Raw genomic sequence first — 112,643 nt, 5'->3', positions numbered from 1 at the left:
TACTGCCGAAATAGTGCCTGATGAGGCCTGGGTCGACGCCGGCCGCGGCGGCGATGTCGCGCACGCTGGTCTTGTCGAAGCCGGTGTCGGCGAACATGCGGCGCGCGGTGCGTACGAGTACGTCGCGGGTGTCGTTCTTGCCGGGGCGTCGTCCGATCGGTGCCATAGTGCCAAAAACTCTACAGGCGTTGACTTTCTGTTTCGCGGGGCGCTAGCCTCGGAACAAAGAATTCCACAAGTGAGGAGTTTCCGATGCCGGCTCCGCGATGGCTCGCCCGCGCCAACAAAGTCGGGCTCAATCGAGTCGTCGCGTTCATCGCCCCGTGGGCGCCGGGCTGGGCGGTGGTGGTGCACCGAGGTCGTAAGTCGGGCAAGGTCTTTCGCACGCCGCTATGGGCCTTCCGGCGTGACGATCGGTTCGTGATCGCGCTGACCTATGGCTCGCGGTCGGACTGGGTGCGCAATGTGCTGGCCGCGGGTGGTTGTGAAATGCAGTCCAGGCGAAGGCTTTACGAGGTCGGCTCGCCGCAGGTGTATCACGACCCGAAGGCGCGGGAGATGCCGCTGTTCATCGGCTTCATGCTGCGCTTCGTCCTGCGGGCGCCGGAATTCCTCAGCGTCGAGGTGGTGCGGGAGGTTCCGGCCGCTGCGCGATGAGGTTGCTGGTCGGATGCGAAAGGTCAAGGGCCACATACACGAATCGGTGACCGCCCGGGCGCCGCGCCGCGCGCCCGCTACCAGCGCGCATACCGTCTAGCTAACGCCAGCTACTTTTCCAGGAGTGGGATACGGCAAATTTACTGCCTGCTGATTTGCGGCTAATGTTGCAATGAATCACCGGTGAACACAGTCGAATACACGCTTCTGGCAAGGAGTCCGCATGCTGGAAATCGACCAATTCACCTATGGCTGGCTTACCCCGGTCCTGGCCTATGTCATGTCGGTCACCGGCTCGTTGCTGGCATTACGCTGCATGGTGCGTGCTCGCAACGGCGACGGGCACGGCGGCTGGATCGCGACCGGTGCGGTCGCGCTCGGCGGCACCGGGATCTGGGTCATGCATTTCATTGCGATGCTGGGGTTTTCGGTCCGCAACGCCACCATTCGCTACGACATACCGGTCACCTTGTTCAGTGCGGCGATCGCGATGGGCGTTGTGTGGGTTGGCCTTTCGATCGTGGTGCGACGGCACGGCGACATCCAGGCGCTGCTGGCCGGCGGCACGATCACCGGGCTCGGAGTCGGCGCCATGCACTACTCGGGCATGTACGCCATGAAAACCGATGCGGCCGTTCGGTACGACCCTTGGATCGTGCTGCTGTCGCTGGTGATCGCGGTGGTGGCCGCGACGGCCGCGCTCTGGTTCACCCTGCACGTGCGCGGCCTCGCCGCCACCATCGGGGCGGCGCTGATCATGGGGATCGCGGTGTGCGGAATGCATTACACCGGAATGTTTTCCATGCGGGCGCACGTCGCCGAGCACATGCACGCACCCGCCGGCGCGCAGGCTGGGCAGCTGCTCACCCCGTTGATCGTGGCGGTCAGCATGGTGACGATGGTGACGCTGCTGCAGGTCGGGCTGAGCGAGATCGACGAACCGGACCTCAGCCGGATCGCGGGGCAGCGGGCCAGCCGGTACTGGCCCAGCCAGGACGGCGGCGGCCGCGGCCCGTCGGACGAGACCGCTAGAGGGACATTTCGGCATCGGCATCGGCGGTGGTGAGGTCGAAGAGCCGGGCCAGCGTGATCGCGGTGAATTCGTCCAGCGGATAGAACAACTCGATCGCCAGCTCCGACAGCGTGACATCCGAGGGTGCGCCGAAGGTGACCATGGTGCTGAACATTCGTAGCTCACCCATCGGGGTGGAGATATGCAACGGGAGCGCGAACGGGGTGGGAGCCTCGGGGTCGGATTCCGCGCCGGGTGGCACCGGATAGCGGGAGACCTCGTCGTACAGGTCGCGCAGGATCGGGTCGCCGGTGGTTTGGACCTGACGTAACAGTCTTTCCAGCAGGAACTCTCGGACCTGGCCGTGGTTGACCATGTACGTGGTGCCCTCCGGGCTGCCCGGGTGCAGGGCGAGGCGATACATGTTGGGCTGCTCCATCAGCTGTTCGTCGATCTCGCCTTGGAACAGGCCCATCGCGCGGTTCGTGGTGACGATGTTCCAATAGCGGTCCACCACCACCGCCGGGTACGGCTCGTGCGCGGCGAGCATCGCCTCCAGCGCGGTGCGCGCGGAGAAGAGCTCCTCGTCATCGAGACTGCGTTCCCGGTACTCCGGGGCGAACCCACCCGCCAGCAGCACCGTATTGCGCTCCCGCAGCGGCACTTCCAGCACATCGCAGAGCTTCAAGACCATCGCGCGGCTCGGCTGCGCCTTGCCCGTCTCGACGCAGGACAGATGCCGCGCGGAGCTGTCGGCGGCCAGGGCCAGCTCCAGCTGACTCAACCGCCGCCGCTGCCGCCACTCCCGGAGCAGCGCGCCGACCGGGGATTCCTGCACCGAAGGCGTCACTCCGACAGGTTAGCGAGCCTGAGGTCCGCGCCTCCATGACCTCTGAGGTCATTGAGCACATGACCGGCGAGTGGCACCGTCGCTGCCATGACGACCTCGACGACCCTCGACACCGGCCCCGGCTTACGAACAACCCTGCGGGTGGATGGCTGGAGCACCGCCGCCTTCGGCGCGTTCCTACTGGCTACGGCCCCGGCCTTGCGCGAACCGCTCGGCTTGCCGACCGCCTGGTCGGTGCCCTTCGGCGTCGCGATGCTGGGCGGCGCGTCGGCTTTGCTGCTCATCGCCGGATACCGGGAGATCCCGGTGCGCCTGGCGGGCACCGTGGTGGCGGTCAACGCGGTATCGGCGGTGGTCATGGTGGAGCTCGCCTTCGTCGATCTGATCCCGCTGACAGCCTGGGGCAGCGCCTTCCTCCTCGCGGGAGCGGCGTTCGTCGCGACCTTCGCCGCCCTCGAGTACGCGGGCTTGCGCCGCGGGAACCGGTGACGCCATGACCGACGAAACCGCCGTCCTCGACTTGCTCCGTGCCCAGATGGACGCCTGGGCCGCCGGTGACGGCGCGGCCTTCGCCGCCACGTTCACAACGGACGCCGACTTCGTTTCGGTGATCGGTGAATTCGTCCGCGGCCGTACCGAACTCGCCACCGTCATGCAGGAGGGCTTCGACGGGTTCATGAAAGGCACCCACATGGCCGAACCCGACACGTGCACCATCCGATTCCCGGCACCCGATATCGCGGTCCTCGTCACGGTGGGCGACAAGCCGATGCCACCCGGCGAGCCTGCCCCGCCTGAGGCGCGGTCCGTGCAGACGCGGGTCGCGGCGCGGGCCAACGGAACCTGGTTGTTCACGACCTTCCAGAACACGCGCATCAGTCAGTTTCCGATGTGAGCTAGGCCGTGGCGCGCACCGCCGGCCGATCCGGGTGATCCCAGGCGACCAGGATGTCGGGCTCGATATGGTGCGTCTTTTGGTACGCGAGCAATGCCTCGACGGTGAACAGTTCGGCAGGGTCGGTGCGCCGCCGCAGCGCGCCCTCCGACATGCGCAGCGTGACAGTGAGGTCGAAGTCGAGATTCCGGCCGAGCAGCATCGGCCCCGCCAGCAGCAGCACGGTATCTGGGGCGGCGGTGCGGATCCGGGCTCGCGCCGAGCGATCGGTCCGCTCGTCCCACAGGGCGGGCAACCAGCGGCCGTGTTGCCGAAGTGCCACCAGCACTTCCCGATTCACCCCGTCGTAGTCGAACCAGGCGGTGCGATAGGTGAACTCGTCGGTCGGTTCGTATTCCAGGCGCAGCGAGGCCGGGCGTACGAATTCGTGCAACGACACCGCGTCGGCGGGCCGGCCGGCCGTGCGGAGGCGCTCGGCTACCTGCTGGGCAAGGGCGATCGGGTCCGCGGCGTCGGCCCCGTCGATCGCGACCACCGCGTGCCCCGGCAAGTCCGCCGCCCGCGCGGCGATCAGATCGGCCAAGGCAGGCGGGGTGATAGCGGTGAACTCGGGCACCGGACCATCATGCTCGAACTCTTCGACCCGGCTCACAGCTGTCTTAGTCTTCCCACAGAGCGGCTGGATAGCTTCATGATTCGACGCTGACCGAACAAAGGACGAGCACTTGAAGCTTCGCAACACCGGACGTATCGCCATCGCCGGCCTGGCTCTCGTGGCCGCGCTCGGCCTCACCGCCTGCGGCAGTGACGACAAGCCGGACTCGAAGCCGACGCGCACAACCACCAGCACCAGCGCCCCGGCCACGAGTGCCGCGAACCTTCCCGCGGTCCCGACCGCCGCCGAGTTGAACGCCCAACTCCAGAGGGCCCTCGATCCGAGCGTGCCGAACTCGGAGAAGCTGGAGTGGATCCAGGGCGCCGAAGCGGATCCGGAACTCCCGACCCGCCTCGCCGAGGCCTACAAGAGCACCAACGCCAGCATCGAGATCACCGACGTCACCGCCTTCGGCGACACCGTGAACGCCAAGGCGAAGCTGACGCTCAACGGCCAGGAAAATATCGTCGACGTGCCCTTCGTCGCCGAGAACGGCCACTGGAAGGTGCAGAAGACCTGGGTCTGCCAGATGCTCCAGCTGGCCAACCAGCCTTCCACCGCCTGCCCCGCCTGATCAGCAGCGTCACAGGTTCGGACGGTGCGCGAGCACCGCGAACATGGTCACCGAGAAGTGGTAGTCGCCGATTTCCACGCCATGATGGAGGTCCGCGATCAGTTCGTCGCCTTGTGCGGCGGTGATGACGCCGGCGGCTACCGACAGGTCGGTGCCGGCCCGGAACATGGTGTCGATGACGCCGGGATCCCAGATGACGGCGTCGGCGCCGATGTCGTCGACGACCAGCCCCACGGCGGTGAGCAGCCCGCGCAGATGGCGGCCGGAGTTGCGGTTGGTGGTCTGGCTGAGCCACGAATCGCTCAAGGCGCGAACCACTTCGGGGTCGCCGGGATGAATGATGCTGGTGGACCAATCGCTGTCGACGAGGACGACGCGGCCGCCCGGGCGCAGCACGCGGGCGATCTCCGCGGTCGCGCGGGCGGGGTCGTCGAGGTGCTGGTAGACCCGCTCGCAGCGCACCGCGTCGATACTGCCGTCGGGGAAGGGCAGGTCGTAGGCGTCGCCTTTCACGAACTCGGCCGGGACGCCGAGCGCCGCGGCTCGCGCCTCGGCCTCCACCAGCATGGCGGGGTTCGGGTCGACGCCGGTGGCCGCACCGGTGGGGCCGGTCGCTTCGGCCAACGCCACTACTTCGGAACCCGTCCCGGACCCGATGTCGAGCGCCCGATCACCCGGCCGCACGGCCAAGGCCGCCAGGGTCCAGCGTCGCAGCCGCCGCACGCCCGGCAATTCGGATTGCGCATCAAGAATGCTGACGAGCAGTGCGTGCTGGGCGCTGTCGCCCGGCTGATCAGAGCGGAAGGATGGTGCGGACCCAGGCTCGGTCATGCTCCCGTTGTACTCCGATACCGGGCCCTAGGCCAGGATGATCAGCGGCTGGGTTTCGGTTGCCGGAGTGGTGGATTCGACGATGGCGGTCAGCCGGATGCGGGACTCGCCGAGGGTTCCGGTGAAGGCGCGCCGGCCGTCGGCGACGTCACGCGCGGTGCTGGCATCCTGCAACTGCAGGGCGCGCGCCCAGGCCATCACCTGGGAATTCGCTTCCAGGGCAGGTAGATCGGGGTGGCAGGCGCCGCAGAACTCGGCCTCCGCGCCGTCGGCGAACCGAGCGCAGCAGTCCCACATCCAGGTCAGCGGGGGTAGGTCGACACCCGCGGTTTCGGTGGCATACGAGTTCACCATCTCGGAGACGGTGTTGATGGCAGCCATCGTCAGCGACTCGATCACACGCGACAGGGTGTCACCCGTTTGCCCGAGTTGTCCGTAACCGGCAGCCACGCGTGTCGCCGATCGCGGCAGCGGGCAGTCGGGCAAATGTGACGTAACCCGGCCGGATAATGTGGCGCGCATGGCGACGATCGAAGAGGCGCTGGAGATCGAGCGGCTGGAACGCGACATCTTCCGCGGGGCATCCACCAAGACCCAGTTGCCGCGCACATTCGGTGGACAGGTGGCGGGGCAGGCGCTGGTGTCGGCGGTGCGCACGGTCGATCCGCAGTTCCAGGTGCACTCTCTGCACGGGTATTTCCTGCGCCCCGGCAACCCCGAGCAGCGGACTGTCTACATGGTGGACCGGATCCGCGACGGGCGTTCGTTCTGCACGCGGCGGGTCACCGGCGTGCAGGACGGCAAGGCGATCTTCACCATGTCCGCCTCCTTCCACTCCGGCGATCAGGGCCCCGAACACCAAGACGTGATGCCGCCGGTCTCCGAGCCCGAGGGCCTGCCCGACGCCAAGACCACGATGAGCCCGGAACGCCTGTGGGCCATGCGCGAATGGGAGCACTGGGACATCCGCCCGGTCCCGCACGGCGAGGTGTCCCGCCGCGACGGCGTCGTCTCCCAGCAGCAGGTCTGGTTCCGCTACCGCCATCCGCTGCCCGACGATCCGCTGTTCCACGTCTGCACTCTCGCCTACATGAGCGATATGACGTTGCTCGGTTCCTCCAAGGTCATCCATCCGGACGAGGAAACCCAGAACGCCTCGCTCGACCACGCGATGTGGTTCCTGCGCCCCTTCCGCGCCGACGACTGGCTGCTCTACGACCAGTCCTCACCGTCCGCCGGTTTCGGCCGGGCCCTGACCGGCGGCAAGATCTTCAACCGCCAGGGCGAGTTGGTCGCCGCCGTCGTCCAGGAAGGTTTGATCCGCACACTGCGTGAGGGCTGATCACCGTGAGCGGGCGCACAGTGCTGCTCGCCGTATCCTTCGAGGCATGGTTGAGCAGTCGGTGATCACCGCGCGGGATTCGCGGCAGAGGACGAGCACGCCCAGGGTCGGCGTCCTTGCTTTGCAGGGCGATGTTCGCGAGCATTTCGCCGCCTTGGCCCACGCCGGCGCGGAACCGGTCAGCGTCCGCCGGCGCTCCGAACTCGACTCGGTCGACGCGCTGGTCCTTCCCGGCGGCGAGTCCACCACCATCAGCAAGCTGCTCGAGGCTTTCGAACTGCTCGAACCGCTGCGCGCCCGCCTGCGCGACGGCATGCCCGCCTTCGGTTCCTGCGCGGGCATGATCCTGCTCGCCTCCGAAGTTCTCGACACCCGCCCCGACGCCCAGCACCTCTCGGGCATCGATATGACGGTGCGCCGCAACGCTTTCGGCCGCCAGGTCGATTCCTTCGAAACCGATCTCGACTTCACCGGTCTCGACACTCCGATTCGCGCCGTCTTCATCCGCGCCCCCTGGGTGGAGCGTGCGGGCGCGGGCGTCGAGGTCCTGGCCACGGTCCCGAGCGGCCCGTTCGCCGGGCGCATCGTGGCGGCCCGGCAGGGCAATGTCCTGGCGACCTCGTTCCATCCGGAGGTCACCGGTGATCTGCGCGTGCACGACTTGTTCGTCGACATGGTCCGCGCGGCTGCGTAGTCGAGGCCCGATCGCGTACCGAACGCGCTGATCACCGCTTCGGATCGAGTATTCGGTACTCGCGATTCCGGGCGGGATCGGCGCGACGATGGTGTGATCCGGGCAGCCGAATCGTCCCGGAGTGGTGTTGCACCACTGGATGAAGGACGCACGATCATGACGAATCACGAATACCCGCTGGGCGCTGAGTCGGCGGAATCTGTCCCGACCGAAGATCGGGTGTGCAATCTGGTTCCCTCCCGCGAGACCGGGCGGGACTGGACTTTCGGTGACGCGGTCGCAGTCGGCACGCTGGGCGCGGTGGCCGCGCTTCCGCAGTCGGTGGACCTGCGCCGCGACTGGTGGACCATCGGCGATCAGGAGGACACCGGTTCCTGCGTCGGGTGGGCGACGGGTGACGGGCTGATGCGCTATCACCTGGTCACTGCGAACCGGATCGACAAGACCGATCGGATCTCGCCGCGCTTCATCTGGATGAGCTCGAAGGAGACCGACGAGTTCGATCAGCGGCCGGAAACCTTCATCGAAGGCGGCGGCACCTCGTTGAAGGCCGCTGTCGAGGTGACGCGCAAATACGGTGCGGTCCACGAGGACCTGCTGCCGTTCCACATCGTCACCAAGATGTACACCGGTGCGGAGAACGTGTTCTGGGCGCACGCCGCGCAGCATCGGGTGGCCTCCTACTTCAATCTGCGCAAGAACCTGGACAACTGGAAGGCCTGGCTCGCCAACCACGGCCCGATCCTGGTCGGCTTCGGCGTGGACCGAACCTGGGACAACGCCACCGCCAACGGCGGCGTCCTCGAGGAATTCGTTCCCGGCACCGTCCGTGGCGGGCACGCGGTCGCCGTCGTCGGCTATCAGGCCAACGGCCGCTTCATCCTGCGCAACAGCTGGGGCACCGCGTGGGGTGACAACGGCTTCGCCTATGCGACGCCTGCCTACATCGCGGGCGCGTTCTTCGACGAGTCCTACGGAATCACGCTCTGATCGTGCCCTCGGAAAGGTTGCGTGACCGGCCGAGTAGGCTGGTGAAGTTTCCAGCACGCGCAATCGACCTGAAGGAAGTAGGGCATGAGCGGCCACTCCAAATGGGCCACCACCAAGCACAAGAAGGCGGGTATCGACGCGAAGCGCGGCAAGCTCTTCGCCAAGTTGATCAAGAACATCGAGGTGGCGGCCCGGACTGGTGGCAGTGACCCGGGCGGCAACCCGACGCTGTTCGACGCCATCCAGAAGGCGAAGAAGTCGTCGGTTCCCAACGACAACATCGAGCGCGCGCGCAAGCGCGGCGGCGGCGAAGAAGCCGGCGGCGCGGACTGGCAGACCATCATGTACGAGGGCTACGGCCCCAACGGTGTCGCCGTCCTGATCGAGTGCCTCACCGACAACCGCAACCGCGCCGCGGGCGAGGTCCGGGTCGCGATGACCCGCAACGGCGGCAACATGGCCGACCCGGGTTCGGTGTCCTACCTGTTCGGGCGCAAGGGTGTGGTCACCCTGGAGAAGAACGGCCTGTCCGAGGACGACGTGCTGCTGGCGGTGCTCGACGCGGGCGCCGAAGAGGTCAACGACCTGGGCGATTCCTGGGAGGTCATCAGCGACCCGGGCGATCTGATCCCGGTCCGCCAGGCGCTGCAGGCCGCCGGAATCGACTACGACTCCGCCGAATCCGGCTTCCAGCCGTCGGTGTCGGTCGCGGTGGACGCCGACGGCGCGCGCAAGGTGTTCAAGCTGGTCGACGCGCTGGAAGACAGCGACGACGTCCAGAACGTTTACACCAACGTCGACATCTCCGACGAGGTCATGGCCCAGCTCGACGACTAGCCTTTGGCCAGGTTTTCGTAGTACTCCGCGAAAGCGGGGTAGTAGTCGCTGAATTCGGGGCGGTTCGCACCTGTGTGGGCCGCCCCGAACATGTCCAGGTAGTACTCCCAGCCGGGCCCGACCTGGGACACCATCCCCAGGTGGTCGGTGGTCAGGTGCTGGATGAAGCGGAATTCGGTGGTGTCGTTCTGCTGGGTCAACTGCACTTCCAGCAGCCAAGAACCGGCTTCGTCGGTCGCGGAGACTTCCAGGCGGTGCGGCGGTTCGCAGGCCTCGATGTGCATTTCCATCCAGGGCTGCCCCTCTTCGAAAGTCATCTGCACCTTGATGTTGCGGCCCGGCCCGGCTTCACCCGTCCATGGCCCGTACCAGCGGGCGGTGCGATCGGGTTCGGTCAGGCTCGCCCAGACGTCGGCGATCGGTGCGCGATAGGTTCGAGTCAGGATCAGGTCGCGCCCGGCGTCGGTGGTGAGCAGACGTCCGGTGGGTTGGGTGGTCATGCTGTGTTCTCCCTTGCTGTTTCCTGGTCTGCCGCGGCGCGGTGTTCGCGCCGGGTTCGGTAGACCTCGGTTTCCAATGCGTCGAAGCGGCGTTCCCAGGCGTTGCGGCCGAACCGCGTGATCCAGTCGGCGAGCTCGCCGAGCGGTTCGGTGTCGAGGGCGTAGACCCGCTGTCGGCCCACGAGTTCGGCGCGGACCAGACCGCTTTCGCGCAGCACCCGCAGGTGCCGGCTGATCGCGGGCCGGCTGATCTCGAATCGCGCTGCGATATCACCCGCGGTCAGTTGCTGTCCGTCGAGCATTTCCAGGATTTCCCGCCGGATCGGGTCGGCGATGGCCCCTGCCACTTCGTCCACGATCAAAGCGTAACCACATGGTTACGCTTTGTCTAGACCAAGGCGGGATGCGCGAGCGGCTAGGTAGGGTTCGCGCATGGTTTCGCTGGTTTTGGTACGCGGTGACATCACCGCGCAATCGGTTGACGCGATCGTCAACGCGGCCAACTCCTCGCTGCTCGGCGGCGGGGGAGTGGACGGTGCGATCCACCGCAAAGGCGGCCCCGAAATCCTGGCCGAATGCCGTGCATTGCGCGCTTCGCACTACGGCAAAGGGCTCAAAACCGGCCAGGCTGTAGCGACTACGGCGGGCAAGCTGGACGCCCGTTGGGTTATCCACACCGTCGGCCCGGTCTGGTCGGCGACCGAGGACCGTTCCGACCTCCTGGCTTCTTGTTATCGCGAATCCTTGCGCGTCGCAGCCGAACTCGGCGCGCGCACGGTCGCCTTTCCCGCCATCTCCACCGGTATCTACGGCTGGCCCCTGGACGACGGTGCTCGCATCGCCGTGGAAACGGTGCGTGGCAGCACGACTCAGGTCGCGGAGGTGCGGTTCGTTCTCTTCGACGAAACGGCGTACTCTGCCTTCGCCGCTCAGGTGAACTGAGCCCACTGGGAGTGTCCTTGCAGAGAGTCGGGTGGGATTCCACTAGACTCTCGAACAGTTGTTCGTGTCTGCGAGAGGGGTTTTCGTGCGGGTGATGGGCGTGGACCCCGGGCTCACCCGGTGCGGGATCAGCATGGTCGAGGGCGGGATCGGCCGGAAGGTCACGGCCATCGCCGTGGACGTGGTGCGGACGCCGCCCGAGATGGATCTGGCGCAGCGGTTGATGCTGGTGGCCGACGCGGCCGAAACCTGGATGGACACACACAAACCCGAGGCCGTCGCGATCGAGCGCGTGTTCGCGCAGCACAACGTGCGCACCGCGATGGGCACGGCCCAGGCCGGCGGGGTGATCGCGCTCGCGGCGGCCCGGCGCGGCATACCCGTGGCGTTTCACACGCCCAGCGAGGTGAAAGCATCGGTGACCGGTAGCGGCACCGCCGGCAAGGCGCAGGTGACGACGATGGTGACGCGGATCCTCGGGTTGGCGGTGGCGCCGAAACCGGCGGACGCGGCTGATGCGCTGGCTCTGGCGATCTGTCATTGTTGGCGGGCGCCGCTGCTGGATCGCATGGCCAAAGCCGAAGCGCAGGCGGCGGAGGTCCGCAGGCGCTACACCGAAAAGCTTGCTGAACAACGGAAGGCGGTACGCGGGTGATCGCGTCGGTACGCGGTGAGGTGCTCGAAATCGCGCTCGACCACACGGTGATCGAGGCGGGCGGAATCGGGTACCGCCTGAACGCGACCCCGTCGACGCTGGCCACGCTCACCCGCGGCGCGGAGATCCGGCTCTACACCGCGATGATCGTCCGCGAGGATTCGCAGACACTGTTCGGGTTCGCCGACACCGAATCGCGCGACCTGTTCGGTCTGCTGCAAACCGTGTCGGGGGTGGGCCCGCGCCTGGCCATGGCGGTGCTCGCGGTACTCGAGCCCGAAGCGCTGCGCAAAGCACTCGCCGAGAGCAACGTGGCGGCTCTGACCCGCGTGCCCGGCATCGGCAAGCGCGGCGCCGAACGCATGGTCGTCGAATTGCGCGACAAGGTCAATCTCATTCCGGTGCAGGCAGGTCCGCCGGGCAGCGGGCCCGCCGTCGCGATCACGCCGGTGCGTGACCAGGTGGTGGAAGCGCTCACGGGCCTCAGCTTCCCGCTGAAACAGGCCGAGCAAGCCGTGGATTCGGTCCTGGCCGAACAGCCCGCCGCCGACACCGCCACCGCCCTGCGCGCCGCGCTGAGCCTGCTCGGTAAGAACCGATAGGCCGCCATGGATTACGACGAGACCATGCCCGAAGAAACCTTGTCCGATGAGCAATCGCAGGTCACCGCAAGCTATTTGAAGTCCGACGGGGACATCGAAGCCAGCCTGCGCCCGAAATCCCTGGACGATTTCATCGGCCAGCCGCGCGTCCGGGAACAGTTGGCACTGGTGCTGCGCGGCGCGAAACAGCGCGGCGGCACACCCGATCACGTCCTGCTGTCCGGTCCGCCCGGCCTCGGCAAGACCTCGATGGCGATGATCATCGCCGGCGAACTCGGTACCGCCCTGCGCATCACCTCCGGCCCCGCGCTGGAACGCGCCGGCGACCTCGCGGCCATGCTCAGCAACCTGGTCGACGGCGACGTGCTGTTCATCGACGAGATCCACCGCATCGCCCGGCCCGCCGAGGAGATGCTGTACCTGGCGATGGAGGACTTCCGCGTCGACGTGGTCGTCGGCAAAGGCCCCGGCGCCACCTCGATCCCGCTCGACATCGCACCGTTCACCCTGGTGGGCGCGACAACTCGCTCCGGCGCGCTGACCGGCCCGCTGCGGGACCGCTTCGGTTTCACCGGGCACATGGATTTCTACGAACCCGACGAACTGCTGCGCATCCTGCAGCGCTCGGCCCAGATCCTCGGCGTCGAGGTCGAACGCGACGCCGCCGCCGAGATCGCAGGCCGTTCCCGAGGCACGCCGCGTATCGCCAACCGGCTGCTGCGCCGCGTCCGCGACTACGCGGAGGTCCGCGCCGACGGCCGCATCACCCGGCCCATCGCCCAGGCCGCCCTCGAGGTCTATGACGTCGACGTCTTGGGCTTGGACCGCTTGGACCGCGCTGTATTGACCGCTCTGGTACGCGGTTTCAACGGCGGTCCCGTCGGCGTCTCCACCCTCGCCGTCGCGGTGGGGGAGGAAGCTGCCACCGTCGAGGAGGTCTGCGAGCCCTTCTTGGTCCGCGCAGGAATGGTCGCCCGCACGCCACGCGGGCGCGTCGCCACGGCCGCAGCCTGGGAGCATCTCGGTCTGGTCCCACCCGCCGACTTGGCGTTCGGTTCCATCGACGTCCGTGCCCGCGAGCCCCAGCCGACCCTGGACCTCTTCAACCGTCCCTCGCCTGCGGGCAGCTAATTCCTGGCGTCAGCTGCGGCTCTTTTCCAGCAGGGGGATGTGTCTCCACTCTGAGCGACAATCCGGTTTGGTGCCGTCGATTGTCGCTCAGAGTTGGAGGTAGGTGTATGCCACATCTGTCTGGATCGTGCTCTGCGCTGGCACCGTTCGATCGGGAGCAATTCAACAGCAATCGAACTCGGAGCGCGGGGGCGGCGAGGAACGCAGTCACAACACAATTCGGCCAGGGCGTGGTTACAGCCGGTATCTGGACGGGCGCGCCGTCGATCTCCCCGCTACAGTCGGCTGCATGACCGTGGTGCAGTCTGTTGTCGATCGTTTGCCGGAGCCCTATCGCTCCAAGGCGATACAGCACCGCGAGCTGATGAAATTCGCGGTGGTCGGCGCCGTCACTTGGTTCATCGATACCGGTGTGGTGTACGCGGCGAAGCTGACGGTGCTCGGTGAGAAACCGCTGACAGCGCGGCTGCTGGGTGTGCTGATCGCGATCATCGCGTCCTACATCCTCAATCGCGAATGGTCCTTCCGGACCCGCGGCGGTCGCCAGCGCCACCACGAGGCGGCCCTGTTCTTCGCGGTCAGCGCCCTGGGCATCGCCGTCACCCTGCTGCCGCAGGCGATCTCGCTCTACGTCCTGAATCTGCGGGTGCCGCACGTCGGCCCGCTCACCCAGGCGGTCGCCAACTTCGTCACCGGCCAGATCCTCGGCGTCCTGCTGGCGATGGGTTTCCGCTTCTGGGCGTTCCGCCGCTTCGTCTTCCCGGATGACCTGCGCGAAGCCGAACTGCACAGCATCCAGGGCTGAAATCAGTGGTGGTGGCTCTTTTCGAGCGCCGTGATCACCAAGTCCATGAACGCATCCACTTCGTCGCGCGCGTAACCCCTTGTCCCGAGCCGCGCTTCGGTGAAATGCACACCGCGCACGTCCGCGATGGTGAGACTGCCCGGCGTACCGTGCGCGAGCGTGGCGGCGACGAGATCCATGAACGCGTCGACCTCCTCTTCGTGATACCCCCGCCGTCCCACGGGCGCCGAGGTGAATCGCATCCGGTGCACGTCATCGGGGGTTAAGAGGGCGGCGGGCTCGGAACCGTTGGCGGCGGCGGGAACCGGCCGGGTTCCGCGCTGCCGGATCTCCAGCTCGATCCGCACCCGGTCGAGGAACTCGTCGACCTGATCGGCCTGGTATCCGCGCCCACCGAAGCGGGGCGCGTCGAAGTGCACGTGCCGCACATCGTCGGCGGTGAGCACCCCTGTTCCCTCCAGCGTCGAGGCGACCAACTCCAGGAACGCGTCGACCTCGTCCGCGTGGTAGCCGCGATGCCCGACCGGTGGCATGGCGAAATGGATCCGGCTCACGTCCTCGGGGGTCATCACTCGAAATATTGTGTCAGGGTCCGACACGCGGTGCTCAGTCTTTGCTGAACGCGCCCAACCGATCTCAGTCCTTGCGCACGCCGTCGATGAGTAAACGGCGGATCGCCTCGGTGAGCGCTTCGATGGCGGCTTCGTCGGGATCGCGCAGACCGTGCACAATCCCGGCGAGCAGCATGCCGGTGACCGCCTTGGCGGTATTGAGGGTGTCGAGATCGGCACGCAGATAACCGAGTTCGACGCCGTGCTCCAGATATCCCGCGGTCAGCGCGTCGGCGGTATCGAGCAGGCCGTAGAGCCGGGCGGTGAGTTCGTCGTCGATCCCGGTGGCGTGGAACAGCAGCAGCTGGGCGATCCGCCGGTCCTGGATCAGGATCCGGGTCAGGGCGGTGCCGATCCGGTCCAGCTGCGCGCGGTATTCGTCAAGGCTGGTGGCCGCGTCGGGGGCGTTCTCGGTGCCCAGCGTTTCGACGATGCGCCCCGCCAGATCGTCGATGACGTGGTCGATGATGTCGCGTTTATTGCTGAAGTAGCGGTAGAACGTGCCGTGCCCGATACCCAGCTGACCTGCGATATCGGCGATACCGGTGGCGTGATAGCCCTTCTCCGCGAAGCAGACGAATGCGGTGTCGATGATGCTTTGGCGCAGTTCGGCTTTACGACGCGCTACGGCGCTGCCTGCCACCGCTCGGGGGGCTCGGATCGGTGGCTTCGTCATCGGGCCGATGATACAGTCGTCACAAACGGAATGATGTGTCATTCCGTGACATAAGAGTCACAAATCTGGAGGTTCGACGTGGCGCCTCAATTCGATGCCATCGTGGTCGGTGCGGGATTCGGCGGAATGGGTGCGGGCATCGAGCTCGACCGGCTCGGCCTGAGCAATTACGTGATCCTGGAGCGGGAGGCCGATCTGGGCGGCACCTGGCACGTCAACCACTACCCGGGTCTGGCCGTCGACATCGCCTCGGTCACGTACTCCTATTCTTTCGAGCCCAACCCGTTCTGGTCGCGTTTGTTCGCGCCGGGCAAGGAGCTCAAGCGCTACGCCGAGCACGTCGCCGAGAAGTACGGCCTGCGCCGCCGGATGCGGTTCTCCACGGTCGTCGACGGCGCCCGCTGGGAGGAGGAAAACCAGCAGTGGGTGGTGTCGATCGAGGGCGGTGCTGAAACATTGACCGGCCGTTACCTTCTCACCGCCACGGGCTTCCTCTCCCAGCCCTATACCCCGCCGTTCCCTGGCATCGAGACCTTCCAGGGCAAGATCATCCACACCACCGCGTGGGAGGACGATTTCGACCTGACCGGCCGCAAGGCCGCGATCATCGGCACCGGCGCCACCGCCGTGCAGCTGGTCCCCGAGGCCGCGAAGAAGGTCGCCGAGCTGACCGTCTTCCAGCGCACCCCGATCTGGGTGGTTCCGAAGGTCGACGCCAAGATCCCGGCCCCGGTGCAGAAGCTGTTCGCCAAAGTCCCGACCACGCAGAAGGCCGCGCGCCTGGTCAACACGACCATGCTGGAAGCGCTGATGGTGGTCGGCGTCCTGCACTACAAGCAGGCCAAGCCGCTGAACAAAGCCGCCGCCGCACTCGCCAAGGCGCACCTGTTCGCGCAGGTCCGCGACAAGCAGACCCGCAAGCAGCTCACCCCGAAGTACGACTTCGGCTGCAAGCGCCCCACCTTCTCCAATCACTACTTCAAGGTCTTCAACCAGCCGCACGTGCACTTGGAGACCAACTCGATCGAGCGCATCGAAGCCGACGGCATCGTCACCGCCGACGGCCACAAGACCGAGATCGACACCCTGATCCTGGCCACCGGCTTCAACCTGTGGGACGTGAACTTCCCGGCCATCGAGATCATCGGCCGCGAGGGCGTGAACCTCGGAAAGTGGTGGCGCGACAACCGCTTCCAGGCCTACGAGGGCATCACGGTGCCGAAATTCCCGAACTTCCTGAGCCTGAACAGCCCGTACTCCTACAGCGGCCTGTCCTACTTCACCACCATCGAGGGGCAGATGAAGCACATCGCCCGCCTCTTCGGTGAGATGTTCCGGCGCGGCGAGCACACCTTCGAGGTCACCCAGCAGGCCAATGATCGCTTCCTGGATCAGGTCACCGACAAGCTCGGCGCCTCGGTGTTCTACGGCGGCGACTGCTCGACCGCCCGTAGCTACTACTTCAACCAGCACGGTGAGGCGGCGCTGCTGCGCCCGAACAGCACCGTCAGCACGCACAAGCAGGCGGTGAGCTTCCCGCTCGACGACTATTCGTTCGGAGCCGCTTGAGGCGTGCCGGTGTGGCGGTCGATACAGGAACTGGCAGACTATGGGCGTAATGCCCATTCATCCACAAGATTAGGGACTGACTTCGACGATGGACCTTCTGCTCATCATGGCGGTCGGCTTGGCCGCGCTGATGTTTTTCCAGTTCCGCAGCCAGCGTAAGCACCAGGCGAAGGTGGCCGATATGCAAGCCGGCCTTCAGGTCGGCGTCGGCGTCATCACCACGTCGGGTCTGTACGGCACGGTTGTCGACGTCGACGAGGACACCGTCGACCTGGAGATCGCCGAGGAGGTCGTCACCACCTGGATGCGGTCGGCGATCCGCGAGATCCGCACCGACGAGACCGTCACCGCCGCCGAGCCGGAAGCGGTGACCCCGGCTGCCGAAGAGTCCACGGTTGTCGTCGAAGATGCGCCCGAGCAGCCCCGGCTGACCAAGGACTGACCTACCGCCGCGCCGCCCGGAGCTCTATCGTTGAGCGCTGCCCGGGCGCGTGCGCGCTTGTGCTCGTGTTCCACTCGACTTCCGCCTAGGAGATACCTGCTGTGCCACCTTCTCAGGGATCGGCGCAACATCCGCTCCGGCTGCTCGGCGTCTACGCCGCGCTGCTGGCCGTGATCTATGCGCTGGTGTTCTTCACCGGGGACAAAGCCCCGACGCCCAAGCTCGGCATCGACCTGCAGGGTGGTACCCGGGTCACGCTGACCGCCCGTACGCCCGACGGCAGCAAGCCGAGCCAGGACAGCCTGAAGAAGGCGCAGGAGATCATCGAGAACCGCGTCAACGGTCTCGGTGTCGGCGGTTCCGAAGTCGTCATCGACGGCGACAACATCGTCATCACCGTGCCCGGTGACGACGGGCAGCAGGCGCGGGCACTGGCCACTACGGCCAAGCTCTACATCCGCCCGGTGCTGGCCGCGATCCCGGTCGGTCCCGACGGCAAGGTGCCCACGCAGAACGCGACGCAGCCGGCGCCGGCCCCCGAGGCGCCGCCCGTCGTCCCGCCGGCCGATCAGCCGCCCGCCGAGGTGCCGCCCGCGGAACCCGCGCCGCAGCCCCGTGTCTTCCCGGCGCAGGCGCCCACGCAGCCGCCCGCCGATACCGGCGGCCTGACGCCGCAGGAAATCGCGCAGAAGGAAATCGCCGAAGCCAGGGCGACCCGGCAGAGCGCCGATCCCGCGGTGCAGCAGGCCGCGGTGCTGGCCCTGGACTGCTCCAAGCCGGACCCGCTGGCCGGCAACGACGATCCGACCCTGCCGCTGATCACCTGCTCGATCCCCGGATCGCAGAGCTCCGAGGTGTACCTGCTCGGCCCGAGCAAGATCGACGGCCAGGAGATCAAGGACGCCACCGCGGGCCTGAACTCCCAGCAGGCGCGCCACGAAGTGAACCTGGAGTTCAAGTCCGGCGGCAGTGACGCCTGGGCCGCCATCACCGGCGACGCGATCAAGCAGCAGTCCCCGCAGAACCGGGTCGCGTTCGTGCTCGACTCGCGCGTGGTCTCCGCCCCCGTCGTGCAGCAGGGCCCGCAGCTGGGCGGCCGCACCACGATCTCGGGCAACTTCACCGCCGCCAGCTCCAAGGAACTCGCGAACACCCTGAAGTACGGTTCGCTGCCGCTGTCGTTCCAGACCTCCGAAGCCGAAACGGTGTCGGCGACACTGGGTCTGTCCTCACTGCGTGCGGGTCTGCTGGCCGGTGCGATCGGTCTGCTGGTCGTGCTGCTCTACTGCTTGGCGTACTACCGGATGCTCGGATTCCTCACCGCCCTCTCGCTTTTCGCCTCGGGTCTCGCGGTGTACGGCATCATGGTGCTGCTCGGCCGCTGGATCGGGTTCACCCTGGACCTGGCCGGTATCGCCGGTCTGATCATCGGTATCGGTATGACCGCCGACTCGTTCGTGGTGTTCTTCGAACGCATCAAGGACGAAATGCGGGAAGGCCGCAGCTTCCGTTCCGCCGTGCCACGCGGCTGGGCCCGGGCCCGGCGCACCATCCTGTCCGGTAACGCGGTCAGCCTCATCGCCTCCGCCGTGCTCTACCTTCTCGCGGTCGGGCAGGTGAAGGGCTTCGCGTTCACCCTCGGGCTCACCACCGTCCTCGACGTCGTCGTGGTGGTGCTGGTGACCATGCCGCTGGTCATGCTGGCCTCGCGCTCGCAGTTCTGGGCCAAGCCCGGCGTGAACGGCTTGGGCGCGATCCAAGAGGTGGCGCGGGAACGCCGGGCCGCCGGCGCCGCACTCTCCGAAGGTGTGAGGACTCGATGAGCAACCAGACCAGCCCGTCGCTGCGCAAGCGGGACACCGAGGACGCCGTGGACTACGACGCCAACTTCGATACGAAGTCCCAGCACGGCTTCTTCAGCCGGCTCTACACCGGCACCGGCGCGATCGACGTGATCGGCCGCCGCCGGATGTGGTACCTCATCACCGCCGTCATCCTGCTGATCTCGTTGGCCAGCATCCTGTTCCGCGGCTTCAACTTCGGCATCGACTTCGAGGGCGGCACCCGGATTCAGTTCCCGGGTTCGGTCGAGCAGAGTCAGGTCGAGGACGTCTACCGCGGCGCCGTCGGCACCGATCCGGAGTCGGTGCAGAAGGTCGGCGCGGGCGCGACCAGCAATATGCTGATCCGCTCCGAGGCCCTCAATCAGGGCCAGGTCGAGAAGTTGCAGGCCGCGCTCTATACCGAGTTCCAGCCGAAGGACTCCAGCGGCAAACCGAATATCGCGGCGATCAGCGTCTCGGATGTGAGCGAGACCTGGGGTAGCCAGATCACCAAGAAGGCGCTGATCGCGCTCGCGGTGTTCCTGGCAATCGTCGCGGTCTACATCACGATCCGCTTCGAACGGGACATGGCGATCGCCGCGCTGGCCGCGATGGTCTTCGACGTCGCCGTCACCGCTGGCATCTATTCCCTTGTCGGCCTGGAGGTTTCGCCGGCAACCGTGATCGGCATCCTCACCATCCTCGGCTTCTCGCTGTACGACTCGGTGATCGTGTTCGACAAGGTCGAGGAGAACACCAGGGGCGTGCTGCACGTGAACCGCCGCACCTATGCCGAACAGGCCAATCTCGCGGTCAACCAGACGTTCATGCGTTCCATCAACACCGCGCTCATCGGCATCCTGCCGATCGTCGGCCTGCTGGTGATCGCGGTCTGGCTGCTCGGCGTGGGCACCTTGAAGGACCTGGCGCTGGTGCAGATGGTCGGTCTGCTGGTCGGCACCTACTCGTCGATCTTCTTCGCGACCCCGCTGCTGGTCTCGCTCAAGGAACGCTTCGGTCCGGTGGCCGCGCACACCAAGAAGGTGCTGGCCAAGCGGTCGGGCGTGGCCAGCGCGCGGGCGCTGGCCGCCGCCGAGCAGCGGGCCGTCGCCGCCACCGGACGGCCGCCCTCGGAGGCCGAGCTGCGTCGCGCCGCCGGGCAGACCCCGGAGCCGGGTGCGCGACCGAGCGGGAAACGGCACAAGCGAAGGAACTAGTACCCCAGGGGGTTTCGTTCATATGCAGCGATCACGTGTCACGGTGCGGTTGATCGGAATGGTCGCAGCGGGCGCTTCGGTCGTCGCGCTGGCGGCCGGGTGCTCGGGTAAGAACCAGGTGCCGTCCATCGGCTACGCCGTCGATGCCGCGATCGCCAGCTACAACGGCGGCAGCACCCTGGGCGCGAGCAGCGGTTCGGCCGCTGTTCTCGGCCGGGTGCTGACCGGGTTCTACTACACCGGGCCGGACGGGCAGCAGGTCGCCGACACCGATGTCGGCACCGCCAAGGAGGTGCCGGGTGAGGCCCAGACCATCCAGTACCGGCTCAACCCGGACGGGGTGTACTCCGACGGCGTGCCGACCTCGTGCGACGACCTGTATCTGACCTGGGCGGCGCGCAGCGGCCGGTTCGGCAAACCCGGTGGCGGATCGCTGTTCGATGCTGCGAGTACGGCGGGTTACGCCGATATCGAGCGGGTGGAGTGCCAGCCCGGGTCCAAGGACGCCACCGTGGTGTTCCGGCCGGACCGGCATTACCAGTACTGGCGGAACCTGTTCACCGCCGGTGAGCTGATGCCGGCGCACGTCGCCGCGCGGGCGGCGAACGTGCCGAATGTGGTGGCACCCTTGCAAACCGGTGACGCCGCGGCGGTCGGGCGGCTGGCCGATTTCTGGAACACCGGCTGGAACCTGTCCGGCAGCCTGGACGTCACGAAGTTCCCGTCCTCGGGGCCGTACCGGATCGAATCCTTCAGTCCTGCCGATGGTTTGGTGCTGGTCGGGAACGAACGCTGGTGGGGCAACAAGCCCGAGACCGGGCGGATCGTGGTGTACGGCAAGTCCGCCGATCTCGGGAAGAAGATCGGCGACGGAGCCGTCAGCGTCGTCGATATCGGCGGTGACTCGGTGAAAGACCTGAACCTGGACGGGTATTCGACGCGAACCGTGCCGGGCCGGGGCGCCGAGCAGCTGGTACTGGCGACCGGGGGAGTGTTCGGCTCGGTCGACGCGCGTCGTGGTTTCGCGCTGTGCGTGCCGCGTCAGGAGCTCTACAACCAGGTCGGCAAGGCCAAGGATCTGCCGACCACCGCGCTCGGCTCCGGGCCGCTGAACTCCCGGACGGTGCAGGAGGATTCGCTGTTCTACCCGGCGGTCACCGGCGCCGCCAACAAGTACAAGAACACCGATATCCCCGGCGCGACCGGCGCTCTGGCCGCGGGTAAGGCCGCCGGGCAAACCATCCGCATCGGGTACCTCGGGCCGGACGAACGCCGTAGCCGGACCGTCGCCATGATCGCCGAATCCTGTAAACCGGCGGGCATCAACGTGGTCGACGCAGGCTCCGCCGACTTCAAGCCCGGCCAGCTCGGCGAGGGCAAGGTCGATGCCGTACTCGGCAGCACCGCAGCGGTTCCCGGCCCGGCCGGGATGCTGTCCGGAGTCGCGGCGACCAGCGCGTTGCGCACCGGAAACGGCCTCAATTTCGGTCGATTCGGCAATGGCCGCTACGATTCGATCACCGATCAGCTTGCTGCCGACGATAATTCGACGGCGCAACTGAATCTGCTCACCGACGGCGAGAACCTGCTGTGGGCGGAGATGCCGAGCATTCCGTTGTTCGCCACTCCCCGCACCATCGCATTCGCCGACGGGCTGCAGAACGGTCTGGCGGGCCCCACCCAGGCGGGGTCCGGATGGAATATGGACCGCTGGGTGTTGCAGCGGTGAGCGCAGGTGACCATGGAGAGGGCTCGATGAGCAAGCACGCGGCGATCGAATCCGAGGAGCTAGTGGCCGAGCGGACCGCGCAGGCGGGACAGCTGGTGCGGCAGCTCACCCGGTGGCGGGACGACTTCCCGACGCCCGGAGTGCGTTTCGCGGATCTGACCCCGGTGTTCGCCGATGCCGAAGGCTTCCGGACGGTTATCGACTGCCTCGCCGCCTGCGCGCCCGACGCCGATCTGGTGGCGGGTGTCGACGCGCGCGGGTTCCTGCTCGGTGCGGGCGTGGCCGCCACGCTCGGCACGGGCGTGCTCGCGGTGCGCAAGGCCGGCAAGCTGCCCCCGCCCGTTCTGAATCGCGAATACAGCCTGGAGTACGGCTCGGCCGCGCTGGAGATCCCGGCCGACGGCCTGGACCTGGTGGGCAAGCGTGTACTGCTGCTCGACGACGTGCTCGCCACCGGTGGCACGCTGGCGGCCGCGGCCGACCTCTTCAGCCAGGCGGGCGCTGAGATCGTCGCCGCCGCAGTGGTTTTGGAGCTGGAGTTCCTCAATGGACGCGAGCGCCAGGGCAACTACCCGGTCACCTCGATCGTCAAGATCTGAGCCGTCGAGCAGGATTGTGACCCAGAACTCACTGGCGCAATCCTGGGATGTCTGCGTAACCTAGTCGGGTCTTGTTCCCGTTGATCGGAGTCATGCCGTTGAAGTTCTGAGGTAGCGCTTTCGGGCGGCCCGCGTAGTGCGCGCCGCGATACCGTCGCACCTCAGGAGGACGCATGTCTTTTCTGTCTATTTCCGATCTCACTTTCACCTGGCCTGACGGCACACCTGTCTTCGACGGGCTCTCGGCCGTTCTCGGTACCGGCCACATCGGTCTCGTCGGCAGCAACGGCGCGGGAAAATCCACGCTGCTGCGGTTGATCACCGGTGAACTGGCTCCGATCGGCGGATCCATCACCGTCTCCGGGCACCTCGGCTATCTCCGGCAGGATCTAGGTCTGGCCGAAGGGCAGCGGGTCGACGCCGTGCTCGGCATCGCCGACATCCGGAAAGCGTTGCACCGCATCGAATCCGGCGGCGGCGACGAGGCCGACTTCGACATCGTGGGCGCCGCCTGGGATGTCGAGGAACGCGCGATCGCGCTGCTGGGCCGGCTCGGCCTGCACTATCTCGCCGATTCGGCCGCCCAGCTGGATCGCACCCTGGACACCCTGTCCGGTGGCGAGACGGTGCTGCTCGGGCTGGTGGCCCAGCTACTCACCGAACCCGAGGTACTGCTGCTCGACGAGCCGACCAACAACCTGGATCACGTTGCGCGGGAACGTCTTTACGAGGTGATCAGCCAGTTCTCCGGCACGGTGCTCACGGTCAGCCACGACCGCGAACTACTGGACCGGATGACGACGATCGCCGAGCTGCGGCAGGGCGAGTTGCGTTTGTTCGGCGGGAATTTCAGCGAATACGAGCGGATTGTCGAGGCGGAGCAGGAGGTGGCGCGCGCCGCGATCCGCGACGCCCGCAGCGATGTCCGCAAGCAGGCGCAGGAACTCGTCGAGGCCCGCATCAAACTGGACCGCCGCAAGCGCTACGGCCAGAAGATGTGGGATCAGAAGCGGGAGCCGAAAATCATTATGGCCGAACGCAAACGGCAGGCCCAGGTGTCGGCCGGGAAGCTGCGCAACAACCACATCGAGAAGCTGGAGGACGCGAAACAGCACCTGGATCAGGCCGAGGAACTGCTCCGGGCCGACAAGGAGATCCGGGTCGAGCTCCCCGGCACCAGGCTCTACCCGGGCCAGGATGTCATCGAGCTGGACGAGGTGCGGCTGGCCTGCGGTCCGACGGTCACCATGAAGGTGTCCGGGCCGGAACGCATCGCGCTCACCGGTCGCAACGGCGTAGGCAAAACGACGCTGCTGCAACATGTCTCGTCGCAGGGTCCGAAGGTGCCGTGGCGCATGCTGCCGCAGCGCCTGGACATCTTCGACGAGGAGCTGACGGTGTTCGAGAATGTCGCGGCGGCGGCCCCCCACGCCACGCCGCAACAGATTCGAACGCAGCTGGCCCGCTTCCTGTTCCGCGGCGCCGACGCCGACGTGGCGGCGGGCGCGTTGTCCGGCGGTGAACGCCTCCGGGCGGCCCTGGCCATGCTGCTACTGGCCGACCCCGCGCCGAAACTGCTCCTCCTGGACGAGCCGACCAACAACCTGGACCTGCCCAGCCTGCAACACCTCACCCAGGCCCTGTCCAGCTTCGAAGGTGCGCTGATCGTGGTCAGTCACGACCCGCGCTTCCTCGACGACATCGGCGTCACCCGCCGGGTGGAACTCACACCCGAGGGGCTCACCGAAACCTTGGTTCGGTGATATCCGAAACCCCGCACGCCCCTTGACCGTTCCCGGCAAGGGGCGTGCGGTTCGGGCATGGCGGGTCAATCCAGTTGGGCTGCCAGTTTTTTCGGGGCGACCTGGCGGTAGGCGTCGCGGATGATCTCGGTGATCTCGGGCCAGTCCGGGTCGATGCTGAGGCGGACGCCGAGCCAGCCGCGGTGGCCGACGTAGGGGGGTTTGAAGAAGCGGTCCGGGGTCGGGCAGCCATGGCTGAGCCGTTCGCTGCTCTCCGGTAGCGCCAGGCAGATCGCCCGGATCTGGGTCAACGGGTCCACCTTCGCAGTGTAAGTCCTTGACGCTCTTTGTTTTGGTGGCATAGACTAAAACAGATCGAACGGGAGGAATGATCATGGGATACGGACACTGGGACGACACCGCTTATCGGGCGGCCAAGACCTATCGGGCCAGCCGGGGGCTGGACGACTTCGGCTACACCGCGGAGATGCGGAACAAGCCCTACGACACCTGGCAGGCGCATCCGTCGCTCGACCCGCTCGGCGTGGACGCGCGGGAATGCCGGGATTCGGCCGATCACGGCAACTCGCTGCCGATCGCGGTGCTCTTCGACGTCACGGGCTCGATGGGGCAGGTGCCGATCATCATGCAGCGCAAGCTCGGCAAGTTGCACGGACTCCTACAGCGCAAAGGGTATGCCGACGACCCGCAGATCCTGTTCGGCGCCATCGGTGACGCCGACTGCGACCGAGTTCCGTTGCAGGTCGGCCAGTTCGAGTCCGACAACCGGATGGACGAGCAACTCCGCAACATCCTGCTCGAAGGCGGCGGCGGTGGCCAGAAGTCCGAAAGCTACGAACTGGCCGCCTATTTCATGGCCACCCACATCGTCACCGATGCCTGGGAGAAGCGCCGCAAACGCGGCTACCTCTTCCTCATCGGCGACGAACTGAACAAGCGCAAACTGGCGTCCAGGCACATCCGCGCCGTCGTCGGGGACCATGTGCGCAAAGACGTTTCGGTCGAATCGATCTACCGGCAGCTCGCCGAACGCTGGCACGTCTACTACATCCTGCCGAACCAGTCGAGCTACTACAACGACCCGGAAATCGCCGACCACTGGCGCGATCTGCTCGGCCAGAACTTCATGAAGCTGGACGATCCCGCCGCGGTCTGCGAACTCATCGCGCTGACCATCGGCCTGGAGGAAGACCGCGTCGACCTCGACACCGGCTTGGCCGACCTCGCCGACCTCGGCTCCGCCGCCGAAGTCGCCGCCGTCGGAAAAGCATTGAGCCCCACAGCTCCTCGCGCGCTGCCGCCCGGCTCCCGCTGACGACGCCGGGAAACGGGTAACGAAGGGAGTGGAAGGTGGACGGGCAGCACGTCATTGTGGTGGATCTCGGGTTCGGGGACGCGGGGAAGGGCGCGACTGTTGATTGGTTGTGCTCGGCCGAGGCGGGGCTCGGGGCGGGTGCCGTGGTGCGGTTCAACGGGGGAGCGCAGGCCGCGCACAACGTGATTGCCGACGGGAGGCACCACACCTTCGCTCAGTTCGGGGCCGGGACGTTCTCGGGTGTCCCCACGTTGCTGTCGCAGCACATGCTGGTCGAGCCGATCGCACTGGCGGGGGAGGCGCGGCAGTTGACGGCGCTCGATGTTCCGGATCCGTTGTCGCTGTTGCGAATCGATGGGCGGGCGCTGCTCACCACTCCGATCCACATTGCGGCGAACCGTGCCCGCGAGGACGCGAGGGGTTCCTCGCGGCACGGTTCCTGTGGGCGCGGGATAGGTGAAACCGCCTCGTATGCCCTCCAATACGACGCGCCGACCGTCGCCGACTGCTTGCGCCCGAAGGTGCTGCGGCAGAAACTCGATCTGCTGGCGGCACACTACGGCCCACTGATCGCACCGAGCGCGCACCGCTACGAACCGATCGCCGACCTCGTCGAAATGTATAGCGAGTTTGCCGCCGCCGTGCGCATCGTCGACGGCGGCGAACTCGCTCGCCTCGCTCGCCGCGGCAGGCTGATTTTCGAAGGCGCACAAGGAGTTCTGCTAGACGAGTGGCGCGGTTTCCACCCGCACACCACCTGGTCAACAGTGGAGCCACGCAACGCCCGCACCATGCTCGCCGATATCGGGGCCACCGCCTACACCCTTGGCGTCACCCGCACCTACATGACCCGCCACGGTGCGGGCCCCTTCCCGACCGAAGACCCGTCCCTCGACATCCCCGAGCCGCACAACACCTTCGGCCCCTACCAGGGCCCGTTCCGCCGCGGCCACCTCGACCTCACCCTGCTCCGCTATGCCATCGCCGCCTGCGACGGCATCGACGGCCTCGCCGTCACCCACCTCGACGTCCAATCCGGCTATGCCGCAACCGGATACGACACTGCCGACGGCGCCATTCACGATCTCCGCCTCGGCGCCTGGCAGGACCTGACCCACCAACAGCGTCTAACCGACCTCCTCGCAACCGCCGAACCCCTCCTCGCCGAGCTACCGCCAGGCCGAATCGACTGGCTGGCAAGACAACTCGACATCCCGATTGTTCTAACCTCCGACGGTCCGAGCCGCGCGGACCGCACCCCTCTACCGATTCCTCGCATGGCGGCGTGACGAAAGGTGGCACGGTCAGGGAAGTTCGACCGGGTCGGCGCAGCTGGTGGGTGGGTCGACGAGGGTGCAGTCGGCGGGTGGACGGGTTGGGCGATAGTGGAAGTCGACTCCATCTGCCTCGACGATATCGGCGTAGGTGGCGGCTGCTTCGGTGGGGACGCGGGTGAGGTCACCGGCCTGGGCGTTGACGGTGTAGAGACCGAAACGTGGTGCGTAGCTGCCCCATTCGTAGTTGTCGGTGAGGCTCCAGTAGTTGTAGCCGATGATGTTCATGCCGTCGGCGGCGGCGCGTTGCAGCCAGTAGATGGAGTCGCGGAGGTGGTCGCTGCGGGTGTAGCCCTCGCCGCGGGGCTTGTGGTTGTCGGTGGTGATGCCGTTCTCGACGACGAACAGCGGTTTGCCGGGGAAGAGGCGGGCGTAGCGGCGGAGGGCGAAGTAGATGCCTTCGGTGCGGACGGGTAGTTCCCAGAGGGCGGAGGGGTCACGCTTCGGGGGTTCGAAGGCGTAGTAGTAGTCGAAGCCGATGTAGTCGAGGCGGGAGCCGATATCGGCCAGTAGGGAGCCGTTGATCTGGAGGTCGTTGCCGGCGACGTAGCCGACGTTGCTGGTCACCATGGCGTCGGCGCGGCGGCTGTGGATGTGGTCGTAGATGGCGTTGTGGGCGGCGGCGACGCGCTTCTCCATCACCTTCCGATCGGTGCCGCGCAGGTTCACCTCGTGACTGATGTAGGCGACGGGTTCATTGATGGTGACCCACAACGGATTTCGGTCGGCGTACCGGTCCACCACCTTGCGCATGTTGGCGAGCCAGTCGCGCACCATGTCCGGGTGGTCCCAGCCGCCGCGGTCGTAGGCCCAGCCTGGGTACACCCAGTGGTCGAGGGTCAGCATCGGGCGCATGCCGGACTGAGCGATCTTGTCGAGGACTTTGTCGTAGTAGTCGAACGCGTCGTCATCCCACTCGCCGCGGCCGTCCGGTTGCAAACGTGCCCACTCGATTCCGATCCGGAACACCTCGACGCCGAGTCCGGCGGCGAGATCGATGTCGGCGGCATAGCGATGATAGAAGTCGACCGCGTCGCCGTACTCGTCGAATTCGGGGTTCTGCTGGATGTAGCGCAGCCAGTTGCTGTCCGGCGCCGCGCCCTCGGATTGGAATCCCGACACCGAGACGCCCCACAGGAATTCTGGACCCAGCGCGCGGACCCCGGCCGCCGGTGCCGCCGCGGGCACCAGCAGCGCGACCATCGTGGCCGCGAGGGCAGCCGCGGCCCGCCGAGTCCGAGTGCGCATCTTCCGCGAAGGTAGCGGACTATTCGCCAGTCGACCAGACGCCGGTCAGTGCGGGTACTCGCCCGCGAACACCGCCCGCCCCGCCGGTCCGAGCCCGGTGGCGTCCGGCAGGATGGTGCGCCGTGGAGCAATCGGTGGTTTCGGTCGATGTGGTGACACTGCGCTTCTGGGATACCGACAGCGGAGTCACCATCGGAATCGCGCCGCGTGAACACGAGCCGTTCACCGGCGAACTCGCCCTCCCCGGCGTGCTTTTGGGCCGCGGCGAACGTCTCGCCGTAGCGGCCCGCCGCGCGGTGCACACCAAACTAGGCGTGCCGGAGGCGGCGATCGGCGCCGTCGGCCAGCTGGTCACCTTCGACGAACCCACCCGCGACCCCCGGGGCCCGACCCTGTCCATCGCGATGTGGGCGGTCGTCGGCATCCACGAGGGTCCGGCGCAGTGGGTGCCGTTCGACGACCTGCCGCCCCTCGCCTTCGACCACAACGCCATCGTCGAAGTGGCCCGCGCCCACCTCACCCGCCTGCTCTGGAAAGACCTGGCCTTCACCCGCGCCCTGACCGGCGCCGAATTCCCCGCCACCCGCGCCGTAGACCTCGCCACCACCCTGCTCGGCACCCGCCCCGACCCCGCCAACCTCAACCGCACCCTCGCCGCGATCCCCGGCCTCACCCGCACTACCGAACGCCGCCGCACCAAACCCACCGGCCGCCCCGCCGCCGTCTGGGCCTTCGCCCAGGACTGACCTTGTCGCGCCCCTGCGCGATCAGCCGCGCGGCGCGTACATGATGATCGCGACGCCGACGAGGCAGATCGCGGCTCCGAGATAATCCCAGCGGTCGGGGTGGAATTTGTCGACGACGATGCCCCAAGCCAGCGAGCCCGCGACAAAGACGCCACCGTAGGCCGCGAGTATCCGGCCGAAGTTCGGATCGGGCTGGAAGGTTGCTACAAACCCGTACGCCCCCAGCGCGACAATGCCCGCAGCGATCCACAGCACGCCCCGCTGCTCCCGCCAGCCCTGCCACACCAACCACGCCCCACCGATCTCGGCAAGCGCGGCCAACGCGAACAACAGCAACGAGCGGGCGATGATCACCGCCCGAACTTACAACGCCGCACCCGCACGCCGGCCGAGCCACTTCGCACCCTGATCGGCAGTGCTCAGGCGACGGCCGCGGTGGGTTCGACCGTGTACACCGCGTACGGGCGGCGCAGGACGGGGTAGGAGACGTTGCGGACGGGGACGCCGCCGGGAGTCTGCCCGGATTCGGTGCCGGCGTGGGCGTGGCCGTGGACGGCGAGGTCGGCGCCACCCCGGTCGATGGCGGTGGCGAGCTCTTGGCAGCCGAGGCCGGGGTAGATGCGGATCGGTTCACCGACGATGGTGTCGATGACGGGGGCGAAGTGCATCAGGGCGATCCGGATGTCGGAGTCGAGGGATTCGAGCGCCTGTTCCAAGATGTGGGCGTCGAGGGGGCCGCGGCGCATGCGCTCGCGATGTTGGGGGCTGGCGTTGTCGGGGTCGCCGGGGTGCCCGGGGTAGCCGCCACTGCCGCCCATGACACCCGCGATGCCGACGCGGATGCCCGCCAACTCCAGCGTCACCGAGTCGCCTTCGAGCATCTGGACGCCGTGGGCGGTGAGCATGGCGGCGATGCGGTAGCCCTGTTTGCGGTCGTGGTCGTGGTTGCCGAGCACGGCGACCATCGGGACCGGGACATGCGCGAGTTCGGCGCACAGCAGCTCCGCCTCCGCGATTCGCCCGCCCTCGGTGAGGTCGCCCGCCAGCAGCAGAACGTCGGCGTGGTCGGCGAGCTGGAGAAACGCGTGCCGGAATGTCCCGGCGACGAGAGGACGCATATGCAGATCGGCGATGGCGGCAACGCGAACGGTCACGGCCCCAGCCAGCCACAATCGGCGAATGGTGTCAACAGAATTCGCTCCTGATACCAACCCGGAATTCACCAATCGGTCGCTGGTCCGGACCCGCGACTAAAGTGGTGATCTGGGCGGTTGCAGCGGTCGGATAGGGTGTTGCGATCGAGGCGCGGAGAGGTGGTGGCATGGCTCAACACGTGGGCGAGGCGAATGTCGGGCAATCGGCATCGTCTCCAGAGTCGAACGGTGCCCCTACCCCGGCCGACATGCCCGGCGCGCCGAAACCGCCCGCGGCCAAACAACCCGCGCGGGAGCCCGGAACGTCCGCTGCCGTCCCCACCTCCGCCTCGCGCCGGGTGCGCGCCCGCCTGGCCCGCCGGATGACCGGTCAGCGTGGCATCGCCGCGGTCAAGCCGGTGCTGGAGCCGCTGGCCTCGGTGCACCGCGAGCTGTATCCGAAGGCGAACCTGACGCTGTTGCAGCGCGCCTTCGATGTCGCCGACGAACGGCACGCGCACCAGTTCCGCAAATCGGGCGATCCGTACATCACGCACCCGCTCGCGGTGGCCAACATCCTGGCCGAGCTCGGCATGGACACCACCACGCTGGTCGCGGCGCTGCTGCACGACACGGTGGAGGACACCGGCTACTCGCTGGAGCAGCTGACCACCGACTTCGGTCAAGAGGTCGCGCATCTGGTCGACGGCGTCACCAAGCTGGACAAGGTCAACCTGGGCGCCGCCGCCGAGGCCGAGACCATCCGCAAGATGATCATCGCGATGGCCCGCGATCCGCGCGTGCTCGTCATCAAGGTCGCCGACCGCCTGCACAACATGCGCACCATGCGCTTCCTGCCGCCGGAGAAGCAGGCGAAGAAGGCCAAGGAAACCCTGGAAGTCATTGCGCCGCTTGCGCATCGACTCGGTATGGCCACGGTCAAGTGGGAGCTCGAGGACCTCGCGTTCGCGATCCTGCACCCGAAGAAGTACGACGAGATCGTGCGCCTGGTCGCCGACCGCGCACCGTCGCGTGACACCTACCTCGCGAAGGTCCGCGCCGAAATCGTGAATACCCTTGCGGCATCACGGATCACCGCGATCGTCGAGGGCCGTCCCAAGCATTACTGGTCGATCTATCAGAAGATGATCGTCAAGGGTAAGGACTTCGACGACATCCACGACCTGGTCGGTATCCGCATCCTCTGCGACGAGGTGCGCGACTGCTATGCCGCTGTCGGCGTGGTGCACTCGCTGTGGCAGCCGATGGCGGGCCGGTTCAAGGACTACATCGCCCAGCCCCGCTACGGCGTCTACCAGTCGCTGCACACCACCGTCGTCGGTCCGGACGGCAAGCCCCTGGAGGTGCAGATCCGCACCCAGGACATGCACCGCACCGCCGAATTCGGTATCGCCGCGCATTGGCGCTACAAGGAGACCCGCGGCAAGCACTCCCAGGACTCCACCGAAGTCGACGACATGGCTTGGATGCGCCAACTGCTCGACTGGCAGCGCGAGGCCGCCGACCCGGCCGAGTTCCTGGAGTCGCTGCGCTTCGACCTGAAGTCGCCGGAGATCTTCGTGTTCACGCCCAAGGGCGATGTGATCACGTTGCCGCAGAAGTCGACTCCGGTCGACTTCGCCTACGCCGTGCACACCGAGGTCGGCCACCGCTGCATCGGCGCGCGCGTCAACGGCCGCCTGGTCGCGCTGGAGCGGCAGCTCGAAAACGGCGAAGTGGTCGAGGTTTTCACCTCCAAGGCGCAGAACGCCGGCCCGAGCCGGGACTGGCAGAACTTCGTCGTCTCGCCGCGCGCCAAGGCCAAGATCCGGCAGTGGTTCGCCAAGGAGCGCCGCGAAGAGGCTCTGGAGTCCGGTAAGGAGCAGATCTCCAAGGAGGTCCGCCGGGTCGGACTTCCGTTGCAGCGCTTGATGAGTGTGGACGCGATGACCGCGGTCGCGCACGAACTGCACTACACCGACATCTCCACGCTCTACACCGCGGTCGGCGAGCACCAGGTTTCCGCGCACCATGTCGTGCAGCGGCTCATGGCCCAGCTCGGCGGCATCGGCGACGTGGAGAACGAACTCGCCGAACGCTCTACGCCCTCCTCCACCCCGAGCAGACAGCGCGTCACCGGCGACGCGGGCGTGCTGGTGCCGGGCGCCTCGGGCACCGTCGCCAAGCTGGCCAAGTGCTGCACTCCGGTGCCGGGCGACGAGATCATGGGCTTCGTGACCCGCGGCGGCGCGGTGAGCGTGCACCGCACCGACTGCACCAACGCGGGCTCGCTGCAGGAGCAGTCCGAACGCATCATCGAGGTGGAATGGGCGCCGTCACCGTCTTCGGTGTTCCTGGTGGCCATCCAGATCGAGGCCCTCGATCGCACCCGTCTGCTCTCCGATGTGACCAAGGTGCTGGCCGACGAGAAGGTCAACATCCTGTCCGCCTCGGTGGCCACGCACGGCGACCGGGTCGCGATCAGCAAGTTCACCTTCGAGATGGGCGACCCGAAACATTTGGGGCACTTGCTCAATGTGGTGCGCAATGTGGAAGGCGTCTACGACGTCTATCGGGTGACCTCCGCAACGTAACCCTGGGTAACGACCGCGTGTCGGATGCGTGAATTCGTTGCGTTGTGGGTAGATTTTGTCCCACAAGCGAACCATGGCGGCGCCAGTTGTCCGGCAGCACACCGGATTCCGGGCCCGCGCAGACTTCGCCGGAGGGTTGCGGTAACGATCCCGAGATCGGAAAACCGTCGAATACATTCCGGCGCCGCGCCGTCCTGTGTTCAGCATCTCTTCCGTATGGGCGGAAACTTTCCGCGATGGCGGCAGTCATAGCCGGAATCTGTTACCGTCGAATGCGTTTGAGAGCGTCAAGATTCACCTGTGGCAATACGGATTGATTGCGAATCGCTATGGCCAATTACCCGGCAAGAATCGCGGGGGTGCTCAGTGCACTCACCGTTGCTGTGGCATTCGCGGTTACCGGTCCGATTGCCGCCCAGGCCGATACGCCCGCCCCGTCGACAAGTCTGTCGATAGATAGCTGTCCGGCCTTGTACGCGTTGGGAATTCAGGGCACGGGGGAGTCCTCCCCGGATGCCGCGCCCAGCACCGACACCGGCATGCTGTCCACGGTTTTCCGCCCGATGCTGGCCAAGGCCCCTGAAGCCGGCTTGGTCGATCGCGCCTATGTCCCTTACGAAGCCGGCTTCGGCGGCTTCACCAACGGCGGCACGACGCCCTACGCGCAGTCGGTGTCCGACGGCCTGACCCGGCTCCGGTCGATGGCGCAGGCGGTCGTGGACCGGTGCCCCGACACCAGATTGGCGGTCGTCGGGTATTCCCAGGGTGCGCATGTGGCGTCGCTGTTCGCCCAGGAGGTCGGGCAGAGCAAGGGCGTGATCCCGGCCGACAAGATCGCCGCCGTAGCGCTTTTCGGCGATCCGACCCGCAATGCGGGCGCTCCGCTGTTCCCGGGATCGCCGGGCAAGACGAACCCGGACGCGGCCCCCGGCACCGACGGTGCCGAGGTGGCCGCTATCGCCGCCCTGAACCAGACCCCGGCCTCCGGCGGCGGCATCGCCCCCGAACGGGATACGGCCAAGAATTTCGCCGCCCTTACGGGCCGCGTAGCGAGTTTCTGTACAGCGGGCGATCTTTCGTGTGACGCCCCCGAGGGCGCGCCGATCCTGCGGGCCGTGGCCAACATCGCGGGCCAGGCCCAGGTCAGTGGCGGCGACCCGATCGCCTCGCTGGTCTCGGTCGCACAGGCGCTGGCCTATACCTCGATCAAGACCGTCTCCAAGGTGGTCAACGAGGACGTCTCCGGCAGCTCGCTGTCGAACCTGTCGATCTCGCCGAAGAAGTCGATCTCCGAGCGTCTCGCCGACGCGTCCGACCCGCGCACCCCGATCGACATCAACGGCGCCTTCCAGGCTCTGCTGAAGGTCGGCATGATCGGTCTCAACGCGGTCGTCACCGTGGTGAAGGCGGTCATCAATCCGGCCACCATCGCCGAACTCGCTACCGCCGGCCTGGCCAACCCGGTCGCCGGGCTGGCGCTGCTCGGCATGAAACTGCTCGGCGCCATCCCGGAACTGATTCCGCCGACCACCATCTCGCGTCTGGTCACCCAAGCTTTCACCGCCGTCGTCCAGAACATCACCGACAACAGCGAACTGCTCAACATCACCACCTGGGTGAAGTACTGGGAGACCGTCCAGCGACACGGCGCCTACGACTCCGCGGCGGTCACCGCCAGCGGCGACGCGCCGGTGCGCTTCGTGGCCGACTGGTTCGCCGCGCTGGCCCGGGATCTGGACGAAAAGCTAGGTAGCGGCGATGCGCCGCGGACAGTGAGTACCACGCCGAAGCCCCGATTATCGGTACCCGCTACCGGCGCGTCGACTACGCCGAACCCTTCTAGTACGGGAGAATTTCCGTTCGGGAACGGAGCCAATCGCGCCCCATCCAGTGGCGCATCGGTGACGCCCACCGCGGTACCCGGCACCCCCAGAATTAGTAACCCGTCCTTGACGAACTGAGCGCCGAGAGGTCCGAACCGATGCGACACCAGTTGCCCGGCTCCGCGGGAAGGGGGGAATGTTGAAGTCGTACAAAGAGCTGTCACGGTGGTTCCCCGCCCTGGAACCGGAGACCGGCACGCAGGCACCGGCCTCGGTGCGCGAGGACGAGTTCCCCACCGCCGACGACGGCCCGGCCCAGTACCCGCACTACATCCGCGAACCCGACCCCAACGACCCCGAGGTGGCGCGCGCCCGCGCCGAGGTCCCCACGGATCTGGCCTCGCGGCGCAGCGAATTCACCGGCGGCTGGTCGGATTGGGTGGGCGGGCACGCGCCGAGCGCGCAGGACGATTACGACCGCGACGCCGATCTCGTGCGTTTCCCCTGGCCCGATGACGACTACGACGATGACGACGAGGAAGAACCAGCCCCGGTCCGCGCCCGGAAGCCGCAGCGGGGCCGTGGCCGGGTGCTGGCGGTGCTCGTGGTCGCGGTGCTCCTACTAGCGCTCGCGGGTGTCGGCGCGGTGTGGCTGCTGAAGTCCTCCGGCGGCAACAACAGCGCCGGTTCCCCGCGGGAATCCATGCAGTTCACCGTGGGCAGCGCACAATCCGATCCGGCCGCCACCTGCCCGGTGGAACGCACCGAGCGCGAGGTGCGTAGCTCCGAACCCGGCGGCACCGGCTCCGGCCCGGACGCGATCCTGTCGTTCCAGTACGCCTACTACGTCGAACGCGACGCCGAACGCGCGGTCCAGGTCGTCGCGCCCGGCGCCGCCGTCTCACCCGCCGAAGTGATCCAGAAGGGCATCGAGACGATTCCGGCGGGCACCACCCACTGCGTGCGCATCGTGGCGCTCGCCGACAACAGGTATTCGGTGGAGATCACCGAGCAGCGGCCGGGCGGCGTACCGGCGACGTACAACAAGCAGACGGTCACCACCGCGGTGGTCGGCGGCCGCACCCTGATCACGGGTATCGCGGCCGGATGAAGGAGAGCTGAGAACGATGGGAGACGACTGGAGCCGCTGGCTCGACGACACACCCGAGGCGGGTGCGGCGGCGAGCAAGCCCGCGCGGTCGAAAGCTCCGGTGGTGCGGTTGAGGCGGAACAAGCAAGGCGGCGGGGGCGCGGCAGGCACCGAGGAACAATCCGACACGCAGCCTTCGCAGCGCCCGATTCTGGTGGTCGGCGGTTGCGGCGGCGCGGGCGTCACCACGACCGCGCTCGGAATCGCGGGTGAATTGGGCATGGCGGGCACGCCGACGGTGGCGGTGGACGCGACCGCCGCGGGCAGCGATATCGCCCTGCGCGGGGCCGATGAACACCTGCATCCGATCAGCTTGCAGTCATGGCTGTACGGGCGCGGCAACGACGAACCCGCACCGGTGAAGGAGTGCCTCTCGCTGGCGACCTCGGGCATCGGCCTGCTCTGGCGGGACGCGGCGCCGCTGCGCCGTCGTGCGACTTACCTCACGGTGGCGCGGGCCATCGACGACGCCGGGTTCACCGGGGTCTACGACGGCGGCAGCGCGATTGCCGGACGGCAACTACGTCCGCTCCTAGATGATTCCGATGTGGCTCTGGTGCTTGCCATTCCGGCCCGCGCCGACGCCGCGAACAGGTTGCGCGTCACCCTGGAATGGCTGGACGACCAGTACGGGGACGCTACCGAAGGACAAGGGGGCGGCATCGTGGGTGACACCACCATTGTGATCTCGCATCAGCTTCCAGGCGCCGAATCACGCATTGCCGATCATTTGCGTGAACACCTCTCCGGCTGGGTCCGCGATATCCGCGAGATTCCCTACGATCCGCACCTGGCGCGCGGCGAACTGGTCCGGCACTCGGCGCTGGCGCCGGAGACCCGACGAGCCTATGGGCGCCTACTCGCGGGGGTGGCATCATGACCGCCGCCATGTCGAAACTAGGTCTGCGCAAGCAAACTCCGCAGCCGGCGGGTGTAGTCGCCCCGCCGGAATCCCGTCGTGCGCCCGTGTGGGAGCGTCCCGTGCCCGGTATCGGCCGCGCCCCGCTGGTGTGGTTGCTGGGCGTACACGGCGGCGCCGGCGCCACCACGCTCGCGCACGTGCTCGCGCCCGCGGCGGATTCCAGTCGTCGCTGGCCCGGTGTCTTCGAGCGGGAATCCCCCTATGTCGTGCTGGTGGCCCGCGAGACCATCGCCGGCCTGACCCGCGCCCATGATCTGTTGCGCCAGCACCACTTCGGTTTCGGCGGCCCCTCGGAGGTACTCGGTTTGATCACCGTCGCCGCTAGACCGGGCCGGATGCCGGTGGAGATCCGGCGCTATCGCGACGTCGTCGGCTCGCTGGCCGGGCCGATGTGGCAGGTCCCGTGGTACGAGGAATGGACCCTGGTCGAAGCCGACGCGCTGCCCGTGTGGTCGCCGGGCGACCCGCTCCCGGAACGCAAACGCAAGATCGATCCGCTCGCGGAGGTACCGCTGGAGGTCCGCGAAATCGGTGCCGATATTGTCGCCACCGTTCGCGAAAAGATCGACGCCCGTACAGCTTTCGAAGAGGGGGAGGAGCCGTGAGTCCGGTCGCCGAACCTTCGGATTTCGAGAAAGGCACCCGATGAGCTCATTACTCCTCGCCGTGCAGGAGACGTACGGCACCGTGCTGGCCCAGGTCGGTAACCCGACCCCCGAGGCGCCGCCGGGGTCGGAGAAGTTCCTGCAGCTGGTCAGCTACCTCACCTGGTTCGTGCTGCTCTCGGGCATCTGCGGAATCGTGTACGCGGGCGGCAAGTTCGCCTGGGAGAAATGGACCGGCGGCGGTCTGGAATCGCCGAAGATGGTGGCCGGAGCCATGATCGGTGGCGTCATCGCCACCAGTGCGGGCACCATCATGAACGCCCTAATAGGTACCTGATGACCAATACTGTGACACTGGCCTACAAGCAGCTGCCCTCGGAGGTCCTGGAACCGCTGATGCAGCTGCTGAACTGGTTGCTGTGGTTCGTGCTCCTGATCTGCCTGGCCTGGATGATCTTCTCCGCGGGCCGCCTCTGGATCGCCTTCCGCAGCGATATGGCGGTCAACGACGCCACCCACGGAGTGTTGATGAGCCTGATCGGAGCGACGGTCGCTAGCACGGCGTCGGGGATCGCATTGGCGTTCCTACCGACATGACAAAGACCGTGGGTGACAACGCCGTTCGGCGGCGGGCCCTCAACCGGCCCGCGGCCGGGCTGATCGGTTTCGCGATGCTGGCTCTGGTCGCCGGCTGCGGCTCCGGCAATGATGATTCGTCACCCGATATCAACGCTGGGCCCAGCGGCGTCCGCTGGCAGGGCTACCACGGTGTCGCACTGCCGCACACCGACCAGGGCCCGAAGTCGACCGCCGACGGCGCCGCGACGGGTTTCGCGCGGACACCGGCCGGCGCCGCGGTAGCGGCGATCACCCACACCGTGCGGATGTCGGTGGCCCCGGACAACCAGTGGGCGAAAGTCATCGCAAAAGAGGTCGTCCCCGGGCCCGCCCGCGACGAATGGTCGGTGAACCGCGTGCAGTTGTCCATCACCGGACCGGCCTCGCCCGAATACGCGCCCCGCCTGCTCGGCTACAAAATCACCGGCTACACCTCGCAGAAAACGGCGACCGACATCTACACCGAATACTCCGACGGCTCCAGGGCGGTCAACCACACCACCGTCGAATGGTTCCTCGACGACTGGCGGTTGCGCCTGCCCGATCCGGGCTCGACCACCCGGCCCATCGACGCGATCACCGAATTACCGAGCGACATCGTCAAGTTGGAGGCACCGAAGCCATGAACGCGAAGGAGAAGGAGCCGGCGTACCCGCGCGACCGGGTTTCCTTCGGCGCGATCGCGTCCGCCGCGGTGCTTGCCCTCATCGTGATCGTCGGCGCCGTCATGTTCTTCACGCGGGACCAGAGCGGGCCGATCGAGGACCCGGCCGCCGCGAACGCCGGCACCGGGCAGGGGTTCACCGACCCCGAGGTCGACCTCTTCGGCCGGCGCGTGGACGTCCCGAACAACTCTGCGGGACAACCGCTTCCGCAGGATCCCGGTCGGCAGCGCAAGCCCTCGGACCCGGATTGGCTGACCGGTGCGCCCGCCGGCACCACCCAGCCGCAGGGCTGGCAGCGGGTGTACGGGGCGTCGGTCCCGTTCTCCACCTCCGACGGACCCACGCGCATCGAAGACGGCTTGGCCGTCGGTTACGCGCACACGCCGCAGGGCGCCGCGCTGGCCGCCGCGCAGATCACCTACCGGCTCAACGCGCGCCCGGCCGACCGCGACCTGTATGTGCGCCAGGTGCGCGTGTCCGCGCAGCAGATCGCCGCGTACGACAAGGCTTTGAACGAGAACCGGCTGCCGAAGCAGCAGCCGGAGAAGGTGACGCGATACTTCGTCGCCTCCGACGCGTTCAAGATCGAGAACTACGCCGACGACCTCGCCATCCTCCAGCTCGCCACTCGCGGACCCGTCGTCGACGGCCGGCAGGTCTGGGCGGCCATGCGATTGGTGATGGTGTGGGACGCGGGGGACTGGCGGCTCAAGCCCGCCACGTCCAGCGGTTCGCAGACCGAGATGATCGAGTCGCTGGCGGGATGGACCAAATGGTGACCCGCGGCCCCCGTACCGGCGTGCGACGCTCCCGGCTGACGCTGATCGGCTTGGCGGCGGCTGTCGCCGTACTCGTCGCGGTGGGCGTGACGGTGTCGGCCCTGCGCGACAACGAGTCCGAAGGCGACCGGGTCCTGGCGACGAACGCGTCGTCCGGTCCGCTCAACGCGACCACGGCCCCCACCCCGGTCGGCTTCGCGGGCGCGGCGGTCGATGTCTTCGGACGCCGGGTCGACATCCCGAAAAACCCTGCGGGCCAACCACTTCCGCAGAACGCCGCGCAGCAGCGCAAGTCGGCCGACCCGGATTGGCTGACCGCCGCACCGGCCGGTACCCACAGCGAGGGCGGCTGGCAGCGCGTCTACGGCGTCTCGCTGCCCTTCTCCACCTCGGACGGCCCGGCGCGGGTCGTGGACGGCCTCGCCCTCGGTTACAGCCATACACCGCAGGGCGCGATCCTGGCCGGCGCGCAGATCATGTACCGCGCCAACGCCCGTCCGGCAGACCGCGAGCTGCGTGCGCGGCAGATGGTGCTGACCGCGCAGGAGCAGGCGGCCTATCAAGCCAAGCTGTCTGAAGGCGGTGTGCCGGAACAGCTTCCGGAATCGGCGGCGAAATGGCTGGTGGCCTCGGACGCCTTCCAGATCGAGAGCTACACGCCGGAGCAGGCGACAATGCGCATCGCTACTCGCGCCCAGGCGGGCGAGGGCGGCGGCATCAGATGGGTGGCAACGCGTTTGACAGTGGTGTGGATCGACGGTGATTGGCGATTGAAGTCGGTACCCGGTCCGGACGGTAGACCGCAAACCGAAACCATTACGACGCTGACGGGGTGGACGCCATGGTGAAGAAGCTCATCACAATCCTCGCGGTGATGTTCACCGTGATGGTCGCGACACCGACCGTGGCCTACGGCCAGACCTACGGTTTCGACCAGCAGTGCAACGAGATTCACGACACCCTCGACGGTGTCGGTATCCCGGGCACGCCGTCGCTCGGTGATCTCGCGTCCGCGGTGTGCAAGGGCGGCAACGCCACCACGCACCCCGGCGACGCCGCCGCCGCCGTCCGCGACAAGGCCTGGGATTCCACCTTCGGCAAGGTCGTCGACTCGCTGATGAACGGCCTCGGCGAGGCGCTCATCCTGGCGCTGACGTTCTGGATGAAAGTGCCGAACGAGGCTGCCAGCGATGGTGGTTCGCTCTTCACCAAAATCAACGATTACACCTATCAGATACAGATCATGCTGCTGATAGCCTCGGTGATCATCTCCGGCGGCCGCTTGGCCGCGGCCCGGCGCGGCGGTGTGTCCGGCGAGGCGGAAGAGGGCTTCCGGATGTTCGCCCGGGTGGTGTTCTCCTCCTGGATGCTCGGCGCGATCATCGTCGCGGGGACCCAGGCCTCGGACCGCTTCTCGGAGTGGATCATCGAGGACTCCACCAACGGCAACGCCAAGGATCTGGCCGAGCTGATGGTGAAAACCTCGAAGCTGCAAGCATTTTCACCAGGTTTGGTCTTGATCATCGCGATCGTCGGCCTGCTGGGCGCGCTCGCACAGATCATCCTCGCCATCGTGCGGCAGGGTTTGCTGATAGTCGCGGCCGGTGTGCTGCCGTTGGCGGCGGCGTCGTCCGGCATGGACATCGGCAAGAACTCCTACCAGAAGCTGGTCGGCTGGATCATCGCGTTCATGCTCTATAAACCGGTGGCGGCGATCGTCTACATGATCGCCTTCACCACCGCGGGTCACGTCGACGGGCTCACCTCCACCACCGGTCTGCCCGAAGGCGAAGAGGCGCAACGCATGCTGGTCGCGATCGTGCTGCTCTGCAGTGTCGCGTTCGTGCTGCCCGCGCTGATGCGCCTGGTCACCCCGGCGGTCGCGATCGTCGGCTCCGGTGGTTCCGGTCTGACCGCGGCGGGCGGTACCTTGGTCGCCGCGGCCGCGCTGGGCGCCATGGGCACCAAGGCGGTCGGCGTGAAAGGCACTGCGGCGGCGGGCTCTCCGGGCTACGTGAGCGGCAGCGGCACCGGCCCGCCGGGTGGCGCGGGCGGTCCGCGCGGCGGCGGTGGCCCACCCCGCCCGGTCCCGCCTCCCCGCCCCGGCGGCGGTGGCGGCCAAGCGGCCGGCGGCGGTGAAGCTCCGCGCGCCTCTGGGCCTGCGGGCGCGACGGCCGTATCGTCCGGTGCGGCGCGTGCGGCCGGCCGGATCGGTGCGGCCAGAGCCGCGACGAGCGGGATCAGCAATGCCGAACAAAGCATGGGTGATATGGCCGGTGACCGTTGGGCGAATCGTTCGCCCGACCTCGGGAGGAGCACCATTCCGCGATGACGATGACAGATACCTACGAGCGCCGCTCTTACGGGCTCTGGCAGAAGCCGCGCAGCGCGGGCCTTTTCGGCCTGCGCTGGGAGGAGACCGTGATCGGCTTCGTGGTCGTGATCACGGCGCTGATCACGGCCATGGTCGGCGGCTTCAAATGGGGTTTGATCGTCGGCGGTTTCGGCGTTCTGGTGATGGTTCCACTGGTGTGGCGAACCGGAGGGCGCTCCGGATACGAGACAGGAATAATGATGTTCAACTGGATGCGCTCGCGTAAGCGCGGCGAGCACGTGTACCGCGGTGGCCGGTTCTCCCGGATCCCCGGCGGCGTCACCCGGCTGCCCGGCCTGCTGGCTCCGTCGAAGCTGTACGAGGGCATCGACGCCGGCGGCTACAGCTTCGGCATGATCCACCTGCCCCAGTTCGCCCAGTACACAGTCGTTCTGCGGGCTTGGCCGCAGGGTCACGAGGCGGTCGATCAGCCGGTCATCGACCGCTGGGTCTCGGCGTGGGGCACCTTCCTGGCCTCGGTCGGCCAGACCTCCGACATCGTGGCGGTGGTGCCGGTCATCGACACCGTGCCCGAGACCGGAAACCGTTTGCTCACCGAGGTTTCCACCATCACCCGCCCGGACGCCCCGGAGCTGGCCCAGCAGGTGATGTACGAGCTGGCCACCGAACTGCCGCAGGAGCGGGTGCAGTTGCTGCCGCGGGTGGCGATCACCTTCAAGGCCACCACCGCCGAGCGTCGTAAGAACCCGGCCGAGGAAGCCGTCGAGATCGGCCGGCGGCTGCCCGGCATCTGCGCGGCCCTGGCCGAGGCGGGCGTGCGCGCCCAGCCGATGTCGGCCGACGAGGTGATCGGTTTCATCCGCCGCTCCTACGATCCGGCCTCGCAGGCCGATCTCGAGGTCGCGGCGTCGGATCCCGAAGGGCACGGGCTGGATTGGGCCGACGCGGGCCCGGTCTCGCACGACGAGAAGTGGGACCACCTGATCCACGACGGCGGCCGTTCGGTCACCTGGGAGATGGACGCCGCCCCCGAGGGCGCGGTGGACGAGCGGGTGCTGCAGCGGCTGCTCGCGCCGAACCCGGAGGTGCCGCGCAAGCGCATCGCCATCGTGTACCGGCCGCATTCGGCGGCCGACGCCGCCGAGATCGTCGACGACGACTTCAAGAACGCTCTCGTCGCCCAGCAGAGCGAACGCGGTGTCGTCTCGGCGGCGGCGACGCTGCGGGTGGGCGCCACGCAGCAGGCCCGCGAGGAGCAGGCCCGGGGTCACGGTGTGACCCGCTTCGGTGCGCTGGTGACCATCACCGAGCCGCTGCGCGGTGATCTGCCACGCATCGAAGCCATCACGCGCGACCTGTCCACACAGGCGCGTTTGAAGATCCGGCGGTGTTACCGCTACCAGTCGGCGGCCTTCGCGGCTTCGCTCGGCTGCGGGGTGATCCTGCCGGAGCACGCGACCATTCCGAAGGCATTGGCGGGGTAGGCGATTCATGGACCACGACGACGATCTGCGCGGCCCCGGCACCGAGCCGGGGGGTTCGACCACGGCCGAGTCGACCACGTCCGGGCGCGACGAGGCTCCGGCCCGCCGCAAGCACCGCGACGAGGAGTGGACGTTGTTGCCCGCAGGGGACCGGCCCGGCCAAGCCGAGGGGCCGCGGGTGCGGCAGCGCTCGGGGATCGAGGAGATGCCCGACCGTAGGCCGCCGCGCGAGGCCGAGCCCGCCGGGCCCGGTCCGGATCGTCGTCGAACGGCCGAGGAACTGGCCGAGCGGGAGCGCCGGGCGGCGCGCGAGACCGGGGAGCGCCGGCCGCGTCCGGATGCCGCGCGGCCGCGCACCGACCGCCCCCAAACCGAGAAGCCCCGTGTACCAAGGGGTTCCGCGGGTCGGGCGGATACCGGGAAGCCGTCCCGGGACTCCGCGACGCCGCGTCCGACGCGCGGCGAACGGGCCACGCGGGTGGAGCAGGCGGGGCGCGCGGAGCAAGCGGCTCGGCACGCCAAGGCCCGGGTCGAGCCGCAGTCCCGCAAGGACAAGAAGGCGCCCCGCGCGCCGAAGGTCGATTACGCCGCCGACCGCGCCATGGGCACGCCCTATATGGACAAGGCGGCCCTGCGCGCGAAAGCCAAGGCGGACCGGCGAACCAAGCAGGGCCCGGCGCTGCTCGACGACGCCACTCGCGCCCGGCTGGAAGCTGTCAGCCGGGAAGGCAACGGTCTGCGCGCCGCCTGGGCCGCCTTCCGGGTGCGCACCGACGACATCCGGCGCCGCAACTACCTCGCCCGCGCCGAGCAGGTCATCGTCGACGGGTTCGACCGCAGCACAGCGCAACTCACCGACCGCGGCTTCGCCGGCGCGGGCGGCGGCCGGATGAACGTGGTCGGCCGCCCGGTCGAATACCGCGCCACCACAGCGCAAGTCGCGGGCCTGTGGCCCTGGTCGGTGGGCGCGGGCGCGCCGCTGATCGGCACCCCGCTCGGCTCGCACCTGCACACCGGCGCCCCGGTCTGCTTCGACCCGATGAACTGGTTCCTGCGCGGCAGCTTCATCACCGCGCCGAGCCTTTTCGTGCTGGGACTCAACGGTTTCGGCAAGTCCTCGCTGGTGCGCCGGATCGTGCTCGGCGGCATCGCGCAGGGCATCACCCCGCTGATCCTGGCCGATGTGAAGCCCGACTACCGCAAGATGGTGGAACTGGTCGGCGGTCAGGTCATCGACCTGGGTTACGGCCACGGCAAACTGAACCCGCTGGCCGCGGGCGTGCTCGGCTCGGTGGTGCCGATGCTGGACGAGTTCCCGCCGCTGCAACTGCAAGTGCTGCAAGACCTCCGGGCCCGCCAGGTCACCTTGATCGCCGGTCTGGTCGAGCTGGTGCGCGGCGCGCGCGTACGCGACTACGAGGAAACCCTCATCGCCACCGCGCTGCGCGTCCTCTATCAGCCGGGCAGCGGCTACACCCCGGATCAGCCGCCGATCATGGAGAACCTGCTCGACGTGATCGTCGCGGGAGGTGACGAACTCCGGCTCGACGCCGGCGCCGACGATGTCGACGAATACAACAACGCGATCAAGGGCCTGCGCCGCTCGCTGCGCGCGCTCACCCAGGGCCCGTTCGGGGCCATCTTCAACGGCCAGACCTCGGTGCCGATCGACACCAGCGCCGTCGCTGTCTGCATCGACGTCTCGCACATCCCGACCGGCGACAAGAAGCTCAAAGCCGCTGTGATGCTGGCCTGCTGGGCCGACGGGTTCGCCTCGGTCGAAGCCGCGCACGTGCTGTCGGACGCGGATCTCGGCCCGCAGCGCTACTTCCAGGTGGTGATGGACGAGCTGTGGCAGGTACTCGGGCTCGGTGACTTCATGGTCGACCGCGTCGACGAGCTGACCCGGCTGCAGCGCGGCATCGCCACCTCGCTGATCATGATCAGCCACACCATCAAGGACCTGCAGGCCCTGGGCTCCGAAGCCGCCATCGCCAAGGCGCTGGGCTTCCTGGAACGCGCCCGCGCCAAGATCTTCGGCGCGCTACCGGGCGAAGAGGTCAAGCGCCTGGACAGCATCGTGCCGTTCACCTCCGCCGAAACCGAGATGGTGACCGGCTGGTCCGCGCCGCAGGCGCTGACCGGTGAGGCGCTCAAGCCCGGCCAGCAGCGGCCCTCGCCGCCCGGCACCGGCAAGTTCCTCATCAAGATCGGCGAAGACCGCCGCCCCGGTATTCCGTTCCATATGGAGTTCACCTTGTCCGAGCGGGAGAGTGGCATCCACGACACCAACTCGCGCTTCAGTGAGTTCACCGAATCCACTGCGCGCGGGACGGATTCGCCGGGGAGCGCGGCATGAGAAGGACGCAATTATGATGCCGCACAGGTCGTATCGGAGAGTGTCGCCGGAAGTGCGCAAGGCCGCCGTCGAGCAGGTCATCGCGCTCACCGGCAAGCTCCGCAGCGAATCGGAAGCCTGCCGTGTGGTGGCCGAGCAGATCGGCGTCCACACCAACTCGGTGCGCAACTGGGTCCGCGCCACCGAGGGGCCGGGCCTCGATCGCCTGGACGCGACCGCCCTGCGCCGCAAAGTAGCGCTCCTGCAACAACAACTGGCCGCCGCCGCGGAAATGAACCGCACCCTGGCAGACACCCTCAACGAAGCCCGCCGCCGAACGTGAAACGCGGCCTGCGATGAACGCCAAAGGCATCCTGTGGTTCGCCATGGGCATTGTGGTGGGGTTGATCGCCCTGGTGCTGGTAGTCGTGCTGCCCTCGGTCGAGGATCCCTGTGAGGGTTCCGCCGTGCTGGGCACCTCACAGACCGCACTGCCGCCGCTGGGTGGCTGGGCGCCCGGCGATCCCCGCGCCGGTGCGACCGCCCCGCCCGATCCCGGTGCGACACAGACGAATCCGACCGTGACCGGCACGCCGTCGCTGGCCGCCGGCATCGGGCCGATCAATCGGACGCTGCCCCTGGCCACGGGCACCTTCACGGTCTCCGACACCTACGGCTCGCGCGGCGGCGACCACAAGGGCGTCGACATGGCGGCCACCGACGGCACCCCGATCTTCTCGGTGTCCGACGGGAAAGTCGTTGCGGCGGGCCCGGCTTCGGGCTTCGGCAACTGGATCGTGGTCGACTCCATCGACACCAACGGGCGCGGCTACTCCGCGGTGTACGGGCACATGTGGGACAACGGTGTGCTGGTGCGCGTCGGCGACACCGTGGCCGCCGGTCAGCAGATCGGCCTGGTCGGTTCGGCCGGCGAATCCAGCGGCCCGCACCTGCATTTCGAGATCGTGCCCGGCGGCCGGTTCACCGGCGGCCGCCACATCGACCCGCTGCCCTGGCTGGACGGCGCGCCGACCCCGGATCTCGGTGGCGCGCAATGGTATTCGAACGACCCGCGGTGCAGCCGCGGCTTCGGCACCCAGGGCGGCCTGCTCGCCGACGGGAAGGTGCCCGAGGAGCTCGAGATCTGGTATCGCCGCGCGGGTTCGCTGTGCCCGGAGGTCACCCCCTCGCTGCTGGCCGCACAGGCCAAGCAGGAGTCCGGGTTCCGGCGCGGCCTCACCTCACCGGCGGGCGCGCAGGGTCTGGCGCAGTTCCTGCCCGGCACCGCCGCCTCCACCAATCCCGACGACGGGCAGCCGTATGTGATCGACGCCGACGGCAACGGCGTGGCCAGCGTGTGGGACGACGGTGACGCCATCATCGGCCAGGGCCGCTACATGTGCGCCATCGCCGGGAAGGTCAGCGAGTGGATCTCCCAGGGGCGGGTGCAGGGCGACCTCACCGCACTCACCTTGGCCGCCTACAACGCCGGTGAGGGCGCGGTGCTCGCCTCCGGCGGTATGCCGAATCAGTATGCGGCGCATATCTCCGAGACCCAGCCCTACGTCCGCAACATCCTCGCGATGGAGCCGCAGTACCGGTCGCCCGGTTCGCAAGGCCGCTTCACCCCGGAGGAGGGCGCGGGCGGCGCGCAGATCGTGGAGGCCGCGCACGACTGGCTCGGCACGCCCTACGTCTGGGGCGCGGGGGGTCCGCAGGGACCCAGCAGTGGCGGACTCGACGGTCCGGGACTCACCGCCGCGGCGGTCTTCGCGGCGTCCTCCGGGACCGTCACCCTGGCCCGCACCGTCGAACAACAGTGGGAGGCAGGCGCCGAAGTGTCGATGCGCAAAATCCAGCCCGGCGATCTGGTGTTCAGCTCGTTCGGACCGCGCGGGCCCGCCGAGGTCGGAATCTATTCCGGCAACGGCACGATGATCCAGGCCGTGCCCGGCGCCGCCGGAGTCAGCGAGGTGCCGGTGCCCGGCGACGCGCGCGCCAGGAGGGTGCTGTGAAACACGCCGGGCCGCGAGTTGGGCACGGACCCGCACAGTGCCGGTCCGGACGGTTAGCCTGGAAGTACAGGAGTTCTGTGTCCGGTAATCCGATCGCAACTGACCCCTTCGAGCGACCTGGCAAGCAGTCGCAAGCGGCGAGACTGGTGGTGATGCTGGTGGTGAGCGTGGCGGTGCTCGGCGCGGGCTGCTCGCGCGACGACGGCGCGAATTCCGGTGCGTCCCAGTCGGCTACGTCCACCACACGGTTGCTCGAGGTTGTCCCCGCGCCGGATCCGGTCACCCCCGACGGTGTCGCGGTCACGGCGCTGCGGGAGATCTTCACCTGGCGCCCCGCCGGTGAAGCCCCGGGCGCCTCCCTGGAACGGGCGCGGAAATGGCTGGGCCCCAGCCTGATCCGCGTACTCGACGCGCAACCGGCGCTGACCACCGCCGAGACGACCGCGCCCAGCACGACCCGGGCGACGGGTGTCGGTCCCTTCGCGACCACCGCGGCGCCGACAACCAGCGCCGCGCCGACGACGACCACCGTGCCCGTCCCGATCGAAACCGCGCCGAAAGTGACGCTGCAGTGGGCGGACTGGGCTCGGGCGAAAGCCGTCGTCGAGGCCTTCACCTTCGCGTCGGGGGAGAAGCCGCCCACCGGCGTCGACCCGGACACCGAGCAGTACAAGATCGGCATCGAACAGACCGTGGTCTACCCGAACGGGCGCAAGGAAGCGCTGCCGCCCAGCACCGTGATCGCCACGGTGGTGCGCACGCCCGCGGGCTGGCGGCTCGACGCATACCGCTGACACACAACACGTTTCGGCACCGAGCGTCTTGGCAGAAAGGATCGAGGAGGCAGGACATGGCTAAAAAGAAGAAGGTGACAGACCCGGCGGCGGTCGGTCCCGATCCCGCCCTCATCCTCATCTACATCGGCTTGTCGATGCTGGGCGTGCTGTGGGTCGCGCTGCATCTCGGCAACGCGCTCGCGGTGGTCCGGCAGGACATACCGGTCAACCCGATCGCCATCGTGGCCGAACTGGTCCGCGGGCAACTGACCTGGCCCAAACCCTCCACGGTCATCGTGCTGCTGGTCGCGGCGCTGCTCGTCACCTTCGTGCTGGTGCGCAAGCGGATGGCCAAGAAACAGACCAAAGGCAAACTGCCCGTGGACGACAAGGCCGGCTACATGGGCAGCGGTGGCGCCATCGCCGCGCTCACCGAAGCCGGCGTGCGGGAGAAGGCCGAGCAGCTCGGCATGAAGCTGGGCTACAAAGACGCACCCGGGGTGCCCATCGGGATCAGCGTCGCCGACGGCACCATGCTCTACGGCTCCTACGAGGACCTGCATCTCGACATCTGGGGTCCGCGCCAGGGCAAGTCGACCTCCCGGGTGATCCCGGCGATCCTGTCCGCCATCGGCCCGGTGCTCACCACCTCCAACAAGCGGGACGTGGTCGACGCGACCCGCGACGTGCGCGAGGCGAAAGGCAGCCCCACCTATGTCTTCGACCCGCAGGGGGTCGCCGACGAGGACCCCACCTGGTACTGGAATCCCCTGGACTGGGTGGACGCGCGCCGGGCGGGCTGTGAGATGCGCGCACAGCGACTGGCCGGCCATTTCGCCGATGCCGACAACGGTTCCGACGCCCCGTCCCAAGACGCCTTCTTCGACCTGGAGGCCGAAGATCTGCTGGCGGCGCTGTTCCTGGCCGCGGCGGTAGCGCGCCGGCCCATCGTGCAGGTGTGGGATTGGGTCACCAACCCCGGTGACACCGAACCCGTCGAGCTGCTGCGCGGGGCCAGCCACGACTACACGGCCTCCGGTCTGGCCATGCAGTACAACGCCGATCCCCGCACGCGCAGCGGCATTTTCGGCACCGCGAAGAAGATGATTCGCTGCCTGCAGCTGTCCAACGTGCACCCGTGGGTGCTGCCCGGCGATGACCGCCGCCAGTTCGACGAGCTGGAGTTCGTGGAACGCAACGGCACCCTCTACAGCCTCTCCCTGGAAGGTCGCGGCTCGGCCGCCCCGCTGGTCAGCGCGCTCACCGAAGCGGTGGTCGACGTGGCCATGCGCAAGGCGTCGCGCTCGCCCGGCGGCCGCCTGCCCATCCCGTTGCTCGCGGTGCTCGACGAGGCCGCGAACGTGGTGCGCTGGAAGGACCTGCCGAAGCAGTACAGCCACTTCGGTTCTCGCGGCATCGTCGTGATGACGGTGTTGCAGTCCTGGGCGCAGGGTGCGCGCTGCTGGGGTGACGCGGGCATGCTCGCGCTGTGGTCGGCGGCCAACATCAAGGTGCTCGGCAGCGGCGTCGACGATATGAACTTCCTGCGCGACCGTTCCGAAGCCATCGGCGAGTACGAATCGATCTCTTCCTCGGTCTCGGAATCCAAAGGCGGCAAGAGTTATTCGCGTTCACTCGGTGCGTCGAAGACGTTCACCGTGCACGGACTCACCACCCTGCCCAAGGGGCGCGCGATCGTGTTCACCTCCGGCCAGCCGGCCGTCCTGGTTCGCACGGTTCCGTGGTGGGAAGGCGACTACGCTAACGAGATCAAGGCGTCGATCGCGCAGCATGATCCGACCCGCAAGACCACGATTTCCGACTTGATCGGCTCGCCCAAGCTGACCAAAGTCGTTCCGCCTCGAGACTCCGGGCAAGTAGAGGAGGTTCGGCCCCTGTGATTGAGCGAAGCGAAAGCACCGAAAACGCAGCACCGTCGGGCAGCGCGAAGCCGAGCGTCAGCGAGGCGCAGCGATGACCGAACAGCAGCAACAACCGATGATCTACACCAATGTCGTGGAGTTCGTCGAAAACTATCTGAGCCTGGTCTACCGGCGTCAGGTCACCGACATCAGCGAGACGGTGTGGTGTCCGGAGTGGTGGAAGCATGCCGAGGCGGTGGCGCGGCTGGACGCGCTGTGGCGCAGCTGGGAGCACTTCCGGCTGGAACCCAGTACCGGACTGAGCATCTGGTTCCTCGACCACGCGGACCCGCACATGACCAAGCTGTTCGATCCGCGCGGGCCGTTCAAGTACTGCAGCGTCCGCAACGGTCACAAGGACATGCTGAGCCCGTTACCCCTGAAGTCTCCGGCGCAGGGCATGTTCGGCGATCCGACCATCGGCGATTTCCGCATGTAATCGTTTGCCGCACAAAGTAAAACGCCCGCTGCGAGCAGCGGGCGTTTGCTTTCGGCGGGGGAGCTACTGCCGGACGCGTTCCAGGCCGCGGGCTTCGACTTCCCGGCCCCGCGACGCGACGGCGCGGGCTTCCTCGTTGCGCTTGCGGACGGCCTCTTCGGGCGGCTGCGCCTGCCCTACTTCGATGAGCATCCGTACCGCGGCCAGTTCCGGCGCCACCCCCAGGCGGGAGAGGTGGGCCGCGATGGCCTGGCGGCGTTCCTGGGAGTCGTAACGGACGAGTGGTTGCTTGGCCGCGCTCGCGGTAGCCGCCATGCGCGTGGCTTCGGCTTGCGCGGAGAATCGGTCCTTCTCCAGCGAAATACCCTTGGCCGGTACGGCTTTCTCGACCATGCGCGCGAGCTCTACGTTGCGCGGGTCCTTCGCCTTGGAGTCGCGGGCCTCGCGGATCTGGAGCTCCCGGGCCTCTTTGATCCGGGCCTCGGTGACCTTGACGCGAGCTTCGGCTTCTTTCTGACCACGCTCGCGGGTACGCAGCGCGACAAGGGTCGCAAGCTGCAACATAGTCCTCATCATGGCCGCGGTCTCCCGGCCGATGTCGTCCAGTTCCTCGGACATGGCTGCTCCCCGATGCTGCAGTGATCACTATGGATGTTGTGGTGCTTCGTCCGGACATCGCCACGCGAACTGTAGCCCGTTGGACAATGCCCCGCCTGCAAACGTGGACACCCAGAGGACTCGTGTCGCGGCTTCCCTAAGGGGATCGCCCATCTGATTTAGGGATGGCTACGCTACGTGTACTCCTTGGTTCGAGATTACCCGAGAACCGCCGGCACCAACCGCTTGGACGTGCCGGATCCAGCATATATCGCACAATTCCGTCATGCATCGGGAAGTTCAGGAGGAAATCAGGTTTAAGGGTCCCCTAACCGGATGATTAGGTGTGCCTTGCCTTTTGGCGATCTACCTGGGGATACGACACGGGCCCGGTACCTGTGCGGTACCGGGCCCGAAGTCAATGCCTCTGATCGGAGTGTTGCCGATCAGTTGTCGAGCTGCACCGACTGGATCTCCACCGGCGTGAGCGGCTTGCCGTCACCGGGGCCGTTCGCGTCGTCGCTGCCGCCCGCGGCGATCTTGTCCAGGGTGGCCAGGCTGTTCTCGTCCACCGATCCGAAGATCGTGTACTGCGGCGGCAACTGCGAGTCGCCGTAGACGACGAAGAACTGGCTGCCGTTGGTACCCGGGCCGGCGTTGGCCATGGCGAGCACGCCGCGCTTGTAGTCGACCGGCATCTGCGCGCTCGGATCCTCGGCGGCGTACTGATCGGTCGGGTACTCGTTGGCGAACTGGTAACCGGGACCGCCCATTCCGGTACCCGTCGGGTCACCGCACTGCAGCACCTTCAGGCCCTCGCCGGTGGTCATCCGGTGGCAGGAGGTGCCGTCGAAGTACTTCTGCTTGGCCAAGCTGACGAAACTGTTGACCGTGCACGGCGACTCGGCGTTGTTCAGCGTCAGCCCGATCGGGCCCACGCTGGTATCCATGCTCATGCTGATCTTGGCGTTGGGTCCCGTGGTGGGCACCTCCGCCTTCTCCGGTTTGGTCGCCGGCTTGTCGGCCGGCTTCGCGCTGTCGGAGTAGGTGCAGGTGACCAGATCCGCCTTGGGCTTCGCGGCCGGCGGCGCGGCCGCGGTCAGCGAGGCATCCGGCTGAGCCGTGTCGTCCTTCTTGTCATCACCCTTGGTCAGGAAATACACGCCGGTGGCGGCCGCTACCGCGACGACCACGCCGAGTACCGATCCGGCGATGGTCAGTTGCTTGCGCCTGCGCGCCCTGTCGGCACGGTTGGCCAGCTGGCGCTCGAGCTTGCGTTTAGCCGCCGCTCGTCGCTGTTCGTTGGTCGGCACTACCACGTTCCTCCCGTTTTCCGTTCCGTTCGGGGTAAGAGTGTGCCATCCCCACCTGGCAGCATGTCGTGGGAACACCTGAGAGTTCTCAGACACCGTCCTTCTCGGACGTCCTCGGCTCGCCCGGCAGGCGCCGAATGAGTGTCGGTTTCCGCTTCTACCAGGCTGGTTTCACCCACATCGGTGTGTGGGCCAGAGCCGTCCTGTCCACGAACATTTTTTACCGGGGCTCGCGCTTCGGGCTCCCGGACCTGAATTCGGTGATGTCGCTCGCCCCAGGCAGCGAGGTTTACAGCGGCATTGAGATCACGGTCCAGGCGATGCCCGCACCTACAGGAGTACACCCGGTCCGCCAATGTCAGTTTCTCGTTGATATCCCCGCAGGCCGAACACCGCCGACTGGAGGCGAACCACCGATCAGCAGTCGCGATCTGACCGCCACGCCACTGTTGCTTGTAGGTGACCTGGCGAGCGAACTCGCCCCATCCGGCGTCGCTGATCGCACGGGCGAGGTGGTGGTTGCGCGCCATTCCCGCAATGTTCAGGTTCTCGAGGACGAGCCGGTCGTGGGTATTGACCAGTGCGTTCGAGACCTGGTGCAGAAAATGGGTGCGGATATTGCGGACACGATGATGATGTCGCGCCAGCCGTGCAATGGCTCTTGCACGCCGAGCTGATCCTTTCTGCTTGCGCGTCACGTCGCGGGCGCGGCGTCGCTGCACCCGCATCCCTGTGCTCAATGGTCTCGGGGTTTCAGTGACGCGGGCGACTTCCGTCCCGTCACTGGAAGCGGCGACCAGGAGCGCCGACAGGCCTCGATCCACCCCTACCCACCCCGTGTTGTCGCTGTCATCGCGGACCGGGTGACGGCGGGCGGGATGCAGATCCGAGGACTCACAAGCTAGCGACACCCACCAGCGACCCCCCTGTTCCGACACCGTCGCGGACAGGATCCGCGCTCGATCCTTACGCAACAATCGCCGCAGTGATCGAGTGTTCTCGCGGACCCGTATTCGGCCGATGCCCGGCAGGCGTATCGACCGTGGAATACCTCGGTCGCCAACGCGGATAGGTGGGCGCTTAGCGGGAACGTGCTTGTTTCGGAAGCGAAATGACGGGGCGGATACGGCTTTCTTCTTGAACTGCGGAAATCCGACCGCTCGGCCGGCCCGCTTTCCCGTCCGCGCATCCGACCACCCCGCAAGGCCCCGTCCGAGATCGACTGCCGCTTCCTCGAACACTTGCGCTGATACCTCGTGGCGCCAGACCAGGCCGACGGCCACGACCGCGGCTGTCCCAGCTGGGTCGACAATGAATACTCGGCCGGCCTCAGCCGACCGCTTCCAGTTGTTGAACTCGTTGATCAAGTCGAATCGTGTCCAGGGCACTCGGGCCGTAGGGTCGATCTTGCGGGCATCGAGCGCGGCTTTGACGGTGGCCAAGCTGTGGTTGTAAGCGAACCGAGCTGCCCCGGCGTGCCGAGACATAGATTTTCGCTGCTCGACCGTCGGATCGAGGCAGTACCGGAACGCCATGTGTCGCGCCACAACCCGCAGCATTCCACTAGCCACCGACAGGTCCTGGTGTCCTGGCAAAACATTCCTGGACGACATCTCGGACTTCTCGAAGAACGCGCCCGGGCAAACCGGTTGGACTTCGGTGGGCGCGGTGGTGGAAACTTGCCACCGTGACCAAGACCAGCAGCTTCTCCGCCCCGAAGGGGGTTCCGGATTACGTGCCACCCGGTTCGGCCGAGTTCGTCGCGGTGCGCGACGGCCTCATCCGGGCCGCCCGACTGGCCGGATACGGGCATATCGAGCTGCCGATCTTCGAGGACACCGGGCTGTTCGCGCGCGGGGTCGGGGAGTCCACGGATGTGGTCAGCAAGGAGATGTACACCTTCGCCGATCGGGGCGATCGCAGTGTGACGCTGCGGCCCGAGGGCACCGCCGGTGTGATGCGGGCGGTTATCGAGCACGGGCTCGATCGGGGGCAGTTGCCGGTGAAGCTCGTCTACTCGGGTCCGTTCTTCCGCTACGAGCGGCCGCAGGCGGGGCGCTACCGGCAGTTGCAGCAGGTCGGTGTGGAAGCTATCGGTGTCGACGATCCGGCGCTGGACGCCGAAGTGATCGCGATCGCCGACGCGGGCTACCGCGGGCTCGGACTGGACGGTTTCCGCCTGGAGCTCACCTCGCTCGGCGACGACACCTGCCGTCCGCAGTATCGGGAGCTGCTGCAGGAGTTCCTGTTCAAACTGCCGCTCGACGAGGAGACCCGCCGCCGCGCCGAGCTCAACCCGCTGCGCGTGCTCGACGACAAGCGCCCGGCCGTGCGCGAGATGACCGCGGACGCGCCCCTGATGATCGATCACCTCTCCGAGTCCGCGAAGGCGCACTTCGATCAGGTCCTCGGCTATCTCGACGCGCTCGGCGTGCAGTACGTGGTGAACCCGCGCATGGTCCGCGGCCTGGACTACTACACGAAGACCACCTTCGAGTTCGTGCACGACGGGCTGGGCGCGCAGTCCGGCATCGGCGGCGGTGGCCGATACGACGGTCTGATGGCCCAGCTCGGCGGGCAGCCGCTGTCCGGCATCGGCTTCGGTCTCGGCGTCGACCGCACGGTGCTCGCGTTGCAGGCCGAAGGGAAGTCGGCGGGCGATCCGGCACGGTGCGAGGTATTCGGTGTGCCCATGGGGGACGCCGCCAAGCAGCGCCTCGTGGTCGTCGCCGCGCAACTGCGGGCGGCGGGCGTGCGGGTCGACCTCGCCTACGGTGGGCGCGGCGTCAAGGGAGCCATGAAGGCCGCCGACAAGTCCGGTGCGAGGTACACCCTCGTGCTCGGTGATCGTGACCTCGCCGAGGGCACCATCGGCGTGAAGGACATGTCGACCGGTGATCAGCGGCAGGTGCCCTTGGATCAGGTCATCGACGTCGTGCGCGCGGAGTTGTAAAATCGAACCGTCACGCGAGTGATGTTGGGGGGTGGGACGCCGTGTCAGCGACGCCCCACCCGGTGGGTTAAATACGGGTCCACATCCAACGGACCAGCAAGATTGCCCCGGCGACGACGGCTCCTGTAATCACGATCAGGCCGTAATCGACCGGGGCTTCTTGCATTCTCCGGCGATGCTTTGCCATACCCACCACCTCCCTCCTGGGCGCGGTGTTTGGGACCAGGCCCACCGCCCCTCGGCTGGAGGTGGGCCCACCCTACGTCGGCCTGCCGACAGGAATCGTTGAATCCCAGGTGATTCCGTGCCCCCTGCGCGGTACCGTGTCTGCGCGCCATGGGTGCGGTGGTGTCGCGGAGAGGGTTCGGGTAGTGGAGAGCAATTCTGGGCAGCCGGAGGGGGATTCGCCGATCGGCCTCGATCTGGTCGCTCCGGAGGTGTATGCGCCGATGCTGCGCAGGCTCGCATTGGCCGCCACGGGCATCGGGGTGGGTGCCGCACTGCTGGCGGCCACGGTGGCCAGCTGGCCGGTCGCGCTCGCTATCGGGCTGGTCGTCGGGGCGCCCACGGTCGGTTACGCGTTGGCTTCCAGGCGGCGGCGGATGTGGCTGACCGGCACCACGATTCACGCGCAGCGGATCCTGAGCGCGCGGCAGATCGAGGTGGCGGCGGCCAATGGTGTCGAGTTACTGGTGTTTCCGGGGCGGTTGAGCCGAATCGTCCTGCGCGTCACCACAGGACCGGACACCCAGATCATCCCGCTGGCCATGTACACCGACGCGGGCAGTGGCCGCGAACTCCACCTGCTCGGCCTGCGCAAGCTCGCCGATGCCCTCGCCGCGAGCCAATTGGCCGCTGCCGTAGCCGTTTCCGCGGTCCTGGTGCAGCAGTTGCGGGCCGAAGCCCGGGACGCGGGCCTAGGGGAGCGGCCGCTCTATCGCGCGGTGCAGCTGGCCCGGGGCAAGGATCTCGTCTCGCCGATCGTGCTGTCGGATCGCGAAGTCGCCGAGCTCACTTGAAACATCGGGTGCGGGTACGCATGGAGTGCGTGTTTGCATGCACTGCAAACACGCACGGAATGCCGATCTCGGCCGGGATCGGACCGACTGTGAGTCTGCCACCGTCACTGCTCTGAGGGAGTGACCAACGCCAACTGTTCCGTAGCTCACGCCTAGCTTTCACCGGCGGTGAGTCTCGATAGGCTGACGAGCGAGTGTCCTTCTATCGCAAGGAGTTCGTCGTGAGCAGCGCTGCCGCCCGGAAAACGCCCGTGACCGTCGCCGTGACCGGTGGCGCCGGACAGATAGCCTACGGTCTGCTGTTCCGGATCGCGTCCGGCGCGATGCTCGGCCCGGATACCCCGGTGCGGCTGCGGCTGTTGGAGATTCCGGCGGCGGTCGCCTCCCTCGAGGGCGTGGCGATGGAGCTCGACGACGGAGCTTTCCCGCTGCTGGAGTCCATCGATATCAGCGACGATCCGTGGATCGGCTTCGACGGCGCGAACGTCGCCGTGCTGGTCGGCGCGCGGCCCAGAACGGCGGGTATGGAGCGGGCGGATCTGCTCGCCGCCAATGGCCCGATCTTCACCGAGCAGGGGCAGGCGATCAACGCCAGCGCCGCCGACGATGTGAAGGTGCTGGTGGTCGGCAACCCCGCCAACACCAACGCGTTCATCGCCATGAGCAACGCGCCGGACGTGCCGGCGGAGCGCTTCACCGCGCTGACCCGGCTCGACCACAACCGCGCGCTCGCGCAGTTGGCCAAGAAATCCGGCCGGCCCGCGGCCGAGATCGAGCGAGTCGCGATCTGGGGCAATCACTCCGCCACGCAGTACCCGGACATCACGCACGCCACCATCGGCGGCCGGCCCGCCCTCGACCTGATCGATGACCAGACCTGGGTCCGCGAGGATTTCATTCCGACCGTGCAGCAGCGCGGCACCGCCATCATCCAGGCACGCGGCGCTTCCTCGGCGGCGAGCGCGGCCAGCGCGGCGCTCGACCACATCCACGACTGGGTCCTCGGCACCCCGGAGGGGGATTGGACCTCGATGGCGGTGCCCTCGGACGGTTCCTATGGCGTCCCCGCGGGCTTGATCAGCTCCTTCCCGGTGATCTGCGCCGACGGCACCTACCGGATCGTCGAAGACCTCGACATCGACGACTTCTCCCGCGCCCGCATCGACGCCAGCACTGCCGAGCTGGCGGCCGAACGCGACGCCGTCATCGACCTGGGATTCGCCAAACGCGACTGACATACCTGCACGGGCCGGTTGAACAACTCGCGTCGCGGATTACGCTCCGACAGTCCAGGTCTCGGTACCGGTGAGCAGGGACTGCAGCGAGTCGGGGCCGACAGGCTTGCGTTCGCGGGCCGCCGCTCCCTGGGCGCGGACACCATCGTCGTAGGTCGGCCGGGTGACCGCGCGGAAGACACCGGTGACGACGTGGCCCAGATCCTGGTCCGACAGGCGCGACAGGGCGTAGGCGTATTCCGGGTTGTCGTTGTAGGGGTCGTGCACGACGATCTCGGATTCCTCGACGTCCGCGGTCCGCGCCACGGCGAGCGCGAATCCCGCTCGGACCACGGCGAATTCACCGTCGGCGCCGAAGCGGATGGGCTGTCCGTCGTGCAGCGGGATCAGCCGGGATTCGGCGTCGCCTTTGCGCAGCACATCGAAGGATCCGTCGTTGTAGATGGGGCAGTCCTGCAGGATCTCCACGAACGAGGTGCCGCGGTGTTCGGCGGCGGCCCGCAGGACTTCGGTCAGCCCCGCCCGATCGGAGTCCAAAGCCCGTGCGGCGAAGGAGGCTTCGGCGCCGAGGGCGACCGACAGGGTGTTGAACGGGTGGTCCACCGAACCCATCGGCGTCGACTTGGTGACCTTGCCCGGTTCCGAGGTCGGCGAATACTGGCCCTTGGTGAGGCCGTAGATCCGGTTGTTGAACAGCAGAATCGTCATGTTCACGTTGCGGCGCAACGCGTGGATGAGGTGATTGCCGCCGATCGAGAGGGCATCACCGTCGCCGGTCACCACCCACACCGAGAGATCCGGGCGGGTCACCGCGAGCCCGGTGGCGATGGCGGGGGCGCGGCCGTGGATGGAGTGGATGCCGTAGGCGTCGAGGTAGTACGGGAAGCGGCTGGAGCAGCCGATCCCGGAGACGAACATCAGGTTCTCCCGGCGCAAGCCGAGTTCGGCGAGGAAACCGCGGACGGTCGCCAGAATGACGTAGTCACCACAGCCGGGGCACCAGCGCACCTCCTGATCGGAAGTGAAGTCCTTGACCTTCTGCGGGCCGTCGGCGGCGGGCACACCGGACAAGCCGGTGAGCCCCAGATCGGTGCCGACAAGCGAGGTTTCGGTAATAGTCATGCGTTACCCCCGGTCGCGATATACGTGGCGCGCGCTCGCGCGGTGAACGCCTTGTCGTGTTCCATGTCTTCGATCGACCCGTCCAGCGCGGCATCGATGACGCCGACGAGTTCCTGCGCGGAAAACGCGGTGCCCGCGATCTTGGTCCACGGCCGCACGTCCACCAGATACTTCCCGCGCAGCAGCAGTGCCAGCTGGCCGCCGTTCATCTCCGGCGCGACCACGGTCCGGTAGCGCCGCAGCACCTCACCGAGGTTGGGCGGCAACGGATTCAGATGCCGCAGATGGGCTTGCGCCACCGGCACCCCACGCCGCCGGGCGCGCCGGCACGCCTCACCGATCGGTCCGTAGGAGCTGCCCCAGCCGATGAGCAGCAGTTCGGCACGCCCGTCCGGATCGTCGACTTCGAGGTCGGGCACCGTGATCCCGTCGATCTTGGCCTGCCGCAACCGCACCATGAGTTCGTGATTGGCCGGTTCGTAGGAGATGTTGCCGCTGCCGTCGGCCTTCTCCAGCCCGCCGATCCGGTGCGCGAGGCCTTTGGTGCCGGGCACCGCCAGCGGGCGGGCCAGGGTTTCCGGGTCGCGCGCGTAGGGCTGGAAATCTTCGGAACCTTCCGGTGTGAACCCCGGATCGATCGGTTCCAGCGACCCGACTTCCGGAATCGACCACGGCTCAGAGCCGTTCGCGATCGAGCCGTCGGACAGCAGCAGCACCGGCGTGCGGTAGGTGAGCGCGATCCGGGCCGCCGCCACCGCGGTCGCGAAACAGTCGGCGGGGGAGCGCGGCGCGAGCACCGCGACCGGGGATTCACCGTTGCGGCCGTAGAGCGCCTGCAACAGATCCGCCTGCTCGGTCTTGGTCGGCAGACCCGTGGAGGGCCCGCCGCGCTGGACGTCGACGATCACCAGCGGCAGCTCCGTCATCACCGCGAGCCCGATCGTTTCGCTCTTCAGCGCGAGCCCGGGCCCGGAGGTGGAGGTGACGCCCAGCGCCCCGCCGAGCGAAGCACCCAGTGCCGCACCGATTCCGGCGATCTCGTCCTCGGCCTGGAAGGTGGTCACACCGAAGTTCTTGTGCTTGCTCAGCTCATGCAGGATGTCGGAAGCGGGGGTGATCGGATAGGTGCCGAGGAACACCTCCAGCCCGGACAGCTGACCCGCCGTCACCAATCCGTAGGCGAGCGCGGTATTTCCGGTGATCTGCCGGTAGGTGCCCGGCGGTAGCGTCGCGGGCGCGATCCGATAGGTGGTGGCGAATGCCTCGGTGGTCTCGCCGTAGTTCCAGCCCGCCCGGAACGCCAGCACGTTCGCCTCGGCGATCTCCGGTTTCGACCCGAACTTCTCCCGCAGGAACCGCTCGGTGCCGCCGATCGGCCGCCCATACATCCAGGACAGCAGGCCGAGGGCGAACATGTTCTTCGCGCGCTGCCCGTCCTTCTTGCCGACGCCGGCGGATTCGGTGGCGCCCATGGTCAGCGAGGTCATCGGCACCCGGTGCACCACGAAATCGGTGAGCGTGCCGTCGTCGAGCGGATCGGCGGGATAGCCGACCTTGGACAGGTTGCGCTTGCTGAACTCGTCGGTGTTCACGATCACCGTCGCGCCACGCGGCAGATCCTCCAGATTCGCCTTCAGCGCAGCCGGATTCATCGCAACGAGAACATCAGGCTGATCGCCCGCGGTGAGGATGTCGTAGTCGGCGATCTGGATCTGGAACGACGACACACCGGGCAGCGTGCCCTGGGGTGCGCGGATCTCGGCGGGGAAATTGGGCTGGGTGGCGAGGTCGTTGCCGAATGCGGCGGCCTCATGGGTGAATCGGTCGCCGGTGAGCTGCATGCCGTCACCGGAGTCACCGGCGAACCGGATCACAACCTTTTCCAATTTCGTTGCGGCGGCATCGCTTTGGTCCGCCGGGTGGGTCCACTGCGCCATCGGCCTGCGTCACTTCCTCGTCATAGACGGGTGCCATTGGCCAAAGTACTCCGATCCTGGGAACCGCTTCAGGCGAACAGGGTGAGCTGCGGATCGGCGATGTGCTCCGGCTTGGTTTCGGCTGCCGACGGTAGCGTGGTTTCCCTTGTCAGGCCGTGTTTTTGCAAAAGCGGGCCGAGGCGCTCGCGCAACCACGCCGCATACTCCGGCGTCACGTAGGCGCCGCGCCCGTATAACTGCCGGTAGCGGCGCAGCAGCGCCGGATGCTCGCGGGCCAGCCACTCCAGGAACCAGCCGCGGGTGGCGCCGCGCAAATGCATCGGGAACGCCACCGCCGAGGTCGCGCCCGCCGCGGCGATCTCGCCGAACAGTTCGTCGAGATGGGCCCGGCTGTCGGTGAGATGCGGAATCACCGGCGCCACCATGACATTCGCGTCGAACCCGGCGTCGGTGAGCGCCTTGACCATCTCCAAACGCGCACGCGGCGAGGGAGTTCCGGGCTCCAGGCCGCGGTGCAGCTCCAGGTCGTAGATCGCGATCGAGACCGCCACACTCACCGGCACCTCGTGCGCGGCCTGGGTGAGCAGCGGCAGATCCCGGCGCAGCAGCGTGCCCTTGGTGAGGATGGAGAACGGCGTGCCGGAGCGAGTCAGCTCGCGAATGATGCCCGGCATCAACCGATATCGGCCCTCGGCGCGCTGATACGGGTCGGTGTTGGTGCCCAGGGCCACCGGCTCCCGATGCCAGGAACGCCGGCCTAGTTCCTTGCGCAGCACCGCGGCGATATTGGTCTTCACCACGATCTGCGCGTCGAAATCCCGGCCGGCGTCCAGATCCAGATATTCGTGTGTGGGGCGGGCGAAGCAGTACCGGCACGCGTGCGAGCAGCCGCGCATCGGGTTGATCGTCCACCCGAACGGCAGGTTCGAACTTTCCGGCATCTTGTTCAGCGCGCTCTTGCAGAGCACTTCGTGAAAGGTGATGCCTTCGAATTCGGGAGTTTGCACGGTGCGCACGAACCCGGCCCGGTCGAGACCGGGCAATGCGCCGTCGTCGGCGTCCAGGGTCTGGTTCTGCCACCGCACCCCCTCAGTCGAACATGTGTTCTAAGAAGTGTCAAGCGATGCGGCGGGTGTCCTTCGGGGCGAAGGCGGCCGGATCGTTGAAGAAAGCGACCAGGTCACGCACCGTGTCCTCGGTGGAACGCGGCTGGTAACCGAGTTCCTTGGTGGCCTTGGCGTGATCGACGATCGGGGCCGAAACAATCGCGCCCAGCGCAGCTTTGGAGAGCACCTCCGCGCCGAGCAGCTTGCCGATCGGTTCCAGCACCGGCATGGCGCCTGCGACCAGCTTGGCCGGGATGAGGAATCGCGGGCCCTTTTTGCCGTTGAAGTTCGCCGACATCCGGCACAGCTCCATGGTGGTCACCATTTCACTGCCGAGCAGGTAGTTCTCGCCGGTGCGCCCGCTCTGCGCGGCGAGGGTCAGGCCGAGTGCGACGTCACGCACGTCGACCATGTCGAAGCCGCCGCTGATCATCGCCGGAACCCGGCCCAGCGCCGCGTCTTTGAGCGTGCGATTGACCCGGGAGAGCGGCGTGCAGTAGTCGGCCGGGCCGAAGACGCCGGTCGGATTGCAGATCACCGCGTCCAGGCCCTTGTCGATGACCTTGCGCAGCTCGATCTCGCCCTGCCACTTGGAGCGGTCGTAGACCGGCAGCGCGGCATCGGTGGAGCGAACGGTGGACTCGTCGATGTGACCGCCACAGGTGTACTGGTTGAACGCGTGGATGGAGCTGGTGTGCACCATGCGCCGGACGCCGACCTCGAGCGCGGCCTCGGCCACCACCCGCACGCCTTCGGTGTTGACCTTCCAGGCGAGGTCGTTCTTCTCGGAGAGTGTGATCACCGCGACCAGGTGAAACACCAACTCGTTGCCGGCCAGGACGGTCCGCATCGATGCGGGATCGAGCACATTGCCGGAGACCCAGGTGACCCGGGGATCAGGGTGCTCGGGGGCGACCCGATCGATGGCGGTGACCTCGTGCCCCGCCTCGACGAGCAGGGGGAGCAGGTTACTGCCAAGGTAGCCGGCTGCGCCGGTCACTGCGACCTTCATGTGATCGAGAATATAGAACTTGTTCTAATTTGCAACACGTTCCAGTTAGGCATCCGGACACCTGTATCGGCTCGAAAACTGACGGCCTTCTCGGCTATATTGAGCGCCAACCGTAGCGGCAGGTTCGAACGCTAGGTGGCGAAACACTGATGTGCACAACAAATTGGGGGGTGCCAACTTGACGAATTTTCTCTCGGCGGACACTGACGCGGTGCGGATGTTCGGCGTCCAGAACGCCAATATCGCAAGCCAGATCTTCGGGGTGGCCAATGTCGACTCGGCGGCCAGCGTTGCCGCGATGACACCGGTCTTCGGCCTGATCGGCGCCGACTTTCTGATGAGCTTCGCCGCGGCCCAGGTGCTGCAGGCCAAAGACATGAACGAGCTCGCGTCGAAGTACACGGATCTGGCCGCAGGCGCCATGACCGCGGCCCAGGAGTACCTCGCCCAGGACGGCAGCAACGCGGTCAATCTGGCCGTGCAGAACAACAAGATCTGAGGCGGGGGACATGAAGCCAATCGATACCGGGAACACCGGCGTGATCGCGCCGCAGGACATCCCGGCCTCGGAGTCGCTGCAGCACGCCGCGGCGACCTCGCACGAACCGGCCGTCTCGGCCGTGCAGGCCACCCAGCAGGCGATTCCGGACGTGCCGCTCGGGCAATGGCCCGCCGAGGTGGCCGAACCCGAGTCGCCCGCGCTGGTCTACGCGCGCAAGCTCGCCGAGGATCAGCAGAACGCGGGCACCATGCCGGCCGGGCTGGGGCTCGGCGGACTGACCGGTCAGCCTGTCGCCGACACCCAGAACCTGCTCAACGCCGTGCCGACCGACGTGTCGAGCCTGCTCAGCGGTGCCCAGACCTCCATCACCGAGGCGGCACAGCAGGCGCAGACCGCGGCCACCAGCGCGCTCACCGGCGCCACCAGTGCGCTCACCTCCGGCGAGCTGCAGAAGCAGGTCGCCTCCATCGCCGACACCGCCGGGCTGTCCTCGGTGATCAGCGACCCGGCCTCCGCGGTGAACTCGCTGCTCAACGGCGCGTCGCTGTCCGCGCTGCCGGGCGTCGACCAGCTGATCAGCCCGATCCTGCAGCTGCTCAGCAGCTTCGGCTCCGGCGTCATGGGCGCGCTCGACCCGACGGCGATCATGAGCAGCGCCTCCTCGGTCATCGAATCCGCGATGGGTGTCGGCCAGGGCGCCATCACCAGTGTCCAGCAGCTGTGGGAGGGCACCGCCTCGGAGCAGGCCACGACCGCCGCGCAGCAGGCCAACACGCAGGGCACCGAGACCAGTCAGCGCGGCTTCGACATCTCCGATCTGACCCAGAAGGCCGCGGCCGTGGTGCAGACCGGCAACACCCAGTTGACCGGTATCGCAACGTCGTTCGCTTCGCAGGCGGTGGCGATGGCGCCGGTCATCCTGACCCCGCCCGGGCAGGCCGCCCTGGTGGCCTCGGCCACCGAGCATCTCGGCAACGCGGTGTCCGTCGTCAACGCCACCCGCGGCGATCTGTCCGGCAAGACGACAGAGCTGAACGCGATGCTGTCGAACCTGCTCGGCCAGAGCGGTTTGCCGTCGGTGCAGGAAGTCGCCCAGACGGTGGCGCAGAACGTCGCCGAGCCGCTGTCGACCACGGCGCAGGAAGCCGCGACGCAGGCGCAGTCCGCGCTCAGCTCCGGCTCGCCGGGGTCCACCTCGCCGACCACTCCCGCGTCGACGAACCCCTCGGCCGCCAACACCGGTACCCCGGGCACCACGAGTGTGCTGGGTACGGGCACACCACGGACCGGGACCGGTACGCCGAGAACGGGGACGGGCACCGGGAATCCATCCACCGGCAACCCGGCGTCGAAGGGTGTCTCGGGGGTGCCAGGCACGGTCTCGCCGTTGCGCGCGGCCACCGTGCCCACGGGTCTCGGTACCGGTTTGAACGCCGCGACCACACCCGCCGGTACCGGTAACTCGTTCATGGGCAACCCGGCAGGCGCCGGCGCCAACCGCGGCAACAACGACGACGACGAGCACGATCGCAACGTCACGCCGTACCAGAGCCTGACCGGCAACGACGATCTCACCGGCCCGCTCGGTGAATCGACGCCGGACGTCATCGGCGCCACGCACTCCGATGAGATGCTCGGTATGGATTACGAGCAGGATCAGTTCTAGACGCACGAAAAACGGTGCCCCGCTTCCCATTCGGGAGCGGGGCACCGTCGCGTCCGGGTCTAGTCCTGGACGAAGGCGTCGAACAGCCGGCGGTACAGGGCCGCGAAGCGAATCCGCCCGTCCAGCTGCTCGGGGGAGAGCCCTTCGCTGAAACCCGGTGCGTACAGGATCAAATGGATTTCCTGCCCGCGCTCCTCCGGCATCAGATCGATGATCTGCTTGCTCTCGTCGGTCACCGTGGGTTCCCCGAGATCGACCGTGGACAGCGCCCGGATCTCGGCCTGCGCGGCGCGCAGCACATCCGCCCGGATCGAGCCGTTGAGCTGCTGCGGCGGCACGTCCGGCGCCCGGCCGATGGCGGCGGCGTCGGGCTTCTTGATCGCGCGGCCGTCGGGGTACACCTCGAGTTCGGGCCGCAGATCGTGGCGACCGGACCAGCCGTGCGGGATGTTGGTCAGGGTGATCTCCGCCAGCGACGGCGGGCCCGGCGGCGGCGCGGGCTCAGGATCGGCCGAGGCGAGGCCGGAACCGGCCGCGAACGACAGGATCAGAACGAGAAGAACCGATTTCGTCTTGCGCATGGAAACCCCTATCCGTTGGAACCGGGTGTTGCCGCTACTGGCGCAACGCGCGGGAACCGAAGTTCCCGCGCGCTGCGGTGTCGATCATTGTGACAGTGCGCCTTCCGGCGGGCGCCGGATCAGCGCAGGGCGGGCGGATTGCCCAGATCGTTGGCGCCGAAGGTGTCGCAACCTTTCAGTTCGCCGCTCTTGTATCCGGACAGGAACCACTTCTGCCGTTCCTCCGAGGACCCGTGCGTCCACGCCTCCGGGTTGACCCGGCCGCCGGACTTGCGCTGGATCCGGTCGTCACCGACCGCCGCGGCCGCTGACAGCGCGTCCTTGACGTCCTGGTCGGTCAGTGGCTTCAGCAGCGGCTCGCCGCCGCCCGGCGCGGGCTGCTTGTCGGCGTAGTGCGCCCAGATACCGGCGTAGCAGTCGGCCTGTAGTTCGGTGCGTACCGCGCCGGATTCGGGGCCGTTCGGATCCTGCTGCGCCCGGCCGAGATCGCCGAGCAGGTTCTGCAGATGATGCCCGATCTCGTGCGCGACCACGTACTCCTGGGCCAGCGGGCCGGTGCTCGCGCCGAAACGGGTGGTCAGCTCGTTGAAGAAGCGGACGTCGAAGTAAGCCGTCTGGTCGAGCGGGCAGTAGAACGGGCCGACCTCGCTGGTGGCGTTGCCGCAGCCGGTGGAGGTGGCGCCGGAGAACAAGACGACCTCCGGCTTCACGTACTTGTCGCCGCCGGTCTGTTCGGGAAACTTGGTGCCCCACACCGAGTTCAGGCTGGTCACCGTCGCCGCGACCCGGCAGTCCAGGTACTTGTTGGCGTCCGCGCCGGTCTTGCAGTGCTCCGGCGTGCCGGCGGTCGGAGCCGAGGGGCTCTCTTCCACGCCGTTCAGTCCGCCGACCACCGACCCGGGATCCCCGCCCAGCAGCAGGACGACCACGGTCAGGATCAAACCGCCCAAGCCACCGCCCAGCGCTATCTTCCCGCCCCGGCCGGGACCACCTCCGGACCTGACCGCGTCCGGATCGATTTGTGAGCCTTCGTTGAAGGTCATGGGTGTCGCTCCTGTAAATCGAGTGGCCGTTGCGGGCGCGGTTCGTCGCGATGGAGCCAGAGCGCCTACAGCTTTACACGTGATACCCAGCAATCCGGGACTCACCACAACCGTGTCGCGCCGGTCTCACGCCGCTGCCCTTATTAGGGCTTGGGCCTGCGTCATCGCTACGATGGCTGCGCATCCGCATTCGTCGAAAGGAATACCGTGCTGCGCACCCACTTGGCTGGTTCGCTGCGAAGCGAGCACGCCGGTCAGACCGTCACCCTCACCGGATGGGTGGCCCGGCGGCGTGACCACGGTGGCGTGATCTTCATCGATCTGCGCGATGCTTCGGGCGTCGCGCAGGCAGTGTTCCGTGAGGGCGCGGCGGCCGAGCAGGCGCACAAGCTGCGCGCCGAATTCTGTGTCCGGGTCACCGGTGTGGTCGAGCAGCGGCCCGATGGCAACGAGAACCCCGAGCTGCCCACCGGTCAGATCGAGGTGAACGTCACCGAACTGGAGGTGCTCAACGAGAGCGCCCCGCTGCCGTTCCAGCTCGACGAGCAGCCCGGTGAAGAGGCCCGCCTCAAGTACCGCTACCTGGACCTGCGCCGCGAAGGCCCGGCGCACGCCATGCGGCTGCGCTCCAAGGCCAACGCCGCCGCGCGCGCCGTCCTGGCCGGCCACGAGTTCGTCGAGGTCGAGACCCCGACGATGACGAAGTCCACCCCGGAGGGCGCCCGCGACTTCCTGGTGCCCGCTCGCCTGCAGCCCGGCAGCTTCTACGCGTTGCCGCAGAGCCCGCAGCTGTTCAAGCAGCTGCTCATGGTCGGCGGCATCGAGCGCTACTACCAGATCGCGCGCTGCTACCGCGACGAGGACTTCCGCGCCGACCGTCAGCCCGAATTCACCCAGCTCGACATCGAGATGAGCTTCGTGCGCCAAGACGATGTCATCCTGCTGGCCGAGGAAATCCTGGTCGCGCTGTGGAAGCTGATCGGCCACGACATCACCACCCCGATCCCGCACATGACCTACGCGGAGTCCATGCGCCGCTACGGCTCCGACAAGCCGGACCTGCGCTTCGAGGTCGAGATCACCGAGTGCGCCGAGTATTTCAAGGACACCCCGTTCCGGGTGTTCCAGTCGCCGTATGTCGGCGCGGTCGTGATGCCCGGTGGCGCGAGCCAGCCGCGACGTCAGCTCGACGCCTGGCAGGAGTGGGCCAAGCAGCGCGGCTCGCGCGGTCTGGCCTACGTGCTGATCGGCGAGAACGGTGAGCTGACCGGCCCGGTCGCCAAGAACCTGTCCGAGGCCGAGCGCGAGGGCCTGGCCAAGCACGTCGGCGCCGCGCCGGGCGACTGCGTCTTCTTCGCCGCCGGTGAGGTGAAGGCCAGCCGCGCGATCCTCGGTGCGGCGCGCGGCGAGATCGCCCGCAAGTGCGGCCTGATCGACGAGAACGCGTGGGCGTTCGTGTGGATCGTGGACGCACCGATGTTCGAGCCCGCCGCCGACGCCACCGCGAGCGGCGATGTGGCGCTGGGTCATTCGGCCTGGACCGCGGTGCACCACGCGTTCACCTCGCCCAAGCCGGAGTCGGTCGACACCTTCGACACCGACCCGGGTTCGGCACTGGCCTACGCCTACGACATCGTCTGCAACGGCAACGAGATCGGCGGCGGTTCCATCCGTATCCATCGCCGCGATGTCCAGGAACGCGTGTTCAAGGTGATGGGCATCAGCCACGACGAGGCGCAGGAGAAGTTCGGCTTCCTGCTCGACGCCTTCGCCTACGGCGCCCCGCCGCACGGCGGCATCGCCTTCGGCTGGGACCGCATCACCGCGCTGCTGGCCGGTGTCGACTCGATCCGCGATGTCATCGCATTCCCGAAGAGCGGCGGCGGTGTCGACCCGCTGACCGACGCGCCGGCGCCGATCACCCCGCAGCAGCGCAAGGAAGCCGGGCTGGACTTCAAGCCGGGAGACAAGAAGAAGGACGACGAAAAGGGCAAGGCCGCCGAGTAACTCGGCCCGCAACCCGGAACTCCGCCCCGCGCTCACAAGAGTGCGGGGCGGAGTTCTTTTTGCTTATCGGGAGGGTGCGAGGGTGCCTTCGGTGAGTACGCGGAAGGCGTAGGTCATCGCGATGACGGCGATCGGCGCCGCGGCGAGCAGGCCGAAACCGCACAGCAGCGCGCCCAGGAAGGTGATCACGATGACCGCCAGGGCGAGCAGCAGACACGGCCCGACATTGGCCATGACCAGGCGCGCGCTGGACTTGATCGCCTGAATCGGACCCTGATCCTGATCGATGACGTAGTGCAGCGCGAACATGCACAGGAACCCGATGATGATGCCGGGAAGCACCAGCAACGCCAGGCCGATGAAGGTGGCGGCGAAGGCGATCAGCGCGGTCAGCAAGACGTTGCCCGCATTGCCGAACTGGAAGAACGAGCCGAAAGCCGGTGGCGTGCCGTCGGTTTCGTACAGCGCGCCGCGCACCATCGCCGCCTGCAGCAGCCACAGCCCCGCCATCACCGCGAGGAACAGGACCGTCAGGACCAGCACCGAATTCGGCTCGAAGAGCACCACGATCAGCCAGAACACCAGGTAGATGGCGAAACCGACCGCCGTAATGCCAAGCCACGGCGCGATATTCGCGCGGAACCGGTCCAGGCCGTAACCCAGGGCGGCGCCGACGTCGAGGCCGGTCGGCCGCTCCTGCGCTTGCGCCTGGTAGCCGTAGGTCGGTTGACCGGCGGGCCGCTGCTGCCCGGGAGGTGGTTGCTGACCCGGAGGCGGCATGGCGCCGGGTGGTGGTTGCATGCCCCCAGGCGGGCCGTAGCCGGGCGGCGGAGGAGCTCCCGGCGGACCGTAGCCCGGTTGCGGCTGGTAGCCGTGCTGCGGCTGATAACCCTGCTGCGGCGGATAACCCGGTTGGGGCTGATAACCCTGCTGCGGTGGAAAGCCTTGCTGCTGCGGCGGATAACCCTGCTCTGGTTGCCGGCCCACATCGGGCGGCGGCTCCACAGGTTCGTTGCCGTACTGCGCCGCGCCCGGCCCGCCGAATTGCGGGTAGCCGGCAGCGCCTGGCAGCTCGTGCCTACCGTGCCCGCTTTGCCCGGGTTGCGGTTGCGCCTCGCCACCCCCTGACTCGGGCGCGTCGCCGGTGGGTTCCTTCGCGGGGTCCCGGGGAGCGGAATGCGGTGTGTCGGTCATTGTCGTCGACCTTTCCGGCGCAACTGGTTTGCGGTGTGGCGCACAACAGTTCAGGATGAGAAAACCGGACGGACGCACCTCGTGTCAAGCAGACAGCGCAGCTCCGGCAACCACGACACAGACACGCCGAGCGACGCGGAAAGGTTGTGTAACCGCTCGCTAGAAGTGACCCCATGCGAGTAGCTTGAGAGGCGATGACCGCACTATTGGCCGAACGCGCCGCCGAAGTCGTGTCCGCAGCACAGCAATTGCTCACAAAGCGAATGGGTGCTCCGGTAAAGCTGAGCGATCCGATGGAACTCAGCGGTAGTGGTAGGACGACAGTCCTACGTGTGCGCGTTTCAGAGAACTCCTTCTCGCTGCCTCGCACCTTGATCGTCAAACAGGTGCGCGGCAACGCCGACGAACGCCGCACCGGCGGCCTCGCACCGGGCGTCGCCAGCATCGATTCGGCATTCCTACGCGAAGCCGTCTCCTACCAATTCACCACCGCCCTCAGCCGCGACCAGCGCCCGGGCGCGTACCTCATCGCGCACAGCCTCCCGGAACGCCTGCTGATCCTCAGCGACCTCGGCGAGAACTCGCTGCTCACCCAGCAGCTGCAATCCGGCGCCGAACCGGCCACCCGCAACGCGATGATGGCCTTCGCGCAGGCGCTCGGCCGGATGCACGCGGCCACCGTCGGACGCGAAGCCGACTTCGTGGCGCTGCTGCGCCGCGTCGACGTGATGCACCGGGTCGACGGAATCGCCGAGCAGGCCGAAACCGCGATCGCCGAGGTGCCCGGCATGCTGCGGCGCGAACTCGGCATCGAGGTGCCCGGCGAAATCGCCGAACTCATCGTGCGCGGCAACCGGCTGTTCTCCGCCGGACGGTTCCGGGCATTCAGCCCGTCGGATCTGTGCCCTGACAACGTCATCCTCAACGAGGAGGGCGCACGCTTCCTCGACTACGAGTGGGGCGGCTTCCGCGACGCCACCCTCGACATCGCGTACGCGCTGGTGTCCTTCCCGGGCTGCCTGTGCGATTTCGAGCTCGCACGGGATCGTGGGCGGCAGATGGTGGAGGCGTGGCGCTCCGAGGTTGTCGGCGTGTGGCCGGCGCTTGCTGACGACACCGTGCTTGCCGAGCGGATTCTGGAAGCTCGGTTGATTTGGGTGTGGCTGAGCACCTATTGGTTCCTGCCTGCTGATCATGCGCGGATTGCTGCGGCTCGGGAACATGGGTTGTCGGTGCCGCGGTCGGAGGCGTTGATCAATCGCTGGGCGGCGCTGGCAGAAGATGCGCGGTGCACAGGGGACGACATCATCGGCGACTTCGCCGACGAGGTGTCGGCGATGCTCGAAGAGCGTTGGTCTGAATAGTCGGGATGGGCACCGGGGGCGCTTCGCTTCCCCGGTGCCGCACTGCTTCGGGCTTGCCTCGCTGCGCTCGGCGTTCACCCTGAGGTACTGGGGCGATGGGCTCGAAGTGGTTTAGAGCACGGGGGTGGGGCGGGGTTCGAGGCGGCCGCCTGAGCGGACTGCGAATGAAGCGCCGTGGCGGATACCGGTGTTCGGGTCCTCTACGTTCAGGACGTAGAACCAGTCCATTTGGGTCTGTTCGGCGGTTACGTCGAGTACGCCGTAGCCGTGGGACTCCAGCTCTACGTAGCGCATGTGGTGGTTGACGCCCTTGATGGACTCTTCGAGGGGGACCGCTGCCGTGCGGGGGGCGGCCCGCAGCATCTCGCCGATGCTGGAGGAAGTGACTGATGGGACGACGAATTCCGCGCCGACGGTTGGGCCCGCCGGGTAGGTGGCGGCTTCGACCGGGAGGTCCGAGGCCCATGAGGAGTGGATGTCGCCGGTCAGGAACACCACGTCGGAGACCTGGTTGTCGGTGAGGGTGGCGAAGAGTTTGCGGCGGTCGGCGGTGTAGCCGTCCCACTGATCGGCGTTCGCCGGGACGCCCGATTGCGGGAGGCCCAGGGCGTCGGTGATGGCCTTGCTCTGTGCCGGGTCGAGGGGTGGGAAAACCAGTGGGGCGACCATTACGGAATTGCCGATCAGTTTCCAGCGCACTGGGGCTGATGCCAAACCGGCTGTCAGCCAATCCATTTGGGCTTTTCCGGTGAGGGTCCGGGCGGGGTTGTCGACATTGCGCCAGCCTGCGCCGGGGGTGACCTCTTCGTCGCGGTAGCTGCGCAGGTCCAGCATGGACAGTTCGGCGAGCGTGCCGAAGCGCAGGCGGCGGTAGATCTGGACTTCGTCGCCGGAGCCTTTGGCGCGGACCGGCATCCACTCCAGGTAGGCCTGGGCGGAGGCGGCGCGGCGGGCCGGCCAGGGGCCGTTGACGGCGGGGTCGTGGTGGTTGGCGCCGCCGGACCAGGAGTTGTCGGCCGACTCGTGGTCGTCCCAGGTGCAGATGAAGGGGACCAGGGCGTGCAGGGTGGTCAGGTCGGGGTCGGTTTTGTACTGCGCGTGCCGGATTCGGTAGTCGGCGAGGGTGACGATCTCGTTGACCGGATCGTGCCCGCGGACCGCGCCGCTGCGGCCGCCGTACTTGCCGCGGCCGTATTCGTAGATGTAGTCGCCGAGGTGGATGACCGCGTCCAGGTCGCCGCGGGTGGCGAGGTGGCGGTAGGCACTGAAGAATCCGGCTTCCCAGTTGGAGCACGACACCACGCCGAAGCGCAGGCGGTCGGGAGTGTCGGAGTCGGCCGGGGCGGTGCGGGTGCGGCCGATGGGGGAGGTCTCGCCGAGTGCGGAGAAGCGGTAGTAGTAGACCTGGCCCGGGGCCAGGCCGGATACGTCGACCTTCACGGTGTGGTCGGAATCGGTTGTGGCCGTTACGGTTCCGGACGCGGTAGGCGAGGAGAACGCCTCGTCGGCCGCGACTTCCCAGCGCACGGGAGTGGCGGCGCCGACGCCCGATCCGGGGGTGGCGTCCTCGGCGACGGTGACGCGGGTCCAGATGATGACACCGGTCGGTAGCGGATCGCCCGAGGCGACGCCGTGCCGGAATACCGCGCCCTGGGCGCGTGCCGGGGCGGCCGCTAGCAGTGTGGTCGCGGCGGCAGCGGCGGCGCTGCCCTTGAGGAGCGTCCGTCGACCCAGCGATCCCGGTGCCGCGGAATCTGAAACAACCGTGTTTTCAGCCACGACTATTGATCTCAGTCGATTACCGGGCACTAAGCAAGTCGAAACAGCGCGCTTTTTGGGCGACCGTCCAGTTTTGCCGAAGGGTTCTTCCCGAGTTCACCCGTGGTTGGCGCCTCGATGCGTGACCCGTGCGGAGTTGTCGGAGGTGCGCGGTACCGTCGCCATCATGACCGAACACATCTTCTACCTGCATGCTCCTAACGAGGTGTGGGCATGACCGATGGACTGTTCGACGTACCCGGGCAGGCCGCCGGGGAGTCGGACGGGCGGGGCCGCGTCGAGTTCCGGGGCGCGGGCGATTCGGTGCCGCTCGCGGTGCGCATGCGCCCGGCATCGCTGGAAGAGGTTGTCGGGCAGCAGCATCTGCTAGGGCCGGGTTCGCCGCTGCGCCGGCTGGTGGAGGGTTCGGGTGCGGCCTCGGTGCTGCTGTACGGACCGCCCGGCACCGGGAAAACCACCCTCGCATCGCTCATCTCGCAGGCCACGGGCCGCCGTTTCGAGGCGCTCTCGGCGCTGTCGGCGGGTGTGAAGGAGGTCCGTGCCGTCATCGATCTGGCGCGCCGCCGGTTGACCGTCGGCGAGCAAACCGTCCTGTTCATCGACGAGGTACACCGCTTCTCCAAAACCCAGCAGGACGCACTGCTGGCGGCGGTGGAGAACCGCATCGTGCTGCTCGTCGGCGCGACCACGGAGAACCCGTCCTTCTCGGTCGTCTCGCCGCTGCTGTCCCGCTCGCTGGTCCTGCAACTGCAATCGCTCACCGACGCCGACATCCGCCAGGTGTTGCAACGCGCCATCGACGACCCGCGGGGCTTCGGCGGCGAGTACACGGTGACCGAGGCGGCGCTCGACCACATCGTCCGCATCGCGGGTGGTGACGCCCGCCGCGCCCTCACCGCGCTCGAAGCCTCGGCCGAATCCTCGCTCGACGGCAATGTCGACGTCGACCTGGTCGAAGCCAGCGTCGACAAGGCGGCCGTCCGCTACGACCGCGCGGGCGACCAGCACTACGACGTCGTCAGCGCGTTCATCAAGTCCATCCGCGGCTCCGATGTCGATGCGGCCCTGCACTATCTGGCCCGCATGATGAGCGCCGGTGAAGACCCCCGCTTCATCGCCCGCCGCCTGGTCATCTCCGCCAGCGAGGACATCGGCATGGCCGACCCGACGGCCCTGCAGAGCGCCGTCGCGGCCGCCCAGGTGGTCCAGCTGATCGGCATGCCCGAAGCCCAGCTCACCCTGACCCACGCCACCATCCACCTGGCCACCTCCCCGAAGTCCGGCGCGGTCCCGGCCGCCCTCGGCGCCGCCATGTCCGACATCTCCGCGGGCAAAGCCGGTCTGGTCCCCCCGCATCTGCGCGACGGCCACTACGCGGGCGCCGCCAAACTCGGCAACGCCCAGGGCTACAGATACCCCCACGACGACCCGGACGGAGTCCTCGCCCAGCAATACCCGCCGGACGACCTCGTCGGCCGCGACTACTACACCCCCACCGACCACGGCAACGAACGTGAGATCGGCCCGCGAGTCCAGAAACTCCGCCGCATTGTCCGGGGGAAGTGAAAACAGCTCGGAAGGCCGATAATCGAGGAAAGGATGTCGGACCCTCGGCGTATGGTGGCCCCATCGTTGCTCTACCGTCCGGCCGAGTAGAACGGGAGGACCTGGGTGTCGGCGATGGCGGATCGACCGCAAATGACTGTCGAGGAGTTCGAGGAGCTCGCCAAGCATTCGGGCGAGAGGGTTTCACTGGAGTTTCTGTATGGGAAGCTGGGGGTGAAGGCTGTGCCGGATGGGGATCATCGAGAGATCATCCGATGGATCGCGCGCCAGATCCTTCCGATCCGGGGTGAGCTCTGGCTGTATGCCGAACTCGAATTGAAGGTCCAGGCATATCGCAATGGCCGCGCCAAGGCCGACGGTGTCCTCGCACCGGATGAGTCTTTCGCAGGGCAGCAGGAGTGGGTGGACCCGGCGCCTGCGCTGATGGTCCTCGAAGTAACGTCCTACGACTCGGATACCGATCGCCGCGATCGCATCGAGAAGCCGGCCGCATACGCCGAGGCTGGAATTCCCGTCTACCTCCTGGTTGATCGTGAGAGTTGCGAGTCGATTGTTTACAGCCAGCCAGAGGATGGCGTCTACTCGAGCGTCCGTCGCCACAAATTCGGCAAAGCGATCGACTTGCCCGATCCGGTTGGAGTGACGCTCGAGACCGAGCGGTTCAAAGACTGGGTCCGCTGAGCTGTAAAACCGGTCCGATCGTTTACCGCATCACGCGTGGATAACGTTCTGGGCCAACGGTATCCACGCGTCACATTGGCGCTCATCCTGCAGCGGCGAAATCGTGGGTGCGGGATGGTTGCCGGGCGTAGGGTCGTCTCAGCGTGGTATCCAACGCTCACCCCGGAGGAGGTGCTCGGTGACGATTCGGCCGGACCGCCCGCAGATGTCGGAGACGGATTTCGAAGCGCTCGCCGAGCACGCACCCGCCGCCGTCCGGCTCGAATTCGAGTCCGGAAAGCTGGGCGTGCAGACCGCCGGGGGCGGCCCGCAGTTGCTGATCGAGGAGTTCGAAGAGCTCGCGCGTCATGCGCCCGGGGCGGTTGCGCTGGAATTCCTGGACGGGGTGCTGGGGGCGAAGGTCGCGCCGGACCGGAGCTGCGTGGAGATCAGGCGCTCGATCACTCAGCAGATTCTGCGGCAGCGCGAGGAGCTTCGGCTTTATCCCGCACTCGATCTGAAAGTGCAGGCCGATCGGGAAGGCCGGGTGCGCGCGGACGGGGCCTTGGCGCTCGACGGATCGTTCCGGCGGCGCGGCGGCTGGGCGGAACCGGACGAGGTGCTGATGGTCCTCGAGATCACCGCCCACGAATCCGCGACCGACCAGCGCGCCCGGACCCGCAAGACCCAGGCCTACGCCGAAGCCGAGATCCCGCTCTATCTCCTGGTCGACCGCGCGGTCCGCGGTGTCTTCGTCTTCAGCCACCCGCTCAAAGGCTGGTACGCCCAGACCTCCCGCACCGAGTTCGGTCACACCATGGAGCTGCCGGACCCGGTCGGTGTGGTGCTGGAAACCGAACCGTTCGGCGTACCGGCCGCCGCCTCCGGCCCGTGAAAAACCGGATGCGCCGTCCCGGTAGGCTGGATACCTGTGCAGACCCACGAGATCCGACGGCGATTCCTGGAACATTTCGTCCGTGCCGGCCACACCGAGGTGCCCAGTGCCCCGCTGAGCCTGGACGACCCGACCCTGCTCTTCGTGAACGCGGGCATGGTTCAGTTCAAGCCGTATTTCCTGGGTCAAGAGGCAGCGCCGTACCCGCGAGCTACCAGCGTGCAGAAGTGCGTGCGCACCGGTGACATCGAAGAGGTCGGCGTCACCACCCGGCACAACACCTTCTTCCAGATGGCCGGCAACTTCTCCTTCGGCGACTACTTCAAGGAAGGCGCTATCACGCTCGCGTGGGAGTTGCTGACCAAGTCGCAGGAAGAGGGCGGCTACGGCTTCGACCCGGAGCGGCTGTGGGTCACGGCCTACGAGTCCGACCCCGAGGCCGCCGAACTGTGGAGCAAGAAGATCGGCATCCCGGCGGAGCGGATCCAGTTCCGCGACGGCCGCGACAATTACTGGGACATGGGCGTGCCCGGCCCGGGTGGCCCGTGCTCGGAGATCTACTTCGACCGGGGCCCCGCCCACGGCAAGGAAGGCGGCCCGGTCGCCGACGAAGACCGGTACCTGGAGATCTGGAACCTGGTCTTCATGCAGGACATTCGCGGCGAGCAGAGCCCCAAGTACGGGCACCCGCCGATCGGTTCGCTGCCGAAGAAGAACATCGACACCGGCATGGGCGTCGAGCGTGTCGCGATGCTGCTGCAGGGCGTGGAGAACGTCTACGAGACCGACCTGCTGCGCCCGATCATTTCCAAGGCCGAGGAACTCACCGGCAGCTCCTACGGCGTCGACGCCGAGGGTGATCGCCGCTTCCGCGTCATCGCCGACCACGCCCGCAGCGGCGCCATGCTGATCGCCGACGGCATCAACCCGGGCAACGACGGCCGTGGTTACGTGCTGCGCCGCCTGCTGCGCCGCATCGTGCGCTCGGCCCGGCTGCTGGGTGCGGACAAGCCGGTGATCGGCGAGTTCATGAAGGTCGTCAGCGATCTCATGGCTCCGTCCTACCCGGAACTCGGCACCGACTTCGAGCGCATCAAGAATGTCGCCGTCGCCGAGGAAGCCGCGTTCCTCAAGACCCTCAACACCGGCTCGAAGCTGTTCTCCGACGCCGTCGACGAGGTGGCAGCCAAGGGCAGCAAGACGATCCCGGGTTCGGCGGCGTTCAAGCTGCACGACACCTACGGCTTCCCGATCGAGCTGACCCTCGAAATGGCTTCCGAGGCCGGGCTTTCGGTGGACGAGGACGGCTTCCGCTCGCTCATGTCCGAGCAGGTCGCGATGGCCAAGGCCGACGCGCAGGCCCGCAAGCACGGGCACGCCGACCTCTCGATCTACAAGGAGCTCGTCGACCGCGGGGCCACCGAGTTCACCGGTTTCGACGAGTTGACCTCTGAGGCAAAGGTGCTCGCGCTCATCGCCGACGGTGTGCGAGTGCCGGTCGCCACCGCGGGTCAGGCTGTCGAGGTGATCCTGGATCGCAGCCCGATGTACGCCGAGTCCGGTGGTCAGATCGCTGACCGCGGTGCGATCACCGCGACCGGGGTGAAGCTGGCCGTCAACGACGTACAGAAGATCGCGAAGAAGCTGTGGGTGCACAAGACCACGGTCGAACAGGGTCAAATCACCGAGGGCGATGTCGTTCTCGCGCAAGCGGATCCGGCCTGGCGCCGGGGCGCCACCCAGGGCCACTCCGGTACCCACATGGTGCACGCGGCGCTGCGGCAGATCCTGGGCCCGAACGCGGTGCAGGCGGGTTCGATGAACAAGCCGGGCTACCTGCGCTTCGACTTCAACTGGACCGGTCAGCTCTCGGAGAGCCAGAAGGCCGACATCGAAGCGGTCTCCAATGACGCTGTGGGCGCGGACTTCCCGGTGAACACCTTCGTCACCGACCTGACCAAGGCCAAGGAAATGGGCGCGATGGCGCTGTTCGGCGAGAACTACGCCGATGAGGTGCGCGTCGTGGAGATCGGCGGCCCGTTCTCGATGGAACTCTGCGGTGGTACGCACGTGCAGCATTCCTCGCAGATCGGCCCGATCACACTGCTCGGCGAATCGGCCATCGGTTCCGGCAAGCGGCGCGTGGAAGCCTTTGTGGGCCTTGACTCCTACAAGTACCTGGCCAAGGAGCGCGCCCTGCTCGCCGGTGTCGCGTCCTCGCTGAAGGTGCCCTCCGAAGAGGTGCCCGCCCGCGTCGAGCAGCTGGTGGAGCGGCTCAAGGTGGCCGAGAAGGAACTCGAACGCTCCAAGATGGCAGCGGTGCTGTCCTCGGTGTCGACCTTCGTCGAGCAGGCCGAGCGGATCGGCGGCGTGCTGCTGGTCGCGGTGGCCGCACCCGAGGGCGTCGGCGCGGGTGACCTGCGCACCCTGGCCACCGACATCCGCGGCCGCTTCGGCACCGATCCCGCGATCGTGGTGCTGCTCGGCAACGCCGACGGCAAGGTGCCGTTCGTGGTGACCGTGAACAAGCCCGCCCAGGAACTCGGCTACAAGGCCGGTGATCTGGTCGGCGCCTTCGGTCCCAGCATCGCCGGTCGCGGTGGCGGCAAGCCGGAGATGGCGCAGGGCGCCGGTTCGGATCCCTCGGGGATCGCCACCGGGCTAACGGCGGTCCGGGCCAAGGTGGCCGAACTGGCCGCCTGATGGACTCCGAAACTTCAGATTCAGCACTGCCCGCGGGCGGTCACCGGCCTGATCCGGCGACCGACCCCGGGCGGGGCCGGCGCCTCGCGATCGACGTCGGCAGCGTCCGCATCGGCGTGGCGTCAAGTGACCCTGACGGCATTCTCGCGACACCCGTCGAGACCGTGCCGCGCGCGAAATCCGGTGCGCGCGGCGGAGGTCCGGCGGCCGACATCGCGAGGATTGCCGAAATTGTGCGCGAGTACGAGGCCGTGGAGGTTATTGTCGGCCTGCCCCGAACATTGCGCGGGGAGAAAGGTACTGCCGCGGGATTGGCCATTGCATTCGCCAGGCGTTTGCAGGCCACTATCGCTCCCGTGCCGATCCGGCTTTCCGACGAACGTTTGACTACGGTGTCAGCTGCACGTGCATTGCGGGACAGTGGAGTACGCACGCGTGGCCAGCGCCAAGTAATCGATCAGGCGGCGGCCGTGTCGATCCTGCAAGGATGGTTGGACGAACGGAGTGCGGTGTTGAGGTCGGGCGAAGAGGTACGTGGTGCGTCGTCGGAGGGCGATGCATGACGGATCGATGGGCGCGGGCCGAAGAACGTTTCCGGCAGCGCGAGGCTGATCGGCGCTACCGGCGTGACGACCGGGCGTGGGGCAACGAGCCCCGCGGGCGCGCGGCGACCGGATCGAACCCCCAGGCTTGGGACGATTACGACGACGACACCACCGTCATCCCGCGCTACACCGACGACGAACCGTTCTACGAGGGCCCGGCACTCTACGACCCGGCCAAGGACGACGGTTACGACGCCGCGGGCGATCTCGATCCCGACTACGACGACGAACCCGACGAGCCGGAACCGCCGAAACGAGGCAAGGCGGTGCGCACCAACTCCCGCGCCACCAAGCGGGCCAAGCCCGATCGGGCCCCGAAGTCGCCGCGCAGCAAGCGTTCCCGTGCCGCCTCCCGGAAAGCGGCCGAGCGCAAGCGCCGCCGCCGCAATCTGTGGATCATCGCCGGCGTCTTCATCATCTTGTTCGCCGGCGCCGCCGGTTTCGCGGTGAAGAAGTTCGCCGAATCCTTCGGCCCGCCCGCCGATTACGCCGGACCCGGTGGCGCGCTGGTGGTGGTGCAGGTGCATCCCGGTGACACCTCCACCCAGATCGCGGACACCATGCTGGAAAAGGACGTGGTGAAGAGCAGTGCCGCGTTCTTCGAAGCGGCCATGCGGAATTCGAATATGACCTCGGTGCAGCCGGGTTACTACGCCATCCCCAGCCAGATCCCCGCCGCGCAGGCGGTGACCACGCTGGTGGGTAAGGGTTCGCGGGTCGGCAATCTGGTGGTCGCGGAAGGCAAACTGCTGCACGACCAGCACGACGTGAACACCGGTGCGCGCTCGGAAGGTATCTACACCAAGATCGCCGCCGCCAGCTGTGTCGGCACGGGGTCGCAGCAGAAGTGCGTCACCGCCGATCAGCTTGCCGCCGCCGGTTCCAGCACCGATCTCGCCGCGCTGGGCGTTCCCGCCTGGGCGATGAACGACGTGCGCGCCGCACCCGATCGCAGTAGGCAGCTCGACGGCCTGATCGCCGCGGGCACCTTGGATTTCGATCCGAGCGGCACGCCGCAGCAGATCCTGCGGCAGTTGATCACGCAGAGCGCGGCCAGTTACGAATCGACCGGGCTGCTGCAGTCCGGCGCGGAAACGAAACTGAGCCCGTATCAGACGCTGATCGCGGCCTCGATGGTCGAGCGTGAGGCCACGCCGGAGGACATGGGCAAGGTCGCGCGGGTAATCGTGAACCGGCTGGCGATCGACCAGCCGCTGCAATTCGACTCCACGGTGAACTACTCCCTCGACAAGACCGAGGTCGCCACCACCGACGAGGACCGGGCCACCAAAAACGCGTGGAACACCTACGCCATGCCCGGCCTGCCCGCCAACCCCATCGCCGCGCCGTCGCTGAACGCGTTGCGCGCCATGGAGAATCCGGAACCCGGCAACTGGCTGTACTTCGTCACCATCGACAAAAAGGGCACCACGCTGTTCACCGAGAGCTACGCCGAACACCTGCGCAACATCAAGAAGGCCCAAGAGAGCGGAATCCTGGACAGTGGGCGCTGAGGTACGCAAAGCCGCGGTCCTGGGCAAACCGATCTCGCATTCCCGCTCACCCCAGCTGCACCTGGCCGCCTACCGCGCGCTGGGCTTGCCGTGGACCTACGAGCGCATCGAATGCTCGGCCGAACAGCTGCCCGGACTGGTGGACGGCCTCGGCCCGGAGTGGGTCGGCCTCTCGGTCACCATGCCGGGCAAGGAAGCCGCCCTCGCCTACGCCGACGAGCGCACCGAACGCGCCGTCCTCGTCGGCTCGGCAAACACCTTGGTGCACACCGAGAACGGCTGGCGCGCCGACTGCACCGACGTCGATGGCGTGCTCGGCGCCCTACGCGGCGGCGGAGTCGGCTCTATCACCGAAGCGGTCGTCCTCGGCGCAGGCGGCACCGCCCGCCCGGCCCTGCTCGCCCTCTCCGAACTCGGCGCCAAATCCGTGACGGTGCTCGCCCGCGACTCCGGAAGAGCCCGCAACGCACTGGATCTCGCCGAACGCCTCGGCATGACCGCCACCGTCATCGACTTCGACCCCGACCTCGTCCGCTCGGTCTGCGCGACCGCCGGCGCCGTCGTCAGCACCATCCCCTCCGAAGCCGCAGCGGTGGTTGCCGACGCCGTGGCCGCGTCACCGGTCGTCCTGGACGCCATTTACAACCCGTGGCCTACCCCTTTGGCCGAAGCCGTCACTCGTGCGGGAGGAACGGTCGTCAGCGGACTCGACATGCTCCTGAATCAGGCTTACGGCCAAGTCGAGCAATTCACCGGCCGCCCGGCGCCGCGCGCGGAAATGGCCGCAGCACTGGGCGTCGGTTAGGACCGGCCGAACAGCGATCCAGCACCTATGCTGAGTGGACCGTGTACGAACGATCGGGAACTCGGAGGGAGCCATGACCGCGCAGATCGACTTGCCGATGACAGGCGTCCGCACCCGTGCCGAATTCGACGAACTGCCGAGCGTGCCCCGGGGATGGGCCTGGGAGCTGCGATCCGGACGATTGGAGCTGACGCTCATGCCTGTCACGTTCTGGCACTTCCGGATCGTGTTCATGGTGCTCGAGACCTGGATTCGCCGCGGGTTCGAGATCTCGGGCGAACAGTACGTCGCCGACAGCGGATTCGCGCGCGGCGGCACCGGGAAGAACAACTTTGTTGCCGATGGCGTCGTTTTCCGCAACGGCTACCGCCCGGCGAAGAACAGCACGACGCACGACTCGGCGGACATCCATGCTGTCATCGAAGCAGTCTCGCGGGACAGCGAAGACCATGACGCGATCGAGAAGTTGAGGATCGACGCGATGCTCGGCATCCCGCACTACTGGATCATTCGAGGTGACGCGGAATCCGACGATATCGATGGCTTTGCCACGATGTACGAGTTGGTTGGCGGGGAGTACAAGCTTGTCGGCAGTCGGTTGGTTTCGCAGCTCATCGAGTGACGCGAATTTCTGATACCCGTTCTAGTTCGGATCCGTGGAGCTGGGGGTTATGGTGTTGGCCATGACTGGTTGGGTTATGCGGGCCGTGCTGCTCGGGGGGCTGGTGGTGGCTATGCGCACCCTGCTCGGGTTCGCGATGGTGGAATGGCCGACGCAAGGCTCGTGGATGCGGATGCTGTGCCTGGCGGTGCTGGTCGGTGTCGTCGTGGCGTGGGGTGTGCTCGACGGGCGTAAGGATCGGGAGGTGCATCCGGATCCGGAGCACGGTTCGGATCTGACGATTGTCTGGTTGAAGGCGGCGGTGGCCGGGGGGCTCGGGATGGGGCTGGTGTCTTGGTTGCTGGATCATCTGCCGCGGTTCGATCTCGGTGATAATGCGATCCTGTTCGAGATGACGGCGGCGGCGGCGTTCATCCTGCTGCTGATCTTCCTGCCCGCGCTGGCCGGTGTCGGTATCGGGCGCATGGTGGCCGAGCGGCGGTTCGAGAAGGCAAGCACGCGGAAGGAACACGCGGGCACCGCGGCCTGACATCGCAGAACGCCCCGGCATCCGAGTGCGGATACCGGGGCGTTTGTGCCGAAGCCGTTGTGGCGGTGGCCGTTACAGCAGGATCGCGCCGCCACCGGCGGGGCTGTCCTCGCGAGCGATGGCGGAGTAGGCCGCCGCGAGCAGCGTCGGGTCCGGGCCTTCGAGGCGGCCCGGCTTGGCCAAGCCGTCGAGCACCACGAAACGCAGGACGCCGGAGCGGGTCTTCTTGTCGGTCTGCATGGCGTCGAGCAGTTGGGGGAGGGCGTCGGCGTCGTAAGTGGTCGGCAGTCCGACACTTTCGAGTACCGCGCGGTGCCGATCCGCGGTCGCGTCGTCCAGGCGACCGGCCAGGCGGCCCAGTTCGGCGGCGAACACCAGGCCCACCGAGACCGCGGCGCCGTGCCGCCAGCGGTAGCGCTCGCGGCGTTCGATGGCGTGGCCCAGGGTGTGGCCGTAGTTGAGGATCTCGCGCAGGCTGGATTCCTTCAGGTCGGCGGCGACCACATCGGCCTTGACCTGGACGGCGCGGCGGATCAGCTCCGGCAGCACGTCACCGGTGGGGTCCAGCGCGGCCGCGGGGTCGCGTTCCACCAGTTCCAGGATGACCGGGTCGGCGATGAAACCGGCCTTGATGATCTCGGCCATGCCCGCGACGATTTCGTTGCGCGGCACCGTTTCCAGGGTCGCCAGGTCCACCAGGACCGCGGCGGGTTCGTGGAAGCAGCCGACCAGGTTCTTACCCGCCTCGGTGTTGATGCCGGTCTTGCCGCCGACGGCCGCGTCCACCATGGCCAGCAGCGTGGTCGGCACGTGCACGATGTTCACGCCGCGCATCCAGGTGGCGGCGACGAAACCGGCCAGGTCGGTGGCCGCGCCGCCGCCCAGGCTCACGATGACGTCGTTGCGGGTCAGCCCGATCCGGCCGAGCACCTCCCAGCAGAAACCGGCGACCTGCAGATCCTTACCGGCCTCGGCGTCGGGGATCTCCACCCGGTGCGCGTCGAGTCCGGCGTCGGCCAGGGCTTTCCGCACCGCCTCGGCGGTTTCGGCCAGCGGCGGCTGATAGAAGATCGCCACGGTGCGCACGCCGTTGGTCGCGCCGGTGACCGACTCGACGAGCTCACCGAGCAGCCCGCGCCCGATGATCACCGAATACGGGTCGGCCGTGCGTACCTCGATACGGGTCGGCTCACTCACGTTGTCTGCTCCGATTCTGTTCGTGCCGAAGGGTCTTGGGCTCGCCCGCGACCGCGGCGAGAACGGCCACGCCGGGCGCGACCGCTGGAAGTGGTGCTATCGGCGGCTTTTCCGGTGGGACCTGCCGCCGGGGCCGCGGTCGCCGGAGCGCCTGCCGAGTCGTTCGATGCGCCCGGAGCTCGCCGAGCCGCCCGGGTCGGGGCCTCGGCTTCGGCACCCGCGGAGTCGACGCCGCTCGGCGCACCTGCCGCGCGACGAGCACGCCGCGGCCGGCGGGAGGCCCGTCGGCCGGATTCCGTTCCGGCCTCTCCGGATTCGCCGACCGGCTGACTCTGGTGGGCAGGCGAACCGGCCGGTGCTGCGGAGGCTGGATTGTCTGTTGTGCCGAGTTCCGCACCGGGGCTCGAGTTTTCGGGTGATCCGGCACGGCCGCTGCGCCGAGTCCGGCGTCCGCGTGGGTGAGCGCCGGATTCCGCGGTGTCGCGCGGGGCAGCGGGCGTTCGACTGTCGTTCGGTAAGTCAGCGCTGTCGCTGGGCGGCGCGCCGTTCGTTCCGGTAGCGGTTCGCCTGCTGCGGCGGCGCCCTCGACGCCTGGAGGACTTGGTGGCCTCGGTGGCGGATTCCGCAGGGACGCCGGTCTTTTCAGTCGTCTCTGTGGCGTCGGCTCCGGCGCCGGCGGGGTCCGCGCGTCGTGCGGCGGCGGCGCGGGCGCGAGCCCGGCGGCGGGCACGGGATCGGCTGTTGCCCGAGGGGGTTGCCGCGGCGGTGGTTTCGGCCGCGACCGGGTCCGGAGTCGACGGCTCGACACCCAGCTTCACCAGGATCATTCGCACGACTCGTCCGGGGCTGCGCCCGTCGGTGCGGACTCGGATGGACGCGACCTCGCGATACAGCGGGCGGCGCTTGCGCATCAGTTCCCGGTACTTCGCGCCCGGATCAGCGCCGTTCAGCAGCGGTCGCTGGCTGCTCGCGCCGGTGCGCCGAAGGCCTTCGGCGACACTGATTTCCAGGTACACCACGGTGCGCCCGCGCAGCAGCGCCCGGGTGTCGGCGGAGAGCACCGAGCCGCCGCCGAGCGAGACCACGCCGCGCTCGTTGAGGATGGCGCGGCGCACCACCCGCTCCTCGATCTTGCGGAACTCGGGTTCGCCGTCGGTGGCGAAGATTTCCGGGATGGTGCGGCCGGTGTCGGACTCGATGCCGGCGTCGGTGTCGAACAGCTCGACACCGAGTTCCTTGGCGAGCTTGCGGCCGATCGTGGATTTCCCCGCTCCGGGCGGGCCGACCAGCACCACGCGCGGGGCGCGTGGATCGGTCTGGACGATCATTCGGGGGTGGCAGACGGCGTAGCCGGCGGGGTGGGTGAGCACAGCGGGATGTGCGGCCGAGAGCTGATCCGCTTGAGGTAGCTGTTGATGTTGTCGACGGTTTCGACCAGCGAGTCGCCGCCGAACTTCTCCAGCGCGGCCTGCGCGACGACCAGCGCCACCATGGCCTCGGCCACCACGCCGGCGGCGGGCACGGCGCAGACATCGGAGCGCTGGTGGATGGCGACGGCTTCCTCGCCGGTGGTCATGTCGACGGTGGACAGCGCGCGCGGCACGGTGGAGATCGGCTTCATCGCGGCGCGCACGCGCAGCGGTTCACCGTTGGTCATGCCGCCTTCGAGGCCGCCGGCGCGGTTGGTGGAGCGCAGCACGCCGTCGGGGCCGGGTTTCATCTCGTCGTGCGCCTGGCTGCCGCGGCGGCGCGCGGTCTCGAAACCGTCGCCGACCTCGACGCCCTTGATGGCCTGAATGCCCATGAGCGCGGCGGCCAGTCGCGAGTCCAGCCGGTCCGCGCCGCTGACGAACGAGCCGAGGCCGACGGGCAGCCCCTCGACGACCACTTCGACCACGCCACCGAGGGTGTCGCCGTCTTTCTTGGCGGCTTCGATCTCGGCGATCATGGCGGCTTCGGCGTCCTTGTCGAACGCGCGCACGGGGCTCTCGTCGATCGCGGCCAGGTCGGCGGCGGTCGGGACGACACCGGTGGTGTTGGCGGCGGTGCCGATGGACACCACATGCGAGATGACCTCGACGCCGAACGCCTGGCGCAGGAAGTTCCGCGCCACGGTGCCCGCCGCGACGCGCGCCGCGGTCTCGCGGGCGCTGGCGCGTTCGAGCACGTTGCGGGCGTCGTCGAAGTTGTACTTGAGCATGCCGGAGTAGTCGGCGTGACCCGGGCGCGGCCGGGTGAGCGGCGCGTTGCGGGCCAGGTCGGCGAGCTCGGCGGGATCCACCGGGTCGGCGGACATGACGGTGGTCCACTTGGGCCACTCGGAGTTGGCGACCTCGATGGCGACCGGGCCGCCCATGGTGCGGCCGTGGCGGACGCCGCCGACCAGGGTGACCTTGTCGGCCTCGAACTTCATCCGGGCGCCGCGCCCGTACCCGAGCCGCCGGCGCGCCAGCTGTGCGGAGACCTCGTCGGACGTCACTTCGACACCCGCGACCATCCCCTCGAGGATGGTGACGAGAGCGGGACCATGGGATTCTCCGGCAGTTATCCAGCGCAGCACGCCTTATATCCTTTCATGCTGGTACCCGAGGCTCGGAATCTGGTCGATTGTGATTGCGGGCACGTGCCTGGGCGGCGGTCCGGCCCGCTTCACAGAGGTCATCGCGATGGGGGTGGGGTAGCGCAACGGCGGCTCAGGGCGGCGCGGCGACCAAACCGAGCAGAGTCGCGGCGCACATCGCGGGTCCGTGCGGCACCGGATATGGGCCCTCCGTCGCAGCTCCGCGGCGAATTCGATTGGCGCACAAGGCTGTGATCCCGACAAACGCGGTAAGCACCGGCGCGCCGACCGCCGCCCACACCCAAGCCTGCGCACCGCCGAGACCAGCTGCCGCTCCGAGACCGGCCGCCAGCTTCACATCGCCCGCGCCCAGGGCATCCGGCGTCACCAGGTGCACCAGCAGATACGGCGCCGCCAGCAACAGCGCCCCGACTGCCGCCGCCGTGAATTGCATTGTGAACAAGGCATACCCGAGCACACCCAGCGCCAGCAGCCCCGTCAGCGCATTGGGCAGCCGCCGCTGCCACAGATCCCACCCACTGAGCACCGCACACCACCCCGTGAGTACCGCGAACGCCAGGATTTCCATGTCCTCCACCCTCGTCCGCGCGGCGCCGGATTCAACCCCCGATCCGAAAATGGGGATAACTTCCGCGGATGTGAACATCTCGTCTCCCGCCAGGGGCACCTACAGCATCGACAACAGAAACGTCCGGCCGATGGCCGGGCGTTTCTGGACTCGAGTCCGTGCTACTGGCGATGGCGGTCACAACCAGCCGGAGTCGGTTGCGAGGCGTACGGCGTCGACACGATTGCGCGCCTGTAGTTTCGTGACGGCGGAGGCCAGGTAGTTGCGGATCGTTCCGTAGGAAAGGTGCAGGTGCGTCGCGATCTCCTTGGGGTCCGCGCCTTCGGCGTAGCGGCGCAGCACCTGCGCTTCGCGCGCCGTGAGTGGGCTGGGTGGGGTGCGTAATGCGGTCATGGCCAGACCCGGGTCGAGTACCCGTCCGCCCGAGGCGACGGTGCGCACCGCCCGCACGAGTTCCCGGTGGGCAGTGTCCTTGAGCAGATAGCCGGACACTCCGATGAGCATGGCCCGTCGCAGATGGGCGGGGTTGGCCAGTGCGGTGAGAATGAGCACTCGACAGCTGGGATGGCGCTCGTGGATCGCGGCGGCGGCCGTCAGCCCGTCCGTACCGGGCAGGTCGATATCGATCAGGGCGACATCGGCTTGCTCGGCGATCGCTGTGCCCACGATGGCGTCACCGCTGTCCAGCGCGGCCACGACCCGGAGGTCATCCTCCAATTCCAGTGCTGCCATCAGGGTTTCGCGTAGCAGCCGCATATCCTCGGCGATCAGCACTCTGATCATGTGATGTCGCTCCTTACCGCACCATCCAGGCATTTGTTCCTCGTGCCGCACACTCGGTGGTTACTTCGCCGGGCGTCGAGTTCTCGCTGACGGTGTGGATACCCCCGGCAAGGTATGCAGATTGCACAACCCCATCCGGTGATCGTGCACACGCAGCAGGTGCTCAGCGCACTACCAGCAATTGTCTTGCGGTGTGAGGCTTTTCGTTGTCAACAAGTCAACGTCCACCGATCGGTAGAGGTCTCTCATGTCTGTCGTCCGTATCCACCGTTACCGCGTCGGCGCGGGTCAGCTCGATGAGCTGCTGGCAAAACGCGCCATCCTGATCGACGGAATCCGCGGGGCCAACCCCGGATTGACCGAGACCCGCCTCACCCGTCTCGAAGACGGCAGCTATCTCGATACCTGGCGTTGGGATTCCGCGGAACAAATGCTCACCGCGATCGGGGCTTCGCAAGACTTCCCGCTGGTGGCCGCCACCATGGGGCTCACCGCGGACGCTACGGCCGAAACCGGCGACATCATCGACGAACGCTGAGAACCCGGATCATGAACGCGCAAACAATCAAACCGCCCGCCGCCACGCGCACGGGCGTCTCCCTCAACTCGATCGCGGGCGAAACTTGGTCGGCCCGAGTTCGATTCGCCATCTTCACGGCGACCACCGGCATCGTCCTCACCGAATCCGTGGTCGGTGCGTACTGGGATCTCGCTCGCACGCAATACGTCGTCGACACCTTCGCCGTTCTCGAATACCCCATGTATTTCGCCACCATCCTCGGTGTCGCGAAGCTGCTCGCCGTCGCCGCACTCCTGGTGCCTCGCTTTCCACGACTGAAGGAATGGGCATACGCCGGACTGGTATTCGTCTACGTCGGCGCAGCCGCTTCGCACCTGGCGGTCGGCGACCCTGCCGCCAAATGGGTCGGCCCGCTCTTCTTCACGGCTTTCACCCTGGCCTCATGGGCGCTGCGGGCTCCGGCCCGCCGCGATCCCGAGCCGCTGTCGGCAATCCCCGTGATCGCGGCGCTCACCCGCGACTGAGGGACCTCCGCGCCCTCAGGTTCGCAGCAGTTCGACCAGCTGATCCCAGGCCGGCGACGAGACTCCGGCCTGAGATCGGGCGACGAACTGGGCGAGTGCGGGGTGGCGCGGCGCGCTGGGGGGAGGGCGGCCCGCATGCCAGTCGCGCACTCGATCCGCGAGCGTCCGCAGCCGCGGATCATCCGGCGACCAGTCGTAGGCGGCGTCATGGTCGAGACAGATGGCGCGGAATTCGGGATCGGCGATGAGTGTGAGCTTTTCGGCGATCCACTCGGCGGCATCCTCCGGCGATGCGGTCTGCAGCAGGATCCAGCCGTCGCGTTCCAACCGGATATGACGCTCGCTGATGCCGAGCTCGCGTAACCGATCCAGATAGTCGGCGACATCCGCGGAGACGAAAAGTCTTTCGCCGCGCTGTATCTGGGCGAGCTGTCCGCGGGTTCGGCGCAGCTCGCCGATGCGTTCGCGCAGTTCACGATCTATCTCGGCGAGGGCCGCCGCGAGCGTTTCCGGATCGGCGTCGAGGAGATCCTTGACCCGGGCCAGCGGGACGCCCGCGGTGGCCAGCGTCCTGATCTTGACCAGGTCGATGGCGTCCTGCGCGGTGTAGCGGCGATAGCCGGAGGAGTCGCGCTCCGGCTCCGCGAGCAGCCCGCGCTCGTGATAGTGGCGGATGGTCTTGGTGGTCACTCCGGCGTAATCCGCGAGCTGCCCGATCGTGATCATGGCCGATATCTTTTCACCGCCGCGGGCTAGCGAATCCGTCACACTCGGCGGGTGAGACGTCCGCCGCCGTTGCGGAAGATTGCTCGGCCGTCGCGGATGTCGTGGAAGGACACCAGCAACAGTCGCAGGTATCCGTCGAACAGTTCCAGGGGGTAACCCTCGGGTGCGAACAGGCCGGGCCGAATCGGCACATAACGCTGCGGCGGCGCTGCTGTCACGCCCCCGACGAATGCGGTGAAGACCGCTTCCTGTGCGGCGTCCGCCGGTTCGTAGGTGGTGCGTTCTTCGAGCTTCCCGTCGACGACACCGATATCGATGCGCAGTTGATTGGACCGGTAGGTGCCCGTATACGGGGTCAGATCGAAGTCCGGTGTCAATTCTGTTATCAGCGTGGGGATCTCGACGCCGATATATTCGCGCAGCAACCACTGCAACAACTGATCCTGCAGCATGACCGCACCCGGGGTATTGCCGAAAGCCGTGAATACCAGGTCGAATTCGGGCACGACGCACAGGATGGAGACGCCGCCCGGCGAGGCGCCGGACATGGCCAGCACGGTCGTGTCGCCGAAGGGATAGCGCACCCAGCCCAGACCCATGGGCGGGACGTTCGGCGAGACCATATCGCCCGAGACTTGCTGCATGACCGCCGCGGATTCAGCCGAGAACACCCGAGTTCCCGATGGCGACACACCGCCTGCGAGATGCGTGCGCCCGAAGGCGAGAAGATCGGTGATGGTGCCGATGGCTGTGCCACCCGCCGGACCCCAGGTCTGAGGCAGTGCGAACATGCGCGTGGGCTCGGCCGCCATGGTGTCCGGGTTCGGAAAGTGCCCGATGGCGGTGCTGCGCAGAATGGCCTGCCCGGCCGAGGTGCTGGAAGCCGTCATCCCGACGGGCCGATAGATCTCACGGTCGATCAACTCGGAAAAGGGTAGCCCGGTAACCACTTCCAGCAACCGGCCCGCGACGATCATGCCGCCATTGGAGTAGCTGACCTGCTCCCCGGGTTCGAACAGGGTACCGCCCGCGGTCGCCAGCCCGTCGACGTAGCTCCGCACGGCATCAGGACCCTCGGCCTCCGGGAAATACAGATCCGCGTCGATTCCGTTGGAATGTGAGAGCAGATGCCGCACCAGAATCCCGTCCGCCGCGCCCGGCACGTTCAATGCGAACTCGGGAAGGTACTTCACCACCGGCGCATCGAGATCGAGCAATCCTCGCTCGACCTGCTGCAACACCATGGTGGTGGTCATTACCTTGGTGACCGACCCGAGCAGGAATCCGGTGTCCGTATGCATGGGTGCGCCCGTGGTCACATTGGCCGTGCCGTGGGCCAGGACGATCTGCTCCCCGGAGTGGTAGACCCCGGCGACGAATCCGGGAATCGAGTTGGCTTCGCAATAGGCGGCGATCTGCTCGCTGAGCTGGGCTGAGACGGTGGTGTCGAGTGCGTTCTCGTTCATGTGCGCAATCCTGAAACCTTGCCCCAGGGGCAAGGTCAAGCCGGAGTTCCTGGCAATCCGATAGTGCCCTCGCAATGCCGTGCCGCGTGGCCGGTTCGATCAGCGCGCTATGCGGCAGCAGCGGATGTTCGCTGTTCAGTCGGTCAGCGGGGTGACGTGCAAGATTTGTTCGGCGATCCATTGGACCCGGGCCATGGTGATACCGGTTCGCTGTTCGACAGCCAGAGGGTGATCGGTGGGCTCCAGCTCTACGAGTGGTCGACTGCCGACGGGCTACGTGCCGCCCCAGGGGCACGGAGCGGCAACGAAGCGATGCCAGCTGATCGCCGGTCTCGTGTTGTGGCTCCGCTATTCGGCGTGTCGGCGGTAGTTTGGATCCATGTGTGCTGATCACGCGGGGACCCAGCCCGACTATGCGGCGCGCCGGAGCGCGTTGCGGAGTCTGTTGATGGAGAACGAGGTCGACGCCCTGCTGGTCACCGATCTGGTGAACATCAGGTACCTCACCGGTTTCACCGGATCCAACGCCGCACTGCTGGTGCACGCGTGGGAAATGCGCAATGCCGAGGAGCGCACGGTGATCGGCACCGACGGCCGCTACCGCGACCAGGTCGCCCAGCAGGTGCCCGATCTACGCGCCGAGATCGCCCGCGCCACCGCCCGCCGCATCATGGAGCTGGCGGGGGAATGGCAGGTCGGCCGGGTCGGCTTCGAAAGCCACATCGTCACCGTCGACCAGCAGCGCGGGTTCGCCGAGCAGAAGACGGGCCTGGAACTGGTCCCGATCGCCGGGCTGGTCGAACAGTTGCGCATGATCAAGGACGACTACGAGGTGGCCCAGTTGCGCGCCGCCTGCGACGCGGGTGACGCCGGCCTGGCGACGATCCTGGAACGCGGTGCACTGCGTCCCGGCCGCACCGAGCGGCAGGTCGCCAGGGACCTGGAATGGGCCATGTTCGAGCACGGCGCGGAGGCGATTTCCTTCGAGACCATCGTCGCCGCCGGCGCCAACTCCGCCATTCCGCATCACCGCCCGACCGAGGCGGTTCTGAAAACCGGAGATTTCGTCAAGCTCGACTTCGGCGCCGTCGTCGGCGGCTACCACTCCGATATGACGCGCACGTTCGTCCTGGGCGCCCCCAGCGACTGGCAGCGCGAGGTGTATGAGCTGGTCGAGGAGTCACAGCGGGCCGGGCGCAAGGCGCTGCGCCCCGGCGCCGAGGTCGTCGACGTGGACGCCGCCGCGCGCTCGGTCATCGAGGCGGCCGGGCACGGCAAGCTGTTCTCGCACGGTCTCGGGCACGGCGTCGGACTACAGATCCACGAAGCACCGGGAATCATGAAAACCGGAACCGGTACACTTCTCTCCGGCGTGGCGGTGACCGTCGAACCCGGTGTGTACTTTCCCGGCCGCGGCGGGGTCCGGATCGAGGACACGCTCGTGGTGCGCGAAGGGGGCCCGGAGTTGCTCACCAACACCAGCAAAGACCTGACCGTCGTCGAGTGACGCCGGTACGACCTGTGACGAACGAGGAGATCCGAGAACAGTGGCGGACACCAGCGACTTCAAGAACGGCCTTGTGCTGAAGATCGACAACAATCTCCAGCAGATTGTCGAGTTCCAGCACGTCAAGCCGGGTAAGGGCCCCGCCTTCGTGCGGACCAAGCTGAAGAACGTGGTGTCGGGCAAGGTCGTCGACAAGACCTTCAACGCGGGCGTCAAGGTAGAGACCGCCACCGTCGACCGTCGCGACATGACCTACCTGTACCACGACGGCTCGGACTACATCTTCATGGACGGCGAGACCTACGACCAGGTCCACCTGCAGGAGAAGACGGTCGGCAAGGCGGGCGGCTTCCTGATGGAGAACATGGGCGTGCAGATCGCGATGCACGAGGGCGAGGCGCTGTTCATCGAGCTCCCGGTCTCCATCGAGGTCCTGGTCACCCACACCGAGCCGGGCCTGCAGGGCGACCGCTCCAGCGCGGGCACCAAGCCCGCCACCATCGAGACCGGCGCCGAGGTGCAGGTCCCGCTGTTCATCAACCAGGGTGACAAGCTGAAGGTCGACACCCGCGACGGCAGCTACATCAGCCGCGTCAACTCCTGACGCGCGGATAATGTGACTGTGCCTCAGCAGCCGGAAGACAAGAAGTTCAAGAAGCTCGGTACCCGGCACAAGGCCCGGCGCCGCGCGGTCGATCTGCTCTTCGAAGCGGAGGCCCGCGACGTCGACGTCGCCGACCTGCTGTCCGAGCGTGTCGAATTGGCGCGCGGCGATCAGGCGGTCGCCCCGGTGCACGCCTACACCCACACCCTGGTCGAAGGCGTCGCCGACGACCTGGACCGGGTGGACGGCACCATCGAGTCCTACCTGCAGGACTGGACGCTGTCCCGCCTGCCCGCCGTGGATCGCGCTATCCTGCGCATCGCGGTGTGGGAGTTGTTCCACGCCAACGATGTTCCGCCGGTCGTCGCCGTCGACGAGGCCGTGGAACTGGCCAAGGAACTCTCGACCGACGACTCGCCGTCCTTCATCAACGGCGTTCTCGGCCAGGTGGTCCTGGTCGCCCCGCAGGTCCGCGCCGCCGCCGCGGCCACCCGCGCTCCCCGTTCGGAGCCCGAAGCGTAGTTCCCGAAACCCCAACAGCCGCACCCTCTTCGCTGAGTGTGCGGCTGTTTTCGTAGCCGCCGGTGGGTGTACTGGACCCGGCGGTACGGTATCCATCCTGATTCCTCAACCGCACTCGAGGTCAAGGGTGGCCCTATGCGTACGGGTCGGGGGAGGCCAACGCCATATCGGAAAGTTCGGTCAGGACCGCGTCGTTCCATGTCGCGGGCAAGGGCAGCGCCAGCGTCGCGAACACGCGCTTGACCTCGTCCGGCGTCGGTCGCGGACTCAGCGTCAGTTCTTGTTTGACGGCCTGCAGCGGGACCTGCCGGGCCTGCTTCCAACTGACGTCGACTTCCTTCTCCAAGCAGTCGTAGGTGGGGGTGTCTCGATGGACGACGGTGGCCGGAAACCCGGGCCCGCGCTGGGTCAAGATGAGTTTGTCGGCCGCCAGCTCGTAGCGGGCCAGGGTGTAACTCGACGACAGGCGGATCTCGATGGCGAGTCGCGCGTACTGCTGTTGATACCAGCACGCCGCGAGGATGGTCGAGAACAGTTCCCGCTGGGTCCCGTCGGCATCCCACTGATGCACCGGACTCGACGGATCGCTCATCGATTTGTGCAGATCGACGTACCGCGCGCAGAGACTTTCGTTGGTCGGATCGAGGATCTCCAGCTGGAAGGCGAGGGCGCGCTGGTTGGGCCTGGCGATCCGGATGCAGTCCGGCAGGGTCACGGCCCGGACGTAGGTCGCGGTCGCCCCTTTGAATACCCAGGTGCGCGTCTCCAGCCGGGCTTGCGCGAGCAGCCGGCTGCACTCCGCTCCACTGATCACCTGCACGATCTGCCTGCTGTCCAGCCCCGCGACCAGTGCGTCGAGTTTGTCGCGGGTCTCGTCGCGGGCGCTGTCGGTGCGCACTCGATCCCGCAGCAGCACCAGGGCGACGACGGCCAGCGTCGCCATCATGGCGTTCTGCAGGGTCTTCTCCGATGTTTCTCCGATGACGTCGAGCCCCACTACGACCAGGGCGAGCGTCAGGGCTACGAGGACGTCGGCGTACCGGAATGCCCACCGCATGATGCTGGTCATCGAGAGTCCCACCGTCGGATGATCCGGAATTGCTCCGATCTTAGGTTCGCGCGGCAGCGCTCGCAGCGGATAACAGATTCCTGAACCATGCTCGAGACCAACAGGATTCGGGTAGTCGCTACCTCGTGAGTTCGGCGATACCGCGCTGGGTACGGAAGCGGGCACCTATCCTGGTGGAGACACGGGGAGGGTGGTGCATGGCGCGATTCCTGACATGGTTGCGCAACAACGTCGACGGGTTGGTGGCGTTGGTACTCGCCGCCGCCGTGGGCGTGCTCGCGGTCATCGACGTGCTCGAGGCCGACAAGGTGAACGCGGCTGTGCTGTTGGTCCTCGCGCTGCTCGCGACCACGCTGCTGCGGGACCGGCATCTGTCCGCCAAGGCGATGCGTGACGCGTCGTCGGTGCAGATGCTGAACGGGCCCGAGATCGGGCATCAGCACACCCTGGCCCGCCGCGATACCGAGAAGTGGATCTTCAAGGGCGGCACCGGAACCTACGTCCGCGCCGTGACCTTGAAGGAATGTGTGCGCAATGCCCGGCGCGACCAGCGGAGTCTTCGGGTCCGGCTGGAGATTCTCGATCCGACCAACGAACTGCTCTGCAAGACCTACGCGGAGTTCCGCGCATCGGTGGCGCCGGATGCCGTCCGGACCAGAGATCCCTGGACCACCCGGCGCGTGCAACAGGAGTCGTTCGCGACCGTGCTCGCAGCCTGCTGGTACAAGCAGCAGTACAGCCCGCTCGACATCGCGGTCGGGTTCTCGTCGGTGATGACCACCTTCCGCTGGGACCTGTCGACGAGTTGCGTCATCATCACCCAGGACAATCCGAACACCCCGGCCATGATGTTCGAGCGCGACAAGCCCTACTACCGGGATTTCAGCCGCGAACTGGACTCGAGTTTCGATCAGGCCAAGAAGGTGCCGCTGGGCGATGCGCGCGACGTCCAGCTCGATGAGCAACCCACGGTCGAGCAGGTGCGGGCCGTGTTCGACGCGCTGAGACTGCCTTTGCCCGCGTCTTTCGAGGATCGTGACGTAGCCGAGATCGTGCGTCGCGCGTTGAATCCGGAGAACCCATTCTGATGAATCCCTATGCCCGATTACGTAGTTCGATCACTTCCGCTGCGGCTGCCCGGGAGGTGGGGAGCTGGGTGCGGGAATACCTGGGGCCCGTGGCCGCGGGCGACGCGCTGGTGACGGTGGTGCGACATCCGCTGGGGTTCCTGTGTTTCCCGGTGTGGCGGGACGGAGATCTGGGAATCTGCCTGCATGTGTGGGCCGAGGGGATGCGCCGCCGGCCCACGACATCGCTGGTGCACGCGCACAGCTGGGATCTGCTGAGCATCGTGCTGTACGGGGCTGTCGCCAATGACGTGTTCGAGGTGGTCGAGGCGCCCGAGCAGCCGACCCATCGGGTCTTCGAGATCCAGAGCAGCGCCGATGGTGATCTGATCCGCGCCACCTCGCAGGTCGTCGCCTATCGACTGCGCTCGCGTGAAATTTTCCGGGCCGGTGACGCATATACCCTCCCGCACGGTGTATTCCACGTATCAGAGGTCGTCGGTGCGGCCGCGACCGTAGCCTTGGGCGAGTACCGGCACGGCCCGCCGGATCGTTCACTGGGCGGTCTCGCCACCGACGACCACTGGGTGCACCGCATCCCGTGCACCGCGGAGGAAACCCGCCGCGTGGCGCGGACCGTTTTGGACCAGCTGACCCAGCCAGCTCACCTGGAGGAGCAATGGGACCGAGCAACGTCGTGAACTCGCTCCGGGATCTCGTCATGCCACCGGGGATCGCGGTGGACGTGGCGATCACGGCGGCCGAGGAGGCGGGCGAGGCGATCCGCACGGGTCTGGGTGGCGCGCTGGCTATTCGGGCGAAGGGGTCGGCGGGTGACCTGGTCACCGATCTGGATCTCCGCGCTGAAAACATCATCCTGGGTCATCTGCGCCGGGCATTTCCCGACCATCGGATCCTGGCCGAGGAATCGGGCCTGCTGGCCGGGGCGGACGACGCCTGGTGCTGGGTGGTCGATCCGCTCGACGGCACCAACAACATCGCCATCGGCCTGCCGGTGTGCACGGTGGGAATCGCGTTGTGCCACTACGGAACTCCGGTGGTCGGCGTGGTGTACGAACCGCTCACCGGCCACACCTGGTCGGCGGTGCGCGGCCGGGGCGCGAACGGCCCGGACGGGCGACTGTGGCAACCACCTTCCGTGCGTGGCGATTCCGCGCCGGTGCTGGCCTGGTTGCAGGGCTATCCGGTGGGTCGCGCCGATCCGATCGCCCGGGCGATGCGGCTGACGCTGGAAGCGAATTCCCGTCGCCTGATCCAACTCTGGTCACCACTGCTGTGCTGGATCATGCTGGCCCGCGGCGACATCGACGGATTCGTCGGCTACCGTGCGGGCGTGGTCGACCTGCCGGCCGGCGCCCTCATCGCCCGTGAATCCGGCGTCGAGATCACCGATTTCGGCGGTGCGCCGCTCGACGACACCATCGACCCGCTCGGCAGCGAGGTCGACTTCATCGCCGGCAGCCCGCACATGGCCGCCGAACTCGCCAGGTGGGTCAAGGCCGCCGCCGAGGTCGCGGTCACCGGGCTGCGCTAGCTCGTAAGCAGCAGCGCGGCAACAGAACCAGCGGTCGCGAGGATGGCCAGCGCCAGACCGGTGGCAACGAAGCGTCCCATCGGCACGCGCACGTTGTGGGTGCGGCAGAATTCCAGGCACAGCAGGGTCGCCAGCGAAGCCCACGGGGTGACGATCGGCCCGACATTGCTCCCGATCAGCAAGGCCAGCAGCTGGTCGTGATTCGCCGCGGGGACGACGGCCTCGCCCGCGGTGTAGGCGGGCAGGTTATTCGCGACGTTGGACAGGCCCGCGCCCGCCGCGGCGGCCCGATACGCACCCTCGGCGCCGGGGTCGGAGCCGATGAGTAGGTGCATCAGATCGGAGAGCCCGTGCCTGCTCAGCGTCGGGACCACCAGGAACAGGCCGACCACGAACACCAGCAGCTGCCAGGGGAACAGCGAGAGCTTCAGGGCCGAACGGTCGAAAACGGTGAACGCGATCAGGGCGATCAGGGCGGCGATCCCGGCCGCCACGTCGATCCGTTCGCCGACGAACGGGATCGCCACGATAAACAGCAGGCAGGCGCCCGCTGTGGTGTAGAACAGCGCCCGCTCACGCGCGTTCTCCGGCCGCACGGGCTCCGGCGGTACATATCGGTCCGCGTCCCGATGCCCGCGTCGCCAATAGAACACCCACAGGCACAGCATCGTTGCCGCGATCGAAACCAGCTGTGGCGCCCACATTCTCGAGGCGAACTCGGTCGCGTGCAATGCCACGCGCTCGGCGGCGAGCAGGTTCGTCAGATTCGACACCGGCAGCAGCAGACTGGCCGTATTGGCCAGCCACAAGGTGAGCATCGCCAGCGGCAGCGGCGGAATCCGCGCGGGTTTGGCCAGCGCCAGCATCACCGGAGTGAGTAGCACCGCGGTGGTGTCCAGGTTGAGCAGGATCGTGGTCGACGAGGCGAACAGCACGCACAGCCCGAACAGCGCCGGATAGTTGCCTCGCCCGAGAATCGCCAGCCGATGCGCGATGACATCGAAAACCTTTGCCTGCCTGGTGAGTTCGGCCAGCACGATGACCGCGCCGAGGAACAGCAGCAGCGGCCAGATGCGCCGCATGTTCTCGGCCGCCTCGCCCGCCGGCAGTGCCCCGGTGAACACGCACAGCAGGCCCGCTACCAGCAGGCCGATCCGGACCCAGTCCAGAATGGTCAGACCCCAGTAACGGCGTGTCTCGTTACTCGGCGGCGTCTTCGTCGCGGCGGAATCGACCTGTTCGGGCACTCGCCCATGATCGCACCCGGGGAGGGCAATCGACGCGCACTCGACCGGGGTGGTTCGTGGACCCGAAGCCCGCGCCGTCCTCGCCGCTGATTCCGGTGTGTCCCAAGATGATCAAGCAGGCGGGCATACTAGGAGGGTGACGCAGCCCGGCGCCCAGCCCCGTGATTTCTTTATCAGTTACTCTCCGGCAGACGAACGGTGGGCAACCTGGCTGGCTTGGCAATTTGAGGCCGCCGGGTACAGAACGCTGATTCAGGCCTGGGATTTCGTGCCCGGCACCAATTTCATCGACTTCATGGACCGTGGTGTGCGGGACTCGGCGGTGGTGGTGGCGGTGCTGTCGGAGAATTATCTGAATTCCAAAGGCGGCACCCAGGAATGGCAGGCCACCTACCGCACCGAACCCGGAAAATTGCTGCCGATCCGGATCGCCGAATGCGAGCTGAGCGGCTTGCTGGCAACCATCATCTATCTGGATCTGGTCGGTGTGGCCAGCGCCGAGGTGGCGCGCCGGATCGTGTTCGAGCGGGTCGGCCACCTGCTCGCCGGCCGGGCCAAGCCGCAGTCGGCGCCCGGATTCCCGCTCGACGCTGTGCCGGAGCGGCATACCGAGGACGACGCCGTCACCATCGAAAGACCTTGGCACCGGCGCACTCCGGTCTCCGCCCCGGAGTTTCCCGGCGCCGCCACCGTGCCGGGCGACCGGCACGAGGGCGTGTCGGTACTGCATGTGGCGGGCCCCCGTTTCGGCCGCGGCCTGCTGGGGCGCGACGACCCCGCGACCGCCGGTGACTTGCAGGCGCACATCTGGGCGAACGTCACCCAGTTGATCGACCAGGGCGTGCCGAAACCCGACCTGCTGGTGGTCACCGGTGATCTGACCGAATCGGCCCGTCCGAGTCAGGTGGACGAGGCGCTGCGGTTCCTGACCGGCCTGCGGGTCCTGCTCGGTCTGGAGCCGAGCCGCGTCATCGTGGTGCCCGGTAACCACGATGTCTCCAAAGCCGCCTGCCAGGCGTACTTCCTCGACCAAGAGGCGAACGAACGCAAGCCGCAGCCGCCGTACTTCCCGAAAATGAAGCAGTTCGCCCGTCTGTTCAGCGACCTCTATCAGGGTCTGGACCATCTGGTTTTCGACGTCGGGCAGCCCTGGACGCTGTTCCCGATCCCGGAGCTGCGCGTGGTGGTCGCCGGATTGAACTCGACGATGGCGATGACGCACCGGCCGGGCGACGATTACGGCGCGATCGGCACCTCGCAGGCGGCGTGGTTCGCCCAGCAGTTGCGTGAGTTCGAGCGGCTCGGCTGGCTGCGACTCGGTGTGCTGCGGCACGACCCGCTCCCGGGTCCCGCTGCCGCACCGGAGGATCCGACGGTGCTGCGGGACGCCGACGCGCTGTCGCGGCTGCTGGCCGGGCGGCTCAATCTGCTGCTGCACGGCCCCGGTCCGGGCGGGCGACACCTGGATCGGATGGGCGGGGTGCTCCCGGTGCTGCCCGCCGCCGCGCCGGGGCGCGACGAAATCGTGCACATCACCCTGGACGGGCTGGCCCGCTACACCAGCACCGAGGCCCGGCCCGGTGAGCCGTGGGCGAAACTGACCCAGACCTGGGTGCATGCCGCCGCCGCATTGCCGCCGGAAACCCAGCTGGAACTGCCACCCTCCGAAGAGCTCGAAACCGAAGAGCCGGAAGGCGGCGAACCGGAGATCGTCGATCCGCACAGCCGGCTGCTGGAGCGCGTCGCCGAGGTCTGCGAAACCCGCTTCCCCGGCGCGAAAATCCGTCGCGTGCAAGCGGATCCGCCGCACCTGCTGATCGTCCACAAGGAAGGTGATGTGGTCGGCGTGCGGCGCGTGGGCGTACACGTCGGGGACGTGACCCGCCAGGTGGTGGAGGAATTCCTCGCCCAGGACCCGGAATACGGCTCCGATCTCGTCTATCGTGGTGCGCCGCCGTCGCTTTCGCTGCGGGAGGAAGCCGCCAGTCACGGCGTACGGCTGCGCAGCTTCACCGATTTCCAGGGCTTGGTGGACCTGGACCACTATTTGGCCGGGCAGCTCGTGCGCCTGCGCACCGACCGCCGCTACCCGCCGGACTTGTATGTGCCGCAACGCTTCCGGATGCTCGGACACGGCGACGAGCAGGCGCACGAAGACCTCGTCGGCGAACTGCTGCGCGTGGTGTCGGCCGACCACGGCCGATTCGTGTTGCTGCTGGGCGATTTCGGGCGCGGCAAGACCTTCGCGCTGCGGGAACTGGCCCGCCGTATCACCGAAACCCGGCCCGCCCTCATCCCGATCCTGATCGAGCTGCGCGGCCTGGACAAATCGCACACGGTGGACGGCCTGGTCGCCGCGCACCTGGCCAATCACGGCGAGGGCCGCATCGATCTGGACGCGCTGCACTACATGCTGCGCGAGGGCCGGGTGGTGCTGCTGTTCGACGGTTTCGACGAACTCGCCACCCGCATCAGCTACGAATTCGCCGCCCAGCACTTGGAAACACTGCTGGGGGCCGCCGCCGGTAAGGCGAAGATCATCGTGGCCAGCCGCACCCAGCATTTCGAGTCCCGCTTCCAGGTCCTCTCGGCGCTCGGCGAGCGTGTCGGCATGCTGCAGGACCGGCACATCCTGAGCATCGAACCTTTTGGGCACGAACAGATCCGGGCTTTCCTGGTGAACCGGTACGGCGGTGATCTGGCCCGTGCCGACGACCGGATGCGGCGCATCACCGGCATTCAGGACCTGCTCGGCCTGGCCCGCAACCCGCGCATGCTGAGCTTCATCGCCGACCTGGAGGACACCCGGCTGCGGGCGGCGGCCGATACCAAAGGCGCGGTCGGCCCGGCCGGGCTGTATCGCGAAATACTGGATTCCTGGCTCGAATTCGAGGCCCGGCGCACCAGTTCGGTCGCGGGTTCGCAGCCGGGGCTCTCGGTCGGGGAGTTGTGGCTGGCGGTCACCGCTTTCGCGCTGCGCTGCTGGGAATCCGGCGAGCAGTATCTGAGCATGGCCGAATTGGCCACCGTGGCACAGGATCTGGTGGAGATCACCGGGTCCAACCGGATGACCCCGGAGCAGCAGGTGCATGCCATCGGCGCCGGCAGCCTGCTGGTGCGCACCGAGGAGAACCTGTTCGGGTTCATCCACTCCTCGGTGACCGAGTGGCTGGTCGCCAACCACATCGCGGGGCAGTTCGCGGGCGGGACGGCGGCGCCGCCGCAACTGGCCGCGCGCCCGCTGTCCCAGCTGACCATCGACTTCCTCGGTGATCTGGCCGACCATCGGGCCGCGGGCGCCTGGGCGGAGGCGGTGCTCGCGGACTCCGACGCCGGTGAGCATGCCCGCCGTAATGCCTTGCGGGTGAGCACCCGGCTGGCCACGGCGCCGTCGGCGGATCTGCGCGGCGCCATGCTGGCGGGTGCGGATCTGTCCTATCGCCAACTGCGGGGCGTCGATCTCAGTGACGCGGATTTGAGCGGTGCCCGGCTCGTCGGTACCAACCTGGCGGGTGCGGTGTTGCGGGGTGCGCGGCTGGTCGGCGCCCGGCTGGACGACGCGGTGCTGACCGACGCGGACCTCAGCGGCGCGAATCTGACCCGGGCCCGGCTGGCCCGCACCGACCTCACCGGCGTTCGTGCCGTCGGCGCCCGGTGGCATCGCGCCGCCTTGCTGGAAGTGACCGGCGCGCCACTGGATTCGGAGCTGCGCGGTGCGGCGGTGGTGCCCGGTGCGCCGGTGCACACCGAATTCGCGCCCGCCGCGATCGGGGTGCGGCACGGCTTCCACGCCCGGCACGGGCGCTTGCCGCAGCCGGTGGCCTACAGCCCGGACGGCAGCACCCTGGCCATCGGCAGCGAGGACGGCGGTGTGCTGATCTACGACAGCGAGACCGGCCGGCCGCTGCGCACCTTGCAGACCCATCGGGCGCGCACCTTCGCGGTCGGCTACACCGAGCAGGTGCTGGTCACCGGCTCGGGAGACGGCACCGTCGGCATCTGGGACGCCGCCACCGGTGCATTGCGCCGGATCCTGTCCGGCCACGACAACTGGCCGTGGCCGGTGGTGCTGAGCAAGCGCGGCGACGTGCTGGCCACCGGTGACGCCGCGGGCGTGCTGCGGCTGTGGTCGCTGCCCAGTGGTGAGCTGTTGCAGGTTTGCCGGCCGGCGAGTGGCGGAAATGACCTCATCTACAGCATGGATTTCCACAACGGCACCCTCGCCGCCGCCTACCGCGACGGGGTGGTGCGGATCTGGGACATCGAAACCGGCACGGAGGAAGCGACATTCACCGCAGCGGCAGGTTCGGTCTATCGAATCGTCTGCAGCCCCGGCGGAAACCTGCTGGCGACCGGTGCGGCGGACGGCACGGTGTCGCTCTGGGATCCCGACACCTGCTTGCGGGTGCGGGAGCTGACCGGCCACACCGGGCGGGTCTACACCCTCGCCTTCCACCCGAGCCTGCCGATCCTGGCGAGCGGGGACACCGAAGGCGGACTGCGCCTGTGGGACGTCGAAACCGGTGAGCCCCGGCACAACTCGGCCGAACACGCCGGGGCCGCCATCTACTGGCTGAGCTTCGATCCCGCCGGCGAGCAGCTCGCCTCCGGTGACAGCGCCGGCCGAATCTGCCTGCACGACAGCGTGACCGGGGAGCTGCGGCACCGGCTCACCGCGCACACCGGTTCGATCTGGCCCTTCGCCTTCCGCGCCGACGGCCGCCAGCTCGCGGTCACCGACGACCAATTCACCACGCGCCTCTGGGATTCCGAGACCGGGGCCTGCCGTCATGTGCTGACCGGGCACGGCAGACAGGTCACCACCGTGCGTTTCAACTGCGACGGCTCCCTGCTCGCGGCCTGCGGCAACGACGGCGTGGTCCGGCTCTGGGACCCGGTCACCGGCCGCCTGACCCGCCGCTTGCTCGGTAGCGAGGACCGGCTGTTCTCCTATGAGGCAGCCAGATTCAGCTCGGTGGACCCGAACCAGATCGCCATCGCCCGCAACGACGGCCGCCTGAGTCTGTACAACCTGGCCACCGACTCCTACGAACGGCACATCACCGGTCAATCGCCGCCGATCTGGGCCACCACCTACGACCCCACCGGTGAATACGTCGCCACCGCCAACGACGACGACACCGTCACCCTGTGGATTCGCACCACCGGCGCGGTGCACCAGCACTGCGTCGAACACCGCGGGCGGGTGCGGTCCATCGCGTTCAATGCCGAGGGCACGCTCATGGCCACCGGTTGTGACGACAAAGTGGTCCGGCTGTGGGAGGTGAAGTCCGGGCGTTTGCTGCGCGCGCTGCGCGGGCACGAGGACCGGGTGTACGCGGTCGCGTTCCACGGTAACCGGCTCGCCAGCGTCTCCTGGGACACCAAGGTGCGGATCTGGGATGTCGACAGCGGTGACTGCCTGCACGAAATCGGCAGGCACACCGCGCGATTGTGGGCGGCCGCGATCGATGCGAAGACCGGCATCCTGGCCACCGGTGGCGACGATCTGGTGATTCGCTTATGGGACATGGCAACCGGGCGGCACCTGCACACCCTCGAAGGGCACAAGCGCCAGATCTGGTCGCTGGCCTTCGATCCGTCGGGCCGGGTACTGGCCAGCGGGGCCGATGACGGCAATGTCATCGTGTGGTCGATGGGGGAGCGGCCTGAGGATGTGCCCGTCATCCGGGCGTTCCTGCTCGGGCTCCCGGAGAGTTGGGCGGCGGTCGCCCCGGGCGGCCGCTACAAGGCCGACGGGAGTCCGGCGGGCCAGTTCTGGCACGTCATCGGCTTGTCCCGCTTCGATATCGGCGAACTCGACCAGTTCCTGCCGGAAGTGCGCCAGCTACCCCCGGACGAGCCGTTCTGAGAGAACGATCTCTGTTGTTCGCCGACGGCGCCGCGTGGCGGGCGTCCGGTATCGCACGGCCGACGGCGCGTCCGGCGAGATGCACGCGGACCTCACCGTGGCCTGCGACGGACGTGATTCGGTGCTGCGCGCTGCCTCGGGGCTGCCGTCACACAGCTGGCCCACCCCGATGGACGTCTGGTGGTTTCGCCTGCCGCGCAACGACACCGACCCCGCGGGCGCTGTCCCGGTGGTCAGCGCCAACCGCGCCGCCGTCCTGCTCGACCGCGGCGACTACTGGCAGGTCGCCACCCTCATCGCCAAGGGCAGCGACGAGGCGGTCCGCCAGGGCCCGGTCGAGGCGATCGTAGGGAGCATGGCCGAGGCCGTCCCGTGGCTGCGTGACCGCGTCGACGCCCTGCACAGCTGGGACGAGGTGAAACTGCTCGACGTCGAACTCGACCGCCTCGACAAGTGGTACACCGGCGGCCTGCTCTGCCTCGGCGATGCCGCCCACGCGATGTCGCCGGTCGGCGGCGTCGGCATCAACCTCGCCGTCCAGGACGCCGTCGCAGCCGCCCGCATCCTCGCCGAACCGCTCGCCGAAGGCCGGGTCTCCACCGCCGACCTGGCCCAGGTCCAACGCCGCCGCACCCTCCCTACCGCGGTAACCCAAGGGCTGCAACGCTTCCTGCACGCCCGCGCCATCGCCCCCGCCCTGGCCGGCCGCATCGACATCGCCGGCGCCGACCAAGCCCCACTCCCGGTTCGCGTCTTCCGTCGCATCCCGATTATCCGCAGCGTCCCCCCATACCTCCTCGCCCGCGGCATCCGCCCCGAACACGCCCCGGTCTTCGCCCGCCGCTATCCCTAGCGGAACACGCTGACCGGAAGCCGCTAGCACGTATGTTCGATTTGGCGTACATTCGGGGCCATGTCGTCGCCGCTGCAGGGATCGCTGCTGGATGGGTTCGGTGTGGTCGAGGTGGGTGGGCTCGGCCGGATCCGGCGTACCGAGCTGGCGCATGGGGCGTGGGTGGATGTGCTGCCCGGGTGGGTGAGCGGGGCGGACGAGCTGTTCGAGCGGCTGGTCGGGGCGGTGCCTTGGCAGGCGGAGCGGCGGCCGATGTATGACCGGGTCGTGGATGTGCCGCGGCTGTTGCGGTTCTACGGCGAGGGGGAGGAGTTGCCGGATCCGGTGCTGGGTGCGGCGCGGGATGCGTTGAGTGCGCACTATCGGGCCGAGTTGGGGGAGCCGTTCCGGACCGCCGGGATGTGTTACTACCGCGACGGGCGCGACAGCGTGGCCTGGCATGGGGACACCTTCGGGCGCGGTGCGACGGACGACACCATGGTCGCGATCGTGTCGGTAGGCGCGCCGCGGGCGTTGCTGTTGCGTCCGCGCGGCGGCGGCGAGGCGCTTCGGTACCAGGTGGGGCATGGGGACCTGCTGGTGATGGGTGGGTCGTGTCAGCGCACCTGGGAGCACGCGGTGCCGAAGACCCGGAAGCTCGCCGGGCCGCGCATCAGCATTCAGTTCCGTCCGCGCGGAGTTCGGTAGCTGTGACGGAGCAGACTCCGCCGCCGCATTGACCTAAACATAGGTTCAGGTATAAAGCTGTTGTCCATGAGCGCAACAACTTTCGAAGCCCCCACTGTCAATGACACCACCGTCGATCACGCCACGGACATCGCGGCGATCGAGCAGATCATCCGGGACACCGAGACCGCCTACAACACCAACGACGCCGAACTGCTGACCAGCCCGTTCACCGCCAACGCGGCAGTGGTCAACGCTGTCGGCATGCTGATGACGGGACGCGACACCCTCCTCGAAGCCAATCGCGCCGGGCTGGCCGGGTTCCTGAAGAACCAGTACGCGCGCTACGACGTTCAAGACATCACCTTCCTCCGCCCCGATGTGGCCATCGCCCACAAGGTCGCTCGCGCCACCACCGCCGAGGGCGAGCTGATCGACAAGGATCCCGCGATGATCGCCCTCTACGTGCTGGTCAAGGAGAACGGCAAGTGGTGGACCGCCGCGCGCCAGAACACCCTGGTGCCCAAGGCGGAGTGAAAGGCGCCGGGAATACCCCTCGGCAGCCGTGAGTTCCCTCTTCTCGTCAGCTGAATCGTGAGGGAGTGGTGCAGATGGGTACGTCGTTCTTGCTCGGTGGCGAGCTGAAGGTGAACCGGATCGGTTACGGCGCAATGCGATTGGCGGCCGCGCCGGAACCGGGGTTCGAGGCGGGCACGGGGCACATCTGGCGGGCGCCGGTGGATCGCGAGGCAGCCAAGGCGGTGCTGCGCACGGCCGTCGAATCCGGGGTGAATCTGATCGACACCGCGGATTCGTACGCGCTCGGCGAGAACGAGGAACTGGTCGCCGAGGCGCTGCACCCGTACCGGGACGACGTGGTGATCGCCACCAAGATCGGCGTAGCCCGGCCGTCGCCGACGGAATGGGTGCCCGTCGGACACCCGGCGTATCTGCGGCAGCAGGCCGAATTGAGTTTGCGGCGGCTGAAACTCGATCGGATCGACCTGCTGCAACTGCATCGCGTCGACCCGGCCGTGCCGCTGGCCGATCAGATCGGCGCGCTGCACCAGCTGCGCCAGGAAGGCAAGGTTCGCCACATCGGCCTGTCCGAGGTGACGGTGGACCAGCTGCGCGAAGCCGATCAGATCACCCCGATCGCCAGCGTGCAGAACATGTACAACCTGGCCAACCGCGGGCACGAGGCAGTCGTGGAGTACGCCGCCGCCCACGACATCGCGTTCATTCCGTTCTTCCCGGTCGCCGGCGGTGAGCACGCGGGCCCGGACGGTCCGGTGGCTGCCGTCGCGAAGGAGATCGGCGCGACGCCCGCGCAGACCGCGCTTGCCTGGCTGCTGCGCAAATCGCCTACCGTGCTGCCGATTCCGGGCACGACCTCACTGGAGCACCTGGCCGAGAACATCGCGGCGAGTGCGGTGCAGCTGTCGGACGAGCAGTTCGAGCGGCTGTCGGCGATCGCGAGCGCCTGAACTCGAGGCCGGCGTGCCCGCGGCAACGGATCAGTCTGTGGCGGTGCGCTTTTCGTCGCGGGTGGGGTAGCGCCGGCGACGGACGGTCGCGCCGTGCGCCCAGATGTGGGGTTCGATCCCGTGCGGTGATTGTGCACCGGAACGGCTGAGCACCTCGGTGCGGGCCTGGCGAGCGATGTTCACCTTGCGCCGGTACTGGCGGAAGATCTGGACCTCGCCGTCGGCCTGCTCGTCCAAGTACAGGTAATCCATGTCGTAATGCACATGCGAGCCCAGGGTCGCGAGACTGGTTGCCCAGCCGCGCATTTGGCTGGACGAGCCGAAGATCGCGAGCATCCCGCCGACCCGCTCGATCCGGGCCCAGCCGGTTGGCGGCTGCCAGCGGTAGGCGTTCCAGGCTTCCGGCCGGGACCGCCAGGCGTCCACCTTCGCCACCGCTGGTCGCAGGCCGAAGGTCTGGAACCGCACGGTGCCCTGCGACTTGTCCCGCAGCGGCAGTCGCCGGCGTAGGGCGGTCGCGGCGGCCTGGGTGAACACCGTCAGGTCCGAGGGGACCAGCACGATGGGATCCGACGGCGCGGCGTCGAACGGGTTCGGATCCAGATGCGCCGGATCGATCACCACCAGCGTGCCGGGCCGCCGCTGATACGACAGACCCCACAGCAGCCGGGCCAGCGCCCGGGACCCACGCCAATCCGAGAGCACATGCCAGGTCTCGTGAAAACGGTTGGTGGCGAAGCGGAAATCGCTGCCGGGGCGCAGCGTGAGCACGGTGTAGACACGACCGTCCAGCACCATGGTGCGGCGGTGCAATTTCAGCATGTCGTCGGTGGCCGAGGCTGGGCGCGGCCGTTTGTTCTGCGCGGCCACGTTTACCTCCGGTTCTGCCTCGCGTGGATTCCAGGACACCACGGGCTATCTCGATCGGCAACGCATTTTCCCGGGAGGAGTGCGCGAGAACACGGGGGAGCGGGGAGAATACATAGCGCGCGAACGGCGGTGTCCCAGTTAGATTGTGCTTATGAGCAATCCTGGGGCGGGGGTCTTGGCCGTGATGCCGCTGCACACGATCAGCGAGGTATACGGCGAGTCCGGGCTGCGTGAACGATTACTGCTGGAAATCGCCGAACATCCCGATGTCGAACGGCTCACCGAAGCTCTGGAACTGGCCTCGGAGCTGCACGAGTCCGATCGATACGGCCGCGAGCCGTACATCAATCATCTACTGCGCGTGGCGATTCGGATCATCAGCCACTACGAGGTCCGGGAATCCGATGTGGTGGTCGCGGGCCTGCTGCACGACTCCGTCGAAGACCACCCCCGGGAACTGGCGGGTGAGTTCGCGGGCGAGCCCACCGACGCGGCACTGGGCGAACTCGCGCGGCGATTCGGCCTTCGGGTCGCCGATATCGTTGCCGCCGTGACCAATCCGGCACCCGACCCGCGTCAGGACCGGCACGAACAATACCGCGAGCATGTCGCCGCCAATCTCGATCGCGCACCCTGGGCCCGCGTCGTGAAACTCTCCGATTTCACCGACAACGGCGTCGGCATTCTCTATTCCACCGGCCCGCACATGCGCAAACTCGCCAGCAAATACCGTCCGCTCACCGACGTGTACCGGGACCTGGTCACACGCGCGGACACGCCGCTGGCCGAGCATGTCAAACAGCACATCCTCGACCAGCTCGACCGCGCCGACGAGCGTTTCGAAGCTATCCTCGCCCGGGAATGACGCCTGTCGGCCCCGCGCCGGGCATAGGCTCGGAGGATGGCGATCAAGAACACAGTCGAACGTCTCTTCGTGGGCCTCAACGCTCTCGTGTACCGGGTCAGCGGCGGCAAAGTGCTCGGCAAGATCCAGGGCGCACCAGTGCTGTTGCTCACCACGGTCGGTCGCAAAACCGGCAAGTCCCGTACCTCCCCGCTGCTGTATCTGCGGGACGGTGAGCGTTACGTCATCGTCGGCTCGCACGCGGGCCACGAGAGCGACCCGGCGTGGGTGTACAACCTGCGGGCCAAGCCCGAGGCCGAGATCGAAATCGGCAAGGAGAAGATTCCGGTCGCGGCCGTCGAACTGCTCGCCGCCGAGAGCGCGGCCCTGTGGCCGCGGCTGGACGCGATGTACGCCGGGTATGCCGACTACCGGACCAAGACCGATCGCACCTTCCCGGTCTTCGCGCTCACCCGGCGCTGACATCCTCGCCCAGGAACCCGCCGGACTGGTGCTGCCACAGCTTCGCGTAAACCCCTTTCGCGCGTAGCAGATCCGCGTGCGTCCCCTGCTCGACGATCGTCCCGCGGTCGAGCACGACCAGTTGATCCATGCTCGCCACCGTGCTCAAACGGTGCGCCACCACCAGCGCGGTGCGACCCGCCATGAGTTCCCAGAGGGCTTGCTGCACCAGCAGTTCACCTTCGGAATCCAAAGCGCTGGTGGCTTCGTCGAGCACCAGGATCGGCGCGTCGCGCAGGATGGCGCGGGCCAGCGCGACCCGTTGGCGCTGGCCGCCGGACAGTTTCACCCCGCGCTCGCCGACCAGTGTTTCCAGCCCCTCCGGCAGGGCATCGGCGAACTCGGTGACGTGGGCCGCCTTCGCCGCGCCCTGCACCTCCTCGTCGGTGGCGTCCGGGCGGGCGAAGCGGATGTTCTCGCGCAGGGTGCGGTGGAACATGGCCGGTTCCTGTGGCACGTAGGCCAGCATGCCGCGCAGGTCGGCCTGCTTCAGGCGGGAAATGTCCTGGCCGCCGATGCGGATCGCGCCGCCTTGGATATCGGTCATGCGCAGCAGTAGCTGGGTGATGGTGGTCTTGCCGCCGCCGGAGCGGCCGACCAGGCCCACCCGGGTGCCCGCGGGCACGTCCAGATCCAAGCCGGTGAAAAGCGGCCGCGCACCCGGATAAGCGAAGTCGACCTTTTCGAAACGCACCCCGAAATCCTTGGGGCACAGGGGTTCCGGATCCGGTACTTCCGCTATCGCGGGTGGGGTCAGCAACAGCGTGGTGAATTGGGCGGCTTCGGTGATCGCGCTTTCCAGCCGGCGATAGATCTGGTTGAACCGGAACATGATTCCGGACGCATTCCAGAAATAGGTGAACACCACGATGACCACCTCGACGCCGGCGCCGTTGCTGACCAGCCGCAACGCCAGCAGCAATCCGAGCACATTGGTGAGCACGAACAGCGGACCCACCACGATATCGATCCGCAGATTCCCGTAATCCCAGGAGAGCAGTGCTGTTCGCCGCTGGTCCGCCACCCGTCGGCGGTGCTCGGCCGCCTCCTGACGTTCGGCGGCGAACGCGCGCACGGAATGCATATTCGAAACACTGTCGGCCACATGCCCGGCCACCCGGGCGATGGCGCGTTCCCGCGCGTCCACCAATTTCTGACGGCGTCGTATGAGGGGAGCGATCAGCAGGCCGGTGAGCAGCAGTAACCCGAACAGGACGAACACCAGCAATGGGTCGTAGCGCCACAGGACGAACGCGGCGAACCCGACCGGCACCACGAACGCACACACTTCGAATACCAGCGTGTCGATGAACTCCTCGAAGCGCGAAGCGAAACTCAGTGCGCGTTTGGTGAGCGATCCGGCGAAATTGTCGTGAAAGAACGCGGCGTCTTGAACCAGCAATTCGTCCATCGCCGTCACATACAAACTCTCGATCCCGTATGCGCCGGCCCGATTCAGGCAATGCAGCCCGATCCGCCAGCACAGCTCCGAACAGGTCAGCAACCCGGCAACGCCCAGGATGTAGGGCGCGACCGCTCCCGCTTCGACGCCCTCGTCGGCAATCCGCCCGACCATCCCCGCCACCACCAGCGGCACGAGATACGACTGACAGATATTGCCCACCGCGGGAGTCAACATCGCCGGCACCGTAAACCGCGGCCGCCGACCCAATTCTCTTCCGTAGTAACGAAGTGCGAGCGTGACAGCAGTTCTGCGGGCGACCATGCGCCTCCTTCTCGAATCGCGTTCGAGCAAAGGGGATGGAATTGCCATGGTGCCCGCCGCCGGGCGATCCGGCCAGTGATTATCGGCGGGTCGGCGGAAGTGCGGTGCTGTCGCCCTATTGATCGAGATCGATACGGACGGTGAGCATGTCGGTGCCGACCAGACGAACCACGGTGCTGTTGTAGCGGGGCAGCGTCCGCAGCCGCGCATGACAGTCGTCGTCGGGCAGCAGGTGCGCGGTGCCGGTGTACCAGCGGCCACGATCGCGCACCCGAACCCGATTGTCCGCCTTGATATTCCGAACGTACTGCGAGCGTTCCCCGTATTCCGACACCAGCCAGAACTCGTTCCCCATCTTGCGCCCGCCGATCGGAGTGATCCGCGGCTCCTTACTCACCCGCCCCACCGTCTCCAGCAACTGCTGCACCGGCGCCCTGCGGATCAGGGGATTGAAGACCCGCCGCTGCAATGTCGTCACGACCCGATGCTGAATGTCATCCCTGCTCGGCATAGCTCGACGCTAGCACCCGGTTCCGTCGGCTCGCTGTGACAACCAATCACTGTGAACCAGTGCGATATCGACAACGGATGGATGAATCAGGGTGTGCGGAGCACGGATTCGACCAGTTCACGGACGGCGGTGAGGAGGCGGTCGGCGGCGCCGGTGCGGACCATGTGCGGGACGAGTTCGCCGCCGAGTGGGGCGAGTAGTAGTGCGCCGACGGTTTCGGCGTCCAGGTCGGGGCGGGCTTCGCGGAGCAGTGCCGTGATGTGGGCGGCCCAGAAGCTGTGGAACTCCTCGCGCTGGGGGTGGGGCGGCACCGCGTGATAGGCGACGACGAGTTCGATGTTGTCGATGACCAGGCGAGTCATCGCGTCGAAATAGGCGAGTAAGC

The 112,643-nt window shown here is 67.5% G+C and carries 110 protein-coding genes and 1 pseudogene (2 of these 111 running past the window's edge); 73 read left to right on the top strand and 38 right to left on the bottom strand.

Going from position 1 to position 112,643, the window contains the following annotated elements; translation table 11 throughout:
- Positions 1-166, bottom strand: the 5' end (the start) of a protein-coding gene (locus IBX22_RS04485; protein WP_194814098.1) for a TetR family transcriptional regulator. 419 nt of this gene lie to the left of the window's left edge; only the first 166 of its 585 coding nucleotides appear in the window; it begins with the start codon at positions 164-166; its stop codon lies off the left edge, out of view.
- An 86-nt stretch (positions 167-252) separates the two neighbouring features.
- On the opposite strand from IBX22_RS04485, the gene IBX22_RS04480 reads away from it, so the two are divergent.
- Both IBX22_RS04480 and IBX22_RS04475 read left to right on the top strand, forming a co-directional pair.
- Positions 253-657 carry a nitroreductase family deazaflavin-dependent oxidoreductase gene (locus IBX22_RS04480; RefSeq protein WP_194814097.1) on the top strand — a complete coding sequence of 135 codons (405 nt, stop codon included), beginning with the start codon at positions 253-255 and terminating at the stop codon, positions 655-657.
- Positions 658-880: 223 nt separating this feature from the next.
- Complete coding sequence (locus IBX22_RS04475; RefSeq protein ID WP_194814096.1) at positions 881-1,723, top strand: MHYT domain-containing protein; 843 nt, start codon at positions 881-883, stop codon at positions 1,721-1,723.
- Here the strand turns inward: IBX22_RS04475 and IBX22_RS04470 are convergent.
- Positions 1,686-2,519, bottom strand: coding sequence for a helix-turn-helix transcriptional regulator (locus IBX22_RS04470; protein ID WP_309234421.1), 834 nt, complete (start codon positions 2,517-2,519; stop codon positions 1,686-1,688). The genes IBX22_RS04475 and IBX22_RS04470 overlap by 38 nt on opposite strands.
- An 87-nt stretch (positions 2,520-2,606) precedes the next feature.
- Between IBX22_RS04470 and IBX22_RS04465 the strand changes: the two genes are divergently transcribed.
- Together IBX22_RS04465 and IBX22_RS04460 are read left to right on the top strand one after the other, a co-directional pair.
- Positions 2,607-3,008, top strand: coding sequence for a hypothetical protein (locus tag IBX22_RS04465; protein WP_194814095.1), 402 nt, complete (start codon positions 2,607-2,609; stop codon positions 3,006-3,008).
- Positions 3,009-3,012: 4 nt separating this feature from the next.
- The gene (locus IBX22_RS04460) at positions 3,013-3,414 is read left to right on the top strand and encodes an SgcJ/EcaC family oxidoreductase (RefSeq protein ID WP_194814094.1); all 402 of its coding nucleotides are present in this window, start codon (positions 3,013-3,015) and stop codon (positions 3,412-3,414) included.
- A 1-nt stretch (position 3,415) separates the two neighbouring features.
- On the opposite strand, the gene IBX22_RS04455 is transcribed toward IBX22_RS04460, so the two are convergent.
- Positions 3,416-4,030, bottom strand: coding sequence for a hypothetical protein (locus tag IBX22_RS04455; RefSeq protein WP_194814093.1), 615 nt, complete (start codon positions 4,028-4,030; stop codon positions 3,416-3,418).
- 109 nt (positions 4,031-4,139) lie between these two features.
- Between IBX22_RS04455 and IBX22_RS04450 the strand changes: the two genes are divergently transcribed.
- Positions 4,140-4,643: a hypothetical protein gene (locus IBX22_RS04450; protein ID WP_194814092.1), complete on the top strand. Its 504-nt coding sequence runs from the start codon at positions 4,140-4,142 to the stop codon at positions 4,641-4,643.
- A 9-nt stretch (positions 4,644-4,652) separates the two neighbouring features.
- Here IBX22_RS04450 and IBX22_RS04445 read toward each other — a convergent pair whose 3' ends face one another.
- Both IBX22_RS04445 and IBX22_RS04440 read right to left on the bottom strand, forming a co-directional pair.
- Entirely contained in the window at positions 4,653-5,474 is an 822-nt protein-coding gene (locus IBX22_RS04445) for a methyltransferase domain-containing protein (RefSeq protein ID WP_194814091.1), read from the bottom strand.
- 27 nt (positions 5,475-5,501) lie between these two features.
- Positions 5,502-5,873 carry a hypothetical protein gene (locus IBX22_RS04440; RefSeq protein ID WP_194814090.1) on the bottom strand — a complete coding sequence of 124 codons (372 nt, stop codon included), beginning with the start codon at positions 5,871-5,873 and terminating at the stop codon, positions 5,502-5,504.
- A 121-nt stretch (positions 5,874-5,994) separates the two neighbouring features.
- On the opposite strand from IBX22_RS04440, the gene IBX22_RS04435 reads away from it, so the two are divergent.
- The 4 genes from IBX22_RS04435 to IBX22_RS04420 all read left to right on the top strand — a co-directional run bounded on the left by IBX22_RS04435 (position 5,995) and on the right by IBX22_RS04420 (position 9,337).
- Positions 5,995-6,816, top strand: a complete 822-nt coding sequence (locus IBX22_RS04435) for an acyl-CoA thioesterase II (protein WP_194814089.1) — start codon at positions 5,995-5,997, stop codon at positions 6,814-6,816.
- Positions 6,817-6,862: 46 nt separating this feature from the next.
- Positions 6,863-7,510 (top strand): pyridoxal 5'-phosphate synthase glutaminase subunit PdxT, encoded by a 648-nt coding sequence (pdxT, locus tag IBX22_RS04430; RefSeq protein WP_194814088.1) that lies wholly within the window; start codon positions 6,863-6,865, stop codon positions 7,508-7,510.
- A 156-nt stretch (positions 7,511-7,666) separates the two neighbouring features.
- Complete coding sequence (locus IBX22_RS04425) at positions 7,667-8,500, top strand: C1 family peptidase (protein WP_194814087.1); 834 nt, start codon at positions 7,667-7,669, stop codon at positions 8,498-8,500.
- Between the two features lie 84 nt (positions 8,501-8,584).
- Complete coding sequence (locus IBX22_RS04420) at positions 8,585-9,337, top strand: YebC/PmpR family DNA-binding transcriptional regulator (RefSeq protein WP_194814086.1); 753 nt, start codon at positions 8,585-8,587, stop codon at positions 9,335-9,337.
- Here the strand turns inward: IBX22_RS04420 and IBX22_RS04415 are convergent.
- Together IBX22_RS04415 and IBX22_RS04410 are read right to left on the bottom strand one after the other, a co-directional pair.
- Positions 9,334-9,837: an SRPBCC family protein gene (locus tag IBX22_RS04415; RefSeq protein WP_194814085.1), complete on the bottom strand. Its 504-nt coding sequence runs from the start codon at positions 9,835-9,837 to the stop codon at positions 9,334-9,336. The two genes, IBX22_RS04420 and IBX22_RS04415, sit on opposite strands and share 4 nt — an antisense overlap.
- Positions 9,834-10,193: a metalloregulator ArsR/SmtB family transcription factor gene (locus IBX22_RS04410; RefSeq protein ID WP_194814084.1), complete on the bottom strand. Its 360-nt coding sequence runs from the start codon at positions 10,191-10,193 to the stop codon at positions 9,834-9,836. The genes IBX22_RS04415 and IBX22_RS04410 overlap by 4 nt, the downstream gene beginning before the upstream one ends.
- 76 nt (positions 10,194-10,269) lie before the next feature.
- On the opposite strand from IBX22_RS04410, the gene IBX22_RS04405 reads away from it, so the two are divergent.
- The 5 genes from IBX22_RS04405 to IBX22_RS04385 all read left to right on the top strand — a co-directional run bounded on the left by IBX22_RS04405 (position 10,270) and on the right by IBX22_RS04385 (position 13,972).
- Positions 10,270-10,779 (top strand): O-acetyl-ADP-ribose deacetylase, encoded by a 510-nt coding sequence (locus IBX22_RS04405; RefSeq protein WP_194814083.1) that lies wholly within the window; start codon positions 10,270-10,272, stop codon positions 10,777-10,779.
- 85 nt (positions 10,780-10,864) lie between these two features.
- Positions 10,865-11,434 carry a crossover junction endodeoxyribonuclease RuvC gene (ruvC, locus tag IBX22_RS04400; protein WP_194814082.1) on the top strand — a complete coding sequence of 190 codons (570 nt, stop codon included), beginning with the start codon at positions 10,865-10,867 and terminating at the stop codon, positions 11,432-11,434.
- Positions 11,431-12,036, top strand: coding sequence for a Holliday junction branch migration protein RuvA (gene ruvA / locus IBX22_RS04395; RefSeq protein ID WP_194814081.1), 606 nt, complete (start codon positions 11,431-11,433; stop codon positions 12,034-12,036). The genes ruvC and ruvA overlap by 4 nt, the downstream gene beginning before the upstream one ends.
- Before the next feature lie 24 nt (positions 12,037-12,060).
- A complete protein-coding gene (gene ruvB / locus IBX22_RS04390) occupies positions 12,061-13,167 on the top strand; it encodes a Holliday junction branch migration DNA helicase RuvB (RefSeq protein ID WP_228538186.1) in 1,107 nt (368 codons plus the stop codon).
- A 289-nt stretch (positions 13,168-13,456) separates the two neighbouring features.
- Entirely contained in the window at positions 13,457-13,972 is a 516-nt protein-coding gene (locus IBX22_RS04385) for a GtrA family protein (protein WP_194814079.1), read from the top strand.
- Positions 13,973-13,974: 2 nt separating this feature from the next.
- On the opposite strand, the gene IBX22_RS38125 is transcribed toward IBX22_RS04385, so the two are convergent.
- Entirely contained in the window at positions 13,975-14,541 is a 567-nt protein-coding gene (locus tag IBX22_RS38125) for a DivIVA domain-containing protein (RefSeq protein WP_194815575.1), read from the bottom strand.
- Between the two features lie 67 nt (positions 14,542-14,608).
- On the bottom strand, positions 14,609-15,259 hold the full coding sequence (locus IBX22_RS04375; RefSeq protein WP_228538185.1) for a TetR/AcrR family transcriptional regulator: 651 nt from the start codon (positions 15,257-15,259) through the stop codon (positions 14,609-14,611).
- Between the two features lie 78 nt (positions 15,260-15,337).
- Here IBX22_RS04375 and IBX22_RS04370 point away from each other — a divergent pair, with 78 nt between their 5' ends.
- The 6 genes from IBX22_RS04370 to IBX22_RS04345 all read left to right on the top strand — a co-directional run bounded on the left by IBX22_RS04370 (position 15,338) and on the right by IBX22_RS04345 (position 22,638).
- Entirely contained in the window at positions 15,338-16,828 is a 1,491-nt protein-coding gene (locus tag IBX22_RS04370) for an NAD(P)/FAD-dependent oxidoreductase (RefSeq protein WP_194814077.1), read from the top strand.
- 88 nt (positions 16,829-16,916) lie between these two features.
- Positions 16,917-17,270, top strand: coding sequence for a preprotein translocase subunit YajC (gene yajC / locus IBX22_RS04365; protein WP_194814076.1), 354 nt, complete (start codon positions 16,917-16,919; stop codon positions 17,268-17,270).
- Positions 17,271-17,371: 101 nt separating this feature from the next.
- On the top strand, positions 17,372-19,093 hold the full coding sequence (secD, locus tag IBX22_RS04360; protein ID WP_194814075.1) for a protein translocase subunit SecD: 1,722 nt from the start codon (positions 17,372-17,374) through the stop codon (positions 19,091-19,093).
- Positions 19,090-20,310: a protein translocase subunit SecF gene (gene secF / locus IBX22_RS04355; RefSeq protein ID WP_194814074.1), complete on the top strand. Its 1,221-nt coding sequence runs from the start codon at positions 19,090-19,092 to the stop codon at positions 20,308-20,310. Before secD ends, secF begins: the two co-directional genes overlap by 4 nt.
- A gap of 22 nt (positions 20,311-20,332) precedes the next feature.
- The gene (locus IBX22_RS04350) at positions 20,333-22,039 is read left to right on the top strand and encodes an ABC transporter substrate-binding protein (RefSeq protein ID WP_194814073.1); all 1,707 of its coding nucleotides are present in this window, start codon (positions 20,333-20,335) and stop codon (positions 22,037-22,039) included.
- Positions 22,040-22,065: 26 nt separating this feature from the next.
- Positions 22,066-22,638: an adenine phosphoribosyltransferase gene (locus IBX22_RS04345; RefSeq protein WP_194814072.1), complete on the top strand. Its 573-nt coding sequence runs from the start codon at positions 22,066-22,068 to the stop codon at positions 22,636-22,638.
- A gap of 28 nt (positions 22,639-22,666) precedes the next feature.
- Here the strand turns inward: IBX22_RS04345 and IBX22_RS04340 are convergent, their stop codons facing one another.
- A complete protein-coding gene (locus IBX22_RS04340) occupies positions 22,667-22,813 on the bottom strand; it encodes a hypothetical protein (protein ID WP_194814071.1) in 147 nt (48 codons plus the stop codon).
- Here IBX22_RS04340 and IBX22_RS04335 point away from each other — a divergent pair.
- On the top strand, positions 22,812-24,401 hold the full coding sequence (locus tag IBX22_RS04335) for an ABC-F family ATP-binding cassette domain-containing protein (RefSeq protein ID WP_194814070.1): 1,590 nt from the start codon (positions 22,812-22,814) through the stop codon (positions 24,399-24,401). The two genes, IBX22_RS04340 and IBX22_RS04335, sit on opposite strands and share 2 nt — an antisense overlap.
- 65 nt (positions 24,402-24,466) lie before the next feature.
- On the opposite strand, the gene IBX22_RS04330 is transcribed toward IBX22_RS04335, so the two are convergent.
- A complete protein-coding gene (locus tag IBX22_RS04330) occupies positions 24,467-24,700 on the bottom strand; it encodes a hypothetical protein (protein ID WP_375540198.1) in 234 nt (77 codons plus the stop codon).
- 74 nt (positions 24,701-24,774) lie between these two features.
- On the opposite strand from IBX22_RS04330, the gene IBX22_RS04325 reads away from it, so the two are divergent.
- The gene (locus IBX22_RS04325) at positions 24,775-25,716 is read left to right on the top strand and encodes a hypothetical protein (protein ID WP_194814068.1); all 942 of its coding nucleotides are present in this window, start codon (positions 24,775-24,777) and stop codon (positions 25,714-25,716) included.
- Between the two features lie 35 nt (positions 25,717-25,751).
- Positions 25,752-27,005: an adenylosuccinate synthetase gene (locus tag IBX22_RS04320; protein ID WP_194814067.1), complete on the top strand. Its 1,254-nt coding sequence runs from the start codon at positions 25,752-25,754 to the stop codon at positions 27,003-27,005.
- A gap of 15 nt (positions 27,006-27,020) precedes the next feature.
- On the opposite strand, the gene IBX22_RS04315 is transcribed toward IBX22_RS04320, so the two are convergent.
- Positions 27,021-28,298: a family 1 glycosylhydrolase gene (locus tag IBX22_RS04315; RefSeq protein WP_194814066.1), complete on the bottom strand. Its 1,278-nt coding sequence runs from the start codon at positions 28,296-28,298 to the stop codon at positions 27,021-27,023.
- 122 nt (positions 28,299-28,420) lie between these two features.
- Here IBX22_RS04315 and IBX22_RS04310 point away from each other — a divergent pair, with 122 nt between their 5' ends.
- Complete coding sequence (locus tag IBX22_RS04310) at positions 28,421-29,044, top strand: NUDIX hydrolase (protein WP_194814065.1); 624 nt, start codon at positions 28,421-28,423, stop codon at positions 29,042-29,044.
- Positions 29,045-29,065: 21 nt separating this feature from the next.
- Here the strand turns inward: IBX22_RS04310 and IBX22_RS04305 are convergent, their stop codons facing one another.
- Both IBX22_RS04305 and IBX22_RS04300 read right to left on the bottom strand, forming a co-directional pair.
- Complete coding sequence (locus tag IBX22_RS04305) at positions 29,066-29,398, bottom strand: YnfA family protein (protein ID WP_194814064.1); 333 nt, start codon at positions 29,396-29,398, stop codon at positions 29,066-29,068.
- Between the two features lie 65 nt (positions 29,399-29,463).
- A complete protein-coding gene (locus tag IBX22_RS04300; RefSeq protein ID WP_309234419.1) occupies positions 29,464-30,198 on the bottom strand; it encodes a metallophosphoesterase in 735 nt (244 codons plus the stop codon).
- 248 nt (positions 30,199-30,446) lie between these two features.
- Between IBX22_RS04300 and IBX22_RS04295 the strand changes: the two genes are divergently transcribed.
- The 18 genes from IBX22_RS04295 to IBX22_RS04210 all read left to right on the top strand — a co-directional run bounded on the left by IBX22_RS04295 (position 30,447) and on the right by IBX22_RS04210 (position 50,642).
- Positions 30,447-32,771, top strand: coding sequence for a RelA/SpoT family protein (locus IBX22_RS04295; RefSeq protein WP_375540224.1), 2,325 nt, complete (start codon positions 30,447-30,449; stop codon positions 32,769-32,771).
- Between the two features lie 359 nt (positions 32,772-33,130).
- Positions 33,131-34,732 carry a cutinase family protein gene (locus IBX22_RS04290; protein ID WP_309234418.1) on the top strand — a complete coding sequence of 534 codons (1,602 nt, stop codon included), beginning with the start codon at positions 33,131-33,133 and terminating at the stop codon, positions 34,730-34,732.
- Positions 34,733-34,790: 58 nt separating this feature from the next.
- On the top strand, positions 34,791-35,705 hold the full coding sequence (locus IBX22_RS04285) for a hypothetical protein (protein ID WP_194814061.1): 915 nt from the start codon (positions 34,791-34,793) through the stop codon (positions 35,703-35,705).
- Positions 35,706-35,721: 16 nt separating this feature from the next.
- The gene (locus IBX22_RS04280; protein WP_194814060.1) at positions 35,722-36,624 is read left to right on the top strand and encodes a hypothetical protein; all 903 of its coding nucleotides are present in this window, start codon (positions 35,722-35,724) and stop codon (positions 36,622-36,624) included.
- Positions 36,621-37,271 carry a hypothetical protein gene (locus IBX22_RS04275; protein WP_194814059.1) on the top strand — a complete coding sequence of 217 codons (651 nt, stop codon included), beginning with the start codon at positions 36,621-36,623 and terminating at the stop codon, positions 37,269-37,271. Before IBX22_RS04280 ends, IBX22_RS04275 begins: the two co-directional genes overlap by 4 nt.
- Positions 37,272-37,311: 40 nt before the next feature.
- On the top strand, positions 37,312-37,608 hold the full coding sequence (locus IBX22_RS04270) for a hypothetical protein (RefSeq protein WP_194814058.1): 297 nt from the start codon (positions 37,312-37,314) through the stop codon (positions 37,606-37,608).
- Positions 37,608-37,868, top strand: coding sequence for a hypothetical protein (locus tag IBX22_RS04265; RefSeq protein WP_194814057.1), 261 nt, complete (start codon positions 37,608-37,610; stop codon positions 37,866-37,868). The genes IBX22_RS04270 and IBX22_RS04265 overlap by 1 nt, the downstream gene beginning before the upstream one ends.
- Positions 37,865-38,515 carry a hypothetical protein gene (locus IBX22_RS04260; protein ID WP_228538184.1) on the top strand — a complete coding sequence of 217 codons (651 nt, stop codon included), beginning with the start codon at positions 37,865-37,867 and terminating at the stop codon, positions 38,513-38,515. The genes IBX22_RS04265 and IBX22_RS04260 overlap by 4 nt, the downstream gene beginning before the upstream one ends.
- Complete coding sequence (locus IBX22_RS04255) at positions 38,512-39,333, top strand: hypothetical protein (RefSeq protein ID WP_194814056.1); 822 nt, start codon at positions 38,512-38,514, stop codon at positions 39,331-39,333. The genes IBX22_RS04260 and IBX22_RS04255 overlap by 4 nt, the downstream gene beginning before the upstream one ends.
- A complete protein-coding gene (locus IBX22_RS04250; RefSeq protein WP_228538183.1) occupies positions 39,318-40,181 on the top strand; it encodes a hypothetical protein in 864 nt (287 codons plus the stop codon). Before IBX22_RS04255 ends, IBX22_RS04250 begins: the two co-directional genes overlap by 16 nt.
- On the top strand, positions 40,175-41,665 hold the full coding sequence (locus tag IBX22_RS04245) for a hypothetical protein (RefSeq protein ID WP_194815571.1): 1,491 nt from the start codon (positions 40,175-40,177) through the stop codon (positions 41,663-41,665). Before IBX22_RS04250 ends, IBX22_RS04245 begins: the two co-directional genes overlap by 7 nt.
- Positions 41,662-43,152 (top strand): SCO6880 family protein, encoded by a 1,491-nt coding sequence (locus tag IBX22_RS04240; protein WP_194814055.1) that lies wholly within the window; start codon positions 41,662-41,664, stop codon positions 43,150-43,152. Before IBX22_RS04245 ends, IBX22_RS04240 begins: the two co-directional genes overlap by 4 nt.
- 7 nt (positions 43,153-43,159) lie before the next feature.
- Positions 43,160-45,511, top strand: coding sequence for a hypothetical protein (locus IBX22_RS04235; RefSeq protein ID WP_228538182.1), 2,352 nt, complete (start codon positions 43,160-43,162; stop codon positions 45,509-45,511).
- Between the two features lie 40 nt (positions 45,512-45,551).
- Positions 45,552-45,833 (top strand): transposase, encoded by a 282-nt coding sequence (locus IBX22_RS04230; RefSeq protein ID WP_309234417.1) that lies wholly within the window; start codon positions 45,552-45,554, stop codon positions 45,831-45,833.
- Between the two features lie 13 nt (positions 45,834-45,846).
- On the top strand, positions 45,847-47,505 hold the full coding sequence (locus IBX22_RS04225) for a peptidoglycan DD-metalloendopeptidase family protein (protein WP_194814053.1): 1,659 nt from the start codon (positions 45,847-45,849) through the stop codon (positions 47,503-47,505).
- A 152-nt stretch (positions 47,506-47,657) separates the two neighbouring features.
- Entirely contained in the window at positions 47,658-48,299 is a 642-nt protein-coding gene (locus tag IBX22_RS37270; RefSeq protein WP_228538181.1) for a hypothetical protein, read from the top strand.
- A 56-nt stretch (positions 48,300-48,355) separates the two neighbouring features.
- Entirely contained in the window at positions 48,356-50,182 is a 1,827-nt protein-coding gene (locus IBX22_RS04215; RefSeq protein WP_194814052.1) for a type IV secretory system conjugative DNA transfer family protein, read from the top strand.
- A 73-nt stretch (positions 50,183-50,255) separates the two neighbouring features.
- Positions 50,256-50,642, top strand: a complete 387-nt coding sequence (locus tag IBX22_RS04210) for a DUF4913 domain-containing protein (protein WP_228538180.1) — start codon at positions 50,256-50,258, stop codon at positions 50,640-50,642.
- Positions 50,643-50,705: 63 nt separating this feature from the next.
- Here the strand turns inward: IBX22_RS04210 and IBX22_RS04205 are convergent, their stop codons facing one another.
- The 3 genes from IBX22_RS04205 to IBX22_RS38470 all read right to left on the bottom strand — a co-directional run bounded on the left by IBX22_RS04205 (position 50,706) and on the right by IBX22_RS38470 (position 54,087).
- Positions 50,706-51,260, bottom strand: a complete 555-nt coding sequence (locus IBX22_RS04205) for a hypothetical protein (protein WP_194814051.1) — start codon at positions 51,258-51,260, stop codon at positions 50,706-50,708.
- A 425-nt stretch (positions 51,261-51,685) separates the two neighbouring features.
- Positions 51,686-52,552 carry a peptidylprolyl isomerase gene (locus IBX22_RS04200; RefSeq protein ID WP_194814050.1) on the bottom strand — a complete coding sequence of 289 codons (867 nt, stop codon included), beginning with the start codon at positions 52,550-52,552 and terminating at the stop codon, positions 51,686-51,688.
- On the bottom strand, positions 52,552-54,087 hold the full coding sequence (locus tag IBX22_RS38470; protein WP_194814049.1) for an RNA-guided endonuclease TnpB family protein: 1,536 nt from the start codon (positions 54,085-54,087) through the stop codon (positions 52,552-52,554). Before IBX22_RS38470 ends, IBX22_RS04200 begins: the two co-directional genes overlap by 1 nt.
- A gap of 152 nt (positions 54,088-54,239) precedes the next feature.
- Between IBX22_RS38470 and hisS the strand changes: the two genes are divergently transcribed.
- The 3 genes from hisS (at position 54,240) to IBX22_RS04180 (ending at position 57,759) form a co-directional block, all read left to right on the top strand.
- Complete coding sequence (gene hisS, locus IBX22_RS04190) at positions 54,240-55,505, top strand: histidine--tRNA ligase (protein WP_194814048.1); 1,266 nt, start codon at positions 54,240-54,242, stop codon at positions 55,503-55,505.
- Positions 55,506-55,876: 371 nt separating this feature from the next.
- Positions 55,877-56,524, top strand: a complete 648-nt coding sequence (locus IBX22_RS04185; protein ID WP_194814047.1) for a hypothetical protein — start codon at positions 55,877-55,879, stop codon at positions 56,522-56,524.
- Positions 56,525-56,745: 221 nt separating this feature from the next.
- Entirely contained in the window at positions 56,746-57,759 is a 1,014-nt protein-coding gene (locus IBX22_RS04180; RefSeq protein WP_194814046.1) for a malate dehydrogenase, read from the top strand.
- Positions 57,760-57,798: 39 nt separating this feature from the next.
- Here IBX22_RS04180 and IBX22_RS04175 read toward each other — a convergent pair whose 3' ends face one another.
- From IBX22_RS04175 to IBX22_RS04160, 4 genes are all read right to left on the bottom strand, one after another.
- Positions 57,799-58,881 carry a 2-oxoacid:ferredoxin oxidoreductase subunit beta gene (locus IBX22_RS04175; RefSeq protein WP_194814045.1) on the bottom strand — a complete coding sequence of 361 codons (1,083 nt, stop codon included), beginning with the start codon at positions 58,879-58,881 and terminating at the stop codon, positions 57,799-57,801.
- Complete coding sequence (locus tag IBX22_RS04170; RefSeq protein ID WP_194814044.1) at positions 58,878-60,818, bottom strand: 2-oxoacid:acceptor oxidoreductase subunit alpha; 1,941 nt, start codon at positions 60,816-60,818, stop codon at positions 58,878-58,880. The genes IBX22_RS04175 and IBX22_RS04170 overlap by 4 nt, the downstream gene beginning before the upstream one ends.
- 68 nt (positions 60,819-60,886) lie before the next feature.
- Positions 60,887-61,903: an Rv2578c family radical SAM protein gene (locus IBX22_RS04165; RefSeq protein ID WP_194814043.1), complete on the bottom strand. Its 1,017-nt coding sequence runs from the start codon at positions 61,901-61,903 to the stop codon at positions 60,887-60,889.
- 31 nt (positions 61,904-61,934) lie between these two features.
- Complete coding sequence (locus IBX22_RS04160) at positions 61,935-62,936, bottom strand: NAD-dependent epimerase/dehydratase family protein (RefSeq protein WP_194814042.1); 1,002 nt, start codon at positions 62,934-62,936, stop codon at positions 61,935-61,937.
- A 178-nt stretch (positions 62,937-63,114) separates the two neighbouring features.
- Here IBX22_RS04160 and IBX22_RS04155 point away from each other — a divergent pair, with 178 nt between their 5' ends.
- Complete coding sequence (locus tag IBX22_RS04155; RefSeq protein WP_228538178.1) at positions 63,115-63,435, top strand: type VII secretion target; 321 nt, start codon at positions 63,115-63,117, stop codon at positions 63,433-63,435.
- A gap of 10 nt (positions 63,436-63,445) precedes the next feature.
- Positions 63,446-65,104 (top strand): hypothetical protein, encoded by a 1,659-nt coding sequence (locus IBX22_RS04150; protein WP_194814041.1) that lies wholly within the window; start codon positions 63,446-63,448, stop codon positions 65,102-65,104.
- Between the two features lie 59 nt (positions 65,105-65,163).
- Here the strand turns inward: IBX22_RS04150 and IBX22_RS04145 are convergent, their stop codons facing one another.
- Both IBX22_RS04145 and IBX22_RS04140 read right to left on the bottom strand, forming a co-directional pair.
- The gene (locus IBX22_RS04145; protein WP_194814040.1) at positions 65,164-65,685 is read right to left on the bottom strand and encodes a hypothetical protein; all 522 of its coding nucleotides are present in this window, start codon (positions 65,683-65,685) and stop codon (positions 65,164-65,166) included.
- Between the two features lie 119 nt (positions 65,686-65,804).
- Entirely contained in the window at positions 65,805-66,728 is a 924-nt protein-coding gene (locus IBX22_RS04140) for a neutral zinc metallopeptidase (RefSeq protein ID WP_194814039.1), read from the bottom strand.
- A gap of 207 nt (positions 66,729-66,935) precedes the next feature.
- Here IBX22_RS04140 and aspS point away from each other — a divergent pair, with 207 nt between their 5' ends.
- Positions 66,936-68,735 carry an aspartate--tRNA ligase gene (aspS, locus tag IBX22_RS04135; protein ID WP_194814038.1) on the top strand — a complete coding sequence of 600 codons (1,800 nt, stop codon included), beginning with the start codon at positions 66,936-66,938 and terminating at the stop codon, positions 68,733-68,735.
- A gap of 63 nt (positions 68,736-68,798) precedes the next feature.
- On the opposite strand, the gene IBX22_RS37260 is transcribed toward aspS, so the two are convergent.
- Positions 68,799-69,929 carry a hypothetical protein gene (locus IBX22_RS37260; protein WP_228538177.1) on the bottom strand — a complete coding sequence of 377 codons (1,131 nt, stop codon included), beginning with the start codon at positions 69,927-69,929 and terminating at the stop codon, positions 68,799-68,801.
- Between the two features lie 194 nt (positions 69,930-70,123).
- On the opposite strand from IBX22_RS37260, the gene IBX22_RS04125 reads away from it, so the two are divergent.
- A complete protein-coding gene (locus IBX22_RS04125; RefSeq protein ID WP_194814037.1) occupies positions 70,124-71,293 on the top strand; it encodes a phosphotransferase family protein in 1,170 nt (389 codons plus the stop codon).
- 111 nt (positions 71,294-71,404) lie between these two features.
- Here IBX22_RS04125 and IBX22_RS04120 read toward each other — a convergent pair whose 3' ends face one another.
- On the bottom strand, positions 71,405-73,072 hold the full coding sequence (locus IBX22_RS04120) for an alkaline phosphatase D family protein (RefSeq protein ID WP_309234415.1): 1,668 nt from the start codon (positions 73,070-73,072) through the stop codon (positions 71,405-71,407).
- 213 nt (positions 73,073-73,285) lie between these two features.
- Here IBX22_RS04120 and IBX22_RS04115 point away from each other — a divergent pair, with 213 nt between their 5' ends.
- The 9 genes from IBX22_RS04115 to IBX22_RS04075 all read left to right on the top strand — a co-directional run bounded on the left by IBX22_RS04115 (position 73,286) and on the right by IBX22_RS04075 (position 82,971).
- Positions 73,286-74,638 (top strand): replication-associated recombination protein A, encoded by a 1,353-nt coding sequence (locus IBX22_RS04115; RefSeq protein WP_194814036.1) that lies wholly within the window; start codon positions 73,286-73,288, stop codon positions 74,636-74,638.
- Between the two features lie 132 nt (positions 74,639-74,770).
- On the top strand, positions 74,771-75,319 hold the full coding sequence (locus tag IBX22_RS04110) for a Uma2 family endonuclease (RefSeq protein WP_194814035.1): 549 nt from the start codon (positions 74,771-74,773) through the stop codon (positions 75,317-75,319).
- A gap of 178 nt (positions 75,320-75,497) precedes the next feature.
- A complete protein-coding gene (locus IBX22_RS04105) occupies positions 75,498-76,193 on the top strand; it encodes a Uma2 family endonuclease (protein ID WP_194814034.1) in 696 nt (231 codons plus the stop codon).
- A 36-nt stretch (positions 76,194-76,229) separates the two neighbouring features.
- Entirely contained in the window at positions 76,230-78,896 is a 2,667-nt protein-coding gene (alaS, locus tag IBX22_RS04100; RefSeq protein ID WP_194814033.1) for an alanine--tRNA ligase, read from the top strand.
- Positions 78,896-79,459, top strand: coding sequence for a Holliday junction resolvase RuvX (gene ruvX, locus IBX22_RS04095; RefSeq protein ID WP_194814032.1), 564 nt, complete (start codon positions 78,896-78,898; stop codon positions 79,457-79,459). Before alaS ends, ruvX begins: the two co-directional genes overlap by 1 nt.
- A complete protein-coding gene (gene mltG, locus IBX22_RS04090; protein WP_194814031.1) occupies positions 79,456-81,015 on the top strand; it encodes an endolytic transglycosylase MltG in 1,560 nt (519 codons plus the stop codon). Before ruvX ends, mltG begins: the two co-directional genes overlap by 4 nt.
- Complete coding sequence (locus IBX22_RS04085) at positions 81,005-81,820, top strand: shikimate dehydrogenase (RefSeq protein ID WP_194814030.1); 816 nt, start codon at positions 81,005-81,007, stop codon at positions 81,818-81,820. Before mltG ends, IBX22_RS04085 begins: the two co-directional genes overlap by 11 nt.
- Positions 81,821-81,893: 73 nt before the next feature.
- Positions 81,894-82,442, top strand: coding sequence for a Uma2 family endonuclease (locus IBX22_RS04080; RefSeq protein ID WP_194814029.1), 549 nt, complete (start codon positions 81,894-81,896; stop codon positions 82,440-82,442).
- 61 nt (positions 82,443-82,503) lie between these two features.
- Positions 82,504-82,971 (top strand): B-4DMT family transporter, encoded by a 468-nt coding sequence (locus tag IBX22_RS04075; RefSeq protein ID WP_228538176.1) that lies wholly within the window; start codon positions 82,504-82,506, stop codon positions 82,969-82,971.
- Between the two features lie 72 nt (positions 82,972-83,043).
- On the opposite strand, the gene aroB is transcribed toward IBX22_RS04075, so the two are convergent.
- The 5 genes and pseudogenes from aroB to IBX22_RS04050 form a co-directional block, all read right to left on the bottom strand.
- Entirely contained in the window at positions 83,044-84,168 is a 1,125-nt protein-coding gene (gene aroB, locus IBX22_RS04070) for a 3-dehydroquinate synthase (RefSeq protein ID WP_194814028.1), read from the bottom strand.
- A gap of 809 nt (positions 84,169-84,977) precedes the next feature.
- Positions 84,978-85,496 (bottom strand): annotated as a pseudogene (locus tag IBX22_RS37255) (shikimate kinase); the annotation flags it as partial.
- Complete coding sequence (gene aroC / locus IBX22_RS04060) at positions 85,493-86,728, bottom strand: chorismate synthase (protein WP_194814026.1); 1,236 nt, start codon at positions 86,726-86,728, stop codon at positions 85,493-85,495. The gene aroC and the pseudogene IBX22_RS37255, both read right to left, overlap by 4 nt.
- Before the next feature lie 133 nt (positions 86,729-86,861).
- A complete protein-coding gene (locus IBX22_RS04055) occupies positions 86,862-87,317 on the bottom strand; it encodes a prepilin peptidase (RefSeq protein WP_194814025.1) in 456 nt (151 codons plus the stop codon).
- Positions 87,318-87,494: 177 nt separating this feature from the next.
- Entirely contained in the window at positions 87,495-88,100 is a 606-nt protein-coding gene (locus tag IBX22_RS04050) for a DNA-binding response regulator (protein ID WP_194814024.1), read from the bottom strand.
- Positions 88,101-88,347: 247 nt separating this feature from the next.
- Here IBX22_RS04050 and IBX22_RS04045 point away from each other — a divergent pair, with 247 nt between their 5' ends.
- Together IBX22_RS04045 and IBX22_RS04040 are read left to right on the top strand one after the other, a co-directional pair.
- Positions 88,348-88,638: a hypothetical protein gene (locus IBX22_RS04045; RefSeq protein WP_194814023.1), complete on the top strand. Its 291-nt coding sequence runs from the start codon at positions 88,348-88,350 to the stop codon at positions 88,636-88,638.
- 11 nt (positions 88,639-88,649) lie between these two features.
- Positions 88,650-89,144: a DoxX family protein gene (locus IBX22_RS04040; RefSeq protein ID WP_194814022.1), complete on the top strand. Its 495-nt coding sequence runs from the start codon at positions 88,650-88,652 to the stop codon at positions 89,142-89,144.
- Positions 89,145-89,159: 15 nt separating this feature from the next.
- Here the strand turns inward: IBX22_RS04040 and IBX22_RS04035 are convergent, their stop codons facing one another.
- Both IBX22_RS04035 and IBX22_RS04030 read right to left on the bottom strand, forming a co-directional pair.
- The gene (locus IBX22_RS04035) at positions 89,160-89,870 is read right to left on the bottom strand and encodes a MerR family transcriptional regulator (RefSeq protein WP_194814021.1); all 711 of its coding nucleotides are present in this window, start codon (positions 89,868-89,870) and stop codon (positions 89,160-89,162) included.
- A 38-nt stretch (positions 89,871-89,908) separates the two neighbouring features.
- Positions 89,909-91,336: a serine hydrolase gene (locus IBX22_RS04030; RefSeq protein WP_194814020.1), complete on the bottom strand. Its 1,428-nt coding sequence runs from the start codon at positions 91,334-91,336 to the stop codon at positions 89,909-89,911.
- Between the two features lie 379 nt (positions 91,337-91,715).
- Between IBX22_RS04030 and IBX22_RS04025 the strand changes: the two genes are divergently transcribed.
- From IBX22_RS04025 to nusB, 3 genes are read left to right on the top strand one after another with little or no spacing between them, the layout of a single operon-like run.
- Positions 91,716-92,843: a Xaa-Pro peptidase family protein gene (locus tag IBX22_RS04025; protein WP_194814019.1), complete on the top strand. Its 1,128-nt coding sequence runs from the start codon at positions 91,716-91,718 to the stop codon at positions 92,841-92,843.
- A gap of 40 nt (positions 92,844-92,883) precedes the next feature.
- Entirely contained in the window at positions 92,884-93,447 is a 564-nt protein-coding gene (efp, locus tag IBX22_RS04020) for an elongation factor P (RefSeq protein ID WP_194814018.1), read from the top strand.
- A gap of 18 nt (positions 93,448-93,465) precedes the next feature.
- A complete protein-coding gene (nusB, locus tag IBX22_RS04015) occupies positions 93,466-93,969 on the top strand; it encodes a transcription antitermination factor NusB (protein ID WP_194814017.1) in 504 nt (167 codons plus the stop codon).
- Positions 93,970-94,102: 133 nt separating this feature from the next.
- Here the strand turns inward: nusB and IBX22_RS04010 are convergent, their stop codons facing one another.
- On the bottom strand, positions 94,103-95,038 hold the full coding sequence (locus IBX22_RS04010; protein ID WP_194814016.1) for a hypothetical protein: 936 nt from the start codon (positions 95,036-95,038) through the stop codon (positions 94,103-94,105).
- A gap of 197 nt (positions 95,039-95,235) precedes the next feature.
- Here IBX22_RS04010 and IBX22_RS04005 point away from each other — a divergent pair, with 197 nt between their 5' ends.
- The 3 genes from IBX22_RS04005 to IBX22_RS03995 all read left to right on the top strand — a co-directional run bounded on the left by IBX22_RS04005 (position 95,236) and on the right by IBX22_RS03995 (position 97,660).
- On the top strand, positions 95,236-96,126 hold the full coding sequence (locus tag IBX22_RS04005; protein ID WP_194814015.1) for a hypothetical protein: 891 nt from the start codon (positions 95,236-95,238) through the stop codon (positions 96,124-96,126).
- A 68-nt stretch (positions 96,127-96,194) separates the two neighbouring features.
- A complete protein-coding gene (locus IBX22_RS04000) occupies positions 96,195-96,806 on the top strand; it encodes a hypothetical protein (protein WP_228538175.1) in 612 nt (203 codons plus the stop codon).
- A complete protein-coding gene (locus tag IBX22_RS03995; RefSeq protein WP_228538174.1) occupies positions 96,785-97,660 on the top strand; it encodes an inositol monophosphatase family protein in 876 nt (291 codons plus the stop codon). The genes IBX22_RS04000 and IBX22_RS03995 overlap by 22 nt, the downstream gene beginning before the upstream one ends.
- On the opposite strand, the gene IBX22_RS03990 is transcribed toward IBX22_RS03995, so the two are convergent.
- Positions 97,657-98,907 (bottom strand): SLC13 family permease, encoded by a 1,251-nt coding sequence (locus IBX22_RS03990; RefSeq protein WP_194814013.1) that lies wholly within the window; start codon positions 98,905-98,907, stop codon positions 97,657-97,659. The two genes, IBX22_RS03995 and IBX22_RS03990, sit on opposite strands and share 4 nt — an antisense overlap.
- Positions 98,908-99,004: 97 nt before the next feature.
- On the opposite strand from IBX22_RS03990, the gene IBX22_RS03985 reads away from it, so the two are divergent.
- From IBX22_RS03985 to IBX22_RS03965, 5 genes are all read left to right on the top strand, one after another.
- Positions 99,005-104,779, top strand: coding sequence for a TIR domain-containing protein (locus tag IBX22_RS03985; RefSeq protein ID WP_309234414.1), 5,775 nt, complete (start codon positions 99,005-99,007; stop codon positions 104,777-104,779).
- A 34-nt stretch (positions 104,780-104,813) separates the two neighbouring features.
- On the top strand, positions 104,814-105,632 hold the full coding sequence (locus IBX22_RS03980; RefSeq protein ID WP_309234413.1) for an FAD-dependent monooxygenase: 819 nt from the start codon (positions 104,814-104,816) through the stop codon (positions 105,630-105,632).
- Positions 105,633-105,692: 60 nt separating this feature from the next.
- A complete protein-coding gene (locus IBX22_RS03975; protein WP_194814011.1) occupies positions 105,693-106,319 on the top strand; it encodes an alpha-ketoglutarate-dependent dioxygenase AlkB in 627 nt (208 codons plus the stop codon).
- Positions 106,320-106,385: 66 nt separating this feature from the next.
- The gene (locus IBX22_RS03970) at positions 106,386-106,835 is read left to right on the top strand and encodes an SgcJ/EcaC family oxidoreductase (RefSeq protein WP_194814010.1); all 450 of its coding nucleotides are present in this window, start codon (positions 106,386-106,388) and stop codon (positions 106,833-106,835) included.
- Between the two features lie 74 nt (positions 106,836-106,909).
- On the top strand, positions 106,910-107,785 hold the full coding sequence (locus IBX22_RS03965) for an aldo/keto reductase (protein WP_194814009.1): 876 nt from the start codon (positions 106,910-106,912) through the stop codon (positions 107,783-107,785).
- A gap of 30 nt (positions 107,786-107,815) precedes the next feature.
- Here the strand turns inward: IBX22_RS03965 and IBX22_RS03960 are convergent, their stop codons facing one another.
- On the bottom strand, positions 107,816-108,655 hold the full coding sequence (locus IBX22_RS03960) for a hypothetical protein (protein WP_194814008.1): 840 nt from the start codon (positions 108,653-108,655) through the stop codon (positions 107,816-107,818).
- 151 nt (positions 108,656-108,806) lie between these two features.
- Between IBX22_RS03960 and IBX22_RS03955 the strand changes: the two genes are divergently transcribed.
- Positions 108,807-109,520 (top strand): HD domain-containing protein, encoded by a 714-nt coding sequence (locus tag IBX22_RS03955; RefSeq protein WP_194814007.1) that lies wholly within the window; start codon positions 108,807-108,809, stop codon positions 109,518-109,520.
- Positions 109,521-109,556: 36 nt separating this feature from the next.
- Positions 109,557-109,982, top strand: coding sequence for a nitroreductase family deazaflavin-dependent oxidoreductase (locus tag IBX22_RS03950; protein ID WP_194814006.1), 426 nt, complete (start codon positions 109,557-109,559; stop codon positions 109,980-109,982).
- On the opposite strand, the gene IBX22_RS03945 is transcribed toward IBX22_RS03950, so the two are convergent.
- From IBX22_RS03945 to IBX22_RS03935, 3 genes are all read right to left on the bottom strand, one after another.
- Positions 109,969-111,660 carry an ABC transporter ATP-binding protein gene (locus IBX22_RS03945; protein WP_228538172.1) on the bottom strand — a complete coding sequence of 564 codons (1,692 nt, stop codon included), beginning with the start codon at positions 111,658-111,660 and terminating at the stop codon, positions 109,969-109,971. The two genes, IBX22_RS03950 and IBX22_RS03945, sit on opposite strands and share 14 nt — an antisense overlap.
- Before the next feature lie 202 nt (positions 111,661-111,862).
- Entirely contained in the window at positions 111,863-112,258 is a 396-nt protein-coding gene (locus IBX22_RS03940) for a nitroreductase/quinone reductase family protein (protein WP_194814004.1), read from the bottom strand.
- 86 nt (positions 112,259-112,344) lie between these two features.
- Positions 112,345-112,643 carry the 3' portion of a TetR/AcrR family transcriptional regulator gene (locus IBX22_RS03935; protein WP_194814003.1) on the bottom strand. The gene runs 277 nt beyond the window's last position, so only the last 299 of its 576 coding nucleotides appear in the window; its start codon lies off the right edge, out of view; the stop codon is at positions 112,345-112,347.

The sequence above is a fragment of the Nocardia sp. XZ_19_385 genome (assembly GCF_015355755.1).
GTDB lineage: Bacteria > Actinomycetota > Actinomycetes > Mycobacteriales > Mycobacteriaceae > Nocardia.
The sequence above is the reverse complement of the archived record's forward strand: the minus strand, read 5'-3'. Positions and strand labels throughout refer to the sequence as shown.

What these genes read in the sequence shown, in the direction of transcription:
- IBX22_RS04040 (WP_194814022.1), top strand. Translation starts at nt 88,650, where the DNA reads ATGAACGCGCAAACAATCAAACCGCCCGCCGCCACGCGCACGGGCGTC.
- IBX22_RS03975 (WP_194814011.1), top strand. Translation starts at nt 105,693, where the DNA reads ATGTCGTCGCCGCTGCAGGGATCGCTGCTGGATGGGTTCGGTGTGGTC.
- IBX22_RS04005 (WP_194814015.1), top strand. Translation starts at nt 95,236, where the DNA reads ATGGCGCGATTCCTGACATGGTTGCGCAACAACGTCGACGGGTTGGTG.
- IBX22_RS04055 (WP_194814025.1), bottom strand. Translation starts at nt 87,317, where the DNA reads ATGGAAATCCTGGCGTTCGCGGTACTCACGGGGTGGTGTGCGGTGCTC.
- IBX22_RS04465 (WP_194814095.1), top strand. Translation starts at nt 2,607, where the DNA reads ATGACGACCTCGACGACCCTCGACACCGGCCCCGGCTTACGAACAACC.
- IBX22_RS03970 (WP_194814010.1), top strand. Translation starts at nt 106,386, where the DNA reads ATGAGCGCAACAACTTTCGAAGCCCCCACTGTCAATGACACCACCGTC.
- IBX22_RS03940 (WP_194814004.1), bottom strand. Translation starts at nt 112,258, where the DNA reads ATGCCGAGCAGGGATGACATTCAGCATCGGGTCGTGACGACATTGCAG.
- IBX22_RS04210 (WP_228538180.1), top strand. Translation starts at nt 50,256, where the DNA reads ATGACCGAACAGCAGCAACAACCGATGATCTACACCAATGTCGTGGAG.
- IBX22_RS04315 (WP_194814066.1), bottom strand. Translation starts at nt 28,298, where the DNA reads ATGCGCACTCGGACTCGGCGGGCCGCGGCTGCCCTCGCGGCCACGATG.
- IBX22_RS04325 (WP_194814068.1), top strand. Translation starts at nt 24,775, where the DNA reads ATGGGATACGGACACTGGGACGACACCGCTTATCGGGCGGCCAAGACC.
- IBX22_RS04150 (WP_194814041.1), top strand. Translation starts at nt 63,446, where the DNA reads ATGAAGCCAATCGATACCGGGAACACCGGCGTGATCGCGCCGCAGGAC.
- IBX22_RS04240 (WP_194814055.1), top strand. Translation starts at nt 41,662, where the DNA reads ATGACGATGACAGATACCTACGAGCGCCGCTCTTACGGGCTCTGGCAG.
- IBX22_RS38470 (WP_194814049.1), bottom strand. Translation starts at nt 54,087, where the DNA reads ATGGCGTTCCGGTACTGCCTCGATCCGACGGTCGAGCAGCGAAAATCT.
- IBX22_RS04235 (WP_228538182.1), top strand. Translation starts at nt 43,160, where the DNA reads ATGGACCACGACGACGATCTGCGCGGCCCCGGCACCGAGCCGGGGGGT.
- IBX22_RS04245 (WP_194815571.1), top strand. Translation starts at nt 40,175, where the DNA reads ATGGTGAAGAAGCTCATCACAATCCTCGCGGTGATGTTCACCGTGATG.
- yajC (WP_194814076.1), top strand. Translation starts at nt 16,917, where the DNA reads ATGGACCTTCTGCTCATCATGGCGGTCGGCTTGGCCGCGCTGATGTTT.
- IBX22_RS04280 (WP_194814060.1), top strand. Translation starts at nt 35,722, where the DNA reads ATGGGAGACGACTGGAGCCGCTGGCTCGACGACACACCCGAGGCGGGT.
- IBX22_RS04050 (WP_194814024.1), bottom strand. Translation starts at nt 88,100, where the DNA reads ATGATCAGAGTGCTGATCGCCGAGGATATGCGGCTGCTACGCGAAACC.
- IBX22_RS04435 (WP_194814089.1), top strand. Translation starts at nt 5,995, where the DNA reads ATGGCGACGATCGAAGAGGCGCTGGAGATCGAGCGGCTGGAACGCGAC.
- IBX22_RS03995 (WP_228538174.1), top strand. Translation starts at nt 96,785, where the DNA reads ATGGGACCGAGCAACGTCGTGAACTCGCTCCGGGATCTCGTCATGCCA.
- IBX22_RS03945 (WP_228538172.1), bottom strand. Translation starts at nt 111,660, where the DNA reads ATGTTGACTCCCGCGGTGGGCAATATCTGTCAGTCGTATCTCGTGCCG.
- IBX22_RS04125 (WP_194814037.1), top strand. Translation starts at nt 70,124, where the DNA reads ATGACCGCACTATTGGCCGAACGCGCCGCCGAAGTCGTGTCCGCAGCA.
- IBX22_RS04425 (WP_194814087.1), top strand. Translation starts at nt 7,667, where the DNA reads ATGACGAATCACGAATACCCGCTGGGCGCTGAGTCGGCGGAATCTGTC.
- IBX22_RS04275 (WP_194814059.1), top strand. Translation starts at nt 36,621, where the DNA reads ATGACCGCCGCCATGTCGAAACTAGGTCTGCGCAAGCAAACTCCGCAG.
- IBX22_RS04375 (WP_228538185.1), bottom strand. Translation starts at nt 15,259, where the DNA reads ATGACGAAGCCACCGATCCGAGCCCCCCGAGCGGTGGCAGGCAGCGCC.
- IBX22_RS04010 (WP_194814016.1), bottom strand. Translation starts at nt 95,038, where the DNA reads ATGACCAGCATCATGCGGTGGGCATTCCGGTACGCCGACGTCCTCGTA.
- IBX22_RS04260 (WP_228538184.1), top strand. Translation starts at nt 37,865, where the DNA reads ATGACAAAGACCGTGGGTGACAACGCCGTTCGGCGGCGGGCCCTCAAC.
- ruvX (WP_194814032.1), top strand. Translation starts at nt 78,896, where the DNA reads ATGGACTCCGAAACTTCAGATTCAGCACTGCCCGCGGGCGGTCACCGG.
- IBX22_RS38125 (WP_194815575.1), bottom strand. Translation starts at nt 14,541, where the DNA reads ATGACCCCCGAGGACGTGAGCCGGATCCATTTCGCCATGCCACCGGTC.
- IBX22_RS04205 (WP_194814051.1), bottom strand. Translation starts at nt 51,260, where the DNA reads ATGTCCGAGGAACTGGACGACATCGGCCGGGAGACCGCGGCCATGATG.
- IBX22_RS04340 (WP_194814071.1), bottom strand. Translation starts at nt 22,813, where the DNA reads ATGCGTCCTCCTGAGGTGCGACGGTATCGCGGCGCGCACTACGCGGGC.
- mltG (WP_194814031.1), top strand. Translation starts at nt 79,456, where the DNA reads ATGACGGATCGATGGGCGCGGGCCGAAGAACGTTTCCGGCAGCGCGAG.
- IBX22_RS04030 (WP_194814020.1), bottom strand. Translation starts at nt 91,336, where the DNA reads ATGAACGAGAACGCACTCGACACCACCGTCTCAGCCCAGCTCAGCGAG.
- IBX22_RS04350 (WP_194814073.1), top strand. Translation starts at nt 20,333, where the DNA reads ATGCAGCGATCACGTGTCACGGTGCGGTTGATCGGAATGGTCGCAGCG.
- IBX22_RS04225 (WP_194814053.1), top strand. Translation starts at nt 45,847, where the DNA reads ATGAACGCCAAAGGCATCCTGTGGTTCGCCATGGGCATTGTGGTGGGG.
- IBX22_RS04345 (WP_194814072.1), top strand. Translation starts at nt 22,066, where the DNA reads ATGAGCAAGCACGCGGCGATCGAATCCGAGGAGCTAGTGGCCGAGCGG.
- IBX22_RS03950 (WP_194814006.1), top strand. Translation starts at nt 109,557, where the DNA reads ATGGCGATCAAGAACACAGTCGAACGTCTCTTCGTGGGCCTCAACGCT.
- IBX22_RS04460 (WP_194814094.1), top strand. Translation starts at nt 3,013, where the DNA reads ATGACCGACGAAACCGCCGTCCTCGACTTGCTCCGTGCCCAGATGGAC.
- IBX22_RS04420 (WP_194814086.1), top strand. Translation starts at nt 8,585, where the DNA reads ATGAGCGGCCACTCCAAATGGGCCACCACCAAGCACAAGAAGGCGGGT.
- IBX22_RS04075 (WP_228538176.1), top strand. Translation starts at nt 82,504, where the DNA reads ATGACTGGTTGGGTTATGCGGGCCGTGCTGCTCGGGGGGCTGGTGGTG.
- IBX22_RS04160 (WP_194814042.1), bottom strand. Translation starts at nt 62,936, where the DNA reads ATGAAGGTCGCAGTGACCGGCGCAGCCGGCTACCTTGGCAGTAACCTG.
- IBX22_RS04175 (WP_194814045.1), bottom strand. Translation starts at nt 58,881, where the DNA reads ATGACTATTACCGAAACCTCGCTTGTCGGCACCGATCTGGGGCTCACC.
- IBX22_RS04110 (WP_194814035.1), top strand. Translation starts at nt 74,771, where the DNA reads ATGACTGTCGAGGAGTTCGAGGAGCTCGCCAAGCATTCGGGCGAGAGG.
- IBX22_RS04285 (WP_194814061.1), top strand. Translation starts at nt 34,791, where the DNA reads ATGTTGAAGTCGTACAAAGAGCTGTCACGGTGGTTCCCCGCCCTGGAA.
- IBX22_RS04385 (WP_194814079.1), top strand. Translation starts at nt 13,457, where the DNA reads ATGACCGTGGTGCAGTCTGTTGTCGATCGTTTGCCGGAGCCCTATCGC.
- IBX22_RS03965 (WP_194814009.1), top strand. Translation starts at nt 106,910, where the DNA reads ATGGGTACGTCGTTCTTGCTCGGTGGCGAGCTGAAGGTGAACCGGATC.
- IBX22_RS04255 (WP_194814056.1), top strand. Translation starts at nt 38,512, where the DNA reads ATGAACGCGAAGGAGAAGGAGCCGGCGTACCCGCGCGACCGGGTTTCC.
- IBX22_RS04045 (WP_194814023.1), top strand. Translation starts at nt 88,348, where the DNA reads ATGTCTGTCGTCCGTATCCACCGTTACCGCGTCGGCGCGGGTCAGCTC.
- IBX22_RS04415 (WP_194814085.1), bottom strand. Translation starts at nt 9,837, where the DNA reads ATGACCACCCAACCCACCGGACGTCTGCTCACCACCGACGCCGGGCGC.
- IBX22_RS04295 (WP_375540224.1), top strand. Translation starts at nt 30,447, where the DNA reads ATGCCCGGCGCGCCGAAACCGCCCGCGGCCAAACAACCCGCGCGGGAG.
- IBX22_RS37260 (WP_228538177.1), bottom strand. Translation starts at nt 69,929, where the DNA reads ATGACCGACACACCGCATTCCGCTCCCCGGGACCCCGCGAAGGAACCC.
- IBX22_RS04250 (WP_228538183.1), top strand. Translation starts at nt 39,318, where the DNA reads ATGGACCAAATGGTGACCCGCGGCCCCCGTACCGGCGTGCGACGCTCC.
- IBX22_RS04145 (WP_194814040.1), bottom strand. Translation starts at nt 65,685, where the DNA reads ATGCGCAAGACGAAATCGGTTCTTCTCGTTCTGATCCTGTCGTTCGCG.
- IBX22_RS04270 (WP_194814058.1), top strand. Translation starts at nt 37,312, where the DNA reads ATGAGCTCATTACTCCTCGCCGTGCAGGAGACGTACGGCACCGTGCTG.
- IBX22_RS04035 (WP_194814021.1), bottom strand. Translation starts at nt 89,870, where the DNA reads ATGATCACGATCGGGCAGCTCGCGGATTACGCCGGAGTGACCACCAAG.
- IBX22_RS04480 (WP_194814097.1), top strand. Translation starts at nt 253, where the DNA reads ATGCCGGCTCCGCGATGGCTCGCCCGCGCCAACAAAGTCGGGCTCAAT.
- IBX22_RS04080 (WP_194814029.1), top strand. Translation starts at nt 81,894, where the DNA reads ATGACCGCGCAGATCGACTTGCCGATGACAGGCGTCCGCACCCGTGCC.
- IBX22_RS04335 (WP_194814070.1), top strand. Translation starts at nt 22,812, where the DNA reads ATGTCTTTTCTGTCTATTTCCGATCTCACTTTCACCTGGCCTGACGGC.
- IBX22_RS04405 (WP_194814083.1), top strand. Translation starts at nt 10,270, where the DNA reads ATGGTTTCGCTGGTTTTGGTACGCGGTGACATCACCGCGCAATCGGTT.
- IBX22_RS04265 (WP_194814057.1), top strand. Translation starts at nt 37,608, where the DNA reads ATGACCAATACTGTGACACTGGCCTACAAGCAGCTGCCCTCGGAGGTC.
- IBX22_RS04445 (WP_194814091.1), bottom strand. Translation starts at nt 5,474, where the DNA reads ATGACCGAGCCTGGGTCCGCACCATCCTTCCGCTCTGATCAGCCGGGC.
- pdxT (WP_194814088.1), top strand. Translation starts at nt 6,863, where the DNA reads ATGGTTGAGCAGTCGGTGATCACCGCGCGGGATTCGCGGCAGAGGACG.
- IBX22_RS04215 (WP_194814052.1), top strand. Translation starts at nt 48,356, where the DNA reads ATGGCTAAAAAGAAGAAGGTGACAGACCCGGCGGCGGTCGGTCCCGAT.
- secF (WP_194814074.1), top strand. Translation starts at nt 19,090, where the DNA reads ATGAGCAACCAGACCAGCCCGTCGCTGCGCAAGCGGGACACCGAGGAC.
- IBX22_RS37270 (WP_228538181.1), top strand. Translation starts at nt 47,658, where the DNA reads ATGCTGGTGGTGAGCGTGGCGGTGCTCGGCGCGGGCTGCTCGCGCGAC.
- IBX22_RS04025 (WP_194814019.1), top strand. Translation starts at nt 91,716, where the DNA reads ATGTGTGCTGATCACGCGGGGACCCAGCCCGACTATGCGGCGCGCCGG.
- ruvB (WP_228538186.1), top strand. Translation starts at nt 12,061, where the DNA reads ATGCCCGAAGAAACCTTGTCCGATGAGCAATCGCAGGTCACCGCAAGC.
- IBX22_RS03955 (WP_194814007.1), top strand. Translation starts at nt 108,807, where the DNA reads ATGAGCAATCCTGGGGCGGGGGTCTTGGCCGTGATGCCGCTGCACACG.
- IBX22_RS04140 (WP_194814039.1), bottom strand. Translation starts at nt 66,728, where the DNA reads ATGACCTTCAACGAAGGCTCACAAATCGATCCGGACGCGGTCAGGTCC.
- IBX22_RS04475 (WP_194814096.1), top strand. Translation starts at nt 881, where the DNA reads ATGCTGGAAATCGACCAATTCACCTATGGCTGGCTTACCCCGGTCCTG.
- IBX22_RS04170 (WP_194814044.1), bottom strand. Translation starts at nt 60,818, where the DNA reads ATGGCGCAGTGGACCCACCCGGCGGACCAAAGCGATGCCGCCGCAACG.
- IBX22_RS04115 (WP_194814036.1), top strand. Translation starts at nt 73,286, where the DNA reads ATGACCGATGGACTGTTCGACGTACCCGGGCAGGCCGCCGGGGAGTCG.